Source organism: Ihuprevotella massiliensis (assembly GCA_900095835.1).
In the GTDB taxonomy this organism is placed as follows: Bacteria; Bacteroidota; Bacteroidia; order Bacteroidales; family Bacteroidaceae; genus Alloprevotella; species Alloprevotella massiliensis.
In genome coordinates this window covers 2094758-2210100 of sequence record LT608321.1, presented here as the reverse complement: position 1 = coordinate 2210100, position 115343 = coordinate 2094758, and the positions used below count along the sequence as shown (strand labels likewise).

Annotated in this window: 81 protein-coding genes, 3 tRNA genes and 2 pseudogenes (1 of these 86 cut by a window edge); 47 read left to right on the top strand and 39 right to left on the bottom strand. The window is 50.8% G+C overall.

Annotation, left to right across the window (positions count from 1 at the left end; all coding sequences use genetic code 11):
* Window positions 1–410: 410 nt before the first annotated feature.
* The 6 genes from BQ2633_RS08900 to BQ2633_RS08875 form a co-directional block, all read right to left on the bottom strand.
* Entirely contained in the window at window positions 411–1544 is a 1134-nt protein-coding gene (locus BQ2633_RS08900) for a cupin domain-containing carboxymuconolactone decarboxylase family protein (protein ID WP_075566561.1), read from the bottom strand.
* A gap of 14 nt (window positions 1545–1558) precedes the next feature.
* Window positions 1559–2596 carry an alpha/beta hydrolase gene (locus BQ2633_RS08895; protein ID WP_428829845.1) on the bottom strand — a complete coding sequence of 346 codons (1038 nt, stop codon included), beginning with the start codon at window positions 2594–2596 and terminating at the stop codon, window positions 1559–1561.
* Window positions 2597–2657: 61 nt separating this feature from the next.
* Window positions 2658–3638, bottom strand: a complete 981-nt coding sequence (locus BQ2633_RS08890; RefSeq protein WP_075566557.1) for an aldo/keto reductase — start codon at window positions 3636–3638, stop codon at window positions 2658–2660.
* A gap of 103 nt (window positions 3639–3741) precedes the next feature.
* Window positions 3742–4641: an alpha/beta hydrolase gene (locus BQ2633_RS08885; protein ID WP_346048506.1), complete on the bottom strand. Its 900-nt coding sequence runs from the start codon at window positions 4639–4641 to the stop codon at window positions 3742–3744.
* A gap of 363 nt (window positions 4642–5004) precedes the next feature.
* Window positions 5005–5505, bottom strand: coding sequence for a flavodoxin (locus tag BQ2633_RS08880; RefSeq protein WP_075567346.1), 501 nt, complete (start codon window positions 5503–5505; stop codon window positions 5005–5007).
* Between the two features lie 229 nt (window positions 5506–5734).
* A complete protein-coding gene (locus BQ2633_RS08875) occupies window positions 5735–6085 on the bottom strand; it encodes a flavodoxin family protein (protein ID WP_075566553.1) in 351 nt (116 codons plus the stop codon).
* A gap of 165 nt (window positions 6086–6250) precedes the next feature.
* Between BQ2633_RS08875 and BQ2633_RS08870 the strand changes: the two genes are divergently transcribed.
* From BQ2633_RS08870 to BQ2633_RS08850, 5 genes are all read left to right on the top strand, one after another.
* Window positions 6251–7099: an aldo/keto reductase gene (locus tag BQ2633_RS08870; protein ID WP_075567345.1), complete on the top strand. Its 849-nt coding sequence runs from the start codon at window positions 6251–6253 to the stop codon at window positions 7097–7099.
* A gap of 194 nt (window positions 7100–7293) precedes the next feature.
* Window positions 7294–8130: an alpha/beta hydrolase-fold protein gene (locus BQ2633_RS08865; protein WP_075566552.1), complete on the top strand. Its 837-nt coding sequence runs from the start codon at window positions 7294–7296 to the stop codon at window positions 8128–8130.
* Window positions 8131–8267: 137 nt separating this feature from the next.
* The gene (locus BQ2633_RS08860; RefSeq protein ID WP_075566550.1) at window positions 8268–8981 is read left to right on the top strand and encodes a dihydrofolate reductase family protein; all 714 of its coding nucleotides are present in this window, start codon (window positions 8268–8270) and stop codon (window positions 8979–8981) included.
* 186 nt (window positions 8982–9167) lie between these two features.
* Window positions 9168–10055 (top strand): alpha/beta hydrolase, encoded by an 888-nt coding sequence (locus tag BQ2633_RS08855; protein WP_075566549.1) that lies wholly within the window; start codon window positions 9168–9170, stop codon window positions 10053–10055.
* Between the two features lie 130 nt (window positions 10056–10185).
* Complete coding sequence (locus tag BQ2633_RS08850) at window positions 10186–10995, top strand: AraC family transcriptional regulator (RefSeq protein WP_075566547.1); 810 nt, start codon at window positions 10186–10188, stop codon at window positions 10993–10995.
* 683 nt (window positions 10996–11678) lie between these two features.
* Here the strand turns inward: BQ2633_RS08850 and BQ2633_RS08845 are convergent.
* From BQ2633_RS08845 to BQ2633_RS08825, 5 genes are all read right to left on the bottom strand, one after another.
* A tRNA-Ser gene (locus BQ2633_RS08845) sits at window positions 11679–11766 on the bottom strand.
* Between the two features lie 534 nt (window positions 11767–12300).
* The gene (locus BQ2633_RS08840; protein ID WP_075566545.1) at window positions 12301–13974 is read right to left on the bottom strand and encodes a RagB/SusD family nutrient uptake outer membrane protein; all 1674 of its coding nucleotides are present in this window, start codon (window positions 13972–13974) and stop codon (window positions 12301–12303) included.
* Window positions 13975–14297: 323 nt separating this feature from the next.
* A complete protein-coding gene (locus BQ2633_RS08835; protein ID WP_075566544.1) occupies window positions 14298–17690 on the bottom strand; it encodes a SusC/RagA family TonB-linked outer membrane protein in 3393 nt (1130 codons plus the stop codon).
* A gap of 864 nt (window positions 17691–18554) precedes the next feature.
* A complete protein-coding gene (locus tag BQ2633_RS08830) occupies window positions 18555–20609 on the bottom strand; it encodes a glycoside hydrolase family 20 protein (RefSeq protein WP_075566543.1) in 2055 nt (684 codons plus the stop codon).
* A 248-nt stretch (window positions 20610–20857) separates the two neighbouring features.
* Window positions 20858–21076, bottom strand: a complete 219-nt coding sequence (locus tag BQ2633_RS08825) for a hypothetical protein (RefSeq protein ID WP_141700178.1) — start codon at window positions 21074–21076, stop codon at window positions 20858–20860.
* A 167-nt stretch (window positions 21077–21243) separates the two neighbouring features.
* On the opposite strand from BQ2633_RS08825, the gene BQ2633_RS08820 reads away from it, so the two are divergent.
* Window positions 21244–25452 carry an RNA-binding domain-containing protein gene (locus BQ2633_RS08820; RefSeq protein ID WP_075566541.1) on the top strand — a complete coding sequence of 1403 codons (4209 nt, stop codon included), beginning with the start codon at window positions 21244–21246 and terminating at the stop codon, window positions 25450–25452.
* A 307-nt stretch (window positions 25453–25759) separates the two neighbouring features.
* A complete protein-coding gene (locus BQ2633_RS08815; RefSeq protein WP_075566539.1) occupies window positions 25760–26350 on the top strand; it encodes a CvpA family protein in 591 nt (196 codons plus the stop codon).
* A 242-nt stretch (window positions 26351–26592) separates the two neighbouring features.
* On the opposite strand, the gene BQ2633_RS08810 is transcribed toward BQ2633_RS08815, so the two are convergent.
* From BQ2633_RS08810 to BQ2633_RS08795, 4 genes are all read right to left on the bottom strand, one after another.
* Complete coding sequence (locus tag BQ2633_RS08810; RefSeq protein WP_075566538.1) at window positions 26593–27783, bottom strand: DUF4876 domain-containing protein; 1191 nt, start codon at window positions 27781–27783, stop codon at window positions 26593–26595.
* Window positions 27784–27996: 213 nt separating this feature from the next.
* On the bottom strand, window positions 27997–29400 hold the full coding sequence (locus BQ2633_RS08805; protein WP_075566537.1) for a hypothetical protein: 1404 nt from the start codon (window positions 29398–29400) through the stop codon (window positions 27997–27999).
* Window positions 29400–30869 carry a hypothetical protein gene (locus BQ2633_RS08800; RefSeq protein WP_075566535.1) on the bottom strand — a complete coding sequence of 490 codons (1470 nt, stop codon included), beginning with the start codon at window positions 30867–30869 and terminating at the stop codon, window positions 29400–29402. The genes BQ2633_RS08805 and BQ2633_RS08800 overlap by 1 nt, the downstream gene beginning before the upstream one ends.
* A 129-nt stretch (window positions 30870–30998) precedes the next feature.
* The gene (locus BQ2633_RS08795) at window positions 30999–33395 is read right to left on the bottom strand and encodes a TonB-dependent receptor (protein ID WP_428829844.1); all 2397 of its coding nucleotides are present in this window, start codon (window positions 33393–33395) and stop codon (window positions 30999–31001) included.
* A gap of 572 nt (window positions 33396–33967) precedes the next feature.
* Between BQ2633_RS08795 and BQ2633_RS08790 the strand changes: the two genes are divergently transcribed.
* The gene (locus tag BQ2633_RS08790) at window positions 33968–34243 is read left to right on the top strand and encodes a hypothetical protein (protein WP_075566533.1); all 276 of its coding nucleotides are present in this window, start codon (window positions 33968–33970) and stop codon (window positions 34241–34243) included.
* Between the two features lie 503 nt (window positions 34244–34746).
* Here the strand turns inward: BQ2633_RS08790 and BQ2633_RS08785 are convergent.
* A complete protein-coding gene (locus BQ2633_RS08785; RefSeq protein WP_075566531.1) occupies window positions 34747–35367 on the bottom strand; it encodes a TetR/AcrR family transcriptional regulator in 621 nt (206 codons plus the stop codon).
* 372 nt (window positions 35368–35739) lie between these two features.
* Here BQ2633_RS08785 and BQ2633_RS08780 point away from each other — a divergent pair, with 372 nt between their 5' ends.
* Entirely contained in the window at window positions 35740–36306 is a 567-nt protein-coding gene (locus BQ2633_RS08780; protein WP_075566529.1) for a sigma-70 RNA polymerase sigma factor region 4 domain-containing protein, read from the top strand.
* 279 nt (window positions 36307–36585) lie between these two features.
* Window positions 36586–37227: a DUF5675 family protein gene (locus BQ2633_RS08775; protein ID WP_141700177.1), complete on the top strand. Its 642-nt coding sequence runs from the start codon at window positions 36586–36588 to the stop codon at window positions 37225–37227.
* 22 nt (window positions 37228–37249) lie between these two features.
* On the opposite strand, the gene BQ2633_RS11335 is transcribed toward BQ2633_RS08775, so the two are convergent.
* Window positions 37250–37525, bottom strand: a complete 276-nt coding sequence (locus BQ2633_RS11335; RefSeq protein ID WP_141700176.1) for a hypothetical protein — start codon at window positions 37523–37525, stop codon at window positions 37250–37252.
* Window positions 37526–37884: 359 nt separating this feature from the next.
* Here BQ2633_RS11335 and BQ2633_RS08765 point away from each other — a divergent pair, with 359 nt between their 5' ends.
* The 5 genes from BQ2633_RS08765 to BQ2633_RS08745 all read left to right on the top strand — a co-directional run bounded on the left by BQ2633_RS08765 (window position 37885) and on the right by BQ2633_RS08745 (window position 45077).
* Complete coding sequence (locus BQ2633_RS08765; protein WP_075566525.1) at window positions 37885–40677, top strand: discoidin domain-containing protein; 2793 nt, start codon at window positions 37885–37887, stop codon at window positions 40675–40677.
* A 207-nt stretch (window positions 40678–40884) separates the two neighbouring features.
* On the top strand, window positions 40885–41760 hold the full coding sequence (gene rfbA / locus BQ2633_RS08760; RefSeq protein ID WP_075566523.1) for a glucose-1-phosphate thymidylyltransferase RfbA: 876 nt from the start codon (window positions 40885–40887) through the stop codon (window positions 41758–41760).
* 254 nt (window positions 41761–42014) lie between these two features.
* Window positions 42015–42584, top strand: coding sequence for a dTDP-4-dehydrorhamnose 3,5-epimerase (rfbC, locus tag BQ2633_RS08755; protein ID WP_075566522.1), 570 nt, complete (start codon window positions 42015–42017; stop codon window positions 42582–42584).
* A 1046-nt stretch (window positions 42585–43630) separates the two neighbouring features.
* On the top strand, window positions 43631–44443 hold the full coding sequence (locus BQ2633_RS08750) for a hypothetical protein (RefSeq protein ID WP_141700175.1): 813 nt from the start codon (window positions 43631–43633) through the stop codon (window positions 44441–44443).
* A gap of 76 nt (window positions 44444–44519) precedes the next feature.
* Window positions 44520–45077: a hypothetical protein gene (locus BQ2633_RS08745; RefSeq protein ID WP_075566520.1), complete on the top strand. Its 558-nt coding sequence runs from the start codon at window positions 44520–44522 to the stop codon at window positions 45075–45077.
* A gap of 189 nt (window positions 45078–45266) precedes the next feature.
* On the opposite strand, the gene nifJ is transcribed toward BQ2633_RS08745, so the two are convergent.
* Window positions 45267–48845, bottom strand: coding sequence for a pyruvate:ferredoxin (flavodoxin) oxidoreductase (nifJ, locus tag BQ2633_RS08740; RefSeq protein ID WP_075566519.1), 3579 nt, complete (start codon window positions 48843–48845; stop codon window positions 45267–45269).
* Window positions 48846–49928: 1083 nt separating this feature from the next.
* On the opposite strand from nifJ, the gene BQ2633_RS08725 reads away from it, so the two are divergent.
* The gene (locus BQ2633_RS08725) at window positions 49929–50747 is read left to right on the top strand and encodes an ion transporter (protein WP_075566516.1); all 819 of its coding nucleotides are present in this window, start codon (window positions 49929–49931) and stop codon (window positions 50745–50747) included.
* Window positions 50748–51051: 304 nt separating this feature from the next.
* On the opposite strand, the gene hemG is transcribed toward BQ2633_RS08725, so the two are convergent.
* The 7 genes from hemG to BQ2633_RS08690 form a co-directional block, all read right to left on the bottom strand.
* On the bottom strand, window positions 51052–52563 hold the full coding sequence (hemG, locus tag BQ2633_RS08720) for a protoporphyrinogen oxidase (RefSeq protein ID WP_346048488.1): 1512 nt from the start codon (window positions 52561–52563) through the stop codon (window positions 51052–51054).
* 17 nt (window positions 52564–52580) lie between these two features.
* Window positions 52581–54737: a TonB-dependent receptor plug domain-containing protein gene (locus BQ2633_RS08715; protein WP_176720110.1), complete on the bottom strand. Its 2157-nt coding sequence runs from the start codon at window positions 54735–54737 to the stop codon at window positions 52581–52583.
* A gap of 188 nt (window positions 54738–54925) precedes the next feature.
* The gene (locus tag BQ2633_RS08710) at window positions 54926–56260 is read right to left on the bottom strand and encodes an ABC transporter permease (RefSeq protein ID WP_075566515.1); all 1335 of its coding nucleotides are present in this window, start codon (window positions 56258–56260) and stop codon (window positions 54926–54928) included.
* 171 nt (window positions 56261–56431) lie between these two features.
* Window positions 56432–57583: an ABC transporter permease gene (locus BQ2633_RS08705; RefSeq protein ID WP_075566514.1), complete on the bottom strand. Its 1152-nt coding sequence runs from the start codon at window positions 57581–57583 to the stop codon at window positions 56432–56434.
* A gap of 80 nt (window positions 57584–57663) precedes the next feature.
* A complete protein-coding gene (locus BQ2633_RS08700; protein WP_075566513.1) occupies window positions 57664–58038 on the bottom strand; it encodes a four helix bundle protein in 375 nt (124 codons plus the stop codon).
* 79 nt (window positions 58039–58117) lie between these two features.
* Entirely contained in the window at window positions 58118–59107 is a 990-nt protein-coding gene (locus BQ2633_RS08695; protein ID WP_075566512.1) for an HlyD family secretion protein, read from the bottom strand.
* A gap of 141 nt (window positions 59108–59248) precedes the next feature.
* Window positions 59249–60787, bottom strand: coding sequence for a TolC family protein (locus BQ2633_RS08690; protein ID WP_346048483.1), 1539 nt, complete (start codon window positions 60785–60787; stop codon window positions 59249–59251).
* A gap of 1148 nt (window positions 60788–61935) precedes the next feature.
* Between BQ2633_RS08690 and BQ2633_RS08675 the strand changes: the two genes are divergently transcribed.
* The 9 genes from BQ2633_RS08675 to BQ2633_RS08630 all read left to right on the top strand — a co-directional run bounded on the left by BQ2633_RS08675 (window position 61936) and on the right by BQ2633_RS08630 (window position 76462).
* Entirely contained in the window at window positions 61936–65052 is a 3117-nt protein-coding gene (locus tag BQ2633_RS08675) for a glycosyl hydrolase family 95 catalytic domain-containing protein (RefSeq protein WP_075566508.1), read from the top strand.
* A 337-nt stretch (window positions 65053–65389) separates the two neighbouring features.
* A complete protein-coding gene (locus BQ2633_RS08670; protein ID WP_075566507.1) occupies window positions 65390–68527 on the top strand; it encodes a glycoside hydrolase family 95 protein in 3138 nt (1045 codons plus the stop codon).
* 85 nt (window positions 68528–68612) lie between these two features.
* Window positions 68613–70508, top strand: a complete 1896-nt coding sequence (locus tag BQ2633_RS08665) for a family 16 glycosylhydrolase (RefSeq protein WP_176720109.1) — start codon at window positions 68613–68615, stop codon at window positions 70506–70508.
* Between the two features lie 266 nt (window positions 70509–70774).
* Window positions 70775–70849: transfer RNA gene (locus BQ2633_RS08660), tRNA-Gln, on the top strand.
* A 187-nt stretch (window positions 70850–71036) separates the two neighbouring features.
* A complete protein-coding gene (locus BQ2633_RS08655) occupies window positions 71037–71855 on the top strand; it encodes a DnaJ domain-containing protein (protein ID WP_075566503.1) in 819 nt (272 codons plus the stop codon).
* Window positions 71856–72098: 243 nt separating this feature from the next.
* Window positions 72099–72659 carry a calycin-like domain-containing protein gene (locus BQ2633_RS08650; protein ID WP_075566501.1) on the top strand — a complete coding sequence of 187 codons (561 nt, stop codon included), beginning with the start codon at window positions 72099–72101 and terminating at the stop codon, window positions 72657–72659.
* A gap of 4 nt (window positions 72660–72663) precedes the next feature.
* On the top strand, window positions 72664–73485 hold the full coding sequence (locus tag BQ2633_RS08645; protein ID WP_075566499.1) for an HmuY family protein: 822 nt from the start codon (window positions 72664–72666) through the stop codon (window positions 73483–73485).
* 15 nt (window positions 73486–73500) lie between these two features.
* Window positions 73501–75453 (top strand): TonB-dependent receptor plug domain-containing protein, encoded by a 1953-nt coding sequence (locus tag BQ2633_RS08640; protein WP_083234014.1) that lies wholly within the window; start codon window positions 73501–73503, stop codon window positions 75451–75453.
* Window positions 75454–76063: 610 nt separating this feature from the next.
* A complete protein-coding gene (locus BQ2633_RS08630; protein WP_075566495.1) occupies window positions 76064–76462 on the top strand; it encodes a hypothetical protein in 399 nt (132 codons plus the stop codon).
* Between the two features lie 344 nt (window positions 76463–76806).
* Here the strand turns inward: BQ2633_RS08630 and rfbB are convergent, their stop codons facing one another.
* The 10 genes from rfbB to BQ2633_RS08575 form a co-directional block, all read right to left on the bottom strand.
* On the bottom strand, window positions 76807–77898 hold the full coding sequence (rfbB, locus tag BQ2633_RS08620; protein WP_075567335.1) for a dTDP-glucose 4,6-dehydratase: 1092 nt from the start codon (window positions 77896–77898) through the stop codon (window positions 76807–76809).
* Window positions 77899–77939: 41 nt separating this feature from the next.
* Window positions 77940–78830, bottom strand: a complete 891-nt coding sequence (gene rfbD / locus BQ2633_RS08615; protein ID WP_075566494.1) for a dTDP-4-dehydrorhamnose reductase — start codon at window positions 78828–78830, stop codon at window positions 77940–77942.
* A 477-nt stretch (window positions 78831–79307) separates the two neighbouring features.
* Entirely contained in the window at window positions 79308–79847 is a 540-nt protein-coding gene (locus BQ2633_RS08610; protein ID WP_075566492.1) for a threonine/serine exporter family protein, read from the bottom strand.
* A gap of 135 nt (window positions 79848–79982) precedes the next feature.
* On the bottom strand, window positions 79983–80825 hold the full coding sequence (locus BQ2633_RS08605; protein WP_083234013.1) for a threonine/serine exporter family protein: 843 nt from the start codon (window positions 80823–80825) through the stop codon (window positions 79983–79985).
* 133 nt (window positions 80826–80958) lie between these two features.
* Window positions 80959–81243: a hypothetical protein gene (locus BQ2633_RS08600; RefSeq protein WP_075566490.1), complete on the bottom strand. Its 285-nt coding sequence runs from the start codon at window positions 81241–81243 to the stop codon at window positions 80959–80961.
* A 250-nt stretch (window positions 81244–81493) separates the two neighbouring features.
* Window positions 81494–81569 (bottom strand) — tRNA-Lys (locus BQ2633_RS08595).
* A 186-nt stretch (window positions 81570–81755) separates the two neighbouring features.
* Window positions 81756–82841: a S1 family peptidase gene (locus BQ2633_RS08590; RefSeq protein WP_075566488.1), complete on the bottom strand. Its 1086-nt coding sequence runs from the start codon at window positions 82839–82841 to the stop codon at window positions 81756–81758.
* 162 nt (window positions 82842–83003) lie between these two features.
* Window positions 83004–84182 (bottom strand): bifunctional diaminohydroxyphosphoribosylaminopyrimidine deaminase/5-amino-6-(5-phosphoribosylamino)uracil reductase RibD, encoded by a 1179-nt coding sequence (ribD, locus tag BQ2633_RS08585; RefSeq protein WP_346048473.1) that lies wholly within the window; start codon window positions 84180–84182, stop codon window positions 83004–83006.
* Window positions 84183–84269: 87 nt separating this feature from the next.
* Window positions 84270–85766 carry a cysteine--tRNA ligase gene (gene cysS / locus BQ2633_RS08580; protein ID WP_075566486.1) on the bottom strand — a complete coding sequence of 499 codons (1497 nt, stop codon included), beginning with the start codon at window positions 85764–85766 and terminating at the stop codon, window positions 84270–84272.
* A gap of 159 nt (window positions 85767–85925) precedes the next feature.
* Window positions 85926–87302: an exo-alpha-sialidase gene (locus tag BQ2633_RS08575; RefSeq protein ID WP_083234066.1), complete on the bottom strand. Its 1377-nt coding sequence runs from the start codon at window positions 87300–87302 to the stop codon at window positions 85926–85928.
* A 793-nt stretch (window positions 87303–88095) separates the two neighbouring features.
* Between BQ2633_RS08575 and BQ2633_RS08565 the strand changes: the two genes are divergently transcribed.
* From BQ2633_RS08565 to BQ2633_RS08550, 4 genes are all read left to right on the top strand, one after another.
* Entirely contained in the window at window positions 88096–89043 is a 948-nt protein-coding gene (locus BQ2633_RS08565; RefSeq protein ID WP_075566483.1) for a hypothetical protein, read from the top strand.
* Window positions 89044–89467: 424 nt separating this feature from the next.
* Window positions 89468–90724 (top strand): uracil-xanthine permease family protein, encoded by a 1257-nt coding sequence (locus BQ2633_RS08560; RefSeq protein ID WP_075566481.1) that lies wholly within the window; start codon window positions 89468–89470, stop codon window positions 90722–90724.
* Window positions 90725–90795: 71 nt separating this feature from the next.
* Window positions 90796–91515 carry a nucleoside-specific channel-forming Tsx family protein gene (locus BQ2633_RS08555; RefSeq protein WP_075566479.1) on the top strand — a complete coding sequence of 240 codons (720 nt, stop codon included), beginning with the start codon at window positions 90796–90798 and terminating at the stop codon, window positions 91513–91515.
* Between the two features lie 306 nt (window positions 91516–91821).
* Window positions 91822–93147 (top strand): NCS2 family permease, encoded by a 1326-nt coding sequence (locus tag BQ2633_RS08550; protein ID WP_075566478.1) that lies wholly within the window; start codon window positions 91822–91824, stop codon window positions 93145–93147.
* Window positions 93148–93396: 249 nt separating this feature from the next.
* On the opposite strand, the gene BQ2633_RS08545 is transcribed toward BQ2633_RS08550, so the two are convergent.
* Both BQ2633_RS08545 and BQ2633_RS08540 read right to left on the bottom strand, forming a co-directional pair.
* The gene (locus tag BQ2633_RS08545) at window positions 93397–94236 is read right to left on the bottom strand and encodes a CvfB family protein (protein WP_075566476.1); all 840 of its coding nucleotides are present in this window, start codon (window positions 94234–94236) and stop codon (window positions 93397–93399) included.
* 12 nt (window positions 94237–94248) lie between these two features.
* Window positions 94249–95043 carry an ABC transporter ATP-binding protein gene (locus tag BQ2633_RS08540; protein ID WP_075567326.1) on the bottom strand — a complete coding sequence of 265 codons (795 nt, stop codon included), beginning with the start codon at window positions 95041–95043 and terminating at the stop codon, window positions 94249–94251.
* A gap of 233 nt (window positions 95044–95276) precedes the next feature.
* Between BQ2633_RS08540 and BQ2633_RS08535 the strand changes: the two genes are divergently transcribed.
* Window positions 95277–95768 carry a 3'-5' exonuclease gene (locus BQ2633_RS08535; RefSeq protein ID WP_075566474.1) on the top strand — a complete coding sequence of 164 codons (492 nt, stop codon included), beginning with the start codon at window positions 95277–95279 and terminating at the stop codon, window positions 95766–95768.
* Window positions 95769–95916: 148 nt separating this feature from the next.
* Here the strand turns inward: BQ2633_RS08535 and BQ2633_RS08530 are convergent, their stop codons facing one another.
* The gene (locus BQ2633_RS08530) at window positions 95917–96342 is read right to left on the bottom strand and encodes a Fur family transcriptional regulator (RefSeq protein WP_075566472.1); all 426 of its coding nucleotides are present in this window, start codon (window positions 96340–96342) and stop codon (window positions 95917–95919) included.
* A 528-nt stretch (window positions 96343–96870) separates the two neighbouring features.
* On the bottom strand, window positions 96871–98892 hold the full coding sequence (locus BQ2633_RS08525; RefSeq protein WP_075566470.1) for a cation:proton antiporter: 2022 nt from the start codon (window positions 98890–98892) through the stop codon (window positions 96871–96873).
* Window positions 98893–99143: 251 nt separating this feature from the next.
* Here BQ2633_RS08525 and BQ2633_RS08520 point away from each other — a divergent pair, with 251 nt between their 5' ends.
* The 17 genes and pseudogenes from BQ2633_RS08520 to BQ2633_RS08435 form a co-directional block, all read left to right on the top strand.
* Window positions 99144–100166 carry an aspartate-semialdehyde dehydrogenase gene (locus tag BQ2633_RS08520; RefSeq protein WP_075566468.1) on the top strand — a complete coding sequence of 341 codons (1023 nt, stop codon included), beginning with the start codon at window positions 99144–99146 and terminating at the stop codon, window positions 100164–100166.
* Window positions 100167–100636: 470 nt separating this feature from the next.
* Complete coding sequence (locus BQ2633_RS08515) at window positions 100637–101743, top strand: OmpA family protein (protein WP_075566466.1); 1107 nt, start codon at window positions 100637–100639, stop codon at window positions 101741–101743.
* Window positions 101744–102188: 445 nt separating this feature from the next.
* Entirely contained in the window at window positions 102189–102917 is a 729-nt protein-coding gene (gene flxB / locus BQ2633_RS08505) for a flexirubin biosynthesis SDR family reductase FlxB (protein WP_075566462.1), read from the top strand.
* Window positions 102918–103197: 280 nt separating this feature from the next.
* Window positions 103198–103974 (top strand): annotated as a pseudogene (locus tag BQ2633_RS08500) (beta-ketoacyl-[acyl-carrier-protein] synthase family protein); the annotation flags it as partial.
* Window positions 103975–103976: 2 nt separating this feature from the next.
* Window positions 103977–104519 (top strand): annotated as a pseudogene (locus BQ2633_RS08495) (SDR family oxidoreductase); the annotation flags it as partial.
* 280 nt (window positions 104520–104799) lie between these two features.
* A complete protein-coding gene (locus BQ2633_RS08490) occupies window positions 104800–106029 on the top strand; it encodes a beta-ketoacyl-[acyl-carrier-protein] synthase family protein (RefSeq protein ID WP_075566461.1) in 1230 nt (409 codons plus the stop codon).
* Between the two features lie 23 nt (window positions 106030–106052).
* Complete coding sequence (locus BQ2633_RS08485) at window positions 106053–107153, top strand: methyltransferase (protein ID WP_075566459.1); 1101 nt, start codon at window positions 106053–106055, stop codon at window positions 107151–107153.
* 75 nt (window positions 107154–107228) lie between these two features.
* Window positions 107229–107474: an acyl carrier protein gene (locus BQ2633_RS08480; protein WP_075566457.1), complete on the top strand. Its 246-nt coding sequence runs from the start codon at window positions 107229–107231 to the stop codon at window positions 107472–107474.
* 78 nt (window positions 107475–107552) lie between these two features.
* Window positions 107553–108503 (top strand): LpxL/LpxP family acyltransferase, encoded by a 951-nt coding sequence (locus BQ2633_RS08475; protein WP_083234010.1) that lies wholly within the window; start codon window positions 107553–107555, stop codon window positions 108501–108503.
* Window positions 108504–108560: 57 nt separating this feature from the next.
* Entirely contained in the window at window positions 108561–109028 is a 468-nt protein-coding gene (locus tag BQ2633_RS08470) for a hotdog family protein (RefSeq protein WP_075566455.1), read from the top strand.
* A 171-nt stretch (window positions 109029–109199) separates the two neighbouring features.
* Window positions 109200–109643 carry an acyl-CoA thioesterase gene (locus tag BQ2633_RS08465; protein WP_075566453.1) on the top strand — a complete coding sequence of 148 codons (444 nt, stop codon included), beginning with the start codon at window positions 109200–109202 and terminating at the stop codon, window positions 109641–109643.
* Entirely contained in the window at window positions 109636–111696 is a 2061-nt protein-coding gene (locus BQ2633_RS08460; RefSeq protein WP_075566451.1) for a beta-ketoacyl synthase N-terminal-like domain-containing protein, read from the top strand. The genes BQ2633_RS08465 and BQ2633_RS08460 overlap by 8 nt, the downstream gene beginning before the upstream one ends.
* Before the next feature lie 191 nt (window positions 111697–111887).
* Entirely contained in the window at window positions 111888–112145 is a 258-nt protein-coding gene (locus tag BQ2633_RS08455; protein WP_075566449.1) for a phosphopantetheine-binding protein, read from the top strand.
* A complete protein-coding gene (locus BQ2633_RS08450; RefSeq protein ID WP_075566448.1) occupies window positions 112142–113944 on the top strand; it encodes a beta-ketoacyl synthase N-terminal-like domain-containing protein in 1803 nt (600 codons plus the stop codon). The genes BQ2633_RS08455 and BQ2633_RS08450 overlap by 4 nt, the downstream gene beginning before the upstream one ends.
* The gene (locus tag BQ2633_RS08445) at window positions 113932–114285 is read left to right on the top strand and encodes a DMT family transporter (RefSeq protein ID WP_075566446.1); all 354 of its coding nucleotides are present in this window, start codon (window positions 113932–113934) and stop codon (window positions 114283–114285) included. Before BQ2633_RS08450 ends, BQ2633_RS08445 begins: the two co-directional genes overlap by 13 nt.
* Window positions 114286–114309: 24 nt before the next feature.
* A complete protein-coding gene (gene lolA2, locus BQ2633_RS08440; RefSeq protein ID WP_075566445.1) occupies window positions 114310–114939 on the top strand; it encodes a flexirubin biosynthesis/transport protein LolA2 in 630 nt (209 codons plus the stop codon).
* On the top strand, window positions 114908–115343 hold the 5' portion of the coding sequence (locus BQ2633_RS08435; protein ID WP_141700171.1) for a hypothetical protein. 71 nt of this gene lie beyond the right edge of the window; 436 of the gene's 507 nt are visible here — the first part of the coding sequence; the start codon lies at window positions 114908–114910; its stop codon lies off the right edge, out of view. Before lolA2 ends, BQ2633_RS08435 begins: the two co-directional genes overlap by 32 nt.

The window sequence follows — 115343 nt, the reverse complement described above, 5'->3', positions numbered from 1 at the left end:
TGGGCAGTAGAGGTCAGTTCTACCACCATCGGTACACCTACTTGACACCTCATAATGGTGTGTACCTTCATGCCACCTTTCTTCTTTCCGCTTTTAGGATGTCTACCTACTCCCTTAAGAATGTTGTCAAAGAGCATGATTGTGGTAGCATCCATCATATACAGCTGCTTCTCCCAGGCTTTTTGACAACTCACAGAGCGGCTGTCCGGCAAAATATGTACTTTTGCTCATGTTACTAGTGTTTTTTTCCAACAAGCAAAGTAACAAAAGAGGCTGAAATCCTGCAAGAGGGTTTCAGCCTTATTTTTATCATCAGAAAAACTTTTACCGGACAGCAATAATTCAGTATAGACAAAAAGAGCAGAAATCCTTTTCAAGAATCCCTGCCCATTTATATCTACAGTATATATCTATCCCTTATCTGTCAAAAGATTATGTACTTTAATAGCTGGGGCTGCATATTGTTTCCCAAGATTGAATTCGATTATATCTATCAATTCGCTCAGCTGATTGTGAGTGACCCCAAGATTCTGACAGATAGTCATGTGCGCCCTCAGCATCGGTTCTACACCACCCACGCCAGCAAGGATAGAAACCGTGCCAAGTTCCCTTTCCCGATAGCTGAGCAAATCACGCTCGAAAATGTCAGCAAAGAGATGTTCTTTCAAGAAAGTGTCTATCGCTGGGGCAAAAGCCGCATAACCGACTTTAGATGCGCTGAATGGTACGCCTGTCAACTCTGCCAATATATCGGCTCCACGTCGATATTTGTCCCCCTTTGCCTTCACTGGACTTGCTACACGCCCTACAGGATCGTTGATGCCTTCAGCCTTGCGAGCCTCGACCACTTCCATCATTGTTTGTATGGCACGTAATGAGCGTGGGAAGCCACAATAAGCATAGGCATGAATAAGAACTTCCTTTATTTCGTTTTGTGTCATTCCAGCCTCGAAGCCATGCGCAATGGCAAAGCGAAGCCCGTTCAAGTCGCCTTTACCCGTATATGAGCCGAGTGCGATAATTGCTCGCTCACGAGCTGTGAGACTTTTGGCGGCAGATACGCTGTCGCTCTCCTTGACAGCTGCATGATAAGCAGTTTTTCCCACAGGATTCTGCCATACAGTCCTGTTTGTCTTACTGTTGGGAATGACTGCCACGTGGGCAAACCAGTTGTCGGGTGTCGCGCCATGCCAGTGAACCACCCCCGGGGCAATCTCCACAATGTCACCGGCATGCAGACGGCGGGCAGGCTTTCCTTGCTCTTGATAGTAGCCAGTACCTGCCGTCGCAACGAGTATCTGACCGCCTGTGTGGTAATGCCATGAGTTGATACAACCAGGAGCGAAGGTCACATTGATAGCTGGGAGTTGCAGACTGTCGTTCTTTATTAGTGGAGACAGCCACACATCCCCCGTAAAATTAGCCGTTGGGGGATTTTTCTGCCCTGCCGGATAAGGTTGTTGGAACTCTTCGACACGAGTCTGTGACATCGCTGAAGCAGTTGTTACAACAGTCATCAGTGCTATGATTATTTTCTTTTTCACACGCTTTCCAATGATTACTTAATATCTAAATGATTCAGACTTAGCCACCTCGCAAAAACATCAGCGAGGACATCATTGTTCAAGTCCTGCATCAAGAAGTGGGTGTTACCATGAATTCCCTCCTTTGGAAGCTCAACTAACTTGGCATTGCCACCATGACGATTGATACATTCAACAAACTTACGTCCCATCTGCAAGCGCACGCGCCAGTTCTCATCACCAAGATTCTTGCTGGGTTTCTCCGGAATGTAATCGCCGAAATACATCACTATGGGAATCTCCGTCAAGCGCCTGAAAAGGCTCATTGGCACAGGGACTCCGGTACTGCCGCCAGTCAACCCGTCAATCTTGGCAGGCACTTCACCCTCTGGAAAAACATATACTCCAGGCTCATAAGCAGCCACTGCCTTTACCTTAGGATTCTGCATCGCAGCCATCCAACCAGGGAAGCCACCTGCCGAATGGGTGACGAGTATGGCAGAGTCGAGTTTCTTCACCAAAGCGTCAATGGCGGGGATGTCCTGCGTATGGTCGCTAAGATCAGGTGTCATCTCGCGGAAGAACTGGCTCAGATAGGTTGAGTCGGTCTTGAACTGTACCTCTTTATTATATTCGGGCCATACCCCAATGCGCCAAATATCAAACCAGAACATTTCGTCTGCCAAGGGTTTTACTGTTGTTGTGGACGATGTTCTTCCTGCCCGACCGCGCCCAGGAAGATCCATTACATAGGTTGGATAGCCATGACGCAGCATAAGCGTAGAGAAGCCCTCACGACCATCAGGCGTCATTTCCCAGCAAACACCTGAGCCGCCATAGCCATGCACGAATACGAGTGGGAGCTTACGGGCATCAGCTGGCACCTGATAATTAACAAAAGCATGGTCCACCCGACTGCTCTGTCCCGTTTCATCTTGTTCAGCCCAGCCGATAAACTTCGAATTATCATACTTCCCTTCATGAAGAATCGTCTTCCCACCCACCGAGAAGCTACCCTGCCTGGCTATTGACAAGGGCTGTTGTGCCATTGCGCCAGCCGACATCACCAGCATGGCAGCGATAATAATTTGTCTTGTTCTCATTTCTCTGAGTGTTTTCTATGTTTGCGCCACTTTATCTGTCTATATTCTTCTGACTTTCCGCCGAATACCGGTCACCTTTCAAGACAATGTTGTCCAAAGCTTTGTTGATTTCCGCCATTTCAGCCTCGGTGTAAGTGACTTCGGCAGCGGCAATGTTATCCTCCATGTGTCTCAAGCTCCTGCTACCGGGGATTGGAACAATGAATGGTCGCTGCGCTTTAAGCCATGAGAGAGCCACCTGTGCTGGAGTGATATTCTTTCGTTGGGCTATAGTCTTAACCAAATCTACGATAACCATATTTGCTTCAATATTCTCTTGTGAGAAGCGAGGCACCGTAGAACGGAAGTCGTTATTTCCAAATTTGGCATCTTTTGTTATTGTACCGGTGAGGAATCCTTTGCCTAACGGGCTGAAAGGTACGAGTCCTATACCCAATTCCTCCAATGTTCCTAAGAGCTTTTCTTCCGATTCACGCCAAAACATAGAGTATTCACTCTGTATAGCGGTAAGTGGAAGAACGGCATTGGCACGACGGATATTGTCTATACCTGCTTCCGACATTCCCCAGTGGAGCACTTTCCCTTCTCTCATGAGTTGAGCTACTGCATCGGCTACCTCCTCAATCGGTGTGTTCTTGTCCACACGGTGTTGATAATAAAGGTCGATATGATCTGTGCGAAGTCGACGCAGCGAACCCTCCACGCTCTCACGGATTGTTGCTGGAGAAGAGTCGTGTATCTGCTTGAAGCCCCTCAGCTGGATACCAAACTTCGTTGCTATCTTCACTTCATTACGAATAGGCTCTAAGGCTTCGCCAACGAGTTCTTCGTTGATATACGGGCCATAACACTCTGCGGTATCGAAGAAGTCGACACCCAAATCATGTGCCTTGCGGATAAGGGCGATCATCTCTTTCTTGTCCTTTGGCTCACCATATCCGTGGCTCATGCCCATACAGCCCAATCCTATTGCTGACACTTCAAGGTCTTTGCCTAATATTCTCTTTTCCATTATTCTTTTCTTATTTGATTGTTCTTGTAAATATAAATGATGTTTGCAATATTTGTCTGTAAGAGCATTGATGCCAGTGTGGCGGTTCGCTGCAAATTCTTTATTACAGATGGTTGATGAAGAACTGGTCTATCTTGCTAACAATCTGCTCAACATACTCCTTGACAAAATATGTCTGGATATGTGTAGCGCCTGGAACGATAAAGAGAGCCTTGTCTGCCGTACCCGTTGCCTTGGCAAAAGCCTCTTCCGACATATACCTGCTGTCTGCCTTTTCGCCTGCAATCACAAGCAGAGGCTGGCTGATGAGGTCAGCATGGTCGGTAGCGTCCCATGCCATCATATCCATCAACGAACTTTTCAGGTAACTGCCTGGCGCGTTAGGTGTACGGTGTGTAACGGCATAATAGAAAAAGCCCTCGCGATAAAGGTCTACCTTTATTTTGCGTGCCTCCTCTGGCGACATATCTGCAAAGCCCAGTACTTCGGGCTTTTCGCCTGCAGCTTCTTTCTGTCTTGCCAGTGATGCCTCTTTCTGTCGTTCCTGGATGGTGTTCATCTGAGTGCGCATAAAGCCGTTGCGGCGTACTTCGCCCGTATTGAACAGGCTCAATGTAGCCACAGCTTTGATGCGCTTATCCGCCTGAGCCGTAGCAAACGTATAACCGCCACCGCCACAGATGCCGAAAGCTCCGATTCGTTCCGGGGCGACACCGGGATAGTTCTGTATGAAGTCCACGGCACCGCTGATATCACCGATTCGGAAAGCCGGCTTGTCGGTGCGACGTGGTTCGCCACCGCTTTCTCCTTGATAGCGTGCGTCGAAAGCCAGGGTTACAAAGCCCGCTTCCGCCAATCGTTGGGCATAGAGCCCGGCAGTCTGATCCTTACTTCCTCCGTTAGGATGCGCCACCACAATGGCTGCGTAGTTTCCTTGCGGCGTGTAGCCTGCTGGTGTATAGACATTGCCCACGACCTCAATCCCGTCTACGGTATATTTCACTTTATGAATGTTTACCTTGCCGTCCTCGTTCTTCTCAATAGCGTTCTCATAGACCAGTCCGAGATTGTTCGGCGTCAGGGTCGGTCCCTCTTCGCCGTAATGCTGTGCATAAATATTGGTTATTGTCATCATTATTACGATTATTACTGATATTAATTTATTCATTCTATATATTTGATTGAAAATGTCTTACGTATCTGACATTCGGGTTCAACATCAATTGTATCTGCATTCTACTGATTTGCGTCTGGTCCTGCTCTGGTACATTCTCATTATCTCCCGAACAGGCAGCCATAACCCGTAAGCAGCAAAATGCCCGTCTTTGCTAATCTATTCATCATCATATTTGCGTTTTGTCATTCATCATAAATGGGACACAAACTTACCGCAGTGACTGACCCAGTCTTCCAACTCTTTGTCGTTCCACCGGTTCACACGCACGGCTGGTTTCCATGTAACGTCATAATTGATTGACTTGTGTAGATTCTTGTCGGTTTCACCCGGACCGCTGCTGTGGGAGGTGAAGCAGGGAATGATTGTCTTCCCCTTGAAGTCGTGTGCTTCGAGGAAGGTGTTGATGATGTTCGGAGCTATGTACCACCAGATGGGAAAGCCCACGAATACCACGTCATAATCTTTCATGTTGTCCACCTTTCGGGCAATGGCTGGCCGGCTGTCGGGTTCGGTCTTCATTTCGCGGTTCACACGCGAATGGTCGTCCTGCCAATCCACGTCGGCAGCCGTATAGGGTTGTGCCGCCTCGATTTCGAAAAGGTCGGCATTGGTCATTTTGGCTATTTTCTCGGCATACCCCTTGGTGGTGCCCATATAAGAAAAATAAGCTACGAGGACTTTTTGTCCCATATTGTTGTTTTGCATATTGCTTTCCTTTACTTTGCCCTTGCAGCCTGCTACAACGAGCAGCAATGCAAGGATGATTAAAAATTTGTTCGTCTGTTCTTTCTTTTTGGGTTCATAATGCAAAGGTATAATATTTATAGCAAGGAATCCTTACACAAAATTCGGTCGCTCTTATCATTTTATCAGAAAGGTACACTGGATTAACACAACCCTCCTTTTCCTGTATCCTTTTTTATCTATTCTCACTGAATCCAAGTTGGGCGAGCCATGTCTCCACCTGCTGTCGAGAGTCGGCAGTACCGATGGTGCGCCCTATGAGCCCGAGTTCTTGCAGATAGGTGATACCAGAGATACCCAAGTCGGTTTGCATGGCTCTCACCAGTCCACCTATTCTGCTCATCTCGTGAGTGCCGAAGGGAATGAGCGTCCTACCTTGCAGCTGCTTACGGTATGTGTCGTAGAACGTGTGCATAATCATCGGGACATCGAACCACCAGACCGGACAGGCAACGAATATATAGTTGTACTGGTGAAGTCTCTGTCTGTTTCTTTCAGTGCCGGACGTGCATTGGCATCTTTTCATTCTGATTTACCACAGCTTTGTAATTTTATAAAGACAAGCAAGCCTATGGCATTTACTTTCTGTAAAAAATGCATGGTAAATAGACTTTTGTGTAAAGCTGATTACACATAAACGGCGTATCTTTGCACTCGGAAATAAAAAACAATAACAATTAAAATGATGAATATGGATACAATCAAACTGAACAATGGAGTGGAAATGCCGCAGCTGGGCTACGGCGTGTTTCAAATATCGCCTGTAGAGGCTGAGCGTTGTGTGGCCGATGCGTTGAGCGTGGGGTACAGAATGATCGACACGGCTCAGGCCTATCAAAACGAGGAAGGCGTGGGCACTGCCATCAGGAAGAGCGGCATCAAGCGCGAGGACGTTTTCTTGGTAGATAAAATTTGGATGGGCAACTACGAGAACGACGCAGCGGCACGCAGCATCGACGAGAGTCTGCGTAAGCTCGGCACCGACTACATCGACCTGATGCTGCTCCACCAGCCTTTCGGCGACCGCTACAACGCCTATCGCGCGCTGGAAGACGCCTTGAAAGCGGGCAAGGTGAGAGCTATCGGTGTGAGCAATTTCTATCCCGATCATCTCATTGACCTCAGCCACTTTGTGGATGTCGTTCCAGCAGTAAACCAGGTGGAAACACATGTATTCTTCCAGCAGACAGAGGCTCGCAAGTATATGGACGAGCTGGGCGTAGCACACATGTCGTGGGGACCATTGGCTGAAGGTAAGAATGGATTCTTCACCAATGAGACCTTGGCTGCTATCGGAGCTGCTCACGGCAAGACCGGACCACAGGTGGCCCTGCGCTATCTGTTGCAGCGTGGCATAATCATCATACCGAAATCCACACACAAGGAGCGCATGGCGCAAAACCTACAACTCTTCGACTTCACTCTAACCGACAAGGAAATGAATGAAATCTTAAAGTTGGACACCGGCCAGCCTATCATCATGCCGAGCCATCACGACCCTGAAATCACCAAGTTGTTCATGGGGTTCGCTCCACGGTAAACATGGATTATATCTGAAAAGGGAACGAGAAGCCGACTTTTGTATAAAGCTGGCTTCTTGCTTTCTATCTAGCTTTGCAGTAGGAAACCAACAAGCAATGAAAAATGAAAAAATCAATGTCAACATGTCTACTGTTTGCTACATCGGTACTTTGCTGTGCAGCTTGTTCAGAAAATTTCCATGCACCTGAAAATATGATCAGTGATAATCCGACAAAGACCGTTGTACAGACAACCACACCCGTGCCCGCGGATTGTTTTCAACCTGCCGCCGACCAGGGAACGGTAGAACTGCTACAATATGAGTCGAAGGACTATACCCAAGCTGACCGACCTGCGACGCATAAGCCCGCCTACATCTATCTGCCATACGGCTATGACGCCTCAAAGAAGTACGACATCATCTATCTGCTACACGGCTGGACGGGAACTGCCGAACAATACTTCGGCCAGGAGAACTTGCCTCAGATGAAGAACCTCTTCGACAACATGATAGCCCGAGGACTCACAAAGCCATTCATTGCCGTATCGCCCACTTGGGACAAGGACAACCGTGCCAAAGACTGGGGAGAGAGCACGCGTGAGGCTGCCGTATTCTCCAGCGAATATATAAACGACCTCATACCTGCTGTGGAAAGCCGCTATAGCACTTACGCGGAGAGTACTGACAAGGCGGGCATTATCGCGTCACGTGCCCATCGCGCCATAGGCGGCTTCTCGCTCGGTGCCATTACCACGTGGTATATCTTCGAACAAGCCTTTCCCTACAGCCGCTGGTACCTGCCTATGAGCGGAGACAACTGGCACATAGAAATGTTTGGCGGGGCAAGCATGCCAGAAGAGACAGTGGCTTTCTTGGCCGACATGGTGAAGGCATCGCACTATAAGAACGATTTCTACGTGTGGTATGCCTCACGGTTTCGGACTAGGACAGAGAACAGCAGCAGAGGGATGGCTGAACGATGCTGTAAGATTTTGGCAAAAGCAAGCTGGTATAACAGACATACGGTAAAATATAGAGTACCAAACTAAGGGAGACACCATATACGGCATTGATGATATGCGTCGCGATAACCTGCAAAAGGGTATCAATGTAATGAAAGGCAAAAAGATGACCAAGAGATAACGAACAGAAATAAAACTGTAAAATAAAAACTGTAAGATAGAAAATGAAACCACAGATAATTTGCCATATCATGACACCCATATACGGCAAAGTCGACAACAGCCGCTGGATCGCGCCAGATAAAGAATGCGACGCCAGTGAGAGGATGGCGCAATATCATGCTATCGGGCAGCGGTTAGGAACAGATGCGTGGATTTTAGGAACCAATACCGTGAAACAGTTCTTCCCAGAAAGATTCGACGCATGTGCCTGCCACAAGGTTTTTCCAGACCAACTGCACACGTTTGTAGGTGACTGTAGCAGCCGGCGGCAGATGATAGCCCTCGTGCCCGACGGCGATATACGTTTTACAGCAAATCAGCTTCGTGGCGACAATATCATCGCCGTTGTTGGAGAGAATGTCAGCGCTGATTACCTAGAGTTCCTGGAGGATATGCAGATAAGTTATGTCTTCGCGGGATTAGACGGAATGGATTTTGGAAAAGCCATGGAAAGCCTCTGCAATGAGTTTGGCCTATGGCACATATCACTGCAAGGCGATGGCTTCATCAACGGAAGTTTTTTCCAAGCCGGACTTGTTAGTGAGCTGAGCGTTGTGGTCAGTCCGCAGCTCGACGGCTGTCAGGGAGCACCGTCCATCATAGAATATCGGGGTGAAGAAACCGATTGGCCGCAAGGACTGACGCTCCGCCTGCTCGATGTGGAACGGCTCGGCGCAGACTGCGTGTGGCTGCACTATCAGGTGCGGCAATCGTAACCTCCGATATTTTGTGCTTCACAACCGACTTTTTTGTAAGGTTTTTCTCTCAAACTATCTGTATCTTTGCAAGCACAATTTTAAAAGCGAATGAAAACAAGAAGAATTTTATTGACCGGATTGCTATCGATGACCACAGCAACAATGATAGCACAAGCAATAAATACTAACAAAACAAACAATAATATGACAGAAGAAGTACAAGTAATCAAAGCACCCGTAGAGAATGTAGACCGTACTCCCGTTGTGTTCAAACAGCAGGAAAATGGTTTTATATTGGCAGGTATTCTCTATCATCCTCGTACATGGAAGCAAGGCGAGAAACTCAAGGCCATCATCGTGGACGGTCCGATGTACAGTGTGAAGGAACAGACGCAGAGCATCTATGCACAGCTTTTGGCCGAGGCAGGATATGCCACGCTGGTGTTCGACCATAGCTATATCGGTGCCAGTGAGGGACATCCGCGTGGCTACGAAGATCCCGAGATAAAAGGAGCTGATTTACGGTCAGCTGTCAGTTTTTTGCAAACACTCGACAACATAGATAAAGACCACATCGGTGCTGTGGGTATCTGCGGATCGGGCGTATATGTTCCCAACGGACTACGCAACGACAATCGCGTGAAAGCCATCGCCAGCATTGCGCCATTCATCATGATGACTGACATTAAAACCAATACTGATGAGAATCTGATGAAAATGAAAGCTGATTATGAAAAGGGAGGTGAAGTGCAGCGACTCGATCTGATAAAGGGCAGCGAGGGAGAGGCCTACTATCGCAACCCCGACCGAGGAGCAGCCGTTCAGGCATGTCCTACACCAGTTTGGAGTCAGCTGGCATGGCACAAGTTCCATCCCACTGAGACGGTGCGCGAACTGAAAGTGCCCTATCTCGTCATAGCGGGGGAAAAAGCCTTTACCACTGAGGGAGCAAAGGAAATGTTTGATAATGCCCCCAATCCCAAATATTTCCACCTTACCTTAGGTGCCACGCACTTTGAAATGTACGACATGGAGAAATATGTGAAAGAGAATGTAAACGAACTTTTGACTTTCTTCGGGAAGCATCTTTGATAGATCTTCCTAACCGACATCAGCAAAACGAAATATCAAACTGAAGCATTATGGCAACATTTTTAGCCATAATGCTTTTTGATACAAGAAAAAAGGTTATCTTTGCGGTGATTGATTAAAAAAACATCTTATGCCGTTCAACAAAGCTAACCTCATTGTCGAACACGGACTCAAAGGTTTCGGTACGACCGCACATGCAGATTATGTGGCGCACATTATCTGCATGCGCGGTCGGTTTGATTTTACTTTTGACGGACATCCGTTTCAGTTGAAAGTGGGCGAAGCTATGATAGTAGGGCTTCAACATTTGCTGGAGAATATGCAACCTTCGGCCGACCTGGAGGTCATGTGTATCTACACGACACCTGAGTTTTTGGAGTTGTGTACCCCACGCAACAACTATGGCATCAAAGGCTCCTTGGCTCTCTTTTCCTGCCCAGTGATAGAAATGGACAAAGAGCAGTTTGAACGGATCCGGCAAGACTTCATACAGATAGAACAGAGGCTGGCAAACGACCAAAGTCTGTTCCACGAAGATATACTGATATGTGCCACACAGATGATGTTTCTTGATTTTTTTGATGCCCATGCCTTCCACAACGGCTTATCAAATGTCTCGTTTCAAGACACCAACATCATCACGCGCTTCATGCAGATGCTTGAACATGGAGATTATGTGAAGCATCGCGAGGTGGGTTATTATGCTGATAAGCTCTGCATCACCCCCAAGTATCTCTCCGAGCTCTGCAAGAGCGTGAGTGGAAAAACCGCCAACTATTGGATATCCCGCTTTACAACCATTCATATCCGTCGTCTGCTGCAAGAGAGAAAAATGACATTTACTCAGATTTCCGATTTTTTTGATTTCTCCTCACCTGCCTATTTCAGCCGATTTGTGCAGAAGCATTTGGGAACATCTCCAACCAATTTCCGAGAGTAGTCCTTTGTTTTCCGAACTTTGTGATAAATGCTTATTGACACACTTTCTGTTAGGATATTTGTGTTTTATCATCTCTTATCAAACAACTGATAGGGGCGATTTTCAGCAAAAAGTGCAAACTTACAATCTCCTTACATGAATACAGAATGAAATGCTATCTCAAAATGATTATCTTTCGCAAAAAACTTGAGAACATAGGCTAGTAAATTATCTACTTTTTGATTAAGTGAGCAAGAGCCGGATCCGCTTTGATGCGTTCCGTTTCCAATTCCACGAGCGAGAGAATTTCTTGTTTGATTGATTTATAGTTGGCTTCGATAGTCTCTTTGAGATTATTGCTGTCCGGTAAACTTTCTTGTGCCGTTTGCAAGTTTACCGGACAGCAATAATTACTAATACATTGAAAGAAATTGCGTTACTTCCTTTATTTCATATTTCTTTCTCTTTTCATTTTGCCCTTCTTTTTGCCTTCACTGCTACACTTTTTCTGTAGCATTATTTTGTGTAGCAGTTTATGTAGCAGAATTTGACCGAATGATGCCTATCAAAACCTAGGGTTTAGCCGTCACTGTGTAGGCTTATATACAAAGAAAAATCGTTGTAAGACTTATGCTTACAACGATTTACGCTAATTTTGAAGGCTATTCTGACTACCTTTTTGAAGTCATCTTGAAGCCACTTTGCGGAGAGAGGGGGATTCGAACCCCCGAAACGCTTTTGACGTTTACACGCTTTCCAGGCGTGCCTCTTCAACCACTCGAGCACCTCTCCAATCCTGGTTGATCAATGGGACATAGCAAAGGGCTAAACCCAAGGGCTAACGGACGATTTCCGAAATGCGATGCAAAGATACACCTTTTTATCCATATACACAAGACACGAAGCGGCTTTTTTAATCCTAGCACCCAGACTATAATCTACATGGTGAAACTGACAACTAGACAATATTACATGGTGAATCTGACACCTAGACTATAATACATGGTGAAACTGACAACTAGACAATATTACATGGTGAATCTGACACCTAGACTATAATCTACATGGTGAATCTGACAACTAGACTATATTACATGCTGAATCTGACAGCAAAAGTATTATCCATATACACAACCCTTGTTTTCCCTGGTCTCTACTCTACCCTTCCTCTCCTCGAGTAGCAGAAGAATTGAAGATCCTAGTACCGAAAATCTACACGCCATGTCGCAGCTGAAATCCTCAAAGGAGGAACAAAAACAAAAATCTCCCCAAGTGAGGACTTGGGGAGATAGATGCTCCATCCAGGATGGATGATCCGAGAAGAGATTATTTTACGGGGCGATAACGACCTGATGGGTCGGGGTTGTTGTAGTTGTAGACAGGAGTGTTGTACACACCTTCAAACTTTGGCAACACGAAGTTCATCCAAGCAGGGCGACCATTGGTGTTGTAACGTACGGGTTGGGGGACATTAGTACCGTCATAAGCACGCGTCACCGACATGTTCAAACGCTTGATGTCGAAGAAAGAGCGACCTTCACCCCAAAGTTCGATGCGCTTTTGGAGCACCACTTCTTGCACCACCTCGTCGCTGTTGCTGAGTGTGCAGTTGTAGTTGGCGTCGCGATAAGTCTTCATGAAGGTGTTGAGCAAAGCAGCTCCCTTGGCACCATCAGTGTGTGCTGCAGCTTCCGCTTCGATGAGATACATTTCTTCCACACGCATCAAGGGATAGCTACAAACAGAGCCGATGGTGTGAGTAGAGATGTTGCCTTGTCCAGGACGGAACTTGACCGTAGTGTAAGGATCCAGTTCTGCCCCGATGGCAGCATCAATGAAAGTAGTTTTGCCTTCGAGCGCATGTCCCTTAGGAGCTTTGAAGGAGAGCTTACGGAAGTCGGTGTCGGCAATCTTGTCGTAGAGTGAGCGGTCTATGCGTACAAAGACTCCAGCGCCACCAGCATATCCGTATTGAGTTTCAGACGACATCCAGCCCGTCCAGTTGGAGAGATTGTAACGATCGCCAAGAGTTTCCTTATTGGCAGTAGCCGAGAGCATCCAACTACCGTTATTGGGAGAGTTGAAACCAGTGATAGGATCATTCCATTGTGCAGCAGTGAGGGGTGAACCGTTATGGGCTTCGATAGCCTTGCGTGCATATTCAGCAGCCTTTTCATACTGACCATCCCAGAGGTAGAGGCGAGCCTTGATACCATAGACCACATCGAGGTGAGGCACATCTTTGGTGTTGGCATCGAGGTGGCTGATGTTGGCTTCTGCCTTGTCGAGGTCAGAAAGGATGAAGTCAAACATTTGCTTGTGGGTAGCACGGGGGTTTTTGTATGCCTCTTGTTGGCTCACAGCATCAGTGACAATGGGCACGGTGAGGTTGGTCACCACATTGCCTTGTGCATTGCGTCCATCGGGGAAAAACTCGTTGGGGAGGAATTCAAACATCGAAGCGAGTTCGAGATAAGAGAGTCCGCGGAAAGCATAAGCAGCACTCAAGAGTCCCTTTTCGCCATCGCTGAGGTTGGCTTCGTTTGCCACATAACCTTTGATGCTGGTGTTGGCAGCGAGGATCACATCATAGTAAGCCATATAGACAAAGTCACCACGAGTGTAGTCTTGTCCCAGGGCCAGGTTTTGTGAGTAGGCGCGGAAGTGGTCGTACCTCAAAAAAGGTTTGGTCATGTCGCCCGTCATCACGTCGCGAATGTGCATCAAGCTGCCCCATCCAAACTCCCAGTGGTCGCCGGTGGGCTGAACGATGCTAGAAGGAATTGCCCAGAACGCACCTTCTTTCGCCTTGGAGCTTTCGTTGAGTTGTTCTTGGGTGTACATGCCAGAAGGGAAGGTGTCTTCCATGCAGGCAGTGAAGAGGGAGAGTGAAGCCACACCAGCGAGCGCGAGAGCTGGCACTTGGTGGCGCACATTGCGAAGCGTTGCACGCACGGCAGCCGTGCTTTGCTTCAAAAGGTGGAGATATGGAGATTTCATTGTGGAAATGCTTTATTATAAGTTAGACGTTAGACGCTAGACGTTAGACGTTAGAGCCATGCGGCAAGGGTCTATTATCTAGAATTTAGACGTTAGATGCTAGACGTTAGACGTTAGACGTTAGAATTTAGACGTTAGAGCCTTGCGGCAAGGGTCTAGTATCTGGTGTTTTTAATCTATGACTTTAAACATCAAACGCTGTGTCTCAGACATCTTATATTAAACATCAAACTAGAATTGTAGAACATATAACGTCTAATATCTAATGTCTAATGTCTAACGTCTAATGTCTAACATCTAACGTCTAATATGTCTAATTGATACTAGAACGTAAGTGTAAGACCACCAGAGATGGTGCGTACGGGAGAGTATTGCACTTGCTTAGAGCTAGACACCGACTGACGTGGGTCGAGACCCTTACGTGCTGACCAGTAGTAAACATTGTCTGCAGAAACGTAGAGACGGAGATTTTTCACTTGTCCCTTGGTATAACGATACAAGAACTCCTTAGGCACAGTGTAACCGAAGTTCACGTTGTTCAAGTTCAAGAACGAAGCACTCACATAGTAAGTATCAACATCAGCTGAGCTATTGGTGCTCAAAGCCGTTCCAGCCTGCAAGCGAGGATATTTCGCATGGCGATTGGTAGGTGTCCAAGACTGGGTCAGCGCGTCTTTGTGCACTGCCGATCCACCGAATTCTCCAGAGAGACCATCCATCAAGTTAGCATAGTCCTTGTCGAGGATATAGCCACCGAGTTGGAAGCTGAAGTCGAGACCGAGGTCAAAACCAGCATAAGCAAGGCGAGTGTTGAAACCACCATAGAGATCGGGGTGAGGATTCTTGCCGAGGAAGTAGCTAGCTTCAGAAGCTACCGTAGTCTTGGTGAGACGGTCCATAGCCACGGGCACTTCTTCTGTCTTGCCGTTGGCATCGGTTACCTTCTTTTTGAGGATTTCATACACAGGTTCTCCCCAGCGGTCTACCTGTTGCACCTCATTGCCGTTGGCATCGGTTACCTTCTTAGGCTTAGAGAGGTCGTAGCGAGGTGCCCAAGCGTAGTAAGTCATCTCACCGGTCTTTTCGTCTACACCGGCAGAGCGATACAAGAAGCGTGTCCACATGGGCAATCCTTCGCCGTAGAAGTAGTCGCCGCTCTCATATCCTTTGTGACCTTCATATTCTTTGAGCTTCTTTTGGTCGGGGATAGAGGTGATTTGGTTCTTATAGTGGGTGAAGTTGACACCAACGCTCCAAGTGAACTTGCTGTTGCGCACGAGGTCAGCATTGAGTTCCACTTCCACACCGCGGTTGCTCATGTTGCCGATGTTGGTATAATAGCTGGTGAAGCCATAAGAGCGTGGCAAGCTGTAGCTAGAGAGCATGTCGTGAGTGCTGCGGTTGAACACTTCCACCTGACCGCTCAAGCGACCCTTGAAGAAAGAGAATTCAACACCCACGTTGAAGTTACCGTTTTTCTCCCAAGAAATGTTCTCATTACCCAACAGGCGTGGCACAAGTGCCAAGCTACCGTTGCTGTTCTTGAAGGTATAAGTCGTGGTGTAGAGGTAATCGCTGATACCATCATTACCTTGTTCACCATAAGACGCCTTGAGCTTGAGTTCGTCCACCCACTTCGCCTTGAAGAAGGCTTCCTTAGAGAGGATCCACGCACCAGAGAGGCTCCAGAAGTTGCCCCAGCGGTGATTGGGATGGAAGCGAGAAGAAGCATCGCGACGGAACGAAGCTGAAGCAAAGTAGCGTTCGAAGAGGCTATAGTTGGCACGTGCAAACCATCCTTCGGTGTTGTAGAGACCAGCTTTTGAAGAGGGCGTACCATTTTCAAGACCACCACCGAGTTCGTGGTTCTTGTTGTCCACAAGGTTATTACGCGAGCCCGACAAAGCGTAACTATTAAAACGATAGTATTCGTGACCCACGAGGGCTTCCACGTTGTGCACGCCACCAAAGGTGCGAGAGTAGTTGAGGAGCTGTTGGAAGTTGTGACGTACATTGAGGTCGCTACCTACAGCCACTTGACCCTTGCTAGACTCTGCGCTCTGACCGTAGTAGGGATTGGCTAGGCTTTCGCCACGAGCAGCGATGACATAGAGGGTGTTGTTGGTGACAAATTTGAAGCCCTTGCCGAGTTCTACATCAGCACCTACATTGGCGTGGAGGGTGTGCACTTGCTCACCGCTATAGTTGAGTGCGTTGTCCGAGAGGGGATTTGAGTAGCTCAAGAAAGGACGGTTCATGGGGAGATAGCCCTTCTTACCATAGTCGTAGCGGGTGAAGCCCATGTTGTCCACCATGATGTTGCCCTTGCCATCGCGGAGATAAGCAGGATAGATGGGAGCAATGCCATTGACCAAAGCGAAGACAGAACCAGAGCTATGAGAGTCGCCTTCACCACCCACATCGTGCGTTCTAGAATTGGTATAACTGATGTTGGTGTTGAAGTTGAGCCAATCCTTGGCAGCCCAGTCGGCTTTCAAGCGAGCAGTTAAGCGCTTGAAGTCGGTGTTTTGGAGGATACCCTTGTTGTCCAGGTAACCCATTGAGAAATAGATGTTGCTATTGTCGTTGCCCTTTGCCACATTGAGGCTATACTCTTGGCGCAAAGAGGGACTGTAAGCCAAGTCATACCAGTCGTCGGGCAGGAGGGTGTAGTCAGTGGCATTGCCAGAAGCATCCTTACCTTTCACCACGCTACCGAGTTTGGCAGCAGGGTTGAGCTTGCCATTCTCGAGGATGAGATTTTGACCCTCGGGCAAGGTGTAGACCATGTAGCCCAAACGTTCATTTAGGTTTTCATTGGCAAACTTGTAAGCATCCGCTTCGTTGCCGAGCTTGTAGCCGCCAGCCGGGTTGAGGTTTTCATATAGGCTCTCGTTGCGGAGGGCTTGGTGATAAGCCTCGTAGTAGCCAGCCACGTCGCGCACGGTTTCGTAGCGTTGTTGTGCCACTTGGTTCACGCCCCACTTGCTATCGAAGGTCACACGTGCACCGTGATTACTGCGTGTGCGCTTGGTGGTGATGATGATCACACCGTTGGCACCACGAGCACCATAGAGGGCAGCCGAAGCCGCATCCTTGAGCACAGAGAAGCTCTCGATGTCTTGTTGGTTGATCGATGCCAAATCGCCACCATAGGGCGCACCGTCCACGATGATGAGCGGAGCGTTGCCCGCGTTGATGGAGGAGATACCACGGATGCGGATGGTGGGAGTGCCACCATCAGGACGACCAGAGTTGCTATAGATTTGCACACCAGCCACACGACCCTTCAAGCCTTCCACGGGGTTAGCCACTTGGAGCTTGTTGATGTCTTCTGCCTTGATGGTTGCAGCCGAACCGGTGAAGCTGGACTTCTTGGCAGTACCATAAGCCACCACCATCACCTCATCGAGGTTAGCATTGTCCCACTCCATGGTCACGTTCATCGTGCTGGACACAGTGGTTTTAATACTCTTCATGCCGATGAAGCTGATGGTGACAGATCGAGTACCAGCAGGCAACTTGGTAAGGGTGAAATTACCGTTCTTGTCGGTCACGGCAACTACACGTTCGCCCACTTTCACAGCGGCGCGTGCCACAGGCTGCCCATCGGGGTCAGACACGTGACCGATCATTTGTCCTGTCGCAGTGTTTTGAGCGACAGCACCGCCGGCCATGAGCAGACTGAGACTGAGGAGTGCTAACTTCTTGTTCATGTTTGTTCGGTTTATCTATTATACTTATCTTATTGTCGAGAATTGTTGCGCCTGCGCTGTCTTTGCAGCTGATGGCGGCGCTTACGATGTCGGGGAAAGAGCGATGCGGTTGGTTCTGCATAGCGGCTCGAGGTGCGAAGGGGGACATTGCGCTATGCCAGCCCTGTCTTGGCACCACCCTGCCTTTTTGTTCTATCGTAGATGCGCAGTTAATCTATGGAGGACGCTCACTCACTGCCCTTTTTCGCTTCAGGAGAGGGAGGAGTCATCGTGTTCTGCCGAAACTGTCACAATATAATATGAGTGGTCTATCGCATCGAGGGAAATCATTCACCCATCGTAGGAAATCGTTTCCGAATGGTGGGAGTGTGGAAAATGGAGCTTCTATCTTCCGAAAGTCGTTTTGCGACGTATAAAATAGAAATTCGTAACATATTCCGACACCGTTCCCTATCAAATTGACAACTTCAGGAGGGTCATATTTGCAAATGTAGAAAATGTAATGGAGAATTCCAACACTTCAGCTAAAAAAAATAGCATCTTGACCACAACTATCGTCTTTTTAACTTAAAAAACGGCATTTTGTTGCTCTAGACATTACAAAATGGGGGGTATTCCCGCAACACTCCGTGACACTTAGTTCACCTTTTGCACCATTTCTCCCATCTCTAGCTTACCTTTTCAAGGTTTCCGTGCCATTTTTCCAACTTTTATCCACTCCTTTACAGTTTATTCAAACAAAAAATGAGTGTTTTAGGACACTATATGATGAAAAAAAAGGACAAACCTCCCGTGCCCTTTGCAAAATCGCTCTGCAACACGTGGGTTTGTCCATAAATTCGTCACACAACGGCAGTCGTTGCGTCACTCCACACAAATCTCATCGGTGAAGATCCAGCCACCTTGCGCGCCAGCCTTCGCCTGATAACGGATGAAACGCGTCTTGCGCTCTCCGCGCCACTCCAGCGTCTGCACCTTAAAATCCGTAGCAAGGTCCACCACATTGTGCTGCTGGTCGAGCTGTTCGAAGTGCACCCCATCGTCCGACACCTGAATCACCACCTCGGCAGGCGCGTAAATCTCGGCACTGACCGACTGGAAGAACGCCGCTTTGATGAGTCTCAACGGAGTCACTGCTCCCAAATCAATGGTCACGTCCAGGCGGTCTGCCCCGATGAAGCCTTGCCATGCCCCATCTTGGAAATCCCATCCGCCACTCTTGCCATCTACCAAAGCGCCATCGCCCGAAGCAGGATAGTTGGCTGCGTAGGGCGCATGATACACTACCCTCTTGCCCACTGCCAAATGCGCCATCGGGGCTTTCTTCTCGGCACGCTCGCCCACCTCCTTGCGCAGGTCGAAGGGATGATAACCCCGACTCACGAGCACATCTTGCAGGTGCAAAGCTCTGCGGTGGAAGTCGGCATAGTCGGTCTTGGCGCGGCTCCAGCCATTTTCGGCTATTGCCAGCAGACGCGGATAGAGCATGTATTCGCACTGCGCCATGGTGGGCACTTGTTCTGTCCACAGATTGCCCTGCAAACCTAAGATATGACGGGCGATGCTGTCGGGCAACTGCCCTGCTGGAGCGTAGTCATAGCACTGCTCCAGCGACATATAACTGCCGAAAGCCTTGGGCTGCGAAGGGGGATAGTCTTGATAGCGATCCAAATAACAATAGCGACCAGGGGTCATGATGACATCGTGCCCCGCTTTCGCAGCAGCGATGCCCCCTTCTTCGCCGCGCCACGACATCACCACGGCATTGGGCGGCAACTGCCCCTCCAAGATTTCATCCCATCCTAGCAAGGTTCTGCCCTGGCTGTGGAGAAAACGCGCCATGCGCTGCGTGAGATAAGCCTGCAGTTCTGCCACTGAGTTCAAGCCCTCCGCCTGCATGCGCTGCTGACAGCGCGGACAGGTGCTCCACGCTTGGCGCGAGGCTTCGTCGCCTCCGATGTGAATGTAGCGCGAGGGAAACACCTGCATCACCTCGCGCAACACGTTTTCGAGAAAAACAAAGGTCTGCTCATTGCCCACACACAAGTCGCTGTTCCGCTCCTGCGCCTGCGCACACTGCAGTTCGGGATAGGCATACAGCACCTCGGCACTGTGTCCGGGCATCTCGATTTCGGGCACCACCGTGATATGACGTGCCGCCGCATAAGCCACGATTTCTCGCAAATCCTGCTGCGTGTAGTAGCCCCCCGAAGCCCCCTTGTCGTCTTTGTGCGCATAGCGTTGTCCTTGTTCGCGCCATTCAGCCCAGTTTGCCCCCACACGCCAAGCCGTCTTTTCGGTCAGTGCAGGATATTGCTTGATTTCCATGCGCCATCCAGCATCATCGGTGAGATGCAAATGCAGACGATTCATCTTGAGATAAGCCATCGCGTCCAACTGCTTTAAGATAAACTCCTTGGTCCAAAAATGGCGCGAGCAGTCGAGCATGAGTCCTCGGTAGGGATATTGGGGAGCGTCCTTTATTTCACAGCACGCCACACTGCCCTGCGCTTCGAGTTGGCGCAAGGTTTGGAGGGCATAAAACACGCCCGTCATCGTGGTGGCTTCGATGTGGATGGCGCGAGGCGTGATGCGCAACTGATAGCCCTCCTCGCTCTTAGTCTGATTGGGCTTCGTCAGCTGGATGCGCAACACGCGCTTTGCCCCTTTGTCGAAGGTCAAGGCAGAAAATGCCGCTGTCCACTGCTGGCACAACCACTGGCGGTCTTTCCCCTTCACGTTGATCACCAGTCGCAAGGGTCCACTCATCTTCATTGCTCCACGGGTCTTCACATAGGAAATGGGGGCTGGTATCAATTCTAGCGTATCGGCAGTGGCACATTCACGCTCAGCGGCAAACGCAGTGCAAAGAGAGCAACAAAAGGCTAAAAACAGGAAGAAAATGTGTTTCATGGACATAAAAGAATGGATGCTTAGGGGGGATAAATCGGTGGAAATCCTCTTCGTTGGCTTCGTTGCGCGCGTCTTCGTTCGGTGGTTGTCGTCCCACAACTTTAGCACAGAGAAGCCTGATGCAAAGATACATCTTTTTGTTTCAAGACCAAGGAGAGAGAGAGGATTTTGAAGCCACTGTTTTATTTCATGCCCCAGAGTTTTGTCTTTCTCTTTCTTTAGATTTCGCCCCAGCTCTACCAACCTCGCAGGCGTCACTGCACGAAAAAGATAAGTCCATCGTTTTTCGGAAAATCTCCAACGTTTGCCGAAAAATCTCCAACGAAATTTTGAAAAAGTCCATCGTTTTCCGCAAAAACTCCGACGAAATTTTGAAAAAGTCCATCGTTTTCCGAAAAAACTCCGACGAAATTTTGAAAATCTCCAACGTTTTTGCCCCACTTGCGCAGCGATTTTTCTCCTTTCGCTGCCACAGCTCAAAATAAATCATTAAATTCGCCATGGGTACACGCACATGCGCTCACGCGAAAGCCCAATATCGGGCTGTCCTCCGCCAACGTGGCACCCTCCGTGCGCTGTTTGTAAGCAGACAGACACATTTTACACTTCTTTTTTATTCACCCTCCATGCTTTAATCCCCATGATAAAACCCAACGAATTTTACGATTTACCCGTTTGTGGCATTAGTGACGAAACCGACGGCAGTTATTTCATCGTGCAAGACGAAGGAAGAGAATACAAAGTTAAGATGTTTTTCTTCCAACGCAACGACCTCGAACAGCGACAACGCAAGGTGCTGCCCTGTCTGGTGCGAGAAGGGAAAGATGGAGCTTTGTATTTGGTGCAAAACCTTGCGAAGATTTTAAGTGATTTCTACGAACCGAATCAGACTTATCCCTTCGTGGTGATCGGGACTGCGCAGTGCGATGGCAACTCTGGACTGAGATATAAAGCGCAAGACCACCTGAAAGTGCCCATCACCGTCATCTGCCCGCCCAACTCCGAACCGCTGCGCCCACGACAACAAATCGATGTGCGCGTGAAGAAAGTCAACGAAAACAGACTGCTCTTTCTCCACGACGACCTGCCCACCACGCAGAGCAATGCCACCCTCTCCACACTGCTCCAACTGGGGGATGCCACTCCGGCACAACAGCAATATCTCGAACGCGTGATGCTCACGCATCCAGCATGGGGAGCTACGCGCAAACTGCTCCGCAAGAAGTCGCCACTCTGGCCCGTGAAAGCGCTGCTGGCAGTGCCCTATGCCAACCAATGGATCATCTCGCCCTTGGCACGCGAACGACGCCTGAAGGCGAAACACGGGGTGGAACTCCTCAAACTCTATCGCCGCATCGCCCTCCACGTGCTCGAAGAGGCGGAATGGCTCAAGGCTTTCAGCCCCACAGAAAGCGAACGCATACGCGATGAGATTGCCACCAAAGTGGAAGTGGCAGAACTCCAAATTGAGGCGCTCCAACTCCTCGACGACCACCAAGCAGAAGACACCATCAAGGGGGTGATGTATAAGCTCGACAAGACGGGATATGTCTACGACTTGCAGCACAAACTCGGCTTGATGATGACGATTTTCTCCCTGCGCAAAGATTTGCTTGAAGGACACATCGACTCGCTCCTCGACTTCATCGCGCGCAAGGGACACTCTTGGAAAAATCGCAACCTCCCCACTGCCTTTGCTCACTTCCTCGAAGGATATATGCGCGCCAACGCTGGACGCGCCAACAGATTCTTGGACTGCAGTTCTAAGGAGTCGCGACTCGTGCTCGAACGCATGGTGCAAGCCATCTGCTACTTCCTTGCCTTCGATGGCGGACAGACGGAACAGAAAGGCGAATTTCAAGCCATGCTCTACTATTATCTCTCGCTCGTGGCGCCTCAACGCACCATCACCGACGAGGACTCTTCGCGACACATGGCACGCCTGCTCATGGACCGCGCCTTCTGGAACCTCATCAAACCAGAACCCTTCCAGAGTGCACTGGTGTGGAGCCAAGATTTCCGACAGTTTGACATTCTAGCGCACCGCATGCTCGAGGCACAACCTGCCGTGGCTACCCTGATTCCCCACTCCTATGAGTCGGAATTGGTGCGCCTGTCGCTCTCACGCGAAGGACTGCAACTGGTGCCCACGCTCACTGCCGAACCGGTGCGCAACGTGCTGCCCGAAGGCCTGATGGACTGGCACGGACTTCAACTCATGCTCGAAGAACCTTCACGCTACCGCATTGCCGCTGGGGCTTCGCTCTCTGAATGGACGACGTGGTGGAGCGATGTGGAACGCGCCCTCTTCTCGCCTCATCAAGAGGTGGTGGTGGCACCTACTCCCGTGGTGCGCAAGACCATTCCCGATGTGGGCACGACGGTGAAAGTGCGCGTGCAACGCCGTCACCCCTACGAACAGACGCGATTTTACTGCATCATCGAAGACGAAAGCTACCGCGGCGAAGGATGGATCGACACTTATGTCAAAGGACAAGACACGGGAATGTTTTTCTACAATCCTTTCTTCACCCTCGACTCGTTCAACTTTGAGGGACGTCCGCTCCTCTTCGAGGTGAAGGTGATGGGGTGGGCGAACCCCGAAGCGGAAGACGACCGCTTGCTCTTCAACGCGCAACCGCTCATCTTGGAAAAAATGCACGAATGGGTGCAGGACTTCATGGAGGAAGATCGCCTCACCAACTGCCATCTCTATGGCTACGCTGGACAACTCTACCGTGGAGTCACCGAGGAGGGATATGTGGTGCTGGTCAATGTGCCCGACGACTTGGAATGCGTGCCGGGCGATGATGTGCAAGTGCGCCTGACCCATGTGGACAACGTGCGCTCTCTCCGTGCCGAAGCGGTGGACTTCTCCGCAGTGCCGGTGAACATGAAGGAGGTGGCTGAAAACTTCCTCGTGGACTATGCCAATGGCGAGGTGTATGAGGAGGATGCAACTGAAGTTGCTAACTCTGCTGAAGCCAGTGACTGCGACAATGCGGCACTGGACGAGGAAGAAGTGGTGATGTGGAACAACAACGATATACACCTCTTGCTCCAAATCCTCGACCATCAAGCGATGCTGGAGGAGGATCACGCCAAAGCCTATGCCTTCCTCTCGGTGGCACACATCATGGCGCGAATGCTCGAGCACAAAGAGTCGATGCAATATTTCGACACGCGCCGTCAGTTTCTCCGACAAATTGAACACTATGGCGTGAACCGCCAAATCAATCTCGAGGAGGTGGAACGCATCGTGCGCAATGCCGACACCATCATCGACCGCTATCCGCTCTTGCGCGAACAACTCACCGAGATGCGACTGCTCAGTGCCACAGGCGACGAAAAACAAAACGACTTCTTGTGGCAGACGATGAAGGATTATCCTGCTTCACACAGACTCGTGCAACTGGCGCGTCTCATTCTCTCTTTCAACCTCACTTCGGGATTCCCCCTCGAAGGACAACAGGAGGAGATTCGCCAACAAATCAAACAGTTGCTCCACATCGAAGTGGATTTGCCACAAAGCTACACCTTCGGATGCGAAGGACAGCGACTGGAATTTAAGACGAGCACGGTCTACCCGCCCGACAACGATATGCGCCCCAACCTGGAGGAACAGACGCACAACCTCATGAAGGTGGTGTGCGGTATGCTCAATGCGCAAGGCGGTACGCTGCTCTTGGGCGTGAACGATGCGGGGGTGGCTTGCGGTCTGTCGGAAGATTTGCTCTATTTCAAGGGCGACCTCGACCGCTTGAAACGCCACGTGCGCGACAGCATCTTCCGCAAATTTGGCGTGGCCATCAACGACCGCGTGCGCGACGAACAACTGCCGGCTGGCAAACACGTGGTGCTGGCATTTCACATCCCTGCAAGTGACGAACCGGTGGCGCTCGACAATTCGTATTTCGTGCGACAAGGCTCTAGTTCGCGCTACATTGCTTCGGCAGAAATGGTGCGCAAACTCATGGCGGCTCGCGATGAGAAGGGCACAGCGGCGGACTGGAATGCCTCGGCTTCTGGTCTCGAGGAGGGAACTAAGGCTGCGACGCTCTCTGCCAATGCGAATGCGGTGGGCTCTGCTGCGACAGCGGTTCACAAGGATGCGGATGCGCCTGCAAATGGCACGGACCTTGCAACTGCGACTACCCACCCCGATGCTCAAAGTGACCTCTCGCCGGCTTCTTCCTCCGACACTGCGGCACAAAATGCGGACGACTCGGCACAACAGCTCGATGCACTCACCCTGCTGAAACAGACGCACACTTCGCTCATCCGCTCTAATGTGGTGAACAGCTGGGATGAGAACTATGGCATCGACACGGTGGCTTATCTCCGATTCTACGACCAGGGCGAATGGTGCGTGATGGACCAAGAGAACTGGGACGAAGGTTGGCTCACACTTGCTGTGCACGACCGCGAAGAGAAGGGTTCGCTCCTCATGGTCTACGAAGACGGGGTGGTGAACCGCGTGCCGATGGAACTCTGTCTGGACAAGATTCGCAACAAGCACTTCAAACGCTACAACGAACGTACGCCGCTCTTCTTCTGCCCTGTGGCGCCTGGCGATGCACTGCTCATGGCTTATCGCGATGACCACGGCAACCGCTTCTTCCGCCTCGACGACATCGACCGCATACCCGAAGGAAAGATGCTCTCGGCAGGCAACAAATTGGTGCGCCCTGACTTCGAACAGGTGGTGCTTTGCGAGGTGATCCCTGCTGGTCAATTCGGTGGTCTGGAGAAATTCTACAACCTCAAAGATACGACTCTCGGACATTCCCTCGATGTGCACTACGAAAAGGAACGCAACATCCTCTCTAAGCTGGGAATTAGATATTAGACGTTAGAGATTAGACGTTAGATATTAGATATTAGACGCTAGACGTTAGACGCTAGAGCCATGCGGCAATAGGTGACTAACGACTTCTGAACTCTAAATTCTAAATTCTAAAAAGGATTTGCCACCCTCTAACGTCTAACGTCTAAAATCTAACGTCTAAACATCTAAACTCTAAAAAAAGTCTGCGACCCTCTAACGTCTAACGTCTAAAATCTAACGTCTAACGTCTAAACTCTAACGTCTAATATGCTCGAGCCACGCTTGTCGTGGCGAGCGAAAAAGGGTCTGCGACCCTCTAACGTCTAATATGCTTGATTTATTTATCCTCGTTATCATAGGCTGGAGCCTATATAATGGTTGGCGTGCAGGACTTCTCCGCGAAGTCCTCTCCACCGCTGGTATTTTGGTAGGTCTTTTTGGCGCCTCCCTAGCCTACTCTGTCTTTGGCGAAACCCTCGCTGTCGCCACGGGAAGACAAGTAAACATGGTGACCAACATCGTCGCCTTCTTCCTCTTGTGGATCATCATCCCCCTCGCACTGGGCTTCGCTGCCACACTCCTCACCAAGGTGTTGCGCACACTCCAACTGGGCAGCATCAACGCTGCCGCAGGAGCAGGACTTTCGCTCATCAAATATGTGATTCTCCTCTCGTGTCTCCTCACTGCCATGCACAGTCTGGGCATTCTCAACGAAGAGCGTGTGGAGAAATCCGTGCTCTATCGCCCTGTGAGCGGTGTCCTCTCGTGGGCGGTCGATGCCGTCTTCAACAAGGACGAAGATGCCCACAAGGTGACGCACCGCAATGGCAGTAGTGCTCACGACGATGCCGCAAATAGTGACGACTCCGACCAGTCCGACACGGTGTGGGTGCAGCGCGATGGCAGCATCAAACGATGAGCGCAATTCCCAACAAAACTGCCCTTATCTACAGAAGGGAATTTCCATCTCTCTGACGGAATAACCCTCACACAAGGAAGGAACAACTATATCTCTGCGGTTTCCCTCAGTTGCAATGAGGAGAACCGAGAATACCAACACAAGAAAGCCCCTGAGTCTCGAGAAGAAACTCAGGGGCTTATTGGATATCATAAGCAAGAGGTTTGTATTACCTCAAATCGGTCATTAGACCGTTGTAGTGATTACTTTGCGGGCTTATCAGTTGCCACAGGCTTGCGAGAAAGTGTGGCAGGCTTCACTTCAAAGTCGAGGGTCGTGTTGTCAGTGTCGACAAATCCCTTACCGTCAAACTTACGTTGGAGAGAGAGACCCATCACCTTGAGGATATTTTCATTGTTGTAAGTAGAGAAGTTTTCTTCAGCTACACCGAGGAAGCCTTTGTCCAACTTAGAAGGACGCATTTGGAAACGCTTACGAGGACAAATGGTCATGCAGTCGATGACTTTACCGAAAGGAATTTCAACTGCCACGAAGTCAGCAAAGTCGGTGTTGGTGACGTTGATGTAGTGAATGGGGTTTTCCACCTTGGCTTTTTTGTCAGCTTCGGGATTGCGCTTTGCAAATTGGGCAAAGGTGGCAGGCGACCAAGGCAAACGCACGAGTGCTAGACCCACAGCTTCAGAAACAGTTGCCATGGCGCGACTGGGCGTGATGGGCGTCAAATCGGGCACATTGGGGTTGTTGTTCTTGTCGGTGCTGGGACTCCACTCAAAGTCAGCCTTAGAGAGGTCGAGGAATTGGTCGATGCCTTCATATTCCTTGAGGTTTTCGCCATTCTCTTCAAGATACTTCTCATAGTCCTTAGCATGGTCTACGGCATGATTGACAATCACAATGGTTTGACCGGGCTTCACAGGGAAGTCCTTGCCTTTGCCAGGGAAACACATAATGCTGTTTACACCATAATAGGAGTTGACAAAGTTGTCGCCAGGAGCAAATTCAAAGATGATGCGAGGGTCGATTTGGTTGGTCACAATCGCCAAGCTATCGAGGTAAAGCGTTTGCTTAGAAGGATTGTAGATGGTGATGTATTGGTCGTTATCCACACGAGAGTAGTAACGCTTTGCCGAAGATGCAGCACGAGTAGACGTTGTTTCTGCAGCGCTTGTAGAATCTTCAGAAGTAGAATCTGCGTCAGTGTCAGAATCTGTGTCATCGCCATAACCGCCGCCACCGGGGAAAGGCGTATAGCCTCCACCGTAGTCAGTGGACGGAGTGCGAACCATAGCGTGACCCGCGTAGAACACCTCTTTGATGATGAGGTGATCGGTGGTGGTTTCAGACGTTTGGACGTTGGTGAGTCCAGTTTCGCGTTGGCAACTGCCCAATCCGAAGGCGAGAAGCGCGAGGAGAGAATAGAAAATCTTTTTCATTGTGGTAATGATATGACTATAATATGTGTGGAGGAGAGCATCTCTTCGTCAAGATAAAAACACTTTCCAGAGATGCGATACTAGCGAATGACAGGGCGACATGCGCCTTGCCACATCGCGTTTGAGTCCTAAAGTGCGCCCTCAAAAGGCGAGGGCTTCACTTCGGCTCAGTGTTTTGTGGTGTGGTGGTGGGCTGTGTTTAGCCTTTACTGGTTAGAGGAACCAGTTGCCAAAGCCGGAACCACCACCGATGCCGTGCGTTTGCACGTTTTGTGCAGCTTCAAGGGCTTCTTCGGGTGTAAGACCAATCTCGCGTCCCATGAAATAGTAGAGCGGGTCGTTGGCATCTACGCCTGTGGGGTCGGTATCGAAGCTGCTGCAATAGATTTTGATGGGGATGTTGAAGCGCAACACTTCTTTCCATTCAGAGTCTTGTCCGTATTCTTTGGCTTCGTCGGGATTAGTGGCATCCGCGCAGATGCGTTGGCTGACAAATTGATAGGTGGAGTGGCGTTTCAGATATTCATCGCGAGGAATGAGTGCCTTTTTGCCCTTAGGACATTTCATGACACGGACAGAAAGATAGAACTTCGGCAAGAGATAGGTGGGACGCGTGTATAGCGCTGGTTGTCCCGTGACGAAATCTGGACGATTGGCAATGAGATAGGGCCATTGCACGTGGTGTTTGTCGGTTTCTCCGAGGTCGATGTCGAAATTGAAGTGTCCTTTCAAGCCCACGCGGTCTTGGTCGTAGGGAGCCACGGCATAGTCCATTGCCGACTTGTCGAGCGGTGGGAGCAAACGCTGGTTGAACAATTCGCGTGCACCATCGCCCATCACCCCGTGTGTCCAAGTGTCGCGATAGGTGTATTCAAAGAGTTTTGAAGACAATTCGGCGCGCTGCTTCCACGTGGTGGCATTGGCAAAGGCAGTAGCCTTGATGGGCGTGGGGTCCACGGTGCCTTTCTTCAAGGGGTCTTTGCTCTTAGGGTCGTAAGTCCATTTGCCACGGCAGTCCATCACGTCATAAGGATTGCCCTTGTCGTCTACATCGCTGACGGTGAAGAAAATCTGGTATTCGTCGGAATGATTGAGGATGTCATCATTCATGAGCTTGCCTTCTTTGTTGAAGAAGTAGAGGCAAAGTCCCCAGCGTTTGAGTTTTCCGCCAATGATGCGGATGTAGTCGGGTCCTTGTTTGCCGTCCACCGACTCCAGATAAGTGACCGTGGAGGAGCGTTGCACCTCAACGGTGGGCCATTGTGTGGTGTTGTTGCGAATGATGGCAAACTCTTCTTGTTTCCAAGGTGCGTTGCGATAGACAAAGTTGCCGTGCATCTTACCGTCACCGTGGGAGTGTCCTTCCTTGAACATCGCCAAACAAGTGGACCAGTTGTTGAAGGCTCCATTGGGATCGGGGTTCGCCATCGCATCGTTCGTCTTGATTTTGGTGAGACTATCGACATAATGGTCGGCACCAGAGCGAGCAATGGGCTTAGCTTCTAGAGGATTGTCATCATAGTTGACGTGGACGTTGCCAAAGACAAAGTCGTCGCACGAAGTGGTGAGACATCCGACTGCCAACAAACAGGCGGAAATGGTGGATAACTTAGTCATTAGAATAATACGGTGCTTTGTCTGAATCGATAGGAAGAGAAATAACTTTGTGGCTCTGAGAGCATGCGCCAGAGATTAGCCGCATTGGCATTGGGATAGAAGCGTTGGATGTCTTTGACACACTGTTCTTCTCCGTCGTCGGTGTCGGCAATGACGCGAATGGGCAACGGATAGTCGATGTCGAAGTTGTCCCAACCGGGTTGTATTTGGTTGAAATCCCACACGTACCCGATAGCAGAGTTGCTCACGTTGGTATATTTGGCAGGCTTGTCTTGAGAAGTCGCTCCAGCACCGGCTTGCTGTTGTCCACGGTTGAGGATGTTGCAGATGCGCGCTTGCAGAGAGAACTGCACGTCTTTGCGTTTGAAGCGCAAGATGCCTTTGAATCCGAGTCGGTCGAAGGGCTTACCGGCATCAAGGCTACGCTCTTGGCGCAACAAGCTCACGGTGTGGCTATAACGCTGACGGGGCAAGTTGGTGTCGGGGTCGATGAAGTCGTCATTGTAAGACTCCACAAAGAGTTTACCGATTTCTTCTTCCACAGGGTCGGTGTCGCGATATTCGTAACTGAAGAGTTCGGGGGTCAGCTCATTGAGTTTTGTGCCTTCCACAGTTTGGAAAAGGCGCATATTGCCTTCGGGTGTGCTGATGGTTTGCAAAGCCTCGGGGCGACCACTGTTTTCGATGGCGCGCCATGCCATGTCGGGATTGTAAGCCACGGAGTTATCGCCCATAACAAAACTAGTGGGCGCATAGATGTTGCTCGTGCTGTATTTGGTGGCAGGCAAGGGTTGTCCTCCCTTCTCGCGGAAGGTGTAGCGATCGATGAAATGCGGGGTTGCATCGAGGGTGCGAGGATAAGCCATTTGCAAACCTTTGGACACGATGGGGGCTTTACCAGCAGCGACAACGGCATTTTGGTCGAGGGTGCTGTGGCCAATGCCAAAGAAATGTTGGTGCATTTGGAGCGCACTACTGATTTCGTCGGGCACTTGATTGCCTTGTTTGTCGGTTTTATAGAAATAGCTGGAGAACTGGTGGTTGATGAGCAGTCCGTTTTGGTCGTAGTAGCGCAATTCCAAGCCATAGAGCACTTTGTCGGAAGCCACCACATCGAAGTGGTCGCGCGCAGTGGTGATGGTCATTTCGCCATTATCGTCTTTGGCGATGTCGATTTCCTGCATCACTGGGAGCGAAAGACTGTCGCCTGCCTCGTGGATGGTGCGATAAACATTGATTTCGTCTTCGCCATTAGGACCAACATTGAGGGTGCCACCAGGATAACCCATGCGCAAGATGGCGTGAACGGCATAGATTTGGTCGTGGCCCTTGACATCGCGTTCGATGGATGAGGCAGGAGCTTTGACGATTTTCTTGAAAAAGTCGTCAACTTGGTTGTCTGAACAACTAGCCAGAGCAGCGAGTGCCAGACATCCAGTGCCGATGTAAGATAATATTCTAGATTTCATTGTAAAGAATCATTGAAGAGAACGGGACATCGCGTGCCGAAGTCGGTAGACTCGTTGGGGCAGATGCCTTAAATCAGAGAGGATAACAGAGCTTTTGCAGCAAAGTCGAGTGTCTAGGGTGCAAAAAATCTAGAATCTGATGAGTGTTCTCAGAGAGAAGTTGGCGCCACGCTCGTGGGCATAGTAGCGGAAACGGTCGGTGTATTCCTTATATAAGGCATTGAGCACATTGTCTCCTACGAGCATGAACTTGATTTCGCGTTTGTGGGGAAGTTTGATGGCGAAATCAGCCGTTCCGTTGAGCAAGAAATAAGCGTCGGGCGAATCGGGCACGAGGTCTTTGTCGGGATCGAAGCGCGTTTGCTTGGTCACATAGATGCCAGAGAGGGAGAGCGAAGCCACATATTGCTTGCGACTGCCCAAGGTCTTGCTGTAGCTGGCAGAAAGCCCATAGCGATCGGAGGGCATGAAAGGCAACCAGTCTTGGCGACTCAAGTTGCGACCATAGATCCATTCACCTTTTGCCACGAGGGTCAAGGACTCGATGGGCTGATAAGTGGCTTCGATGTCTCCACCCACCAAACGCACATCGTCTTGGTCGTAGATGAACTTGGGATACTTACCGCTGGGGTGATTGTGATAGCGGTCTTTACCATCGCCGATGTGGTCGTAGATGTAACTGTCGATGCGCTGATAGAACATGCTGGGTTCTACGGAGAATTTGCTGTTTCTCCACTTTGTGCCCAACACGGCTTTGTAGCCACGCTCACTCTCTAAGTGGCGATTGCCCACCACCCAATAAGAACCTTCTTGCAAACCGATGGCATAAAGTTCGTTGATGTCTGGTGGTCTCCACGACCAACCCACGTTGGCACGCGCATCCCACTGGTCGCTGATTTGATAGTGCGCAGCGAGCGAAGAGGTGAAGTTGCTGTAGAGTTTGAAGTCGTCGTAGTAGGTGTAGTTGCTCAAACTGGTGTAGCCATTGACCGACATCACGCGGAAGTCGTAGCGCAAACCGAGAGCCGCTTGGAGTTTGCCCCATTGTGCTTTGTGCAAGAGGAAACCTCCCATGGAGAGGGCGGCAAAGTTGGGCACAAAGGCAGGCTGTTTGGTGCCGGGATAGTTGAAGTTTTCCTGATAACTATTCGCCAATCCGCTCTCTGTGGTCATGTTCCACAAGTGCCATTTGGCATTCCACGTCACATCCAACTTGTAGGTCTTGAGAATCAAGTCTTGCATGGGGATCCAACTCCACTGCTGCTTCTTACGATTTTCAAATTCCTGACGCAAATTCTCTTGGAACGACCCCATGATGTCGAGTTGGTGGTCGTCGTTGATGCGCCATTTCACTTCGCCCTTCACGGTGAAGTGTTGCGACTGTTGGAAAGGGGGTTGGATGTCGTAGGAGAAATTGCGCAAAGTAGACACATCGGGACGTCCTGCCTCGAAGCGTTTGATGAGCTGATCGAGGTCGGAAATCTTAGAACCGTAATAAATGCCACTGCGCTGATAGTAGATGCTAGAGAGCAGTGTGGCAGTGACGTGCTTGTCTTGATAGCCCAACATGGCAGAGAGCGCGATGTTGTTGTAGCCAGTGTTGTTGAGGATGTAGTCGGCAGTGTGGTAATCACCTCCCTTGGTGTAGTTGCCGTGCACGCGCATACCCCAACGCTTGTAGCCTGCTTCGAGGGTTCCACTGCCCGAAACACCACGAGCATTGGTGTCGTAGCCAGTGTTCACCGAACCTTTGACGTGAAAACGGGTGCTGTCGTAGGGCAAGGGTGCGTCGTTGAGCAACACCACTCCACCCATGGCGCCAAATCCGTAGCGGATGCACTCTGCACCCTTCACCACTTCCACCATGCTCGAACCCGTGTAGTCCACTTCGGGAGCGTGGTCGGCTCCCCAACTTTGGCTTTCGAGGCGCACCCCATTGTTCATCAAGAGAATTCTGCTGGAGTGCATGCCCTGAATCACGGGCTTGGCTATCGTTCCTCCCGTGCTGATGGAGCTTACTCCGGGGATAGTTTCTAAAAGTTTTGCGAGGGAAGTGGCACCACCCTTCTCAATGTCGGTGCTTTTCACCGCAGCCGACTGCTGGAGCACAGAGGTGTGCTTGCGACGCGCATTGACCGTGACACCTTGAATCGTCTGGCTGGCGTCTTGCAGTGAAAGAGCGATGTGCCCATTGGCAGGCACGGTGAGTGTGCGCACGAGTTTGTGGCAGCCGATGTAGCTCACCTCTACATGCACTTTGCTGGGGGCGTTTTTCAGACGAATGGAGCACTTACCATCGCTGTCGGTGATGCCGATGATGCCATCACAGCGCACGGTTGCCCCGATGAGGGCTTCGTGACTGCTTTGGCGCGTGATGGTGAACTGCACCGTGAGGCGTGCCTTTGAGGGGGGATCGCTGGGAGCAGGCTCTGCTGTGCTCTGCGTGGGAGCAAGAGGGAAAGAAAGTGTGGGAAGAGACGATGGGAAAAGAGCTTCCGCATCTGTGGACTGTGTGCCGCTCGCCATCGCAGCGAGGGTGAACCCTTGTGCCACCAAGGCTGCGCAGAGGGCAAGAGGTGCCGTGCCGAAGCGTTGTGGTGGGAACAAAGTTGTTTTTTTCATATTTGATTCTTGCATATCATAGTTGAGGGGTAGTCCCATCTCGGGACACCGGCTCATTGAAGTATTGGCTACTAGGGACGATCTTTGGGGAATGATGCACGTTCTCCAGTTTTTTTGTATAAAGCCATTGGAACAAACGGGGGATTGTGTTTTACGGGGCTTCTATTTCCTGCCTTTATTTCAGCACTGAAAACGAGCGAACGGGGGAATATGCTTTACGGGGCATCACGCACCAAAGGGTGATACCGCAGTGGAAGACGAGAGTGACCTGTGTTTTGCGGGTGCAAAGTTACGACCTTCGTGAAAGGCGTTCAATACTCACATGTGGGTATTTTGCCTTTTTACAATTAGATTTATTCACACTTTCAAGGATTGATTCTTTTTCTCTGCGAATTTTCGTCCCTAATCGTAGCTACTATTTTAAGAATTCTTATTTTCAAAATCGACATTCACGGGGTATCTCCCCAAAAGTAGACGTGTTCCCCATAAATCTACTAAGGAATACAAACGGTATTCCCCACAAATTATATAACAACAAGGCTTTTGAAGCACTTCATCAAACTAAAGGCACCAGATGGGCAGCCACCAACCTGCGCAACATTCTATCGCAATCTCCCAACTCTCACCAACGCCGTGGCTATCGCACTGCAATCCTTCTTCCTAGCTTGAATAACCGTCGCACCGTACCCAAAGATTTTGGAGCTATGAAGGAAGCACGAAAACCAACTACTCAAAAATTTGAGAAGTTGTGAAGGAAGTGCCGAGGGATAGTCGGCATGTTTACACAGAAGCTGCAGGCGTGAGAGAAAACGTCTAAGAGAAGGGCACAAAAAAACGTTAGACTTTAGGTCCTATGCAGTCCGTGCCGCATGGTCTAAAGTCTAACGTAAAATTTGAAACGTCTTAAATCGAATGGCTTAACGCTGATGTCTAGCACCTAAGATGCCCGAGCTACGCTTGTCATAGCGAGCAGAAAAATTCGCGATCCTCTAACGTCTAAACATCAAGGCCTAACATCTAAACACTAATGTCTAAAGTCTAATGTCTAAACATCAAGACCTAACATCTAAACACTAACGTCTAACGTCTAATGTCTAAAGTCTAATGTCTAAACATCAAGACCTAACATCTAAACACTAACGTCTAACGTCTAATGTCTAATGTCTAAACATCAAGACCTAACATCTAAACACTAACGTCTAACGTCTAATGTCTAATATCTAACGTCTGACGTCTAACGTCTAACGTCTAATACCTAACGTCTATTCCGATTAAGGAGCGCCTTGATTCCTTCGATTTCAAAGGTGAGGTATTCCTCGATGAATCGTTCCGCATCCTCTTCGCTCAAGTTGCGGTCAATGATTTCTTCAATCATACTAAACATGCCCGCAGAAAGCCATCGAATGAACGCATCGGAAAGTTGCGTGCGCAATTCGCTCTGATCCTCACTAAGATGCGAAAACCACTTAGAAACGATGCTTGCACATTTGTCGATAAACTCATGGCGATAGGTTTCGAGCGAAGACCCTTGCGCGCGGTAGAAGAGCAAGTACATCAAGTCGCGATGCTCTCTCACAAGAGACAGATACATCTCAGTGGTCTTCTGGATATTCTCCGGAGCGTTCCACTCAAGCATATCGTAGCCCGTGAGCGAATGATACGACTCCAGCAACCGCTCCATTTCAGCCGTAAAGGGCTCTACCACGGCAACAAAGAGAGCATCCTTGCTAGGGAAGTAGTTGTAGAGGTTGCCTAGGCTCGTTCCGGTCGCAGTCGCTACGCCACGCATTGAAGCCTTCAAGAAACCTTCTTGGAGAAATGCACTGCGCGCCACATCCATAATGGTGCGCCGAGTGTGATCTTTTAGAGTCTGCATACTGGGAGGGTTATTGAATTATCTGCCACAAAGATACATATAAATGCAGACCACACCCAAAAATTTCGACTTAAAAATACATTAAAATGGAGGTTTTTTGCGTTTACATCGTTCATTTTTACTCACATATCGCAAAGATTACTGAAAATTATTTCACTTCTTTCTACATCCCCCATACATTATCGCAAGTTTCATGCTTTGCAAGCACATTTCTTTCGAATATTCTTGTTGAACACTTATTTTATTCGTAACTTTGCAACATCGTTTTGTTAGCCACATCAAGAGTTGTTCCGAAAAACACACCACCCCAGTTCACAGCTCTCCGTCGTGGCTACGAAAAACACACAACTAACCTTTCACTTGTATTGAACCATGAAAATCCTTGACCATGATTCCTGCCCACAACTCGCAGGAAACACTACGCGCTTCGAACAAGCGGTAAAACCTATATTACAAGCACTTAGAAACTTTGCGCAGGCACTTCCGTTTCCTCCCACTCACTTTGAAGAAGACTGGCAAGATGCCCTCATCGAACTCTGGCAGCGACTCCACGAATGCCCCGTGGGACAAGAGCGCGAGTGGGCACAACAGCGCATCTTCCGCCGCTTTCTAACCCACAACACAGAGCGTTACCGCAAGAAGACTAGAACGATTTCTTGCGAGACACAGGAACTAGAACAAAGTTCATCGGAAGAATATCCAATGAAAATATACTATTCTTCCGAAATGGAACAATTAATAAACGATGTTTCCTGCGTGAGAACCGCAAAAATAGTGGACTGCCTGCGCCGTCAGTCCGACTTAGACCGCAAAATCGTGTTCATGCGCCTCGACAGTTTCAGTTTTCGAGAAATCGCTGCTGCACTAAAACTTACGAAAACCGCCGCAATCTATCGTTTTCGACAAACTATTCTCGCTCTAAAAGCCGCTGCGCAATGAAAGTTCGCAGGTTTCCACACACCAGAATGCCGTGTGCAATGCCCAAAACACCCATGGCGCTCCCTCATTTGTCCATAACAACGGCACGGATCAAACACCAGATACGCCACATTCGTCCACCCTAAAGCACCTCTTCTACGATTGTGAAAACACATGCTCCACCATCACAGAGCGCAATTCTCCAATAATGAAAGCCACATTCGCCCACCATGACGACACGACCTTCCTTATTTCATACCAAAAACTCCCTTATTATTAAAAGCTAATACACACAACACCATGACAACACACTCTGTATCTCCTAAAACTCCCCTAGCAGCAGACAGCACTCTCCAAGCTGTAGACAACAATCGCCCAGCGCAGCCCAACAACTCCCCCACCGCTGTGCAGAAAGACAGCACAGCGCAAGCGCAAGTCGACAATGCCGAACCCGACACTGCCACCCTCACCGTATGGCGCACCCACTTCTCCACCAACGCCACCCTAGGCGCCCTCTACATCAACGACAAATTCTTCTGCCACACTCTAGAACCGCGCACACGCCCCAAAGGAGCCCCCAAAATCCCGGGCAAGACCGCCATCCCCGAAGGCAGATACCGTCTGAGTCTTAACGTTGCTTCGCCCCGATTCTCCGACTACAAGCACCATCCTTGGGCACGCCCTTGGAGCGGTAAGATGCCTTCCCTTTGCAACGTCCCCGGATTCAACGGCGTTCTTATCCACGTGGGCAACACCCCCAACGACACCTCCGGTTGCCTGCTCGTGGGACAAGCCACAGCGCCCGACTTCATCGTCAATTCCATCGCCACCTTCCGCCGTCTCATGCTGCGACTTCAGCGTCATCCGCGCCATATTCCTTTATATATAAGCGTGCGCAACCATCCCCAATCGCGCCTTTGCCCCATCGGCTACGGAGAATAGCACCTACATTTGTCCATCTACCTCACCACCGCTCCCACTGGATGCCATGTCCAGTGGGAGCTTTGATTTTGTCGTCACCACCACTATCAGCCGCAACCTCCCATACCACTTCCCGTCCCTTTCCGCACTTCCCCACCCACACTCCCTCCTCACGGCAGAAGCCTCTCTGATGCTCCACAGATTCAACCCTTTGCCATAGGCAAGCCCCAGACTTGCAGCAAATAAAACTCGAGATATGTCCAGCAGGATACCAAGTAAAATCCACACGCACGGAATGAAACAACCATAAAATGGACATTTGAACAAAAAAGATGGCAAAAAAATTCGCATAATGTGGGATAATCCAAAAATAATCCCTAAATTTGCCACCGACAAGAGGGTGTATTTGCCGAGTGAAGTTTGCAGAATAGACAGAAAACCCAATTTCTGCAGGAACTTTTCACACCATAGCCCACGACAATGCCCCCAAAAGGTCAGGACCCAACAGAGGACAAAGCGGATGGGAGCTGCCCACATACGTAGCATTCCACCGCAATCCACCGCAGAAAACCAAGTGAGGTTGCTGTGCGTCATCGCGCGTCCTTCGACCTCATCGCAGAGCTAGCGCAACCGCCTCGCCTGCGACCGCCTAGAAATCAAAAAAAACAAATCACAAATATGAATAAACTTTACGCTCTCTTCCCTGCGTTGGTGCTTGCTGCTGGCATGGCAACTTCCGCTAAGGCGCAGTCTGTTCCCCAACAAGGTTATTTCTACAACGTAGCGTCTAACCGCATCATGGCGGTAGAAGGCAATGTGGTGAAAGCCTACGAATTTAACGCCAACAAGCTCCCCGCTTCTTTGTTCGAGTTTGACGTGAACGAACACGGTGCTGCTGCTTTCAAAAATGTGCAGTCACAACGCTACATCGGAAAAGTAGGTGGTTTCAACACTCCTATCGGCACTCAAACTGAAGAGTTCCGCTACAAGGTGAGCACTGCTTTCGACGAGAACAACAATATTTACTATTCATTTGCCGACACTACTAGCGCGGGCAGCCAAGTTTCTCTCCACAACAACAACGGCAACGACGTTGTACGTTGGAATGCTGGTATTGCGAACGAGAACGAAAGTGCTCCCTCTCGCTGGTATTTTATCAGCGCAGATAAGATGCAAGCCTATGCATCTTTCCAAGCCAATAAGCGCTCTCTCAAGGATATCGGTGAAAATGTTTTGGCAGCCACTCAGCCTGCTTACAAGAAGGTGGGCAATGCTTTGATCACGGATGCTGCGCAATTGAGCACCAACTCTCAAGACCCCACTGAGGGACCTATCGCAGGTTTGATTGACAACAACGAGGACACCTACTTCCACTCTAGCTATCAAGGAAATCGTCCCAAGAATCCATACATCCAAGTCACCTTCGACAACCCTCTTGGTCAAAAGACTTTCCAAGTTGACTACAAGAAGCGTAAGCAAAACAACAACAATATCCCCACCAAGATTGCTATCTATGGGGGTAAGAAGCAAGCCAATGGCACCATAGTTTGGGAAGAACAACCCTTCACCACCGTTGCTAACGACATGCCTAGCACAGCAACCAACTACGAAGGCGTAGGTGCTTATGGCGGTTACTTCCAATTCACTGCCGACAAGAACTATGATGCCTTCCGTTTCAACGTGCTCCGCACCAACACTGGCACCGACTTCTTCACCTACTCTGAGTTCCAACTCTTCCAAACACAGGTGAATGGTCCTAAGCCTCGCGTGGTCAAGCACCAATTCGTTGAAAAAGGCTCACAAATCTGGAGCGACAACAAGGAACCATCAGAAGGTAGCTATGCAGCTTTGTTAGACGGCAAAAACGATACCTTCTTCCACTCTACTTGGTCGCAAAACAACAACAAGGAGCACAACTTGATGTTCAAGTTTGACAACCCCGAAGAGGTGAAAGACTTCAAGTTTGCTTATCAAGCTCGCCTCGCAGGTGGTCAGTATAACGACCGTCCCACAGAAATCGACATCTACGGTGGCACGCCTCAAGGCAATGGCTTCAAGTGGGAAATGATCAAGACAGAAAAAGCTACTGGCAACTTCAACGCACACGGTGTGAATGGCATTGGTGGCTACTCTGGTATCCTCGACATCCACGCTCCCAAGGCTTACAGCGCGTTTAAGCTTGTGGTGAAGAAGACCAACATGAATGGCAGAAAGTTCTTCTCTTATGGTGAGATTTCTCTCTATTCAGAAAAGACTTATCCTGCTGGCACCACCGCTGCTACCGCTGACCAAGTGGTTGCTCTCAACAAGGCGCTCGCTGGTCTCGACCAAAACTTCCGTCCTTACGAAGGTAACCCCGAAGCACTCGAAACTGCTGCACGCAACGCTATCAACGACATCGTGCCTGGCATCGTGAACGCTGCGACTCAAAAGCAAGAACTCGACGCTTTGCTCGCCGATGCCTTCGCTAAGGCTGACGCCGCTATCGCTAAGGCTGAAGAAGCCATCAAGAAGAGCGATTTCACCACAGAAGCCATGAAGGCGAAAAAGGAGGAAAACGAACGTCTTCTCGACGAAGTTTACAACCTCCGCGAAGGTATGGAAGAGCTCTACAACAAGATGGTGGGTGGCTACACTGAAAGCCAAGTGAACACCTTCAAAGAGATGCTCGAAACCCTCCTCACCGGTGTTAGCTACATCAATGTAGGCACTGAAGACCTCGGTGGATTGGTAGAAGAGTTCATTGATCCCGCTAGCCGCTTCAAGCTCGTTCCCATCGAACCATGGCTCAAGGCGGACTACGCAGTGCACTGGGACAAGTACTCTAACCTCCAAGTGACTCGCAACGACCGCGTTTCTAAGGGTTTCCGCGCCACTGTTAACGGTGAAACCACGGAATATCTCCTTGACCAACGTCCTGAAAACATCTACAACGAAGTACTCGACTTCGTGGTTGAAGCACCCATGGGCGCAGAAGTGACCATCGAACCTCAGTACAACAACGTTTGGATGCACGGTTATGTCTACCTTGATGCTAACCAAGACAAGAAGTTCAACTGGAACGTAGAGCCCGGTAAGACGAACAGCGAAGTGGTGGCTTATAACCACTACAAGGGCTTCAACTCTCTCGGTGAGAGCGCAAGAAACCAAGCTACTCTCGACAACGGCTTCTTCCTCATGCCTTCGTTCAACGCTCCTGAAAAGCCCGGTGTTTACCGCATGCGCGTGAAGATCGACTGGAACAACATCGACGCGGCTGGTCAATACAATGGTGAATACACCAGCAACTTGATCAACAACAACGGTGGTTACATCTTCGACTTCACCCTCAAGGTGGTAGATCCCACAGCTATTTCTTCTAGCACTACGACCACTACCCAAGCTCCTGCCTTCGACCTCTCTGGTCGCCGCGTCAACAAGGCTGCAGCTGGCCAAGTGATCATCGTAAACGGCAAGAAGGTAATCAAATAATCAGTAGCACTTTGGTGCACATCACACTGATTCTCCTCATCTCCCGCACCCTCTATCTAGGGTGCGGGATTTTTTTGCATAAATCCTTGGCAGCATAAGCCAAAAATCGTAACTTTGAACCTTCTAGAATCGCTAGAAGAACTAGAAAAGCTAGACCTTCTAGAATCGCTAGAAAAACTAGAAAACAGAAAAAGGCTAACCTCAAATATGAAAGGTATCGTACTCGCTGGAGGTAGCGGCACACGTCTCTACCCCATTACCAAAGGAGTGAGCAAACAACTCCTCCCCATCTTCGACAAACCGATGGTGTATTATCCCATCTCGGTACTCATGCTCGCTGGCATCCGCGAGATTCTCATCATCTCCACACCACACGACCTCCCCGGATTTCAACGTCTCTTGGGAGATGGTAGCGACTTTGGCGTAGAGTTTTCCTATGCCGAGCAACCTTCGCCCGATGGTCTGGCACAAGCCTTCATCATCGGCAGAGAGTTTATTGGCAACGACAGCGTTTGTTTGGTCTTAGGCGACAACATCTTCCACGGAGCTGGCTTCACCGAACTCCTCCAAAAAGCCGTGACCACAGCCGAAAAGGAACAACGCGCCACCATCTTTGGCTATCGTGTCAATGACCCCGAGCGTTATGGCGTCGCCACCTTTGACGAAACTGGACAATGCACCTCGATCGAAGAGAAACCCGAGCACCCCAAGTCCAACTATGCCGTGGTGGGCTTGTATTTCTATCCCAATTCGGTGGTGGATGTGGCAGCGAACATCAAACCTTCGGCTCGTGGGGAACTGGAAATCACTACGGTCAATCAGCATTATCTCGAAGCCAACGAACTCCAAGTCCTCACCCTTGGACGCGGTTTTGCGTGGCTCGACACTGGCACCCATGATTCGCTCTCAGAAGCCTCCACTTATATTGAGGTGCTGGAGAAACGTCAAGGTCTCAAAGTGGCTTGTCTCGAAGGCATCGCCTACAGCCAAGGATGGCTCACCGCTGCCGACGTGGAGCGCATTGCGCAGCCCATGATTAAAAATCAATATGGGCAATATCTCCTCAAGCTCATTGCCCCCTAGCCCTTCCGACACCCTGCTGCACACACATTCTGTGCGCCACAAGCCGCACCCTACGCAGATGGACTTCACTAGTTTAGAGGCGAGTCCTTGCGCACTACAATAAAAACGTCGGAGTTTTGCCCCAAAAAGCTCCGACATTTTTCCGAAAATCTCCAACGTTTTTCCGAAAATCTCCCACGTTTTTCCAAAAAACTCCGACGTTTTTGTTTCATCCTCCCACACTCCTCCGACCTACCACAGATTTATCTCCTACAATGATTGTTCATTCCACCGCCATCCCCGACGTTGTCATCCTCGAACCTCGATTGTTTCGCGACGATCGTGGATATTTCTTTGAATCCTTTTCCCAACAAGAGTTCAACCGCTTAGTGCGCCCCATCGATTTTGTGCAAGACAACGAATCTTGTTCCACGCGCGGTGTGATGCGCGGTCTTCACTATCAGCGCATGCCCCACACGCAGAGCAAACTCGTGCGCTGCACACGCGGTTGCGTCCTCGATGTGGCAGTAGACATTCGCCAAGGCAGTCCCACCTTTGGTCAGCACGTGGCGGTGGAGTTGAGCGAAGACAATCATCTCCAGCTCTTCATCCCCCGCGGTTTTGCGCATGGTTTTGCCGTTCTCTCCGAAGAAGCGGTGTTCCAATACAAGTGCGACAACTATTATGCTCCCGAGTCGGACGCAGGCATCTCTCTTTTGGATGAGCGTCTCGACATCGACTGGCGCATGCCCATTGCCGACGCCATCTTGAGTGCCAAAGACCAGCGCCATCCTCTCCTTGCCGATGCTCCCCACGACTTCATTTGGGGCGAGGAGTTGTATTAAACACGCTCTCCCCCCTCACCGATAGGCAGCGACAAAAGACGCCTACCCTGTCTGTCCACTCACCAGTCTTCACGGCTGAGTGTTCCCCCACTTCTACTAAGACTTCTGCTTAACGCTATAAGTAAAACGCGACATTCCACCTCGGGATGTCGCGTTTTTTTGTCCCTTTCACGTAGGGCAAAAAAGAAAATGGGTGCAAAAAGGCATCGGATTCCCCTATTTGTCTTTTCGATAATGGGTGCATCGTTTCTGTACCATGCACCTAGTTCGCAAATAATCCATCGAAAGTAAATAAGAAATATTACACCCCGCCAGAAGCCCTTGTATCTTTGCATTGTCATCAAGACAAAAGCCCCCTAAAAAAAACACCGGATGAAACGACGGCAAACCCTAATAGGTGAATAACGACGAAGGATGCACCCAGTTCATACGAGAAACAGCCCCTAAAAAACACCGGATGAAACGACGGTAAATCCTAATAGGTGAATAACGACGAAGGATGCACCCAGTTCATACGAGGAACAGCCCCCTAAAAAAACACCGGATGAAACGACGGCAAATCCTAATAAATAGAATGCTCTAAACACAACTCTTAAATAATAACCATCATGAATCACAAAATCTTAGAACAAATGGTGCGCAACCAGCGCAAGGACGCTGAGCACACCCAACAGCTGTGGCGCAGCCTCCAACAAATGGCAATGACGTCCTACACCTCATGCTAGCGCACAAGGCTGCTCAGATGGCGAAGTTGCAACAGCTACACCAGTATTCACTAATTATTACCCCCTAAAAGTCACACAACTATGTATCCTGACGGACCCATAAAACGACCTGACCCCAGTTTCTGGGAGCTACTCTTCGGTAAGAAAAGATGGCCCCCGTATCTCAATTTAGACATTGACGTAGAGAATTTGAAGGCTACTATGTCGAACAAGACCAAGGCTCAGACTTCCACTGGAGACAGTGAGCAAACGGAGGCTTCCAACGCGGACGCTCTCCCAAACGAAACCAACGAAACCAACAAACCCGAAAAACATTCAGATATGAAAACAAATCAAACTAACAACAACATTCAAATCTGGGACGAGGTGCTCGACCTTGCGTTGAAAATGCCATTCGTCAAGGTGGATCGCGACAAATTCCTCCGCACCGAACTCCAAGGCATGTGCAAACCCGAACAACTTGAGGCGGCTATTGCCTGCCCTCCTGCGGTGATTTCACTGCCAATGCTCAAACTCATTGCGCAAAATTGCATCAGCTATCACACCAAATGCGTCACGGGACTCTCCTTCGCCGCAGGTATTCCCGGTGGATTAACCCTATTCGCCACAATCCCTGCTGATTTAGCACAATTCTATGGACAACTGATGTGCTTGGTGCAGAAGTTGAGCTACCTCTACGGTCACGAGGATTTCACCGAAAACGGAAAAATCTCGGACTATACGCGCAATCAGCTCACGGTGATGCTGGGTGTTGCCTTCGGTGTGCAGGCTGCACAGCAGGCATTGACGAAACTGGTGCAACAACTCTCCCTCGAAACGGCAAAGCGCTTGCCACGCGTGGCGCTAACCAAGACGTTCTACTACCCCATCATCAAACAGGTGGCGAAATGGTTGGGCACTAACCTTACCAAAAACACCTTTGGCCGCGGTGTAGCAAAGGCTATTCCCATTTTGGGTGGCGTAATCAATGGTGGTATCGCCTACGCAAGTTTTATGAAAGTGGCGACGCGCTTCCACAAAGCTATGGTGGAACACCCGGTGATGCAGGCGAGTGATGCAGATTATGCCCACGACAGCCACGCGCACCACGAGGACCACAGCGATGAATATGTGGAAGTGGTGGAAGAAGTATAAACCACGCGAAAATCCGCATTTCCCTCAAAAACTATTGAATTCTCTCTTTTTTATAACCCAATAAATTTCTATCCAAATGGACAGTAGCAAAAAACTCCTGGAAGCGGCAACGAAGGTGTACGGCGCAATGCAAGGTATGGACAAGTTTGTCGGTGCAAATTTCCCACAAGAAATCGTGGGCATCGTGAAGCGTCACAGCAAAATCGCGGTTGCCTCAGCCTGGATTCCCATCCCCGGTGCTGATGTGGCGGCTGGCGCTGCCAACATCTGGACGATGTATGTGCTCATCAACAAGAAAGTGGGCGTGTCTGTGGGCGACAACATTTTGAAAACCATTGGTGCTGGCGTGGCTACAAACTTGGCTTCGGCTGCTGCTATGAGCACCGTGGCAAGCGCTCTGAAGTTTATCCCAGGTATCGGCAGTTTGGCAGGTGCAGCTTTGATGAGCGGCACGCTCTATGCCATCACTCTGGCTTCGGGATGGGTGTATCTGATGGCACTCTCCTACATGCTGCAAAACAAAGGCAAGAATTTCTCTGCCAATGACTTGCAACAAGCGGTGAACAAGGTGTTGAAGGAATCAACCTTCTTGAAAGACTTCATCAGTTCTGCGAAGAAGGGCTACAAATCTTAGCCTTTTCTCTAAAGCTACTGCTTGCATAAGCCCTCTGTTGCGCAATTCAGCGCAAACACCGCGAGCCTTCAAAGACTTCTTCCAACGAAAACGCGACATTCCGATGTAGAATGTCGCGTTGTTTTTATTGGTAAACGAAAAGCGCGACACCCTGCACTAGGATGTCACGCTTATAGTCAGTGTTAAGGCTTATGCTTCAGCTGTTTCAGCCTCGGGGAGACTCCAATCTTGCTGAGTCATGCGCACGTAGCTTTGGTAGCGACGACGAGCATTTTCTTCGCAAGCCTGGAAGAGTTCTTTAGCTTGTTCGGGGAATTGCTTCTTGAGCGCTTGGAAACGCACCTCACCAGTGAGGAAGTCTTGGAAGTCTGCCCAGTTGGGAGCCTTAGAGTCGAGTGAGAATGGGTTCTTTCCTTGGTCTTCAAGCGCAGGATTGTAGCGCCAGAGATGCCAGTAACCGCACTTCACAGCGAGTTCTTCTTCGTGTTGGCTCTTACCCATACCAGCCTTCAAGCCGTGTGCAATACAAGGTGAGTAAGCGATGATGAGAGATGGACCAGGATAAGCCTCAGCCTCACGGATAGCCTTGAGGGTTTGGTTGTGGTCGGCGCCCATCGCTACCTGTGCCACGTAAACGTAGCCATAAGTAGTGGCAATCAAACCGAGGTCTTTCTTGCGAATGCGCTTACCAGAAGCAGCAAACTTAGCCACAGCACCCGTAGGAGTGGACTTAGAAGACTGTCCACCGGTGTTAGAGTACACCTCAGTGTCGAGGACGAGGATGTTAACGTCTTCACCCGATGCGATGACGTGGTCGAGACCACCGTAACCGATGTCGTAAGCAGCACCGTCACCACCGATGATCCATTGTGAACGCTTGGTGAGATAGTGAGAAAGTTCGTCGAGTTGCTTGCTAACGGGACAACCTGCAGCCTTGCCAGCGGCAATCATGGGCTTGAGCTTCGCAGCAGCAGCCTTAGAACCAGCAGCATCATCCTTCACTTCGAGCCATTCTGCAGCAGCAGCCTTGAACTCTTCGCTCACGTGCTCACCACCATTGGCGATAGCATCCTTGAAGATGAGTTCGATGCGTGAGCGCATCTTCTTGTTGGCAAGCGTCATACCGAGACCAAATTCGCAGAAGTCTTCGAAGAGTGAGTTAGCCCATGCAGGACCATGACCTTCTGCGTTGGTGGTGTAAGGCGTGGAGGGGATAGAAGCTGAGTAGATGGATGAGCAACCTGTAGCGTTCGCCACCATTTCGCGGTCACCGAAGAGTTGCGAAACGAGCTTCACGTAAGGAGTTTCACCACAACCAGCGCAAGCACCGGAGAACTCGAAGAGAGGTTGTACAAACTGTGAGTTCTTGGGGTTGGAAGCAGCATCCACGAGATGGCCCTTGTTGGTCACCTTCTCTGTGAGATACTTCCAGTTGTCGGCTTCGCCAAGTTGGTCTTGGAGAGGAGACATAGAGAGTGCCTTACCAGTCTTAGGACGACCAGGGCAAACGTCTACGCAGTTTGAGCAACCTGTGCAGTCGAGCACAGAGATTTGGATGCGGAAGTTCATACCCTTCATTTGGGCAGGAGCCTTCATTTCGATAGCACTCAAGTTGGGAGACGCAGCCAATTCGGCTTCATCCATCACGAAGGGACGGATACAAGCGTGAGGACAAACATAAGCACACTTGTTACATTGGATACAGTTTTCCAAATCCCAAGCGGGCACATAGGCAGCCACACCGCGCTTTTCGTAAGCGGCAGTACCTTGGTGCCAAGTACCATCTTCCAAGCCCTTGAAGGCACTCACGGGGAGGTCATTACCCATTTGTGCATTGATGACGCGAGCAATGTCGGTGATGAATGCAGGAGCGCCATCGTCCACCTTAGCGTCGTCAGCGAGAGAAGCCCAAGCGGGATCTACGGGGAATTCTTGGTATTCTCCACCGCGATCTACGGCTGCGTAGTTCTTGTCTACGATGTCTTGACCCTTCTTGCCGTAAGTCTTCTCGATGAAGTACTTCATCTCCTTGACAGCCTTGTCCACAGGAATCACGTTGGTGATGCGGAAGAAGGCACTTTGGAGGATGGTGTTAGTGCGATTGCCAAGACCAATTTCGCGAGCAATCTTGGTAGCGTTGATGGTGTAGACCGTGATGTTGCGTTGAGCAAGGATGCGCTTGATTTTGTTAGGCATATTACGCACGAGGTCTTCACCTTCCCAAAGGGTGTTGAGGAGGAAAGTACCATTGGGTTGAATACCGCGCAACACGTCATACATGTGCATGTAGCTCTGCACGTGGCAAGCCACAAAGTTAGGGGTGTTCACCAAATAGGTAGAACGGATGGGGTGATCACCGAAGCGGAGGTGAGAGCAAGTGAAACCACCAGACTTCTTAGAGTCGTAAGAGAAGTAAGCTTGGCAGTATTTATCGGTTGTTTCACCGATGATTTTCACAGAGTTCTTGTTAGCACCAACAGTACCGTCAGCACCGAGACCATAGAACTTAGCTTGGAACATGCCTTCACCGCCGAGGCTGATTTCTTCCTTCTGGGGAAGTGACGTGAAGGTCACGTCGTCCACGATGCCCACGGTGAAGTGGTTCTTAGGTTCGGGCAATTGGAGGTTTTCATACACCGACATGATTTGTGCAGGCGTGGTGTCGTTTGAACCCAAACCGTAGCGACCGCCCACGATGAGAGGAGCATTTTCCAAACCATAATAGGCTTCCTTCACATCGAGGTAGAGAGGTTCGCCGTTAGCGCCAGGTTCTTTCGTGCGGTCAAGCACAGCGATGCGCTTTGCCGTCTTGGGCACAGCAGCGAGAAGGTGCTTCACAGAGAAAGGACGATAGAGGTGTACGCTCACGAGACCCACCTTTTCACCCTTCTCTTCACGGAGATAGTCGATGGCTTCGCGTGCAGCTTCAGTGGCAGAACCCATGAGAATAATCACGCGATCAGCTTCGGGGTCACCATAATAGTTGAAGAGACCATACTTGCGACCTGTGATGCGAGAGATTTCGTTCATGTATTCTTCCACCACTTCAGGCACAGCCTCGTAGAAGGGGTTGCAACTTTCGCGGTGAGCAAAGAAGGTTTCGGGGTTTTCAGCCATACCGCGAGCCACAGGACGCTCAGGCGTGAGGGCGCGATTGCGGAAATCAGAGAGAGCTTGTTGGTCAACGAGGGGCTTCAAATCCTCAGTTTCGAGCATTTCAATCTTCTGGATTTCGTGCGAAGTGCGGAAACCATCGAAGAAGTTCATGAAAGGCACGCGAGTTTTGATAGAAGCCAAGTGAGCCACACCAGCCAAGTCCATCACTTCTTGCACAGAACCTTCTGCCAACATGGCGAAACCTGTCTGACGAGCAGACATTACGTCTTGGTGGTCACCGAAGATGGAGAGTGCGTGAGAGGCAATGGTACGAGCGGAAACGTGGAACACGCAAGGGAGGAATTCACCCGCAATCTTATACATATTGGGGATCATCAAGAGAAGACCTTGAGATGCGGTGAAAGTAGAGGTCAATGCACCTGCCTGAAGTGAGCCGTGCACAGCACCTGCAGCGCCACCTTCACTCTGCATTTCCTGCACGAGTACGGTTTCGCCAAACATGTTTTTGCGACCTTGTGCCGACCAGTCATCGACATATTCCGCCATTGTAGACGAGGGGGTGATGGGATAGATAGCTGCCACTTCGCTAAACATATAAGCGATGTGTGCAGCGGCTTGGTTACCATCACAAGTAATGAATTTCTTTGCCATAGAGCCTATGGTTTTTATTGTTATGTTGTTGTTTATGTCCTTAAGGAGTAGGCGTGATATATAAGTCCTTCGACACGAATTGCTAGTCTATATCTCTAAAGAATGTCCCTTTGTGCAGGGCGGAGTTATAGGCTAGTCAGGGCATTAGATGGTGGAGCGAGAGCAAAAAACGAAAGAGGCTGATGCACGGTCTCCAACGCTTAACGCTTCGTGTTCAACGTCTAAGCATGTCTACGGCAATCTTGTCTACTCAGAGCTGGCTAGTCAGGCCAGAATGCTTGTCGATGAGGGCAAGCAGGGCTGTAATGATTACAATGTATGCTGCAAAGGTAATGATTTCCTAGTGATTAAAGAAATATCGAATGAGATTTTTCTGTTCTTTTTTTTCGACTCCATTTTCTCTTCTCGCGTCACTTCTGCGTGTGTCTTCCTTTTTCTTTGTTTTTTTCACAAAATGCAAGTCCATCCTCTCGATTCTGAACAAGATAATCACATCCTCCCCTTCCCCACTGCTTCCCTTCGGCACTCCATTTTATCTTTCGTCTCCACCGAGATAGCGGAGTATCTACATAAAAATGGTCCCTTCTCATCAAGATTATCCCCGCGTGTTTCGCAACATCTCAGAGGGTGCAATTTTCATTCTCCGGAAAATCTCGAAAAAACTCCCACTTTTTTCAGAAAATCTCCGAGAAAGGTTTTCCTTTGTCCAAGATTTCTTGGACTTCTTCCCACAATGTCCTCCTTTTCTCCCCCTTCTCTCTCCTGTGCTTAGCACATTCTAGGGAAATAATCCGCCTTATCTACGCACGAATTTGTAACTTTGCGCAGAACTATGGTGAAAAAGCAAGGACTACAGCTTGAGTGCAACTGCCGCTCGCGGCAAACTCTCTATGAGAACCGACGATGACACCAGCACCCGACCACTTAGTCAGTAGAAGTAGACCTCATGGTTAGTACTATAAGTCCACATAGTTAGTACAATATGACTACATAGTTCACACAAGTAGCCCTCATGGTTCGCACAAAAAGTAAACATTCCGATGGTACCAAAGGCTTGATACCCATAAAAACGTCCCTGATTGTATGAAATGTCCCACTTGGTTAGATAAAGAAAGACTATATCGCATCATATTTTTGGCAGACACTCCGGCAGGAAAAACTTATGACGTCTTGCTCATCATTGGCATCTTGGCAAGCATCATCACGGCTTTTGTGGAGAGTATGCCCTCACTCTCGCATCCCTTTCAATTAACGCTCGAGATTTTGGAGTACGTCTTTGCCGTGATCTTCACCTTCGACTATGCGGCACGTCTCTATTGCACGCGACGTCCCATGCAATATGCATTGAGTTTCTTTGGCATCATCGACCTCATCTCCACCCTTCCGCCCTATCTGGCGTTCATCTTCCCCGGAGCACGCTATATGCTTTTGCTTCGCTCCATACGGTTCATTCGCGTGTTTCGCGTGTTTCGCCTCTTCAGCTTCCTCAATGAGGGCTACCTCCTCTTGGAATCGCTGCGCAGGAGTTTCAACAAGATTCTGGTCTTTTTTCTCTTTGTCCTCATCTTGGTCACCTGCATCGGCACACTGATGTACATTGTAGAGGGCAACGCACCCCACACGCAGTTCACCGATTTGGGCACTTCGGTTTATTATGCCATCGTGACGATGACCACTGTGGGATTTGGCGACGTCACTCCTGTGACCCCTACGGGGAAATTCCTCTCGTCGATGGTGATGCTGTTGGGTTATACCATCATTGCTGTCCCCACGGGTATCGTGACGGCTACATTTGTCGATGAAACCTCCAAGCCAGTGCAACATGGATGTTGCCCTCGCTGCGGACACCGGGTGCGAAAGAACGACCGTTTCTGTTCACAGTGTGGGGAGAAATTAGTGTAACTGGAATTAACGCAACTACTATTGGCGTAACTGCAATTGGCGTAACCACTCTGCAAAATCTCTTTTGCTGGTGATTACGCCAATGAAATCTGTTCAGGATCTAATGACCGATTTGGGCTAAAAACACAAACACTTGGATGCAAGTCACAAGTGGGGAGATGAACAACACGTTGTGCCGTGAGACACCGTATTTCTCAAGATTGGTCTTCCTCAAGACTGTTTTTTCTCAAGGGGGATATTCCTCAAGGGTGATATTTCTCAAGATTGGTTTTTCTCAAGACGAGTATTCCCCAAGAGTGGCACCCTAAAGTCCGCAAGCCTGTTTGATGCGGTCGCTCATGCCGATGCCGTCTCGCAGATTGCCTGCGAGGGTGAGCGTTGGATATTGCGATTGAAGGGCAGCAATGGCTGCAAATCGCTGTGCCGATGAGGCTTCATATTGAGGAATGGCACGTGGATGGCGGAAGATGCGCACCAAGTCGGGCTGTAAATCGCGGGGCAATCCCAGCATCGTTTGGAGTTCTTCCAAAACAGTTTCGGTGATGACCTCATCGCTGGCTGCCACCCATTCGGGATGGCGCACACCTCCCATAAAGACGGAGAACAATGCCCCACCCTCGGGAGCGCGATGCGAAAAGCACGAAGAGGGAAAGAGAATGCCCAACACCTTTCGCCCTGCTGCGGAGGGCACTAACCCACCGAAGGCTTGAAACGAACGACCTTGCACATCCTTAAATCCGACAGCCACTTGCACCACTGGTGCATAAGTGAGTGTAGACACTTCTTTTAGCAACGATGATTCCACAAAAGGAAGGAGTTGTGGCAGCGCATAGGCTGGACAAGTGGTGATGACACGTTGCGCACGACAAACGAAATTGTTTTTTGCCGTTTGCATTTCTTTTTTTTCAGACAAATGTTCACCACAAGCCGAAGAAAGTTCAGAAACATCCAACATCGCGTCTTCTGTTGTGGTCACAGTGCCGTGGAGTTCCCAACCGTCTTTGCCTTCTGGGCGCAACACGGCAAAGGTGACGCCAAGATAGATGCGCTCGCGTCCGATGCCGTCAGCCAACTGCTCGATGAGACGTTCCATTCCGCCCTCGCACGACCACACTTCTTTGGTGGCAAGACGCTCTCGTTCGGTTTTGGGCGTGCGCATCTTCTGTATTGCTCCACGAATGAAACTGCCGTAGGTTTGTTCTAAGGCATACAATTTGGGCAATGCAAAACGAGTGACCAATTTGTCGGGATCGCCGGCATAGACTCCCGAAACAAAAGGATCAACAAAATTGCGGAAATAGGAATTTCCCAATCTGCGACGACTGATTTCGCCCACCGTTTCGTCGGGATTCACCCCGCGCTGGCGAAAGGGTTCTGCCAAAAGTCGAAACTTGTCGTAGAGGGTCACCAAAGGTGTGGTGAGTCCGCTCCACAATCCGTGGGGCATCTCCACAAACTTCCGTTTGTGCCAAATCCATCGTGCGTGCGCCTCTTTGCACGCTTTGAGCAAAGTGGATTTATCGAGAAGTTCAAACAGTTCTGCCACCTCAGGATGACTCAACGCACTCGTAGAAGGACCACTCTCAAAGGTGAAATCTCCCTCGTGGTAGGTGTGAATCTGTCCACCAATGCGATTTTCTCTTTCCACCACTGCCACATCCACTCCCTTTTGTCGGAGCATAAAGGCAGTGACAAGCCCCGTGAGCCCTCCACCCACCACCACAACTTCGTGGCAGTGAGAAGAGAGGGCAAGGCCTTGCGAGTTCTCGACACGAAGTTGCGTGTCGGGAGCCATGTTTTGCGAAGATGGTGCCATAGCGCACAGACTATCCATTAAAACTGATAATTAAGTGTGCAACCGAAAGTGAGCGGACGTCCAGCCTGTGCATAATTGTCACCAAATTTGAAGCCATAGACCACATATTTTGTAGAAGTCAAGTTCTTTCCCCAAAGTTCAACTCCCAAGTTTTTCCATTCCATACGCACTTTAGCATCGAGCAGCGCATAGAAATGTTGCTGAGTTTCATTGTCTTCGTGCCAATAGATGCGACCGAGGGCAGTAGTTCCGACAGAGAAAGTGAGTCGGTCCATCAAATTCAACGGTTTTTCCACGGTGTAATCTCCCATGGCAGAAAGCGTATGTCGAGGAGTGAGAGGGACAATGTGATGGGCATAATCCACCACCTTGACAGGTTTACCCGCTGCACCGACAGTTTCTTGTTTATATTCAATGAAGCGCGCATAGTTATAGCCATAAGCAGCACGCAACACTAAGCCTTTGATCGGAGAGGTGCGCACAGAAGCTTCCCAACCTTTGCTGTCTGAATGTCCAGCATTGTGCAAGATATTGCCCACTCCAGGCACCGTGAGTGCAACTTGCTGATCGCGCCAATCGGTGTAGTAGAGGGAGATTTGTCCTTCCGTAGCCCAAAATGGCAGATGGAAATGTGTTCCCACTTCATAGCTCCAGTTGGTTTCGGGCAAGAAGGTGCGCTCTGTCTCATAGCGGAAGGTTTGGTTGAATCCGCCAGCCTTGTATCCGCGTGCTACTTGCGCATAGAGATCGGCAGCCGCCCAACGATATTGCACTGCAAATTTAGGCGTGAGCTGAGAGAAATGCAATTTACTTACCCAATTTTGGTTGCCATTGGGCAAAGGCTTGCGAGTGGAAAGAGACGATTTCTCATTCTTACAGTCATCGGTGGCTTGTTCAAAATCGTAGCGCAAAGCAGCTGTCAATGAAAGTCCGCGCCACACATTGTAACTAGACTGATGATAGAAGGCAAAGGTCTGTGTGGACAAGAGATAATCTGTCACAAATCTTAAATCTGCGCCTTGCTTTGTTTTGGGCGAAGGCATATTATTCGCCACATCGATATTGTTTTTCACCCATTGTGACATACCAAAGAGACCAAACATCCACTGATAGCGCGAGTTTGTATTAGATTTCAGCGAAAACTCCTGACTCACCAAATTTTGACGAGTGCGATAATCCACCTCCGCATAGGGTTTTGGTGTGAAATCTTGGTCAATGGTTTGATGGTCTTTCAGATATTGATAAGACGTTTGGCTATTGAAGTCGAAACCTTTGCCCACATATTGCCAGCGCAGACCGTTGGTGTTGAGCAAACGCTCGTAGCCTGAGGGGTGATTGTAGTTTACCTCATTCACATGTTGGGTGTTTTTGTCCCACACACCGTAAGGGTAACCTCCTTGGTCCGTGTAGTCGACCATAGAGTTGAGGCGCATCGTCCAACGATCATTGGCACGCCACTCCACACCCACACGCGCATAGCGTTCTTTGAGCGCATCGGCATCTTGGTTGGTGTATTTGTTTTTGAAATATCCATCGCGATTGTGCGCACCAGCAGACAGAGAAACACCCCAACGGTTGTTGAAAGTGGTTTGGGTGGACAAGTTGGCTGAAAAATCTTTGAAATTGCCGTAGCCCAGGCGCAGGCGCGTGCCAGTGCGGTCGAAAGGCGAGAAAGTTTGCACATTCACAATGCCTCCAATGGCATTGCGACCATAGAGTGCGCCTTGTGCACCACGCAACACTTCTACGCTACGCACATCATCGAGGAGAAAGTCGAAGGCTGCTCCCTCAAAGTGGGGCACACCATCTACATAAAAACCTGCTGTGGGTGCTTTGGCTTTTGCTCCTATGCCACGAATGTAGAGCGGAGAGTTCTGTTTGCTCCCGTAATCGGGCATATAGAAGTTGGGCACTACGGCAGTGAGATCTTTGAGCGTGCGGAGTTGATGGTTATTCATCAGTGAAGATTCCACTTTCACACCAAGTTGAGGCGCAAGGTCTTTTTGATTGCGCTTCATTTCTTGAATTTGTGCTGTGGGAAGCACCACTTCGTGGCGTGACTCTGGGGCAACAGTAGCGTTTGCCATTGAGTCTGTGGGAAGTGTGGTTTTGTCGGTCCCTTGAGTTGTGGGAAGGCTGAGCAATGCGCTGCAGCAAAGGAGAGAAGTGAGCACTGTTATTATCTTTTTTATGTTCGACTGCAAAGGTACGTCATTCTCGCCAACCATAAAACCCTAAATTATGAGGATATTTCACCCCAAAAAGAGAAAGGAGATGTTGCAAAATTCGTTTTTGCAGCATCTCCATTGGGTCGATTGCTATCGTACAGTTCGTTATTGAGAAGACAACTTCCAGTCGTCTTTCATTTTCTTGTTCGGAAATTTTTCAAACTCATTTTCCGCCTTTCGTTGCGCCATGTCACCCACCATGCTATGAGGGTATAGACACCAGTTATGCACCAAAGGTGGCACCATTCGCGCGCCACATCCGAAAGACTGGCTCCCATCGAAGAAAGACGCACAAATCCGTTGATAGCTGGTGTGGAGGGAATCACTACACCTAGGGTTTTCCAATACCAAGGCATGGCACTTGCGGGCCAACTCACGCCACTCAAAAACAGCATCGGCACAGAGGTGAAGACAATGATCAAGATGATACTCTCGCGCTGATGAGCAAGGGCACTGAGGGAAATGGAAAACATGACCATAGCCAACAGGTAGGGCAGGATGAACAATGCCAAATCTCCAAACTCTGCCAACTGAGGGAAATGAAACAATCGGGGCACCACACCGAGCACAAAGGCGGCTACGGGGATGCTGATGGAGAGATAAGCCGAACTTCTGCCCAGCAGACTTCTCAAAGCGCGCATGGGGGCATGACGACGACGGGGATGCTGTGGGTGGAACCATCGGGGCTTTACCTCTGCGGCTTCCCCACGAGCCACAGCGGCTTCGGCAGCTTCGCGCTGATGCTTCACCTCTTCTCGGTGCGCCTCATCGGAGGCTTTGAGGATGGCAGCTGCGTCGAGTGTTAAATCGTCCGTGACTGGGAATCCATGTGTGCGGTCCATGCGCTCACGGCGCGTACCGGCTTCCATGCCCACGCCGAGTATCATGGTTTGCTGCAAGATGAGCACCAGCACTGCTGGGAGCAAAAAGGTGGCAAATCCGCTTTGAGGATTGTACAGCGCCACGTGTTCGTAGGTCAGGGGCGCAGTAGTGATTTCTTCTTGTCGCTGTGTGGCTCCGGGGGTGCGCGACACTTTAATGCGCGCATTGGTTTGCAGTGCCACATCGGTGGTGGTGGCGAGCACAGCTTTGTAGTAGAGCATGCCACTCATGTCGCAGTACACCTGCACACGCACGGGCGTTCCGCGTTGGAGGTCGCGATCCATCTGGCTCGGCAAGGAGACCACGCCATAGGCTTTGCGATGGCGCACGAGAGATTGCGCTTCGGCGAGAGAATTTGCATGAGCCACCACCTCCACATCGGGAGAGGCATCAAGGCGTCTCACAAAGTCGCGCGACAGACTGCTATGGTCGCCATCGACAACGACCACAGGCACATCACGCACCACTTCTTCATTATAGATAAATGCGTAGACGATGGGATAAATCAAGGGGACTACCAAAAGGAAGATGATGAGTCCTCCGTCGGTAAAGATGTCGCGCAGGGTGTTGCGAAAGGATTTATGCATATTATAATAGTTAGAAAGCCGTAACTCTCTGGTTCGGTTCTGTTCGTTGGTTTCGCTCGGCAGAGGCAAACAGTGGAGTTAAAGGACGGAATGTTGCGCCGTGCACCACAGCCCCTGGGATGCCTCCAACTGCACAAGCCTCACCAGCAAAAAATGCTGCGACGCATGCGCCTAAGGCATGTATTGGATCTTCGTGATAATCGTCTTGAATCTCGTGGAGAAAAGCAAGGGCAAGAGGGCAAATCCGATGAGTGCTCCCCAGAAAGGCCATGCCGACGACAAGGGCCAGCCGTCGAGGGCGCAGTTGACATAGAGGAGATAATAGTGTCTCAGAGGAAAGAGGTAGCTCACACCGTGGAGCATGGGATGCATCGCCATGGCTGGAAACGACATTCCGCAGATGCTAAACGAGAGGACGCCCCAGAGTGAGGCAAAACTTAGTCCGAAGCGCGGATTGGGCAGTGCACAAATCATCAACACGCCCATGCCTTGCGAGGCAAAGACGAAGAGACTGAGCAAACCGACCATAGTGAACCAGCTACAATGACATGGGAAGTGGAGATAGCCATAGAGATAAGCGCCCAAAGCCCATGCCACGGGAAGGAACAAGGCGGCTTGCGCGATGAGTTTGCCGTAGAGCGCTTGCCACGCCACGCCACGAGTGTGCACCAACATGGCACGTCCGTGAGACTCTTTGATTTCTTGTCCGATGGAAAACACCGTGACGAAGAAAATCATCAGGGAGAGCATGCCGGGAATGAGGATGTTCGACAGATATACGTTGTAGTTGAGCGAAGGATTCCCGATGGGATGCGCGTCCACTGCCACAGGTTGGAGGAAAGCCATTGCCTGGTCGTTGGTGGCTCCTTTGGCAATGAGCACCGAGCGAGTGGCAGCTCCCGAAGCCAGTTCGCTCATGGTGCGCATATCTTTATAGAGCAACGACCCTGCCATGAGGAAGGTGTTGTTGGTGTAGAACGACACCTTGGGTTGTTCTTGTCGGAGAAGCTTTTCGGTGGTTCCCTTGGGGAAATAGTAAAAAGCATAGATTTCTCCTCGCTGCATGGCATGTCGCGCCTCGGACACGTCAGCAAACTTATAGGCTATGCGTGTATTTTGAAAAGCATCTAGGTTGCGTGCAATGTTGCGCGTGGTAGTGGTATTGTCCATATCCACGAGTCCCACGGGCATTTCTGTGGGCAGTCCTTCTCCCATGAGCGATGTGAGCATCACCGCACTCACCAAGGGCACGATGAAGATGCAAAAGAGATAAATGGGACGCGAGAGCAGTCGTCGCCATTCTCGGAGTATTACTTTGAACATAGTAGACGTTAGACGTTAGACATTAGACGTTAGACATTAGACGTTAGACATTAGACGTTAGACGGTAGACGTTAGAGAGATTACCGAGATGAAATTTGCTGCAACGTAGACTTTATTAAACCGCTCAACATTCGTCCAATTTCTTGCGTTTGCATCAGTACGGGCTCTAACCTGTCCTTTGAAATATAACCTATAAGCTCACATAGCTCAAGTTGCGTTTCAAGTTCTGCTCGGGAGCCTTGGGCAATATAGAGGAAATGTACCATATCCTTTTGAGAAGACCGCGCATTTCCTTCTGCGATATTAGATGGAATAGAGATTGCAGCACGACGCATCTGATCAGAAAGACCATAAGTTTCTTCTTTGGGTAGTAAACGAATTAAGTTATAAATATCTACTACTAACTGCATAGCCTTTTGCCATACAAGTAATTCTTTATGATTCTTTCCTTGCATAGTTCTTTTATTTGATTCTCAATAATTTCTTACCGAGCGTTTTAGATGCTTCTAAATTCTAACGTCTAATATCTAACGTCTAATTTCTAACGTCTAAAACAACCGTCATTCCAGGGCGGAGGTCATTGATTTGGCTCACGGGAACTGCTTTCACAGCAAAGGTTTTGAGGTCATAACCGCCCATGGCCTTCGTGGCGCGCCACACAGCATACGAACCGACATCCTTGAGGTTGGTGACACGCAAACTCACCTCTTGGTTGTTCAAGGCAGGCACAAAGACAGTGATCACCGCACCTTTCTTAAAGCCCAGAAGTTGGTCTTCGCGAACATTGAAGTTCACCCACATCTTGTCCATCAAAGCCACCGACATGATGGGAGCACCCGAGCCCACAAGTTCGCCAACACTGGGATAGATATTGGTCACTTCGCCATCGAGTTGCGCCACGAGCACCATTTCTTTTTGGTAGCTCTTCACCTCACTGATGGCACCACTTGCACGATGCACCAAGGCAGCTGCCGCTTGTTTATCTTCGATTTGTGCGCCATTCTTCGCCATGTCATACTGCGATTTTGCTGCGCGCTCCGTAGCGATAGCCGCATCACGCTGAGCGGTTATCTCATCAAGCTTTTGAGCCGTGGCGACTCCTTCGTCGAAAAGGCGCTTCACACGTGCATAACTCTTTTCCATCACCTCACGACCGGCAATGGCTTTCTGCCACATCTCGTAGGCACCACGGATTTGTTCTTCACGCGCTCCCTTGTCGGCTTTGCGACTTTGGGCAGCGGCAGCAGCTTCTGCCGACTTGGCTTGCACCAACTTGGCATCTACTTCGGGAGCCTCGAGCAGAGCTAGGGTGTCGCCAGCGTGAACGAACTGACCTTCTTCAACGAGAATGTGTGCCACACGGGCAGGTACTTTGCTCGACACACGATATTCGGTGACATCGGCTTGACCTTGAATGACGTCCTTCTCGGGACGGAAGGCGAAATATCCGCATACGGCGGTGAGAGCTACGACAGCCACGATGAGAATGATGGCTGGAATATAATTGGGAGCTTGCTTTTTCATTTTAGAAAATAGAGATTAGACATTAGAGATTAGACGTTAGACGTTAGAGGCTAGAGCTTCTAGTTCTTCCAGAGCATCTAGTTCTTCTAGAGCTTCTAGCCTTTCTAGAGCATCTAGTTCTTCTAGGGCTTCTAGTCCTTTTTAGTTGGAAATTGCTTTTTGAAGGGCAGCATTGGCGAGTTGCAAGTCGATTTGTGCATCCACCACGTCAGTTTTGGCAGCCATCCACGCTGTTTGCGCAGCCAGGAGGTCGGAGGTGGTAATCACTCCTTCGTCAAACCCCACACGCGCCATGCGCAGATTTTCTTCCGCCTTGGAGAGGTTGCGGCGAGAGAGCGAGAGTTTCTTTTGCGCCTCGTTAAGCACCAGATGACTTTGCGTCACTTGCAGGGTGATTTTCTCTTGAGCTTCCTGCGCCTTCAGAGCCGTCATCGCCACATCCGCCTTAGCCGCGCGCACTTTGTGTTTGCCTTCGCCCCATTCCCACAAGGGAACTTTGAGCAATAGCCCGACACTCCATGTGCCCTTGAACTTCTTTTCAAAACCATTGAACGCACTGGGATAGGTCATGCCATATCCTCCCGTCAATGCAAGTGTAGGCAAGAAGGCTGCACGGTCGATTTTCACCTTCTCTTCATAGATTTTCTGTCCAAGTGCCAACTGTTTCAGTTCGGGGCGCTGCGTTAATGCCATAGCCACCGCCTCGTCGGCACTGTGATGGTCCTTCGTTGCGTAATTTATCTCAGGCACCGACTCCAGATCCTTCAACTGCAACGTGCTGTTGAGCGGCAAACCGCAAATCTGCGCTAGGAGCATGCGCGAGAGGGTCTCGCCATCTTCCACGCGGAGCAAGGTGATGTCGGCTTTGTTCAACTCCACTGCCACAGCTAGGGCATTGGCTTTTGTCGCCACACCTTCCTGCACCATCTTCTCCACATCGGCATTGAGACGACGCAAGAGGTCGCGATATTCCACTGCCAGTTGGCGCTTGTGGTGCAAACTCACCACTTGCCAGTAGGCTTTGTCGACATCATAAATCAGTTCTTGTTCGGCTTGTCGCACCTTCTCTCCTGCAAGTTGGGTGGAATAGCTCGTCAAGCGGTCATAGGCACGGATTTTTCCACCCATATACAAAGGTTGGGTGAACATCACTGCCCCCACTGCCACATTGCGCGTGTCGGGAGTGAGTTTGTCGACAAGGTTACTGCCCATCGCATTCAAGCCTGCTTCAGCCTGTTTACCTGCCGCCATTCCCTTTTGCAACAAGGGGAAGAGGTCGGGATGCTTGGCAAGAAATCCTTGCGCTGCCTGCATAAACTCTGGCGTCACACCCTGCATCAGTTGCGTGCCTAAGGTGGAAAGGCTCGCTTGCTGGTCGGTGGAGAGGAGCGAAAGGTTATCACCCGTGTGGAAATAGGCACCCACAGCCGACACCTTGGGCAAATAGTTGGTGCGCGCCACGCGATGCTCTTCCTCGGCTTTGGTCACCGCCATCTTCGCCACTTGGAGCGACTTGTTGTGCTTCAAGGCTAGACTACGATAATCATCGAGCGTGCGAGGTGCCACAGACACCGTCTGCGAAAGCGCTTGCCTTTCGAGCGTCTGTTCCTGCGCCCAAGCGCTCACTGGCAAAGCGAAAACTGCCAGCAAGGTTGCGAGATATAAGGGTTGTTTCTTCATGCTTCAATATTATATAATAGTAAGAGAATTCTCTTCCGTCCGAAACTCCCGCGAACTGCAAGGCGAAAAACCAAGGAAAATCCGACAAATTGCACAATCCGACAATGCGGAAGAAGTCAATCGAGGGCGACACAGTGTGGGGACGTGTACGAAAAAGAAGAATTCAGCTGAATATCAGCGTCAAAAACTTATTCACAAGAGTTTATCCGTCCATTTTTTCAGCGAGATTCTCTCCATCGTGGAGGAAAGAGGTCCTCATTTTTCATGTCGCAAAGGTACAGATTCTTGTCCTTCTCTCCAAACAAAACCGAAATATCGCACAACAATAAAGTACTTTTGCCGTGATTTTGTACAACCCACTTGACTTTTATCCCAAATCGGTCATTAGATTCTTAACATATTTCATTGGATGGTTGAGCAGAGGGTTGGTGGTGAGTTCGAAGGCGTAGCGGGCTACGACGAGAACAAACAAGAAACAAGATGCCAACAAGAAAATGAAAGAGATCAGGAAGTAATCTTTTCCATTACAAGTACACTTTACGGTCCAATGACCGATTTGGGTTTATCCTTGCTCCCACCTTTTTCCTAGGCAACAAAGCCGCAAGAGAACGGTCAAGACAGCCCAGTAGTAGGCTTGTTTTGCCACACTTATTTCGTCGTCCAGGTAGGGCGAAAAAGAACCTTCGCAAAGGAGCAGAAAAAAGTCCAACGTTTTTCGGAAAAAGTCCAACGTTTTTCCAAAAACGTCGGAGATTTTTTTGAAAACGATGGACATTTTCTCACAACTCTCGGAGATTTATGCCACACCTGTCTATTTTTTGAGGAAATAACGCCCAAAAATTTGGTCAATCACCGAAAACATTATAAATTTGCTACGCAAAGATGGCAGAATCCGCCTACACGACACATTCAGAAAGTCGGACCTCCCATGCGACACCTACTTTAACGTCACGCTAACACTTCGGCACCTCCCTTGGAAAAGGACGACAACTGCGCCCTCAATTTCCAACCAACTCTCCTCGCACACCTATTATATATATAAGGCGTAAGCCTCAATATATAAGAAGCCCCCCTGCGGAGAGAGAGGAAAAGCCTGAGTTTAGCACTTTTTACCTTAGAAACTTCTATCAATATCCCTTTAACCTATAATGAAAAGATTTTACGCGCTGTTCTTCCTGTGCTGTGTTTGGGCGGTTAATGCCTTAGCACAACTTGCACCTGAGTTTTCGACACTCGACAATCCCGTCTTTTTCCGCCTGCAATTCACCAGAGGTAATGTCTATCTCACGGACGAAGGCAATGGAAAACTCCTAAAATCTCAAGCGGCTTTGCCCGTAGATGGTCAAAAATTCCAGTTCATCGGCACAAAGGACAAGTGCGTGTTGCGCTCCGCCTCCGGACATTATGTGGCCATGCAACAAGGCACTGCCCCCGATGGTCGCGGCGGACAATTCTTTGCAGCCACCACCGATGCGAAAAAGGCAGTCAGCTTCGCCTTCAAAGCGCAAGGAAAGGGCTATGAACTCGCCAATCTGGGCGTGAGCAACAATAATTACATGAACCTCTTCGGAGGTGGCGGCGCTGGTCGTGTGCTTGGCATGTGGCAATATGGCGACGTGGGCAATGCTTTTGTCCTTAAATCTGGTGACGAAAAGGTGGCTATGCCCAATCGCTACACAGCATATCACAACGTGATGCGAGGACTGGGAGAATATCCCCTTGCAGGAGTGAGCACTTTTGTTCCTAAAAATCCCCTCACCCTCTGGTATCCCTCACCAGCCAACGCGGGTCCCAATCCTTGGATGGAATACAGTTTGCCCATCGGCAATGGACAGTTGGGCGCGTGCATCTTTGGTGGGGTGAAAACTGACGAAATCCAATTCAACGAAAAGACGCTTTGGTGGGGCACACCTAAGGACATGCAGCGCCAAAGTGGTGATGGTCCTGTGTCGGGCTTCGGAAGCTACCTCAATTTTGGTGGGCTTTTCGTGCAAAATCTCAATGCGAACCTTTCGCAAGTCAAAGACTATGTGCGCTATCTCGACATCCAGACGGCTGTGGCTGGCGTGAAATTCACCGACGAAGCCGGCACGCAATATACTCGCCGCTATCTTTCGTCACAACCCGACGGAGTGATTGCAGCACTCTACGAAGCTGTGGGCGCCAACAAGCTCGACCTTCAGTTCTCTCTCATTGCAGGCGACACCCTGATGACGCCCAAAACGGAATACACTGCCGATGGTTCGGGCTGGTTTGCTGGCAAATTGCCCACCGTCTTCCACAACGCACGCTTCAAAGTGGTGCCTGTGGGCGGTACAATGACGGCTACTGCCGAAGGTATCGTGGTGAAGGGCGCTGAAAAAGTGATGGTAATCCTGGCTGGTGGCACGTCGTTCGACCCCACCCTCCCCGAGCGCACCAAAGGCACTGCTGAAGATCTCAACACACGCATCGCCTCCCTCGTGGACAACGCTGCAAAGAAGGATTTTGAAGCTATCGAAGCGGCTAATATCGCCGACCACCAATCTTATATGGGTCGCGTGGCTTTCCATCTCGAAGGGGCGGCTTCTCAGCGCAACACCAAGGATTTGGTGGACTTCTACAGCGCAGCGCCCAACAATCGTAACACACCCGATGGCTTGTTCCTCGAACAACTCTACTTCAACTTTGGTCGATACCTCAGCATCTCTTCCAGCCGCGGTGCTCTCCCTGTGCCCAACAACTTGCAGGGCATTTGGAACAACCGCCACGATGCGCCCTGGAACTCTGACGTGCACAACAACATCAATGTGCAAATGAACTATTGGCCAGCGGAACCTACGAACCTTTCGGACTGCCACCTCCCCTTCCTCAACTATATCATCAACAATGCGCAGAGCGAAGGATGGCAACGTGCAGCACGCGAGTTCAACAAAATCAACGGAAAGCCCAACAAGGGATGGACGGTCTTCACAGAGTCTAACATCTTTGGCGGTATGTCCACTTGGAGCAGCAACTACTGCGTGGCAAATGCTTGGTTGATTTATCACCTCTGGCAGCACTATCGCTACACGCTCGACCAAGATTTCCTCCGCCGTGCTTGGCCCGCTATCTGGGGCAGTGCAGAGTTTTGGATCCACCGTCTGAAGAAAGCCACCGATGGCACGTATGAAGCGCCCAACGAATGGTCACCCGAATACGGTCCTAAGCAAGATGGTGTGGCTCATGCGCAACAGTTGATTACCGAAAACTTGCAAATCGCTCACGATGTGGTGGAGATTTTGGGTGCGAAAACCGTAGGTATCTCAGATGCCGACCTCAAGCTCCTCAACGATCGTTTGACACATCTCGACAAGGGTCTGCGCATCGAGAAATATCGCAACGACTGGGCACAAAGAGAAGCCAAAGAACGTGGCATTTCTAAGGACACTCCTCTCTTGAAAGAATGGAAGTATAGCGACTATCGCGCTGGTGGTGACGTGAACCACCGCCACCTCTCTCACCTCATGTGCCTCTATCCCTTCAGCCAAGTGCAAGAAGGCGACAAGGGTTTCTACGAAGCTGCAAAAAACTCTCTCGCGCTCCGCGGTGATGATGCCACTGGATGGTCCATGGGTTGGAAAACCAACCTCTGGGCACGCGCAAAAGATGGCAACCACGCTCGCAGAATTTTGAGCAATGCGCTGAAGCACGCGCAAGCTACTCACGTGGTGATGTCGGGCGGTGGCGTATATTACAACCTTTGGGACGCGCATCCTAGCTTCCAAATCGATGGTAACTTCGGAGTTACTGCCGGTGTTGCGGAGATGTTGCTCCAAAGTCAAAACGATGTATTGGAGATTCTTCCAGCCCTCCCCACTGACTGGACTGCGGGTTCTATCACGGGCTTGAAGGCAGTGGGCAATTTCACCGTAGACATCGCTTGGAAAGGCGGTAAAGCTGCGATGGTTAATATCACTTCTCACAAAGGTGCTACACTTCGTGTGAAGGGTGCAGACCTCGCTAAGGTGAGCGTGATGGTCAATGGCAAAGAGGTGCAACCTCAACTTGCTGCTGGCATCGATGCCAAACAGCAGGTTTATGAAATCCCTGGTGTGAAAGCTGGCGACAAAGTGGTGATTGACTATACCAAACCCACGGCTATTGGTGGGGTTCACGCAGGCAAGAAGGTGAACGCTGCGACAGCTGCTTCTGCCACTGCTCAAGTCTATGACCTCTCTGGCAGACTCGCCCACGCTTCTACTCAAGGTGTCCTCATCGCTCAAGGCAAGAAGGTTATAAAATAGACGTTAGATATTAGACGTTAGACGTTAGAGGGTCACAGACCCTTTTATGCTCGCCACAACAAGCGTGGCTCGGGCATTAGACATTAGACGTTAGGGGTCGCAGACCCTTTTATGCTCGCCACGACAAGCGTGGCTCGGGCATTAGACATTAGACGTTAGAGGGTCGCAGACCCTTTTATGCTCGCCACAACAAACGTGGCTCGGGCATTAGACGCTAGAGTTTGGACATTAGTCTCTAGACATCGCAAGGTTTAATGTTAGAAATCAGAAGTAAGTTCTTAGACATCGGAATATCATTGCGTATTCCGATGCCTATTTTACAAGATATATCACGACAATGAACAAAATACTACCCCTCCTCGCACTAGCTGCCACCGGTACTACCGCCATGGCACAAAGTCCAGTGCCCAACTTCACGGCACAAGATAAGCTCGATGCTGCTTCCTACTACCACATTCGCTTCAAGAATGGCGGAGTGGAACTCGTGGACAAAGGTGTTAATGCTAAAATTTCTACCAACTACGGCAACGATGCTTCGGCACAACTCTTTGCCCTCATCGGCACACGTCAGAGCTTTGTGCTCCGTAGCAAGGATGGCAACTACGTAGGTTTCATCGGCGATCGTTTGACCAGCGTGAAAGAAGCTACACAAGCCCTGAACCTCACCTTGCTCAATAGCCCTGCATTTGGCGAAGGATACTACGTGATTGCACGCGTGGACAACCAAAACAATTCGTTCAATCCTTTCGGCGGAACGGGAGTGGGCAAACAAATTGGCTTCTGGGACAATACAGATGCCAACAATTCTCTCTACTTCCCCCTTCCCGACGACGTGCCCTCTCCCACTTATTCGGCATATCGCGACAAGTTTACCAAGAGCGAATACGGATTCTCCCGTAACAACTCCTTCCGTCCCGAACGTCCCCTCACACTTTGGTACTCTAAACCTGCCATGGGTGTGGACAATCCTTGGATGGAATACTCCCTCCCCTTGGGCAATGGACACCTCGGTGCTAGCCTTTTCGGCGGAATACAAGTGGACCAAATCCAACTCAACGAGAAGACCATCTGGACGGGTACGCCCACTGACATGGGAGGCTACGGAGGATACCGCAACCTCGGTGGTATCTTCGTGCACGACATCAGCGACAACTTCGACAAGAGCAACAACAAAGCGAGCGGATACTCTCGCTATCTCGACATCGAACGCGGTATTGGCGGTGTGAACTACTCCGACAAAACAGGCACGAAATACGAACGTCGCTACTGCGCTTCTGCGCCAGACGACGTGGTAGCTGCCCACTATAAAGCCACGGGTGCCAACAAACTTCACCTCCGCTTTGCCTTGGTGGCAGGAGAAGATATCAATGCTTCTGACCCCAAATATGACGAAAACGGAGAAGTGTCCTTTGCCGGTAAGCTCCCCACCGTGTTCTACAATGCACGCATGAAGGTGGTGCCCACCGGAGGTACGATGACCGTGACCAAACAAGGCATTGAAGTAAATGGCGCTTCGGAGGTGAAAGTGATTTTCTCCGCTGCTTCTACCTTCGACAGCAACGTGGCGTCTCGCTCCACTGGCGATGCTACCACCGTTGCCCAAAAGGTGCAAGACCTCGTGACCAAGGCTGCTGCCAAATCTTGGGCTGAACTTGAGAATGCTCACGTGGCTGACTTTGAAAGCTACATGGGACGCGTGAAACTCAACCTCGACGACGCTGCAACCACCAAGCATACGGAGTCGCTCATCAGCTACTACAACAGCAGTTCTCGCAACAAAGACTCTAAAGAAGGCCTCTTCCTCGAGCAACTCTACTTCAACTATGGTCGCTACCTCATGATTTCTTCTAGCCGTGGTGCGATCAATGTCCCCTCCAACCTGCAAGGCATCTGGAATGATAAGGCAAATGCGCCTTGGAACTCCGACATCCACACGAACATCAACGTGCAGATGAACTATTGGCCCGCAGAAACCACCAACCTCTCCGACTGCCACCTCCCCTTCCTCAATTATATCCTCGACAACTACAAAGATAAGGGCTGGCAAGACGCCGCTCGCTGGGGCAAGGACGGTCAGAAAGTGGGCTGGACGGTCTTCACCGAGAGCAATATCTTCGGAGGTATGAGCACCTGGGGTAATAACTACAAGGAAGTAAATGCGTGGTATTGCACCCACCTCTGGGACCACTACCGCTTTACCCGCGACGAAGCCTTCCTCCGAAAGGCATTCCCAGCCATTTGGCAGAGCGCGCAGTTCTGGATGGAGCGTATGATCCAAGACCGCGTCCAAAAGGACGGCACTTTTGTCGCACCCAACGAGTACTCACCTGAGCAAAACGACCACCCCAAAGAGGACGGTACGGCACACGCTCAGCAGTTGATTACCGCCAACCTCCAAATCGCGCTCGAAGCCATCAACATTTTGGGTGCAGAAAGCCTTGGTCTCTCCGCAGCCGACGTAGCGCAGCTCAAGAACTACGTAGAAAAGACCGATAAGGGCCTTCATATCGAAGAGTATAAGGGAGATTGGGGCGACTGGGCCAAGAATCTCGGCATCAACAAAGGCACTCCCCTCCTCAAAGAATGGAAGTACGCTTCATATAGTGTGTCGGGCGACAAGGGACACCGCCACATGAGCCACCTCATGTGCCTCTATCCCCTCAACCAAGTGGAACGTGGTGATGATTACTTCCAACCTGCCGTCAATGCCCTCACCCTTCGCGGTGACGCTGCTACGGGATGGTCCATGGGATGGAAGGTGAATCTCTGGGCACGTGCCAAAGATGGTGACCACGCACGTCGCATCCTCAACAATGCCCTCAAGCACTCCACTGCCTACAACACCGACCAATATCGCGGAGGTATCTATTATAATCTCTACGACTCCCACGCACCTTTCCAAATCGACGGAAACTTCGGCGTATGTGCGGGAATTGCGGAGATGCTCCTCCAAAGTCAGAACGACGTCATCGAACTTCTCCCTGCGCTTCCTCGCGCTTGGAAGAACGGAAGTGTCTCTGGTTTGAAAGCCGTGGGCGACTTCACCGTCGATGTAGCGTGGAAAAATCTCCTTCCCTCCGAAGTCAACATCGTGAGTCACAAAGGACAGCCCATGCGCATCAAGATTTCGGGCAACACGCAAAAGCCAGGTGAGGAAATTGATCCCTATAAGTTCGACCTCACCTTGGTGAAAGTCCTCGTCAACGGCCGTGGTGCGAAGGTGGTTTCCGTAGAAACCAAGGATAAAAAGCACCCCACCTTCGAGATCAAAGCCTTGGTAGGCGACCAAATCATGGACGTTCCTGCTGGTGCCACCGTGACCATCGACTTCTCTGCCCCAGCCGTGCCCACCGGCATCGGAGTGGTGGCGAAGAAAGACGCTAAAAAAAAACAAGTATTCGGCTTAGACGGACGTCACGCCGCGTCAAATAGCCACGGTGTGGTCGTGGTGAATGGTCAAAAAGTGATGCAATAATCGCAGCACTTCACCATTGCCCTGCCATTTCTCCCTCATCATGCTCCGAGTGTTCCTAGATGTTCCCATCTCCGAGCCTCGGAGCATGAACTTTTATCAGTCCCCTTTCAATATCGCTCAGCCTATGCACCTCCACCACTACCCTCTTCTCCTGGCGCTCACAGCAGTTGCTACCCCTGCTCTGGGGCAAACCACTGAGAAATATCCGGTGAACTTTGAGAAAAATCAAGCCATCACCTACAATGGTCGTCAACTTCGCAACGTAAGTTTGCAATCTGCCGACGGCAATCAGACACACGCTGTGGGCACTCGCCTTGTCTACAACGATTTGACAGAAAACGCCTTCACCGCCCTCCCTGGTGATGCCGTAAAAGTCAATGTGGACTTCCAAACTGGTGCAACACCTTGGATGCACTCCTACGTGTATGTCGACCTCAACAACGACGGACAGTTTGCCGCAGACGAACTGCTCAGCTATTCCTACAGCAAGGGCAAGAATTCCCTTGGGCAAAGCATTGCCAATGGTGCCGCAGGTGCAGGCAATTCGCTCCAACCTCCCACCTTCCAGTTGGCGAAAGACCTTGCCGAAGGTAAGTACCGCATGCGTGTGAAAGTGGACTGGGACAACACAGACCCCGCAGGTGCGAAAGGCGAAAACGGCACTGCCACCGGCAAAAATGGCATCGTCACCAACGGAGGTGCGATAGCCGACTTCACCCTCAACGTGCATGCCACTGCATATCCTCAGATGGCGCTCTATCTCGACACCCGACACGCCAATATCTATGCCGAACGTGGTGCCCTCCCCATCCAACCTCAGCGCGGAAAAGCCCTCACGCTTCGCATCGTTCCTGTGGAGAATACCTACGAGGCTACGCAGTTGGCAGTGCGCTTTGGCAAAGATCCCTATGCCGAACAAACCGTCAAGGGCGAGCAACAATGGGAAGAGCAAACTCTCACCCCCAACGCTCGTGGCATCGTCACCCTTCCTGCAGAGGTGATGAACGGAAAAGTGCGCGTCATTGCTCACTATAAAGCCACCAAGGAGTCCAAGTACCTCCCCGTCTTCTCCGACGAATTTGAAGGAAAAGACCACAGCGAGCCCAACACGAAGGTATGGTCACGCACTCCACGCCGTGGTTCTACGTGGAGCCGCTTTTGTTCTAACGACACTGCCGTAGTTTATCTCCGCGATGGTGAGTTAGTTTGCCGCGCCATGGCGACACCTCAGCGCCTCAAAGGCACAGAACCCAAGGACTTCATCTCAGGCGGCATCAAGAGCGAAGGGAAATTCTCCTTCCAATATGGTAGAGCCGAAGCGCGACTCTTCACAAAACCTCACAGTGGCAACTTCCCAGCCTTCTGGATGATGCCACAAGATGGTAGCGCAGGTTGGCCAAAAGCTGGTGAAATCGACATTTGGGAGCAGATCAACACGGAGAGTGTGTCGTACCACACCCTACACTCTCACTGGACCTTCACGCTCAAGCACAAGCAGAATCCCACGTCTGCCGTGCAAGGTCGCAACATCGACTACAGCCGCTACCACACTTTCGCCGTGGAGTGGACGCCCACGCTCATTTCTTGGTTTGTGGATGGCGAACTCGTGGGAAGCGCGCCCAAGAGCACCGACAGCGATGCCCTCGCCAACGGACAATGGCCCTACACCAAGCCTTTCTATCTCATCCTCAATCAGAGTGTAGGCGATGGAAGTTGGGCTTCCTCTCCCGATCCTAACTTCGTCTACGAGACGCGCTTCGACTGGGTGCGTGTATATCAGACTGTGGAACAAAATCCTACCCTCACCGGCATCGAGCGCAATGTGCTTTCTCCCCTCTCTCCCTCGCAAGATAGCGAAGAATATGCCGACAACGCTGCCACTCGCTGGTATGACCTCAGCGGTCGTCGCGTCACTTCCTCCTCCGCTCACGGAGTTGTCGTGAATGCGCAAGGCAAGAAAGCGATTCTCTCCACACGATAACCTCTTCCTTTTCTGCCCTCTACCTGTTTATGATGGCAGAGCCTCCGACGAAGTTCCCCTTTGATTTTGGCATCGCTTCGTAAGGACCAAATAGGAATCTCCCAACGGAAAAAGAAAATCGCGGAGCGTTGCAAACAGATCTCCGAGACATGCCCAAAAATGTAGGAGTTTTTTTGAAAAAACTCTGAGAAATCTTTGTCAGTATTGGAGAAGTCAGTAAATTTGCAGGCGTAATCGAGAGGGCATCTCGGTTGCGCCTACAAGTTTGGGGTATGGTGTAATTGGCAACACTGCAGATTCTGGTCCTGCCTTTCCTGGTTCGAGTCCGGGTACCCCAACCATTTTCCATATTTTTCAGTTGAAATGCGGCAATGAGACTCGTCTTATTGTCGCATTTTGTGGAATATCCAGCCGCTTCTTTCCCATCAGGACAACGCCCCCTCCCACGATTTGCAGCCACCGTCCCACGAGTGGGCTTGTTCAACAGTTCAACACGCATACAAACATCGCATTAACTTACCCCACAATATGAATTACGGTCTAATCATAGGCGGCCTTTTGGGCTTTATCATCTCAGGAGGCAACCTCTACTTCGCAGTTTTCGGAGCTGCCGTAGGCTATTTCTTCAATCGCTCCTTGCGCATGTTTTCCGGTAGCAAGCCACGTCCGTTCATCATCGACCCAGGCAATGCCTACTCCGAAGTGTTTCGCGAGCGCGACTATCTCGCCCCTCACGACTTTTTCTCCTCGCTCATGGTGCTTACCGCCTATGTGGTGGATGCTGACGGCAAGATTATGCACAGCGAAATGGAACACGTGCGCGCCTTCCTTCGCACCAACTTTGGCGAACGTGGGTTGCGCGAGGGAGAGGCTCTGCTTCAACAGCTCTTCCAACACCAACGTCAGCTCCGCGATCAACAAGGACCGGAAGCATACGACCGACTCGTGCAGCAGAGTTGTGTGTTCATCCGCAACCAAATGACGCTCGAAGGTTGCCTGCAACTCGTGGATTTCCTCATCGACATCGCTCGTGCTGATGGCAAAGTCATCGACATCGAGGTGGAAGCCGTGCGCTACGTGGCACGACTTTTGGGACTCACCGCCAATCAGTTTGAGAGTCTGCTCCACCTGGGCGAAGAATCTCTCGAAGCAGCCTATGCGGTGTTGGAAATTTCTCCCAATGCCACGGACGAAGAAGTGAAGCGCGCCTACAAACGTCTGGCACTTCAGCACCACCCTGACCGTGTGGCGTCGCTCGGCGACGACGTTCGCAAAGCGGCAGAGCGCAAATTCCAAGAAATTGGCGAAGCAAAAGACAGGATCTACAAAGCTAGAGGGATAAAGTGATAGACGGTAGAAGGTAGACATTAGACGTTAGGCATAAATCCTCTAACATCTAACGTCTAATCTCTAACGTCTAAACACAATCCTCATATATAAGTATTGCATTGCCCAGAATAAGTTTGTAACTTTGCCCCAAATTCGGACAATTCTGCAAAAGAACGGCAAACCACAAGGATTCTCCTTGAAAAGCCTCCCTTAGTGGAGCCGCTCCACAACTAGATTACTCATTTTATATCTATAAACAATATGAATTTCAAGTCGATTTTTGCCATGGCATTCATGGCAACTGCCCTGGTAGGTACGACGTTCTCCTTCGTAGCTTGCGAGGACGACGAAAAAGAAGAAGTAGTTCTCGGTAGCCAAGAGGACGGCACTTACATCGCTACAGCTGATATCACTGTAGGCGCAGGCAAGCAAGTCATGAAACTCGCTACGGTGAAGAGTCAAAACGTGATTGTGGCTACCCCCAAGTCCTACAGTCCCCTGATCAGCATCAGCGGTTACGAAGCTGATCTTCCTGCAGGCGCTCCCTACAGCCACATTTCTCAAGAACGCTATCAGCTCACCAACGTGAAGTCTACCAAGCTCGAAGATGGTACTATCCAACTTTCTGGCGAGGAAGAAGTAACCATGAAGCTCCGCATGGTGATGCCCGGCAAGACGCTTGCGACTACTCCTTACACTGAATACAAGACAAAGGTGAAGACTCAAGGTACTTTGAAGAACGGTAAGCTCAATCTCACCAACACCTTCCGTCCTGGCAACATGCCCATGGACATCGTCTACACCTACACTGGTCAACGCTAAGCCCATGTCTCACACACTTGCATTCGCTGCGCCCCATGGTGGACGCTGCACTGCTCGTGAGTATGGACGATTTCTCCTCAGTGCGCTTCTCCTTGTGGGAAGTGCACTGAGTTTTTCGTCCTGCAATGGGCTTTTTGATGGCATCTACGATCATCCCTCTGCCGAAGGTCCAAGCAAGTCTCTGGGATTTCTCTCCTACGATGCCAACACGCAACGCGGACACATCATGGTCGATGTGACAAGCTATCACCACTGGGTCTACCTCGACTTTCCCACACGCACCACTACCACCCACGAGATTCCCCACGCACTCTCTGGCACATGGGACGGGAAATCTGCCATCAGCTATCAGCACGTCACGTGGCCCTCTACCTATCGCACCGATAGCATCATCCACACCGACCCAATGCCCACGCCCCACCAGTGGACGATTGCCCTGCACCACTACGATGTCGCCACCAACAACGGCGCAGCAGTGGCGACAAACTATCGCTCGCTCGATGCCCTCCCTCGCGAAGGTGCAGCACGCGAAGCCCTTTTAGCGAAAACTTTCTCCCCCGATGAGTGGACCACCCATCAGAGTTACTACGACCTCACGGGGATATATCAATATTACATCGGCTATCAACACGCGGCATTCAACCCCGTCCTCTCCTCGTGGATGGACATGGATGTGAAAAATCCTCCACCACGCTACACCCTCTCTGGCGCAGTCTATCTGCTCCGCTTGCAAGATGGGTCTGTAGCTGCCCTTCACTTTCCCTCGCACATCAACCCTGCGGGACAAAAAGGCTTTGTAACCATCGATTACATTTGGCCGTTTTAGATTAAATTCTTCTACATGTCTGTTGCCTCTCTCCTAGCTCTCACCCTCTTCTCTGCCACGCTCCCACAAGCGTCGTCCACCGACTCCACCCTCTCTACGGCTGTGGTCACAGGCACTCGCAGTGCCAAGCTCTGGGCAGAGACTCCTGTGCCCACACTTGTCATAGGCCGCAACGACATTCGCAGAAGTGATGCCAGCAATCTCCGCGAACTCCTCACGCATGAACTGCCGAATGTGGAGTTTTCCTACACGCCTTCGGGACACATCAACCTGAATTTTGGAGGATTTAGCGGACAGGGGCTCCTCTTCTTGGTCAATGGCGAGCGCATGGCTGGGGAGACGATGGACAATGTGGACTATTCGCGCATCAATCTCTCCGACGTGGAGCGCATCGAAATCGTACGCGGCGCCTCCTCTGCGCTGTATGGCAGTGCTGCCACTGGGGGAGTGGTGAACATCATCACGCGACAAAATCTCAAATCCTCGTACAACAATGACGTGAGTGCTCGATGGGCGCGCCACAACAGCCGACGTTTCGATTTGAATCTGGGGCACAATCTGGGGCAATTCACCCACCTCTTCAACATGCAGCACCAAGCGCAGGCGGGATATTCCCTAAAAAATCCCGAGAATGTGGCACTATTCACCACCTACGCGCTCAACTGCGTGCCAGGACATCGCGTGTGGCAGTGGAAAGATCGCTGGGTATGGGCTCCCTCTGCCGACTTCCGCATCACCGCTCGCGCAGGTTATTTCTTCCGTCAACAAGATTTCGACGCCACGCAAGCCAATCGCTACCGCGACTTTGTGGGAAGTGCCAAAGCGGAATGGAACATTAGTCCTGAAACGCGCGTGGAACTGGCATACAACTTCGACCAATACGACAAATCCGACTTCCTACACGACTTTTCCACCGACATTCGCGACTACAGCAACGTACAGCACACCACGCGATTCCTCGTGTCGCACGATTTTGATCATCTCTTGCCCTCCGATCTCGGATTCTCCCTCACCGCAGGCGGAGATTATCAGCGCGACTATCTGATGAGCTATCAATTTCAAGGGGGCTCACACGTGCAACATTCGGCAGATGCCTTCGTGCAAGCCGACTGGACGCTCTCGCCACGCTGGGAAATCCTCGGAGCTGTGCGCTACGACTACTTCTCACAAGGGCAGCACGAGCACCTCACCTCCAAGGTGTCGGCACGCTACCGCCAAGGTGCTTTCACTTATCGCGCAGGTTACGGCCAAGGATTTCGCGCTCCTTCGCTCAAAGAACGCTTCATGCGCTACCCCATCAGTGGACTTTTCGTGCTGCGTGGCAATGAAAACCTCCGTCCCGAACGCAGTGACAACTTCCACATCTCGGCAGATTGGCAGCAGCAACGCTATCTTTGTTCCGTCGCACTGAGCTATAACCTCGTGCGCCAACGCATCACCACGGTTCCCCCTGGCGTGGAACGTGAAATGGGCTCGGGATTGCCCTTCATCGACTACGTCAATTTGCCGCAACTGCACGTTTTTTCTGCCCAATGCTCCGCACAAGGCAGTTGGAACTTGGGCAATGGCACCCTCGGAGCACGTCTGAACTATGCCTACACGCGCGAAGAAGCGCAACAGGGCAACGCGCTTACGCCCTATCTTCCGGCTCGTCCACATGCCACCACCGCACGTCTCTCCTACGACTATCCACGGAGCACCATCCACTCGTGGGGCATCCAGCTCAGCGGTCGATGGTTGTCGGGCATCACCTCCGAAGAATACACCGCCAGCACGGCAGCACTCCACGATGTGCACTACCCTGCTTATGTGCTTCTCCGACTAGCGGCCACGCTTTCTCTCCATGGCAATTTTCACATCTCCCTGGCGGCAGACAATCTCTTGAACTATCGTCCGCGCATCTACTATTATAATGCGCCTACCACCGATGGCATAGATATTCAAATTGGAGCAACCTACCGGTTTTAGCCTTATCCCTCTTTCTGTCTGCCACATTTCCAGCAAAACTCGTCTTTCTTCCTTTGCATCCCAGACGCTTCCCCTCGAAGCACAAACACTTCTCATAAGCTCGCGACCTTTACTGAAATGAGAGAAGCCATACTGATATTGTCCATACAAACCCAGCAACACAACCATGGCTTTTATGTTTATCGTATATCATTCGACAGACAAATGCGGAATATCTCAAAAAGACACTACATCAAAAAGAATAAAACAAAGGATTCTCTTGCATATTTGAAATAAAAAATATAGTTTTGCATCATCCTTCAACATAAACCTTTTAAACCCAATCGGTCATTAGATCCTGAACAGATTGCATTAGATTGTTGAGCAGATGGTTGTTCATGAGTTCGAAGGCGTAGCGGGCTACGGCGAGAACGAACGTTTTCGTTAAGCCAAATGAGCAGAACCGAGCTTGCTCGAGTTATGCCATGGCGAGAAAACGAAGGATGAAATCCAACAAGAAACAAGATGCCAACAAGAAAATGAAAGATGGCAGGAAGTTATATTCTCTGTAACAAATTGCACCATAACGGTCTAATGACCAATTTGGGTTAAAACCCCTCAAACAAAGATCATGAAAATTCTAATAAAAGCAATCTTTTTTTTGTTGATTCTTTCAGGTTGTTCAAAAAACAAGAAAGTAGAGCTCTCATTATCGCATGTGCAACCAGAATCATCATTCTCCTTGCCTCCAATAGAACAATGTGACAGCTTTAGCGTTGTTCCTCCCTATCTAAATATGGATAGCCTGCATAATGTGGAGATACCTGATGATATCCGTTATGTATGTAAAGAAATGCAGGTAAACGATAGGATAACGACGCTTCTCTTTTATCGTAAAGGCAGTGTCGCAGCATATGCAATTATGCAACGCTCTATCGCTGACTTCGCGTCATTTGATGCTTCTAAGAAGTATTCAATAAGGCAACAACTCTTCTTAAACAAAGAGCGCAAAGTAATAGTTAATCACTAAAGCTTACATATACAACGAGACCGTGGCAAAACATCCATTTTGCCACGGTCTCTTCACTTTTCTAGAAGTATGTATTTTTATCCCCAATCGGTCATTAGACCGTTATGGTACGACGCGTAATTGAAAAGATAACTTCCAGTCATCTTTCATTTTCTTATTGGCATCTTGTTGCTCGTTCGCTCTCGCCGTAGCCCGCTACGCCTTCGAACTCACGGTTAAACAATCTGCTCAACAATCTAATGCAATCTGTTCAGGATCTAATGACCGATTTGGGTTTATAAAATCATAGCCAACTCTAAAACAAAAGGAGTAGCTACTTCCGAAAGTAACAATATCAGCCTTCCCTATCGCTGAGCATACATCTGTTCGTAGTACTTTTCGTATTCGCCCGAGGTGATGTTGTCCATCCATTCCTCGTTGTCGAGATACCAACGCACGGTCTTTTCGATGCCTTCTTCAAACTGGAGCGAAGGTTCCCAACCAAGTTCTTCTTTCAACTTCGTCGAGTCGATGGCATAGCGCAAATCGTGACCCGCGCGGTCGGTGACATAGGTGATGAGATCAAGGTCTTCTCCTTCAGCACGTCCGAGCAGACGGTCCACCGTGCGCACCACAAGGCGAACGATGTCGATGTTTTTCCACTCATTGAAACCACCGATGTTGTACGTTTCATTGATTTCTCCTTTGTGGAAAATCAAATCTATGGCACGTGCGTGGTCGATGACATAGAGCCAATCGCGCACATTTTCGCCTTTTCCATAGACGGGCAGGGGACGACGATGGCGAATGTTGTTGATCATCAAGGGAATCAACTTCTCGGGAAACTGATTGGGGCCGTAGTTGTTGGAACAATTCGTCACCAAAGTTGGCATACCATAGGTGTCGTGGAAGGCGCGGACGAAGTGATCGCTCGATGCCTTCGATGCTGAATAAGGGGAGTGTGGGTTGTAGGGAGTTGTTTCCACAAAGAAATCTTCGCCATAAGGTGCAGCGCCATCAGGCTTTGTGATGTCGAGCGCGCCATACACTTCATCGGTGGAGATGTGGTAGAAACGCTTCCCTTCGTAGCCTTCGGGCAAACTTTCCCAATAGTCGCGCGCAGCTTGGAGCAAAGAGAGCGTGCCCATCACGTTAGTGCGTGCAAAACCGAGGGGATCTTTGATGGAACGATCCACGTGACTCTCTGCTGCCAAGTGGATGATGCCAGTGATGTGGTGACGCTCCAAGAGCGCGCGCACGGTGGGGAAATCGCAAATGTCGGTTTTCTCAAAAACATAATTCGGAGCTTCCTCCACATCTTTGAGGTTTGCCAAATTACCGGCATAGGTGAGGAGATCGAGACATACGATTTTTGCCTCGGGATATTTGTTGACAAAAAGACGAACTACGTGGTTTCCGATGAAACCAGCGCCGCCAGTAATCAAGATATTAGGCATAGTGGGAAGATACTTTAAGAGATTGGGGTAAAGAGGAGGCACTACGCTCCAAAAACTTCGTGAAGACTGTCGAGCCAATGAGGAATTTCGAGCCCGAAAGTCGCTTTGATTTTCGATTTATCCAGCACGCTGTAGGCAGGACGTTTCACCGGTGAGGGGAATTCGTCGGAGTGACATGGTAATACCTTGCAGGTGCTCTCGGGACGCAGGCGACGGAGCGCCATGGCGAAGTCGTACCACGAACAAGCGCCTTCGTTGGAATAGTGATAAACTCCTGCATTTTCAGGTTGAAGTCCGCCTTTGTCGATGATGTGCATCAGCGCAGCCGCCAAATCTTTTGCTGCCGTGGGAGTGCCTACTTGGTCGAACACCACCTTAATCTCTGGACGCGTGTCGAGCAAACTAAAGATGGTTTTGGGGAAATTCTTGCCGTGGATGCTATACAACCAAGCGGTGCGCACAATGATGTGCTGACAGCCCGACGCCACAATGGCTTGTTCGCCCTGAAGTTTTGTGCGGCCATAGATGCCAGTTGGCGTGCCCGTTTGGTCTTCTCGGCACGGAGTGTTGTAGGGCTCAGCACCAAACACATAGTCCGTGGAAATGTGAAGCAACCACGCCCCAGTTTGTTGAGCGATTTGTGCCATATTGTCCACAGCCTTGTGGTTGAGCAGGTCTGCCAGTTCCTCTTGAGTTTCGGCGGCATCAACGTTGGTGAAGGCAGCACAGTTGATGATTACTTCGATGTTGTGCTGCGCCACCATCTGCGCCAAGGCCGCTTTGTCGGTGATGTCAAGTGCATAGATGTTGGTGCCTTCGACATTCCCGGCTTGTATATCAGTAAAAACGAAATGATGCTGCGGATATTGTGGAGCCAGGACTTGAAGTTCATACCCCAATTGTCCCATTGCTCCCGTGATGAGTAGATTCATTGCAAATATAAATAGTCTTGAGAAGTTGACCTTCACGAGCAAAGTTAGCGATTTCCAAGGAAACAGACAAGCAAGCCCCCGTGTTTCACACTGGATGATGCTGAGAACTTTCGAGAAACAAGGGAGCGCAACGAGTTTTCTGCGGAGCGCTCAAAAAAAACGTCGGAGTTTTTCCAAAAAACGTGGGAGTTTTTTCCAAAAACGTGGGAGATTTTCTGAAAAATGTCGGAGAAAATTTCTGAAACGTCGGAGCTTTTTGAAATCATCTCGGACTTTGGCGGAAAAACATCCCCCAATTTCCCCGCTTCTTCTGGTCAAGGACTACAAAAACAGCGCATCGCTATCTGGGGAAGAACACGATGCGCTGAAGGCACGAAGCAAGGAGGCTGAAGGATATGGCGTGCACCATAGGGGCATTGTCCCCCGAAGAGAGGGAAGCGCCAGCGATGGGCAGGGGGCGTCCTTGCGAGAAAGGAATTATTTTGCCGAAGAACGACGGAGGAGCAACTGATTGCGCATCTGACGCAAAAGGACTCTACCGTGATTTCTAAAGGCAAAGAGAGGAATGGTCACACCGATAACCATAGCCATAATGGTGAGGGTGCAGGTGATCCAGTTGTAGTTGAAAAGCGCAAAATACTTGTCGAACAAAGGATCATCGTGCTTGTGGGCAAGCAATTCTACGAGCGACTGGATGCTACCATAGGCAAATTTACCGGGTACCATGGGGAGCAACGCAGGAAACGACAAGGTTTCGGCGGGCGACTTGATTTTAGTGGAGAGGGGAATCGACACACAACCGATGACGAGTCCTGCCACTCCGGCTGCCATGGCGATGTGCCAGTCGGCAAAGTCCATGAGGAGAAAGCGAGTGATGTGACCCAGTGCAGCCAAAAGCGCACAGCCCCAAAAGGTGGAACGCGTGGGATTGCTGATGCTTGCGAAACCGATGCAAGCGATTGCGGCAAAAACACCGTCGTTGACGATATCGTAGGTGAGTTCTAAGAAATTGACCATAAGAGGATAGGATATTTTCGTGAATGAATGTGCTAAGCGGAGGGGATAACTCCTTGATGAGAGGGCACAGCGGAAGGAGTCAATAGCAGATGAGTCGATGCTCTCCAACCGCTTGCCACGCTCCACGAGCAAAGGTTAAATCATTCTGATGTCGAAAAGGAGCAACGCGATGACCAATCCCAAAGAAAGGCTCACGGTGATCATCATGGCGTGCACAAAACGGCTCCATGCTGAGAGATAGTGACCATAGATGAGGTCATTGACAAAGTTGCAGAAGGGCACACCTGGCACGAGGAAGAGCACACTTGTGCCGAGGGCAATGACAGGTGTGGTGGTGAGGGTGAAGTTTTCAAGCCCATAGTGGGAGAAATCTACGAGTCCCACGCAGGAAACAACGGCTGCCACGACACCCGCTACGACAGTGACGGCGCGATAGTCGATTTTCCAGCTCTGCAGACGCTGTTTGACAAAGAAACCACAGAGGGTTGCGAAAAACACAATGCCAATAGCGGGCCAATCGCCCTTAAATAAGCGGCAGAAAGCGGCATTGGCAGCAGCAGCAAGGAGGAGTACGATCCAATTGTTGAGACGGGGTATCTTTTTAATCTCTTGTAATTGCTCATTTGCCTCAGCGAGGGTGACATCTTCTGTGAAGACTTGGTCGGAAAGACGGCTCAATCGGGTGATGGTGTCGAAGTTGATGCCGGCGTGTGCGAGGGGGGAGATGCAGGTGTAGGAGTGTTCTCCATCTTTGTCCCAAAGGGTGAAGAGCACGTTGGCAGGCATAATGGTGAAGATGGCTTCTACGTCCCATGCTTCTGCCATTTGCTTGACTTTGCGCTGGATGCGCATGGTGGTGGCTCCGCTAGAAAGGAGCGTGCTTGCGTAGTCGCAGAAGAATTTGGCGATGTTTTTGAGCTGATTGTGCACTTCGTGGTCTGTGATCACGGCTGTGTCTACAGTAACATTCGGATTCATTGAGGATGAAGTTGAATTAGCATAAGAACACCTCGCCTCGGCATCTCTCGATGTCGGGAACTTCCCACTGCAAAAGGGCGTGCAGGGTGTGACGAGGTGGAAGAAAGCGGGGAGGGGGTTGTGAGAGCTCGGCTTAGGCTTCGGGCTTGTTTTCGCCTAAGAAAGCGCAATCGTGGTCTTTCATGTTGGACTCTGGAGACTTTCCAGGCTTGGCATCGGCCACAAAAGCGCGATCGTGGTCCACCATGTTGGACTCTGCGGGTGTTCCGGGCTTCATAGAGGTGTGGTTCTTCTGGCTTAGGAAGAAGCGATAGACCATGGGGAGGCAATAAAGTAGGAGGGTGAAGAGGATAACCCCCAAAATCACATAGGGTGCTGCCTCATGGTTGTGGATTTTTAAACCTTCAAGTAGGGTCATAAAATGAGGAATTTTATAAGTTTGTCTGGGAGAAAACTATATTTTGCTTGGTTGTCTCTAAATAAATAAAGCCCTATTTTTTAAGGAATTGGCTGAATTCCGGTGCAAAGGTACGGATTTTTCACGAAATATAGGGGAGGTAGTTGTGATTTTGTGAGGCTTCGCAGAAGGGCTTTGGGAGGTGTGGGCACAAAAAAATGGAGAAGTTCTTCTGAACTTCTCCATCGCTTTCTTAATCATTCGGATTAAGTGGTGATCCGCTTGGGACTCGAACCCAAGACCCATACATTAAAAGTGTATTGCTCTACCAGCTGAGCTAGCGGATCCCGGCAAACTTTGCTCGGAAATCTTTAGGTTGTTTCCATCTCTTGTGAGACTTCTCAACACTTCCTTGCTGTTTGCGAGTGCAAAGTTAATGACTTTTTCTGACTTGACCAAATCTTTTGGCAGGAAAGTGGGGACTATGCTAAAAACTTGTGCAAAAGTCAAGTAAAAAGGTCCTTATTTCCCCTTTACCACATCAGTTTGCGGAGGTAGCGCACTGGGACACCGTAGTTGAAACTCTGCGTGCCGCTGATGCCGGCGAAGTTGATTGCCACCAGTTCTCCCTTAGCGTTGAAGACGGGCGAGCCACTTGAGCCAGGCAACGTGGGAATGCTGTAGAGAATCTTTTCGGAAGACGTCTGGCTCACATAGCCTTTATTGAACTGCGCTTGGATGCCTTCTTTCGTCACTGCGAGTTGTGGACCGAGATTGTAGCTGAGCATGAAGAGTTGCTCGTTTTTGTCGTTGCCCAACTTCTGAGAGATGCGTTCTGCGAAGGTATATTCGATGAGTGGATCTTTGGTTGGAATGGTGAAGATGTAGCAGTTGGCAGGTGTCATCTGGCTTTTGAGCTGAATCACTGCGAGGTCGTGCTCAGCATCCGTGCGGAGGATGGTGCAAGGCTGGAAGGAGTTCTTGCCCGGAGACATGGTATGATTTTGCACGATACCCACTTCGTTGTGGTAGACCAGTCGGAGACTCTTGAGATTGATATTGACGAGTCGTCGCACATTCTTCTCTAGTATTTCTTTTTGTAGGCGCAAGTCGTCCAAGCGCTCTTGGAGTTCCATGAGTTCCGTGTCGTCGCCATCGAAATATTCTAGTTCATTTTCAGCAGACTCTTCCGACTCACACACCTCTTGATAGCTTTGAATATAGCTCGACAATATGTAAGAGATGCGCTGATTCAAGGCTTCGCTCACGGCTTCTTTCTTGTTTTCTCCACTCACCACGTGATTGTTGGTCACGATTTTACCATCTTTGCTCACAAAGAAACCTGTGCCATAGCCTTCTGATGGTTTGATATCGTCCAAATCTTCGGTGAGATCTTCTATATCATCGTTGGAATCGAAGGAAGTGAAGTAGAGCGACTCCATACCTGGGATACGGATTTCGTAGTACGAGCGATTTTGCACCATCACCACGCCCGAAGCGCAGGTGGTTTGTAGCTCTTTCTCGCTCATGTTGCCGCAAGAAGCAAGGGCAAATAGACCTAAGACACACGCAAACAACGGAGCAGCGATGCGTGAAATACGGAAAGTAAGATGTGACATATTGGATGTGTAAGAAAAAAGGCTTGAGAGGTAGAGGAGTAAATGCTGATGGTGGCTATCAAATAGAGGAGTTGCCAACAGGATGGCTAGGAAATGTACTGGCAACGTACGGAGATTGACGAGCAATCGTCAGAGAGAAAGGCTAGAATCAATGGGGAGGGGCTAGAAATCCACATAGTTTTTCGCCAAAACAGGGCTGAGCCAGTGACGATAGGTACGACCGAAGTGCTCCTCCACTTGGGGAGTGAAAGCGCGTGGCATCGTGGGAGCAGGCACACCTTCGCCTATGCGCTGCGGAGAAATCTCTTCCCACGCCTCATCCCACAGGTCGCGCTCTATGAAACTTTGGAGGGTGGCTTGTCCCCCTTCGACAAAGAGCGACTGCACTCCATCGCGACGCAAGCCTTCTAACAAGGAGTCAATATCGGCATAGGCTTGAAATCCGGCAGAAAGCGCACGTTCGTCCACACCACCTAGGACACAGCGGAGCGGCGATGCGCCTGGCCAGCAGCGAACATTGAGTTTTGGGGCATCAAGTTGGAAAGTCTTGCGCCCCACTAAGATGGCTTGGTGCGTGGCTCTGAAGTGATGCACGCGCAATAGGGACGAGGGGGAAGAAAGTCGGAGCGGTGCTGCGGACACTTCGCCATTTTCGTCCAGACTCCGCGAGCGGTCGATAAATCCATCGGAGGTGGCAGCCCATTTGAGGGTGATAAAGGGACGGCGCAGCACGTTTTGGCAGAAGAATTTGCGATTAAGATAGATGCACTCCTCGCGCAGCACGCCCACCGTTACGTCAACTCCCGCTTCTTGTAGCATGATGATGCCACGACCACGGACTTTGCGGAAGGGATCTTCCGAACCGATGACGCAACGCTTCACACGATTTTGGATAATCAGGGCGGAGCACGGTGGAGTGCGTCCATAGTGTGCGCAGGGCTCTAGGCTGACATAGATGGTGCTCTCGGAGAGGAGGGGACGATCTTCGGGACGCACGGAGCGAAACGCATGGACTTCGGCATGACCTTCGCCAGGACGCACGTGGTAACCTTCGCCAAGTATGCGGGCATCTGCGCCCGATCCATGCACAATCACAGCACCCACCATGGGATTTGGCGCAGCAGTGAGTTCGCCTTGCCGGGCAAGTTGGAGACAACGTCGCATCCAACGCTCGTCTTCTGCCTGCGTGGCGCTGGAAAGTCCATTTGCATCGCTGGAAAGTCCGCTTACAACACGAGTCTCTCCATTACCCGCGCGAGCATCTCCGTGTGCAGGGGAGGGACCTCCGTGTGAATGGGAAGAAATTCCGTTTGAGGGCGAAGTATGTGGGAAATCTGACATGATGTTCTGGGGGTTATGCCACCTCAAGGGGTTGGGAAAACTCAGAGCACCCCAAGAAGTCGGAGTGCTCCAGAGTAAGAATGTGGATTATCGTTCGAGTTTCCAGGTGGCACCGTCCTTGGTGTCCTTCACAGCAAAGCCGAGAGCAGCGAGTTGGTCGCGAATTTGGTCGCTCGTTGCCCAGTCTTTGTTGGCTTTTGCCTTAGCGCGCACCTCAAGAAGTAGGTCGATGGCAGAAGAGAAAGCGGCCTCACGCGCAGCATTTCCGCCTTCTTCAGCGGTGAGACCGAGGATGTCGAAGCAGAACGTGTGGAACACCTCGCGGAGTGCCGCAAGGGTTTCGGCAGCAATCGCCATTTTTCCGTCAGCCAATGAGTTGATGGTGCGGCAAGCCTCGAAGAGATAGGAGATAACGATGGGACTGTTCAAATCATCGTCCATCGCATCATAGCAACGCTGGCGCAAATCTGCCACCCACTCCGCAGTCACCACTTCGCCCTTAGGCGTTTCGCCTTCTGCCACGGGAGTGATGCGATCGAGCGCACGGAGGGCATCCATCAAACGCTCGAGTCCCTTTTGCGAAGCTATGAGAGCATCGTTGCTAAAGTCGAGTGTGGAGCGATAGTGTGCCTGAAGGATGAAGAAACGGATGGTCATCGGTGAGAAAGGCTGGGAGAGCAATTCATGATTGCCCGAGAAGAACTCATCGAGGGTGATAAAATTGTTGTAGCTCTTGCCCATTTTCTTACCGGCAATAGTAATCATGTTGTTGTGCATCCAGTAGTGCACCATGGCATGTCCTTGTGAGGCTTGCGATTGTGCGATTTCGCACTCATGGTGTGGGAACATCAAGTCCATACCACCGCCATGAATGTCGAATTCCTCGCCAAGATATTTGCGGCCCATGGCTGTGCACTCACAGTGCCAACCAGGGAATCCATCGCCCCACGGAGAGGGCCAGCGCATGATATGAGCTGGGCTGGCTTTCTTCCAAAGGGCAAAGTCCACTTGATGGCGTTTTTCGCCCACACCATCGAGTTCGCGGCTAGCATCACGCACTTCCTCGAGGTTACGTCCCGAAAGAATACCATATTTATAGTCTTCGTTGTACTTCACCACGTCGAAATACACCGAACCATTGCTTTCGTAGGCATAACCTGCTGCGAGAATTTGCTTCACCAGTTCGATTTGTTCGATGATGTGTCCCGTGGCATGAGGTTCGATGGAGGGAGGAAGCACATTGAGTTGTACCATTGCCGCATTAAAACGATTGGTATAATACTGCGCTACCTCCATGGGTTCGAGTTGATCCAATCGAGCTTTCTTCGCAATCTTGTCCTCACCCTCGTCAGCATCGTGCTCTAAATGGCCCACATCGGTGATGTTGCGGACATAGCGCACGGCATATCCCAGGTGTTTGAAGTAACGGAAGAGGAGGTCGAAGGTGATGGCAGGGCGCGCGTGTCCGAGGTGGGCATCGCCATAGACGGTGGGACCACACACATACATGCCTACGCGGCCTTCGTGAATGGGTTTGAAGACTTCTTTGGTGCGAGAAAGAGTGTTGTAAATTTGGAGAGCCATGAGCTGAATGCTTGTCTTATGTGTCAAAGCAAAGGCACAATGAGATTGCACCTTTGCTCAGTGTTCAGAGTGTTGTGGCACGCCGCAGGCAATCACTTACGAGAGCCAACGCGCTGTGCCGAGTATGAAAGGAGAGAAGTGGGAAAATCGCGTCAGAGATTAGCGATTGGGCACTCTCTTCTTATTCGCTTTTTTGGTGGAAACGGGAGAAAACTTGCCGCCCGTGATTTGTTCTAAGGTGAGAGGTCGGTACATATTAGTGTAGCTCAAGCCTTTGCCATAAGTTTCTTCCTCATAGAAGAAGGCAATGCGGCCATCTTGCTGCTGCACCATGGTGCTGTAGGCACTGAGATTGGTGGACACTTGGAAAGGTCCGCTCCAGTTTTGGGCAAACCCCTTAGCAGTGTTGTAGTCACTCTCCGATGAGAGCGCCTTGTAATAGACACCTACGTTGGCGCGTCCAGGACCGAGGGGCACAGACTGCAGAGCGAGGGGCACCTTCTTGCCCGTGGCGCGCTCCACCGCTGGGACGATGAGGATTTCACCGTTGGTGCTATTTTGCAGCGCCTTCACGCCGCCTGTCACTTCTGCCGAGTGCACCGCGTCATTTTCCCAAGTGCCAGTGGCATTCTTGTGCGACATGTAGTGGAACACATTGAAATATCTGCCACCATAAGCGCGACTAGAGAGCACTACGTCGCCATTGGGGAGTTCTTCCACCTTAGGTTCGTCACCTTTTGGCGCAGGCGAGGTGTGGATGCTGCCGAGCGCGTGCCAGGTGCGTCCGAAGTCGTCGGAATAAACCACGCGGTTGCCACCAGGACGTGCGCAGAGGGCAGCATAGAGACGGTAGTATCTGCCCACCTTGATGCGACTGCTCTGACAGATGCGACCACTTCCGAAGAAGAGAGAAGCCACAGGACCGAGCTGACTTTGGTCGAACAAGCCATAAATTGCCTCTGTGATTTCGGCAGGATGCGACCAAGTGCGGCCGCCATCCGTGCTGTGGAGCACTGCCACGCGGTTGGGATTCTGGCGTGTCGTAGTGCCATGGCCATACACGGTGTTGCCGGTGACACAAACTACCACCACTTCGTTGCTCTTACGGTCGGCTACGATGGCAGCATCGCCATAGCCGCACTTGCGACTGCCGGTAACGCCATCGCCTTGTGCCAAGACATACTGTGGCGACCACGTATGTCCGTTGTCGTTCGACAAACGATAGCGCAGGTCTACCCGACCAAAACCGATGTCACCTCCGCAGGGACGATAGTCACTCACGGCGATGAGCGTGCCTTTTGGCGTAACTGCGATGGCAGGAATGCGATAAGGCACCATGTCTGCCAAAGTGGCGAAGAGCGGTTGTTCGAATGCCGTGTAGGCGTTTGCCACTTCTGGCGCATAACGTAGGGAGGTGTCGGCTGGACTGTTCAAACCGAAGGCGGCAACGTGGCTTTTGTCGAAGGGAGCCAAGGTTTGCGCACCAGCGGACAACGTAGCCAGCAGACAGAGTGTGGTCAGAGACAGTGACTTCATATAGTTAGTTTGTGAATAATGTTTGAGAATGGCACCAGCGCAAATGGAGAGCGCAGCGCGGCAAGCCATTGTTTCGCAACTTGTCCACGGCTTTTTTCGCCTTTGCGTCTGAGTGTGAAGCGCGCAGTCTGGGTGATTTTACCCTTAAAAATCGGAGCTTTGAGAAAGAATGTCGGACGTTTCAGAAAAAACGTGGGAGATTTCTCAAAAAACGTTGGACTTTTTCCAAAAAATGTCGGAGATTTTTCAGAAAACGTGGGAGTTTTTTTTCAAACGTAGGAGATTTTCTTCTCTCCCTCGCAGAACGCAGGTTTTCCGCTCCGTTGTTGCGCACTCAATGCTTGGGAAGTGATGCCTCAAAACTGAGGGAAAAGCAACGTGCACCTCGCAGGTGCTCTGCCCCTTCATGCCATAGCCCGACAGGGTGTTTCGACATTCTATCTTTTCACTTCCACAGCAAAAATACTATTTTTTGACGAAGCAGGCAAATATCCCCCTATCATTTCACATTTCGGAGGAGAAAACGAGGATAGAAATCGAATCCAAATCATTCCCAATCGGTCATCAGACCGTTAATGACCGATTGGGGGGGCAACAATTCTAAACGTTATAGCTCCACAATCTAAAGATTTTGTTGTATTTTTGTGGCAGCAGTTGATTTTGCCTAAGGCAGATGCAGGCATAAAATGTTGTACCGCCTCCTCTCTTCCCTTGCAAATCCCTATGACGGGAAGAGAGAAAATCGGAACACCAACGGAACTCCCTATTTCTTTAACGTATAAATCTACCTCTGATGAAAGGTATTCTTTCCTTCCTTCTCGTGCTTTTTCTCATGCCCCTCGGTCATGGCATGATGATCATGATGGAGCATTTCTTGCCCCCTACTCCACTTCACTTCGCCGCCTTTGGCATGGGCTTTGTGGGTCTCCTGTTGGCAGTGCGCGGTGTCTTTGCAGAAGGCGACACTCGCCAAACGATTTTCGGTCTCATCGGAGCTTTGCTCTTCTGGACTGGGTGGGTGGAGTTTCTCCTCTTGTATTATGCCCAACGATTTGGCACACATCCCGAACTGGCGCACGGAGTGGTGAGCACGACCACCACGTATGTGGATGGTGTTTCTTCGACGATGATGCACATCAATGGACGAATCGTCAACGACCTCCGCGAACCGTGGGTGAAAGACTTGGTGCTCACTCGCCCAGAATACTTGATTATGCCCAGTAGCTTCGGTTTTTGGGCGATGTTCATGTTGATTTATGTCTTTAGCATCCGAAGTGGCTGCGATTTTCTCAATTGGGTGCAAAAACATCTCTTTAGTCGCAATAAAAACAAGATGGTATTCCGCCCGATGACTCGTCACGTCTCCATCGTGACGTTCATGGAATTCAACCTCATCATGTGGAGTTGCTACCTTTTGCTCATGTTTTGCTACGATCCTGTCTTTTTGGGCGACCATCATCCCGTGAGTTTGGCGATAGGTCTCGGATGCGCGGTGGGCGGCGTCTATATGTTGCGCCGTTTGGTGCGTATTCGCGAGTGGGGACGTGCCCTTCGTTTCGCCATCGCCACGGTGATTGTGATTTGGACTCCCGTAGAAATTCTAGGACGCATGAATGTTTTCAACGAAATCTGGGTGGATCCGCTTCACCACCTCGTAGAGATGTCGCTCATCTTACTAGCCTTTGTGGGACTATCTGCGGCTTTGGTCCTCAACTGGTGGCGAAAGAAGCAGAAGGCGTAGGAGGCTTCTCCCACACCTATTATATATTATGCGTAAAGTGCAATGCCCCTTTTTTCGGAGGGCATTGCACTTTTTATTGTCCACCCACCCGACTTATCGCCCACCATCGGGGACAGGGCAGCGCGACATCACGGAGGGGCTTGTGGCTACTTTGCCAAGAACTGGTTCGCGGCTCCATGAAATCAAAGTGCCCCTTGCGTTTGTTTTTGGTCTTCGTTGGCAAAAATCGAAGAAAATCGCCATGTATAGTTATCAAATCGCAGATTATAAATTTCCAGAGTGTGAATAAATGCAGTAAAACAACGAAAAGCCGAGAGAAATTTGTGGGAAGTGGGGTTAGGCATCTTTTACAGATAAACAAAAAAGTGTACTTTTGCAGCCGAAAACCATTAACGATTCAATCGTCAATATCAAAGACACTTACATGTCCAACACAACTCCCCTTCTCACCCCTACGCGCAAAGTGATTGCAGGTATGCAATTTCTCTTTGTCGCCTTCGGTGCCACCGTGCTCGTTCCTCTGCTCGTGGGTCTCGATCCTTCGACCGCATTGTTCTCGGCAGGCGTTGGTACGCTCATTTTCCACCTTGTTACAAAAGGCAAAGTTCCTATTTTTCTCGGTAGTAGCTTTGCCTTTATTGCACCCATCGTAAGTGCGACGAAAATCTACGGATTGCAAGGCGCACTCTTCGGACTTCTGGGCGTGGGCTTCGTTTATTTTGCCATGTCGGCGCTCATTCGCGCTTTCGGCACTAAGTTCATTTCCCGTCTATTTCCTCCAGTGGTCATCGGACCTATCATCATGCTCATCGGACTTTCTCTCGCTCCTGCAGCGGTGAACATGGCGAAGACCAACTGGCTTTTGGCACTTATCGCCCTCGCCACTGCGATTGCGGTGACGCTCTATGCGAAAGGTATGCTGAAGCTCATCCCCATTTTCCTCGGCATCCTCGTGGGTTACGTGGCAGACCTCCTGCTTGTTGGCGTAGGCCTCAGCGATGGCGTGGACTTTAAGCTCATCAGCGATGCCGCTTGGTTCGCTCTTCCTCAAATCCACTGGCCCAGTTCTTTCTCATGGGAGCCTATTATCTACATGATTCCCGTAGCGATTGCGCCCGTTATCGAACATATCGGCGACGTTTATGTGGTGAACAATGTGGTGGGTAAGAACTTCGTGAAAGACCCTGGTCTTCATCGCACCATGCTCGGCGACGGTTTGGCTTGCGTCTTCGCAGCCCTCGTGGGTGGACCTCCCGTGACCACGTATTCCGAAGTGACAGGCGCGATGTCTCTTACCAAGATTACTGCTCCTGTGGTGTTCCGCATTGCAGCAGTAACGGGTATTGTGTTCTCTCTCATCGGCAAGGTGAGCGCCCTTCTTCGCAGCATCGACCAAGCCATCCTCGGCGGTATCATGTTGTTGCTCTTTGGCACAATCGCAGGCGCAGGCATTTCTAGTTTGCTCCACAGCAAGGTGAATCTGGCTTCTTCGCGCAACGTGGTGATTATCTCTGTCACCCTCACCACAGGTATCGGCGGTGCAGCCCTGTCTTGGGGTAGTTTCTCCCTCGCGGGCATCGGTCTCTCCGCTGTCATTGCCGTGATTCTCAACCTCGTTCTCCCAGAACGTGAGGAAGACCGTATGGAGACTCCCGAACCCGAACACAACAAGACCAAATAATAGAGCGACGGACGACAGACCTCCTTCCGCAAAGCTCTATAAAAAGACAAATTTCTAATTACAACTTTAATATGTTCCGTAAACTTTTCCTCCTTGCGGCTTTCGTCCTCACTGCAGGCATCGCTGCACAAGCTCAGAATGTGCAAGTGCACTACGACTTTGGTCGTGCCATGTACTCTGAACAAAATGTAGGTGATGAGCCTCGTCCTTTGATCACTACTACCGTAGAAATGTTCCGCGCAGACAAGTGGGGTAACACTTTCTTCTTTGTCGACATGAACTATCGTCGCATTGGTATCCAATCTGCTTACTGGGAAATCTCTCGCGAGTTCAAGCTTGGCAAATCTCCCTTCCTTGCTCACATCGAGTATGACGGAGGTTTGAACTATAGCACTACCTATGGTCACTCTTACCTCGCAGGTCTTACCTACGCTTGGAACCGCAAGGACTATCAAGGTGGCTTCACGGTTACTCCTATGTTCAAGTACTTGGACAAGAAGACCAACCCTGCTTCTTGGCAGCTCACCGGAACTTGGTACTACAACTTCGCAGGTGGCTTGCTCACTACTAGCGGTTTTGCTGACCTTTGGAGCGACCGTAGCTTCGTAGACGGCAAGAGCAACCTCGTGTTCATCACCGAACCTCAGCTTTGGCTCAACCTTAACAAGGTGAAAGGTGTGGACCCCAACTTCAACCTCAGCGTAGGTACTGAGTGGGAAATCAGCCATAACTTCGCAGTGACCGACAAGCTCATCGTGAATCCTACGCTTGCTGTGAAGTGGACCTTCTAATCTCGCCAACACGAGCTTAGGTCCCTTTCTCACTTCTCCTATTTTCTATACTTTTTCATCAGCATTCCTGCTCTGCTCTTCGTGAGTCATTCAGGAATGCTGCTGATTTTCTCTCCTAAATGTCTGCCACCGGCTGAGCACTGTCCTACTTTATTGGGAAGAAAACCTACCCCTTGGGAAAACCTCCCTTCATTCGGTAGCACTCTCCCATTTTCATGGGGCAACACTCTCCCTCCATCTGGAGCATCTATGCTCAGCAGCCGCAAACTCAGGATTATTCATCTACCAATCAACCATACTTCTCGTATGCAATTCCTTTATCGTCTCGTGGGCTTCGATCCCACCAAGTACAATCTCCGCACGGAGTTGATGGCAGGTCTCACCACCTTCCTCACCATGGGCTACATTCTTGCCGTAAACCCCGACATTCTCTCTGCCACTGGCATGGATAAGGGCGCAGTCTTCACCGCAACCGCGTTGGCTTCTGCCATTGGTACACTGCTCATCGCCTTTATGGCTAAGTTGCCCTTCGCACAAGCTCCTGGCATGGGTATCAATGCTTTCTTCGCATTCACCCTTTGTCTCACCATGGGCTACACATGGCAACAGTCACTTGCCGCAGTTTTCATCGAGGGTATCATATTTATTGTCCTCACCGCCCTTAATGTGCGCGAGCACATCGTGAATTGCATCCCCAAAAGTCTGCGTTTCGCCATCTCCGCTGGTATCGGCTTCTTCATTGCTTTTGTAGGTTTGAAGAACTCTGGCATTATCGTGGCGAATGAAGCCACTTTCGTGTCACTCGGTCACTTCAATGCCACTTCTTCTGTGGCTTGCTTGGGCATCATCCTCAGCGGTGTACTCATGAAGCTCCGTGTGCGTGGTGCACTCTTCTATAGCATCATCATCTGCACGCTGATTGGTATCCCCTTGGGTGTAACAAACATTGGCGAAAGTTTTTCTCCCGTGTCTATGCCTCAGTCCATCGCTCCCACCTTCTTGCAAATGGACTTCTCTAAAGTGCTCAGTGGCGACATGATTCTTACCATCCTCGTGCTCGTATTCATCGACATCTTCAACACCATCGGTACTCTTATCGGCGCTGCAGCCAACACAGAAATGATGGACGAAGCTGGCAATGTGAAGAACATCAAGGGCGCAATGATGGCAGACGCCGTGGCAACTAGCGTTGGTGCTATGTGCGGAACTTCCACCGTTACGACTTTCGTAGAAAGTTCTGCGGGTATCGCTGAAGGTGGTCGCACAGGTATGACTGCTCTCTCCACAGCTTTCTTCTTCCTCCTCGCACTTTTCCTCTCTCCTCTCTTCTTGCTCATCCCCTCTGCTGCCACAACCGGTGCACTTGTATTGGTAGGTGTGTTGATGTTGAGCTCAATTAAAGACGTGGATCTCCTCGACATCTCTGAGGCTCTTCCTAGCTTCATCACCGTGCTCACCATGGTCTTGACCTATAACATCGCAGAAGGTATGGCACTCGGTCTCATCAGCTACACCCTCGTCAAGGTGCTTACTGGCCGTTTCAGCCAAGTGTCTATCACCCTCTACATTGTTTCTGGTCTGCTCATCGCACGCTACGTGCTTCAAGCACTCAACGTGTCTGCTGGTATCTAATATCCGCAACCGCAAACCTCGGAGCATCCCCATATTCATCTTGCAGAGAGCTCAATTACATCTCTCGTAGAACACAATTTCCTCTCTCGTAGAACAAAGTTGTATCTCCCGAAGCAACGATGAATTACTCCCAGAAGCAAAGCCATAAAATCAAAGCTGGGACTACCCTTCACGGATAGTCCCAGCTTTTTTGTTGGACTCGACAGAGGTGATGTCTGAAATTCAGCCGTCACCCTCATAAATGATAAATTATGCCTTGCGAATACCGCCCTCTTCGAGTATGATTTTCTTTTCGCGATAGAGCGTACCGACTGCGCGCTTGAAGGTCTTTTTGGACACGCCAAAACGAGCGGAGATGTCGTCGGACGAAGATTTGTCGGTGAAAGGTAGGAAGCCTTCGGGAGCCGCTTGGAGTTCTTCGTAGAGCACCTCGGCAAAATCGCGGAAGCGACTCTTGCCCAATCGCTGTAACGACACATCGATGCGCCCATCGGGACGAACATTCACCACCGTACCGCGCAGGCGATCACCCGTCTTAGGTTCGGGTGCAAAGAGTTGGTCGTTATATACCAATCCGGCATGGCGATTGTCTACAATCACCTTCAGCCCTAATTCCGTGCGCTGCCAAACAAGAAGATCCACCTCTTCGCCGCGATGGTAAAAATGTTCGCGAGCGGGATAGAGATGTTTGTCAATCTTCGCAGTAGCCATGAGGCGACCGGTCTCTTCGTCGATATCCACGAAGACAATGTAGCTTTCTCCCACCTCCATAGTGCGCTTTTGCTGACGAAACGGCACAAAGAGATCTTTCATCACTCCCCAATTCAGGAAAGCACCATGCTCATTCACCCACGCCACTTCGAGATAAGCAAAGTCGCCCACCGTGGCAAGCGGCTGCTCCGTGGTAGCAACGAGGCGTTCCGATTGGTCGAGATAGACAAAAAGTTCGAGCGTATCGCCCGGACGCATGGACTTTGTCACATAGGCCTTGGGCACAAGGATTTCTCCCACTTCACCCCCATCCACATAAGCCCCATGATCGGTGAAGCGCGTGATGGTGAGGGTGTTGAATTGTCCGATGTTAATCATGATAAGTTGAGATTATTCAGCAAGGTTAAGGGGATAGTCTGACATAGGGGCAGTAAGGTGCAGCGCGGCGGTTGCTTCGGTATCTGTAGAAGTATGGTTATCTTCGTCCGCCTCTAAGGATGCTTCACTGGTCTGCTGCACTTCAGTGGTGGCTTCATCCGAGATTCTGCCATCGACCATGTGGATGCAGCGGTCGCATTGCTGTGCAAAAGTCTCATCGTGTGTGACAATGACAAAGGTTTGTCCGAGGTCACGACGCAGTTGGAAAAAGAGTTCCTGCAGTTCCGCACGATTTTTTGAGTCAAGCGATCCCGTGGGCTCGTCGGCAAAGATGATGTCTGGCTCATTCATCAAGGCACGTGCAGCCGCCACACGCTGTTTTTCGCCACCAGAAAGCGCAGCGGGCTTGTGCTCCGCCCGATCTTCCAGTCCCATATAAGCCAAGAGCTGAGTGGCACGTTCGCGAGCGGCACGCTTGGAAGTCCCAGCGATGAGAGCAGGCATCATGACATTTTCGAGCGCAGTGAACTCAGGAAGGAGCTGATGAAACTGAAAAATGAAGCCGATGTGGGTATTTCTGAAGTGTGAAAGCGCAGAAGACGATAGGCGGGTCACATCGGTGTTGGCTATCGTCAGCGTGCCTTCGTTGGGACGATCGAGCGTGCCCATGATTTGCAGGAGCGTGGTCTTACCCGCTCCCGAAGGACCTACGATACTCACCATCTCGCCTTTCTGGATGTCGAGATCTATGCCTTTGAGCACTTCGAGGTTGCCAAAGGATTTATGGATATTTCTAAGAGATATCATGTGGAGGTTATCTGCTTTCAAGCCAGTTAATCTATAGTTGTTTCTGCGAATTTACTCATTTCTCGGGAGGTGGTGGCATATTGTAGGCTTTTTTCTTGCAAAGCCAGGGAGATTTCGTCCTCACCAACAGAGATTTCCCAACGGAGCAAGGCTATTTTTGAAAATTACTTCCTACCTTTGTCGTGATGGGTGCTTGACACTCGCGAAAATCACTCTATTTCCTCCTCACAACTATGCAAGATTTTGTAGCCATCGACTTTGAAACTGCCAATAATGTCCGCAGTAGCGTTTGTTCTGTGGGCATCGTGGTGGTGCGCCATGGAGAAATTGTACAAAAGCACTATGCTCTCATCCAGCCTGAGCCTAATTATTATTGCTACCACAACACGCGCGTCCATGGATTGTCTGCCAAGGACACGGACAACGCGGAAGTTTTCAGTAAAGTGTGGGAAGAAATTGCTCCCCTCATTGGCGATTTGCCTTTGGTGGCGCACAATAGCCGCTTTGACGAAGGCTGTTTGAAAGCCGCCTTCCGTGTTTATCAGATGGACTATCCAGATTATCTCTTTTTCGACACCTTGCAGATGGCGCGCAAGGCCTTTCCACTACTGGAAAATCACCAACTCCACACAGTGGCTGCGGAGTGCGGCTATGATTTGACGCATCACCACCACGCGCTCGCCGATGCCGAGGCGTGTGCCTGCATCGCTTTGCAACTGGGATAATCCCCTATCGGTCATTAGACCGTGAGGTGTTACTGGGTTTGGGATAAGCCACGGTTGGCAACGCTTTGCCCACGATGGGCGATGTCGCTCCGAAGGTGGGGCTATCAACAACAAAAGATGGGGCGCAAGGCTCCATCTTTTTTATTGGTCATGTGTCTTGTTGTGCCAAACAGTCGGAACATACGCCCCGATAATACAAATCGGCAGTCTCGATCGTAAAGCCTTTCGGTGCAGAAGGTGGCGCAGCCAGCAAGTCGGACGGCGACTCTATGTTGAAGATTCTCCCACATTTATGGCAAAGAAAGTGGGCATGCGGCTCCGTCACCCCATCGAAATTGGCATTTTTGCCGTCGATGGTGAGCATACGCACCACGCCATGCTCCATGAGTAGGCGGAGGGTGTTGTAAACGGTAGTCTTGGATAGCGTAGGAATGTGGTCCACCAAGGCTTGATAAATCTCGTCTACGGTGGGATGTCCCATCTGTTGCAGTAGATATTGCATCACCGCCACGCGCTGCACGGAGGCTTTCACGCCGTGTGCGGTGAGATATTCGTAGACCTCTTTTTCTTGCATGAAGGGGAGTGTTATGTCTAGGGCAAAATTACAAATTCCTTTTTGGGAAACCAAGCATCGCAAACGATTTTTACCTGCAAAATAATGTTAGACGCTAGAGAGTAGACGTTAGAAATGGGACGTTAGTCGTTAGAGATGGGAAGTTAACCATTGAGCCTTGGAGAATTGATACTGAAAATCAAGCCTTTCCACATCATTTCTACGTCTTTCGACAAGGTGCAAGGCGAGGGCGAAAAAAAATCTCCCACGTTTTTAAAAAAAACTCCGACGTTTTTCAGAAAATCTCCCACGTTTTTTGGAAAAAGTCCAACGTTTTTTGAGAAACGTCGGACTTTTTGCCGTGAACTCTCCAACTATAGTCTTACAAGGGGCGGATTTGTCAGTTGGCACAGTCGGATTTTCTCGTCCTTTCCTTGCATTTTGGGGCAACTTCTTTTGGAGTGCAAATTCCTCGAGTACTAAGTTATAACAGCTTATCACCAAAGTGCCACAGCATATCTCTAACGTCTAATTTCTAACGTCTAAAGTCTAATGCCTAGCATCTATTTTGGGAAGGACAATCATCCAACTACGCATGGAGAAATAGCGTTCGATTTGCATGGGAAGTTGGTCGAGATAGCGGTGGTGCGACGGCATACCACGACGGGCAGAGATGAAGACCGCCAGGTGGTCGGAACGCAGGCGAGAAGCCAAAGGGAGAAGGTCATCCCACGAAGTGAAGTCGTGATATTCCACCTCAGGCTTTTGTTTCGACGATTCCCAAATCTTGCGCAGCGCCTCCATCGTCTCCGGTGCACCATAGACCGAGATGCGGCACGACAACTGCACCGAGAGGGTGGCAAGACGCGTAGCCCAATGGCGGAAACCGGGATCGTATTCGCCACTTCGAGGCACGACGATGTGCATACGGCGCAAAGAGTGGATGGGCACCAAGGGACGATAGACCATAATTTGCTGCGAAGCCGCTTCGAAAAGGTCGGTGGCAAACTTGCCAAAGAAGGTGGCAGAGATGGATTTCTTCTGATGAAGCCCAATCAATATGTCGGAAGCCTCGTGCTCTCCTGCCGTGTGCACGATGCCCGTCACGGCATTCACCGAGCGGCGGCAATGAGTTTGCATGCGCACTCCCACCGTAGCCGCCATTTTCGCTGCGTAGTCCAGACCTTGCTGTGCGACAGCACGCTCTTCGGCATCGTCAGAGAGCACCACGCTCACGGCAGTGAGTTGCGAAGTTGCCGACGCACTGCGCAGCATCAACGCCATATTGGTCATGGGAATCACCATGCGCGGATTTGCCAAAGCCACCACGAGCGAGTCTTTCTCTTCGTTTTCGGCAGAAGTGGCGAGCGTGGCACCCGAAAGCATGAGTTGGCGAGCAGCACGCTCCGTGAGCGCGGAGGCAATGATGCACGATCCCAAGATGAGCATCATGGCAGCACCTACCACATCTTCGTTGAGCAGATGCTTTCCGTCGGGCAAAATGATTTCATATCCCACCATGGCAATCGCCAGTGCCGAAGCCGCGCGCGCGGTGCTCAGTCCGCCCACCATGTTCCTCTCAGTGGCGGAAAATTGCAAAGCCCGTCCCACCAACTGCGCTGCGAGAAGTTTGCCCGCCGTTCCGACAATGATCATTGCCAAAGCCATGGCGGCGATGTGCCAACCCGAGAGGATGGCGTGCAGATTGATAATCATGCCTACCCCAATGAGGAAATAGGGAATGAAGAGGGCATTTCCCACAAACTCGATGCGCTGCATCAGCGGTCCCACAGCAGGGATTTCGCGATTGAGCACGATGCCCACGAGGAAGGCACCGAGAAGCCCTTCCATTCCAGCCCATTCCATGAGCCCAGCTCCCAAGAAGACCAGGACGAGCACGAAGACATATTGCACCACTCCCTCATCGAAACGACGGAAAAACCAACGCGCCAGCGAGGGCATCAACAAAAACAGTCCGGCAGTGACGAGAGCCACGCGCCCCAATAGGTGCCACACGTTGAAATCTCCACCATCGGGCTTGAACATTCCACCCACCACGGCGAGCACTACGAGGGTCAGGACATTGGTAAGGATAGTTCCGCCCACCGCCATGCCGACCGAGCGATGACGTGCCAAGCCCCACCGCATCACTAGGGGATAGGTGAGCAGAGTGTGTCCAGAATACATGGCAGCCACGAGCACCGCAGCAGGTAAACTCAAACCCAATCCCCAGCGATTGGCAAGAAAGCCGAGCGCCATGGGAAGTGCAAAGGAGATAGAGCCAAAAGCCAGCGCGCCCCACCGATAACGTTGCACGTCGGTAAGGTTCATGCCGAGCGATGCCAAGAACATGATGTAGTAAAGTCCCACCTTGCCGAAGATTTCAAAGGAGGCATCGCGCGAAAGCAGGTAGACCCCATGCGGCCCTACGAGCATCCCCGCCACAATGAGGCCCACGATGGAGGGAATTTTGAGCCGTTCGAGCACCATCGGTGTGAAAAGAATCAAGCCCAACACGACGAGCACAATCCATGTGGGGTTAGTGATGAGGGGTTCGGTGGGAAGCAGCATAAAGGACAATGGAGGGTTTTGGCATATTCACTGATAAGATTGCAAGATTATACACTGCAAACTATACGTTTTGCAGCAAAGGAACAAAAAAAATGGCAGACTAAGCACGATTTCTGAAGATAAATTGATACTTTTGCAGCATAAAACAATAAATTCTCACGGAAGAAGTACACAAAAATGTGAAGCGTATGCCTATATATATTGTATAAGCCACTTCATCCTTCCCTTCTTCCTCATCTTTATTCGCAACAATGAAAGTAGCCATCGTGGGCGCCAGTGGTGCCGTAGGTCAAGAATTTTTGCGCACATTGGCCGAGCGCAATTTCCCTATCGAAGAACTTCGTCTCTTCGGTTCGAAACGAAGTGCTGGAACTTCCTACTCTTTCCGCGGCGAAGAAATCAAAGTGCGCGAATTGTGCCATGGTACAGATGATTTCAAAGACATCGACATCGCATTTACTAGTGCTGGTGCCGGCACTTCAAAGGAGTTTGCCGAAGACATCACCAAGTATGGCGCTGTGATGATCGACAACTCTAGCGCTTTCCGCATGGATGAAGATGTGCCCCTCGTAGTGCCCGAATGCAACGCTACTGATGCCCTCGTACGCCCTCGCGGCATCATCGCCAATCCCAACTGCACCACCATCATGATGGTCGTAGCTTTACAAGCCATCGAACGCTTGAGCCATATCCGCCGTGTGCACGTTTCGAGCTACCAATCGGCTTCTGGCGCTGGACAAGCAGCTATGGATGAACTCGTGGCTCAACAAAAAGCGCTGGCTAATGGCGAAGAACCTCACGTGGAGAAGTTCGCTTACCAACTTGCCTACAACGTAATTCCTCAAATCGATGTATTCTGCGACAACGGATATACGAAGGAGGAGATGAAGATGTACAACGAGACGCGCAAAATTATGCACAGTGACATCGAGGTGAGCGCTACTTGCGTGCGCGTGCCAACAATGCGCAACCACGCAGAGTCCATTTGGTTGGAAACAGAAAGCCCCATCACTGTGGAGGCAGCGCGTGAAGCTATCGCAAACGGCGAAGGTCTCACCTTGCTCGACAATCCTGCAGAGCGCCAATATCCCATGCCTTTGCTGCTCGAAAGCTGCGACGACGTCTTCGTTGGGCGTATCCGCAAAGACCTCGCCCACCCCAATGGCTTAACCCTCTGGTTGGTGAGCGACCAAATCAAGAAAGGCGCAGCACTCAATGCCGTGCAAATCGCTGAATGGTTGGTGAAAAACGACCCCTCTCTCGCAGGAAAATAAACAGATATCGCGTAGTGCGAAAAAAATAAGTTGAAAAAACCGCGGAAAAAACCGCGATTTTTTCGGCTATAACGTGCAATTTTGCTATATTATTGCCACGAAATACGTTTTTTTCTGTAAAAACATTGGGGCATATAGCAAAAACAACTACCTTTGCACGCAAAAGACAGTACAGCGATAGGTGAAATCCTCTGATATTCTCCGATTTGAACGCACCTCCATAGAAATAGGCACACCAGCACAGACCAGCTGAGTTCGCCCCATTGCCCGAAGGTCAAGCGTTTTGTCGTAAGTATCCTCAGGAAACTCCTTTCCCGCTCCAAGTCCGTCCTTTTGTCTAGACACTGAAGCACCACTCACGACACTCACCCTCCGAGGTGTGGCCCTGTCACCAGTGAGTGTTTTCATTGTATTTGCTCAGGACGTCTTTCCACTATCGCATCAGAACAACAAACTCAAAAAAAGATATTATGCAATTCAAATCTATCCTCGTTGCTGCCCTTGCTGCATTTTCGCTCAGCGCAGCCGCTCAAGATGCTCCCAAAGAGAAGTTCCATCCCCACTGGACGCTTGGTCTTCAAGGTGGTATCGGCTATTCTCATGGTGAACACAAGACTTTGGGTGACGTAATCACTCCTGCTGCAGGTCTTCACCTCGGTTATCAATTTACTCCTGTCTTCAACCTCCGCGGTCACGTTAGCGGCTGGCAAGGTAAGAACGGCTGGGACTACGACCACACTCCCCAACACTACAAGTGGAACTATGGTACTGCTGGTCTTGATGGTATGTTCAACCTCTCTAACCTCTTCGCAGGTTACAACCCCAACCGTTGCGTTTCTGTAAACGCTTTCGTTGGTGCTGGTTACATCCATGGCTTCGACAACAAGGAAGCTCTCGATGCTAAGGCAGCTTCTCCACACGAACTCCTCCTCATCTGGAACAGCAACACGCTTAACCTCGTGTCTGGTCGTTTCGGTGCAAACGTAGACTTCCGTCTCAGCAAGCGCGTTAGCTTCAACATCGAAGCCCTCGCTTCTGTTACTAGCGACCGTTTCAACTCTAAGGATGGCGACAACCTCGACTGGCAAACTAACCTCTTCGGTGGTTTCACCTTCCGTCTTGGCAAGCTCTCTACTCCAGTGCCCGTGGCTATAGCAGTTCCTGAACCTGTGCAACCTGCTCCCGAGCCCGTAGAAGAAGTTGCTCCTGCTCCTACTATTGTTGCAGAAGAATATAAACCCGAGCCTGTGAAGGTAGAACCTCTCACTCGCAACGTATTCTTCCTCATCAACTCTGCAAAGGTTCGTCCTTCTGAATTGGTGAAGGTACAAGAAGTGGTAGACTTCCTCAACGCTAATCCTAACGCTAAGGTGGCTATCACCGGTTACGCTGACAAGGGTACTGGTAACAAGACCATCAACGCTCGTCTTTCTAAGCAACGTGCTAACGCTGTGTTCAACGAACTCGTGAAGAAGAACATCCCTGCAAACCGCATCATCAAGGATGCTAAGGGTGATACTGTTCAACCTTTCAGCGTGAACAACGACAACCGTGTAGTTATCTGCATCGCTGAATAATCACTACGAACATTTGTTTTCATAGTTATTCATAGTAGTCGCTCTCAGTCGCAAGACTGGGAGCGACTTTTTTTGCACCCTTCACAATGTCTTTCCAAATGCATCAGTCATTTGGGAACTGCCCTGCACACTAAGCAAGACCATAGCTGCGAAAGACACGCTCATACATCATACTTCCCTTAAAGAACATCATACTTTCTTTCCCAAATATCTGAAATTCCTTCTTAAGCATCTGAAATTCTCTCCCAAGCACCAGACTTTCACGTAAGGACCATGGAGATTTTTCGAAAAACAAAAGTGATTCGCCACCTTTACTCCCCACTTTTTTGTATCTTTGCTTTTATAATGCTTGTCCCCAAAGGAGAGCCTCTCCGTTATGTCGGAATGTAGCAATACTCCTCTGCGACAACGCAGGCCCCATTATTCACGAACTCAACTATTCTCCATGCAATACGCCCTCGTCACTGGCGGTTCTCGCGGCATCGGTCGCGCCATCTGCTTGCGATTGTCGCAAGCCGGCTGGTCCATACTCATCAATTATGTCAGCAACGAAGCTGCCGCACGCGAAACACTCGCACTTATCGAGGCACAAGGTGGTTCTGGCGAACTCTTCCCTTGCGATATGGCAAACCCACAAGCCATTGAATCCGCTGTGGAAAACTGGGAAACTGCTCACCCCTCCGACAGCATTGAAGTTTTGGTCAACAATGCCGGCATCCGCCACGACAATCTCCTCATCTTCATGCCCGACACCGACTGGCACTCCGTGCTAGACACCACGCTCAATGGCTTCTTCTACCTCACCCGCCGCGTGCTCAAAGGCATGATGACCCAACGCAAGGGACGCATCATCAACATTTCTTCCCTTTCGGGTGTGAAAGGTTTGGCAGGACAAGTGAATTATTCCGCAGCCAAAGCCGCTCTCATCGGCGCCACCAAGGCACTAGCTCAAGAAGTTGGTCCGCGCGGCATCACAGTCAATGCCATTGCCCCTGGCTTCATCACCAGCGACATGACCGCTGAACTCGATGAAAAAGAACTCCGCAAACTTGTTCCGCTTCGCCGCTTCGGCACAGCCGACGAAGTTGCAGCCCTCACCGCCTTCCTCGCCTCCGACGATGCCGCCTACATCACGGGCGAAGTCATCAACATCAACGGAGGACTCCACACCTAATCTCCCTCGTTGGGCAACTTTCTTTTGAAGGCTAAAGGGGAAAATCCCATTGAACATCCTTTCTCTCACCTCATTTTAGTTGCCCCCTCGTAGTGGCTGACGTGATTTTTCCGGTCTTCCTGCAGTTCCATCCAGTCTTTTGCGTATTTTCTCGAAGATTCCTGCGTATACTTTCGTAGATTTCAGATATTCACTACCGAGATTTCTAAATTCCGCACGGAAGTACAGACTGCAACCTACCTTCTCTTGATTCTTCAATTCCTATAATATCTTCTTCCCTATGTCACAACCTCGCGTCGTCATCACCGGCATCGGCATCTGGTCTTGCCTAGGCACCGACTGCCCCTCCGTCACTCAAGCCCTGCGCGAAGGACGAAGCGGCATTGGCATCGACCCTTTGCGCACAGAATATGGCTACCAATCGTCCCTCACCGGCTTAGTGGAGCGTCCCAAACTTAAAGGCGTGCTCGATCGTCGCCTACGCACTGGACTAGCCGAGGAAGGAGAGTTTGCCTATATGGCGTCGCGCGAGGCATTGTCTATGGCAGGCATCGACGAGGCTATGCTCGACAGTCGCGAAATCGGCTGTATCTTTGGCAATGATTCCTCAGCGAAACCCGTGATTGAGGCTGCCAACATCATGAACGACAAGCATGATAGCGCACTTCTTGGCAGTGGATTCATCTTCCAGTCCATGAACTCCACCGTGACGATGAACCTCAGCACCATCTTCCGCCTGCGCGGCATCAACTTCACCGTGAGTGCAGCTTGCGCCAGCGGCAGTCACTCCATCGGTTTGGCGTATATGCTCATCCGCCAAGGCTTGCAAGACCTCGTCCTTTGCGGCGGCGCGCAAGAAGTCAACCACTATTCCATGGCAACCTTCGACGCACTGGGAGCTTTCTCCAAACGTATGGACGAACCCCAACGAGCTTCTCGCCCCTTCGATGCCGAGCGCGATGGTCTCATCCCCAGTGGTGGTGCTGCTGCCTTGGTGGTAGAGAGCTACGAAAGTGCCGTGCAACGTGGTGCCAACATCCTTTGCGAAGTCGTGGGCNCCCACAAGCCATTGAATCCGCTGTGGAAAACTGGGAAACTGCTCACCCCTCCGACAGCATTGAAGTTTTGGTCAACAATGCCGGCATCCGCCACGACAATCTCCTCATCTTCATGCCCGACACCGACTGGCACTCCGTGCTAGACACCACGCTCAATGGCTTCTTCTACCTCACCCGCCGCGTGCTCAAAGGCATGATGACCCAACGCAAGGGACGCATCATCAACATTTCTTCCCTTTCGGGTGTGAAAGGTTTGGCAGGACAAGTGAATTATTCCGCAGCCAAAGCCGCTCTCATCGGCGCCACCAAGGCACTAGCTCAAGAAGTTGGTCCGCGCGGCATCACAGTCAATGCCATTGCCCCTGGCTTCATCACCAGCGACATGACCGCTGAACTCGATGAAAAAGAACTCCGCAAACTTGTTCCGCTTCGCCGCTTCGGCACAGCCGACGAAGTTGCAGCCCTCACCGCCTTCCTCGCCTCCGACGATGCCGCCTACATCACGGGCGAAGTCATCAACATCAACGGAGGACTCCACACCTAATCTCCCTCGTTGGGCAACTTTCTTTTGAAGGCTAAAGGGGAAAATCCCATTGAACATCCTTTCTCTCACCTCATTTTAGTTGCCCCCTCGTAGTGGCTGACGTGATTTTTCCGGTCTTCCTGCAGTTCCATCCAGTCTTTTGCGTATTTTCTCGAAGATTCCTGCGTATACTTTCGTAGATTTCAGATATTCACTACCGAGATTTCTAAATTCCGCACGGAAGTACAGACTGCAACCTACCTTCTCTTGATTCTTCAATTCCTATAATATCTTCTTCCCTATGTCACAACCTCGCGTCGTCATCACCGGCATCGGCATCTGGTCTTGCCTAGGCACCGACTGCCCCTCCGTCACTCAAGCCCTGCGCGAAGGACGAAGCGGCATTGGCATCGACCCTTTGCGCACAGAATATGGCTACCAATCGTCCCTCACCGGCTTAGTGGAGCGTCCCAAACTTAAAGGCGTGCTCGATCGTCGCCTACGCACTGGACTAGCCGAGGAAGGAGAGTTTGCCTATATGGCGTCGCGCGAGGCATTGTCTATGGCAGGCATCGACGAGGCTATGCTCGACAGTCGCGAAATCGGCTGTATCTTTGGCAATGATTCCTCAGCGAAACCCGTGATTGAGGCTGCCAACATCATGAACGACAAGCATGATAGCGCACTTCTTGGCAGTGGATTCATCTTCCAGTCCATGAACTCCACCGTGACGATGAACCTCAGCACCATCTTCCGCCTGCGCGGCATCAACTTCACCGTGAGTGCAGCTTGCGCCAGCGGCAGTCACTCCATCGGTTTGGCGTATATGCTCATCCGCCAAGGCTTGCAAGACCTCGTCCTTTGCGGCGGCGCGCAAGAAGTCAACCACTATTCCATGGCAACCTTCGACGCACTGGGAGCTTTCTCCAAACGTATGGACGAACCCCAACGAGCTTCTCGCCCCTTCGATGCCGAGCGCGATGGTCTCATCCCCAGTGGTGGTGCTGCTGCCTTGGTGGTAGAGAGCTACGAAAGTGCCGTGCAACGTGGTGCCAACATCCTTTGCGAAGTCGTGGGCTACGGATTTTCTGGCAACGGCGGTGGTATTTCTCAGCCCTCCGACGAAGGTTCTTTCATTGCTATGTCGCGTGCGCTCACCGATGCTGGGCTCAGTGCCGCCGACATCGACTACATCAATGCCCACGCCACCTCCACACCGCAGGGCGACTACTACGAAGCCCTTGCTCTCGCACGCCTATTTGGTGGAGAAAACTGCCCCTACATCAGCAGCACCAAAGGCATGACCGGACACGAATGTTGGATGGCAGGAGCCAGCGAAGTGGTCTATTCCATCTTGATGATGCAGAATAGCTTCGTGGCGCCCAATCTTAATTTGGAAAATCCCGATGAAGCAGCCGCGAACCTCAATCTCGTGCGCCAAACCATCGACACCTCCGTGCGCACTGTGCTGAGCAACTCTTTCGGATTTGGTGGCACCAACTCCGCTCTCATCCTTCGCGCCATCGACTAACCTCCTTTCCCCCTTCTTCTACCATGCACCTCTCTCCAGCACTCTCACAAAGCTACACGCGCGACACCCTCACCGCACGAGAAGCACAACGACAAGCCGAGTGCATCGCTTGGGCACCCGTGGCTTTCCAAGTGGCGCGATTGCTCAAAAAGTGGCAAATCCTCGCACTCCTTAACGACTCTTCCCACGGACTCACGCTCGAAGATCTGCAACAGTCCACAGACCGTTCGCACTATGCCCTCACCATCCTCACCGATGCTGGACTTTCGCTCGGACTTCTCTTAGTAGACCCCACCACCGACCGCTTTTCCTTGAGCAAAACAGGTTGGTTTTTACTCACCGACCCAGCCACCGCGGTCAATCTCGACTTCAACCACGATGTCAACTACCAAGGGATGTTTCATCTCGAGGAAGCACTCACCACGGGCAAGCCTGCGGGGCTCAAAACCCTCGGAGATTGGTCCACCATCTACGAAGGTTTGTCCCAACTTCCCCCAGACGCGCTCAAGAGTTGGCTAGCCTTCGACCATTTCTACTCAGATGGCTCGTTTGATGCCGCACTTCCCATCGTCTTCTCCCAACCGGTGCGCCACCTGCTCGACATTGGCGGCAACACAGGTCGCTTCGCCTTGCGCTGCGTAGGTCAAGATGCCAACGTGCGTGTGACGATTGCCGACCTCCCTGGGCAAATCTCCATGATGCGCTCCAACATCGCCGGAGCATCGGGCGAAGAACGCATTGACGCCTTCCCCATCGACTGGCTGCGCTTGGACAACACCCTCCCCACCGATTGGACAGATCTCGATGTCGTTTGGATGAGTCAGTTTTTAGACTGCTTTTCCGAACCCGAAATCTTGAGCATTCTCCAGCGCACCGCGCAAGCCATACAACCCCACACGCGACTGTTCATCCTCGAAACCCTTTGGGACAGACAGCGCTTCGAACCTGCGGCGTTCTGCCTCACCATGACGAGTGTCTATTTCACAGCGATGGCGAATGGCAACAGCAAGATGTACCACTCTGATCGTCTTTTCGCCCTCATCGAGCAAGCAGGACTCAGCATCGCCTCCGTGCACGACCATCTCGGACAAGGACACTCCCTCATCGAGGTCCGCAAGGCTTAGGCACTAATGTCTAACGTCTAATCTCTAAAGTCTAACGTCTACCCTCTAACGTCTAACGTCTAAATTCTAAATAAAATGAACCGTACAGAAATCGAAGAAAAAGTAAGAGAATTCCTCATTGAAGACCTCGAAGTAGAAGAAGAAAACATCCATCCCGATGCCTTGTTGAAAGACGACCTCGGCATCGATAGCCTCGACTTCGTGGACATTGTGGTCATCATCGAGCGCAAGTTTGGTTTCAAAATCAAGCCCGAAGAGATGGCAGGTGTCGACACCCTCCAAAAGTTCTGCGACTACATCGAGAGCAAAGTCGGCAACTAACTCACCCCTTCCCCTCTCGCGCTGAGAAACTAGGGAGCAGCGAAGCACATCTCTCGTTTTCTCTCGCTTCGTCTTCCCATGGACGATGCCGAATTGTGGAGATTTTCGAGGAAAATCCCCATCTCGAGCCAAGAAACTCTCACTGGTAAACAAACTATCATGGATTGGCAAGGCCACACCGACGGAACGCCCTGGATGCAACGCCAACTTATTGTGCTGCTCCGTGCCCTACCTCTGCAGTTCATCTATGCAGTGGTAGCCCTCGTTGTGCCTGGTTATCTCGTGTTTCGCTCTGGCACGCGCCATCAATACCGCTTTTTTCGCGACCAACTTGGGTTTTCTCCTCTGAAGGCTGCGAGGATGACGGTGGTCAACCACTATCGCTTCGGGCAAATCATGATCGATCGCTTTGCCGCCTTCGCAGGGCGCAAGTTTCGATTCACCATCGAGGGAGAAGCTCATTTCGACCATCTCGTGCAGCAACCCGAAAGTTTCGCCTTGCTCTCCGCACACGTCGGGTGCTATGAGCTTTCGGGCTACACCCTCCGTCCCGAGGGAAAACAGATTTTCGCCCTCGTCTTTGCCCACGAAACGGCAGTGGTGGCAGAAGGTCGTCAAAGTCAGTTTGCCCAAACCGGCGTGCGCATGGTGCCCATTGCCGACGACATGAGCCATCTCTTCCTTCTCTCCGAAGCCCTCGCGCAAGGACACATCGTGAGTTTCCCAGCCGATCGCCATCTCCCTGCAGAGCGCACCCTCGAAGTTCCCTTCTTCCGTGGCAAAGCCTCGTTGCCCCACGGACCCTTTGCCCTCATTGCGCGCCGCAAGTTGCCCACACTCGTGCTGAGTGCGATGAAGACTTCCACTCATCACTACCGGCTGTTTGTCGATCCGCTCCCCATGCCCGAGCCTTCGCTCCCCATGGCGCAGCGCGCGGAAGCCCTAGCCACCGCCTACGCAGCCGTGCTCCAACAGCGCGTCACGCAATATCCTGCGCAGTGGTTCAACTTCTTCCCCTTCGTGCATTGAGTTTTCCTTCCCCCTCTTGGGAAATCTTCCCTCATCCTCACCGCGATTTTCACGCCCATGTCCCACACTTCGCCCTTTCCGCCCCTAGATTCCATCGACATTCTCACCCTCCTGCCCCAACAACCTCCCTTTGTGTTGGTCGATCGTTTGGTCCACTACGATGAGCAGTCCACGATTTGTCAGTTCACCCTCCCAACCGATCATCTCATGGTCGAAGAGGGCGTGCTTTCCGAAGCCGGAATCTTGGAGAATATGGCACAAACTTGTGCTGCGCGTTTGGGCTTTTACAACAAATATGTGCTGCGCGAACGAGTGCGCATCGGCTACATCGGTGCGGTGCGTGGCTTTGTGGTGCATCGTCTGCCGAAAGTGGGCGAAACTCTCTCCACAACGATTCACATCGAACAGGAGATTATGGGCATCACCCTTGCAGCGGCACGCGTCAGGGTGGGAGAAACGCTCATCGCGGAAGCCACATTGAAAATCGCCCTCGGCGAGGAACTTCCCGAAACGCTTCAACAATAGCCCGCATCCTTAGGACGTTTCACGAGATGCTAACGACTTACGTCTACTCTCTAACGTCTAAAGTCTAACGTCTATTCCGGTCTACCCCTCCAACCTCGAGCTACTTGTGGCGAGCAAAACGAGTCCGCGACCCCTAACGTCTAATTTCTAAAGTCTAACGTCTATATTCCTATGTCCCACAAACAACTACGTGCTTCCAAAGAATTTGCCGTACGCTTCAGCGAAGTCGATGCGATGAACATCGTGTGGCACGGATCCTATCCCCTCTATTTTGAGGATGCCCGCGAAGCCTTTGGCGCACAATACGGACTGGAATATATGACCATGGCGCGCGCAGGCTATTATGCTCCCTTGGTAGAACTCACCTTCCGCTATCTTCGTCCCATTCGCTACGAACAGCAGTGCCGCATCGACATCATCTACACTGCCACCGCTGCGGCAAAAATCATCTTCGACTACGAGATTCACGATGCCCTCACCGACGAACTCCTCGCCACAGGACACAGTGTACAAGCCTTTATGGACAAAGACTACCAACTGCAATGGTACAAACCCACCTTCTATGCCGAGTGGCAAGAACGATGGAACTTAAATTCCGAAGAAAATCATGATTGAAGTCACTGCTACCCACCTAGCTTCTCCCTTGGCTTGGGGCACTGCTGCACACCTAGCAGCCTTGCGCGATGGACAAACTGCCCTTCGTCACGACCACTACTTCGGACTTCCCGAACCCACCACCGCAGCTGTTTTCCCACACCAAGCCATCACCGAGCGATTCATCGCCACCTTTGGGGAAGAAGCCGCCCACACGCTCACCCGATTTGAGCAATTAGTCGCCCTTTCTGTCCACGAAGCAGCGGCAGAAGGGGGCATAACGCTCGACGATTCTGCGGTACTTTTCATCCTTGCCACCACCAAAGGCAATGTGCATCTCCTAGATGCTACCGACGAACCCCACATCCCTCGCCATCGAGTGGCGCTGAGTGAAGCCGCAACTGCCGTGGCGCAGCACTTGCACCTCCAGCGTACCCCCATCGTGGTGAGCAATGCTTGTATCTCAGGCAGCCATGCCCTCCTCCTCGCCTCCCAACGACTGACAGAAGACTCCACGTTGCACCACGTCATCGTTTGTGGTGCCGACCTCCTTTCGCGCTTCATCGTTTCGGGTTTTGGCGCTTTCAAAGCCCTCAGTCCCGAAGTGTGCCGCCCCTTCGACGCTGCGCGCTGCGGACTCAACCTAGGCGAAGCCGCTGCCACCCTTATTCTCTCGCGCACCGATGGCGAAGTCCACGACAGCCCCTCCTCTTCTTCCGCAGCCCTCTCCCACCGATGGACGCTGCGCTCGGGCTGTGTGCGCAATGATGCCAACCACATCTCGGGTCCCTCTCGCACAGGCGAAGGCGTATATCGCGCACTCTGTGCCACACTAGGATTATCCGAAGAGAGCAATATCGAGAACCTTGAAGATTTGCAGGAAAATCCACCCCATTGGTCTGACGATCCCGACTGGAAAAGCACCACTTCCCACCTCGCCTGTGTGAGTTGTCACGGCACTGCCACTGCCTACAACGACGAGATGGAGTCCATCGCTCTCTATCGGGCTGGTTTGACCCACCTCCCTGCCTATTCGCTGAAGAGCACCTTCGGTCACACCCTCGGAGCTGCTGGCGTGTTAGAGACCATTCTCACCATGGCAGCCGTGGAACAAGGCGCCCTCTGGGGCACACGTGAGTATAGCGCATCGGGCGTGTCGCACGAACTCTCGCTCAGCAGCGAAGCCCAACCGCTTTCGGGGGATTCTTTCCTCAAACTCCTCTCTGGATTTGGTGGATGCAACGCGGTGTTGTGGTGGCAAATGTGCAATGTTCCGCCTCAAAATTCCGCGCTTTTGGCTCATGATTCGGAGACTTCTCCAGAAATCTCCGAGCAATCAAAAAAAACGTCGGAGTTTTTCCAAAAAACGTTGGAGATTTTTCCAAAAACGTCGGAGTTTTTTTCAAAAAAGTCCCACGTTTTTTCTGAAACGTCCGACAATTCCATTTTGCCCTCCGATTGTTCCGCCTCATCCCTCCCATCATTGAAGGTTGCCAACCCCATGGCACGCACCTTTGCGCCCATTGCTGCGGTGGACATCACGCCCGAAGGCATCAGCATAGACGGCATTGCCCTACCTTTCGAGGAACGAGGAGCGGCACTTCTCCCAGCTGCCTACAAAAAACTCATTTGGGGCTACCCGAAATTCCACAAGATGGACGTCCTCTCTCAGTTGGCTTTTGTGGCTACTGAGTTGTTGGTACAATCCATTCCCCATCTCGATGCCCACACAGCGGTCGTCTTTCTCACGCATCATGGATCTTTGGCAGCCGATGTGCATTATCAAAGCACCATTGTGCCCACTGCCGAGGAATTCTTTCCCAGTCCAGCTGCGTTTGTCTACACCTTGCCCAACATTGCCACGGGCGAAGTTGCCATCCGTCACCATTGGCACGGCCACACCGCTTGTTATGCCCTGCCCACCACCGCAGAGGAAGCGATCCAACAGTCGCTCATCCTTTCGCCTGCCTCCGATGCGCGCACCACTGCCATCGTAGGTGGATGGCTGGATGCCGAAGATGCTGAGCATTTCTCCGCACATCTGCAACTCTATCTTCCCACGACTAACATCTAAGTAGAAGTTAGACATTAGACGTTAGATGCTAGAGCCCTGCGGCAATGAGCCTCTGGAAATGTCCAACTGCACTTGCCTTCTTAAAGACTTATGGTCTAATGTCTACCCGCTATTGCCAAATCTCTAACGTCTAACGTCTATCGTCTAATCTCTAACGTCTATCATCTAATCTCTAACGTCTAACGTCTACTATGTCCGACCTCAAACTCCAACTCAAACAACAGATTATCGAAGTACTCTCCTTGGAAGAAATCACCCCAGAGTCCATCGTCGACAGCGAACCTCTCTTTGGTGATGGCTTAGGACTCGACTCCATCGATGCCCTCGAACTCATTGTGCTCCTCGATCGCACCTATGGCATCCGACTTTCTTCCCCTGCCGAGGGCAAACAAGTCTTTGCTTCCATCGACACCATGGCAGACTACATCCAACAACACCGCACTAAATGATTGTAATCACTGGCGCAGGCATCCTCTCCTCCCTAGGCATCGGAGTAGCCACCACACTGCAAGCCCTCCAATCGGGGACTTGTGGCATCGCCCCTCCGCGTCATCTCACCACACAGCACCCACTTCCCGTGGGAGAAGTGCCCATGAGCAATGCCGAACTGTCCGAAGCTGTGCAAGCCGCCTCGGACGTCACCTCGCGCACTGCCCTCATGGGCATCATGGCTTTGGGCGAAGCACTGCAGTCTGCTCAGCTTTCTTCTGCCGACCTTCCGCACCTGGCACTCGTGGGTGGCACGACAGTGGGCAACATGGACGTGACGGAAGTGGAGTTTGCGCGCACGCTCCATGCCGACACCTTGGGACTCTGTGGCATGTGCACTGACCAAATCGCCGCGCACTTCGGAGAGTGGGGCTACGTCACCACCTTGAGCACCGCTTGTTCGTCGGCTGCCAATGCCTTCATCCACGGAGCCATGCTCATCGAAAGTGGGGCGTATGACTGTGTCGTTGTGGGCGGAAGCGAAGCCCTCTCGCGTTTCCACTACAATGGTTTCCGCTCGCTCCTCATTCTCGACCCAGATTCCTGCCGTCCCTTCGACAGTTCTCGAGCAGGTCTCAACCTGGGTGAGGGAGCCGCCTTTGTGGTGTTGGAGCGCGAAAGCCATGCTTTGGCACGCGGTGTCCAACCTCTTGCCACACTCTCCGGCTGGGGTAATGCCTGTGATGCCTTTCACCAAACGGCTTCTTCGGAAGAGGGCATCGGTGCTGTGCTAGCCATGCAAGCCGCTCTCCGCAGGGCTGGTCTGCAACCTGACGACATCGGCTATATCAACGCCCACGGCACAGGCACACCCAACAATGATGCGAGTGAACTTGCCGCAGTGCGCAGCGTGTTTCCCACGATTCCCCCACTCTCCTCCACCAAGTCTGCCACTGGACACACCACGAGTGCTTCGGGAAGTGTGGAAGCTGTGATTTGCCTTCTGGCTTTGCAGCATCACTTCCTTCCTGCCAATCTGCATTGGAGCTCGGCAATGGACGAAGATTTCACGCCTGTGCTTGTCCCCACTCCTGCACCCCAGCTCCGCCATGTGCTGTGCAATGCCTTTGCCTTCGGAGGTAACGACACCGCGCTCGTATTTTCGCAATACGACACTGCGCAATCGGAGGAACAGCCCTCCGCCATTCCTGCACCGCGCGCGGTCTATCTGCACCAACTGCTCCGACACGAAGATCTTGCATCCGAAGATTTGCCCAAGATTCCTCCCATGGTGGCACGTCGTCTCACGCCTTTATTGAAGCGCGGATTGCAAGTGTCGCTCGCAGTTTTGGCAAAGGTGGCACAAAGTGAGCGTTCAAATTCGGCTGCTTCATCGGAACAGGCTTCAACGGTTCTCCCCAGTCCTTATGTCCAACCGCAAGCCATCGTGGTGGGAACTGCGATGGGTTGCGTCACCGACACGGAGCGTTTCTTACGCCAATTAGTCGAACAAGGGGAGGAATTCCTTTCGCCCACGCATTTCATCCATTCCACGCACAACACCCTTGCTGGTTTGGTGGCGATTCACACGAAAAGTCACGGCTACAACACGACTTTCTCGCAGGGCGATGCGTCCTACGACCACGCGCTCCGCGATGCCTACTTGCTCCTCTCGCAGGGGCATGCCGACAATGCGCTAGTGGGTGCGCACGACGAAAGGGATAATTTGGCAGTAGCGTACTATCTTTCCACCTCGCCCGAAGGAGCCATTTGTCCCATCCTTCCCACCACCACATTCCACGCTCTATGCCCGCACTGATATTTCTCGCACTGTTGCAGTCCGCCCTACTCACCCTTGGGCAGGTGACTTTGAAAATTTCGCTCGCACAGTTCCCTGCCTTTTCATGGTCGCTCCGCTATTTTGGGGCGGTCTTTGGCAATCTGTGGTTTGCGGCTTGCGGACTTTGTTTCGGTGCTGCCTCATTGTTGTGGATGTACATCGTGAAGCACTTCGCCTTTCATCAAGCCTTTCCCATGGTGAGTCTGAGTTATGTGATGGGAATGTTGGCAGCAGTGTTTATCTTTCACGAAGAAGTGCCCTTCACCCGATGGATAGGACTAGCCTTTATCTTGGTGGGTGTGGCACTGATTTCCAAATAACAGCAACTTTATCCTCGTTTCCTCATGCGAAAATTTTGTTCTTTTCTCATAGGCTGTCTCACGTTTTTGTCGCTCTCAGCCCAAACTCCGCTCTCGCAGCAGGAGGCGCAACAGGTGCTCTCCCAAATTTCGGCAGCGGCGCAGCAAACAAAGACCCTGCAAGCCCAATTTGTCCAAACCAAAACACTGAAGATGCTCAACCATCGTTTGGTGTCGCGCGGCAGAATGTCGTATGCCCAACCCACACAACTCCGTTGGGAATACAGCACCCCCACGCACTACGTGTTTGTACTTTCGGGAAATAAGGTGCTCCTTGGCGGAGATCGCGGAAAGAATGTGGTCGATGTGCGCCAAAACAAGGTGTTTCAACAGATCGCTCGCCTGATGGTGAGCAACGTCACGGGGCAATGTCTGACAGATCGCTCCTTTCGCACCCAACTCTTTTCGCACAATGGCACGTGGATAGCCCAACTGACGCCTCAACGCGGTGAGATGAAAGCCTTGTTTTCGCAAATCACCCTCACCATCGACCCCAAGTTAGCGGTCGTTTCGCGCGTGGTGCTCACCGAACGCAGCGGAGATGTCACCACCATCGAACTTTCGGGTTTCAAAAAGAACCAACATGTCGCAGCTTCTGACTTTAAGGTGGATTAGCGCCAAACTACTTTTGGGGGCTATCTTCGCCTTGTGCTTGCTCACCGCTTGCAGTACGGCACAAAAGGCTCCCAGTGCACCGCCCCTCCCGTGGGTGGTCACGGACAGTGCCACGACGTGGTCGGCACAAATCACGATGCCGCGCGGTAATCTCTCCGGACTTTGCGTGGTGCGTGTGCGTCATGACAGCATCGTGGGTGCGTGGGTCAATGAGTTTGGTGTCCAAGCCTTCGACTTCACCTACGAGCGACGACGACAGCGCATCCGATTGGCGCACCTCATTCCTCCCTTGCGCCGCTTCTTCCTGCGCAGAATGTTGAAAAAGGATTTCCAAACTTTTGTTCCACACTTTGCCACAGGACAAGCCTTCTCTCACAACAATCGCCACGGCATTCGCTACGATT

What these genes read in the sequence shown, in the direction of transcription:
- BQ2633_RS08795 (WP_428829844.1), bottom strand. Translation starts at nt 33,395, where the DNA reads ATGGCGAGCGGCACACAGTCCACAGATGCGGAAGCTCTTTTCCCATCG.
- BQ2633_RS08810 (WP_075566538.1), bottom strand. Translation starts at nt 27,783, where the DNA reads ATGAAAAAGATTTTCTATTCTCTCCTCGCGCTTCTCGCCTTCGGATTG.
- BQ2633_RS08750 (WP_141700175.1), top strand. Translation starts at nt 43,631, where the DNA reads ATGAAAACAAATCAAACTAACAACAACATTCAAATCTGGGACGAGGTG.
- rfbD (WP_075566494.1), bottom strand. Translation starts at nt 78,830, where the DNA reads ATGAATCTACTCATCACGGGAGCAATGGGACAATTGGGGTATGAACTT.
- hemG (WP_346048488.1), bottom strand. Translation starts at nt 52,563, where the DNA reads ATGGCACCATCTTCGCAAAACATGGCTCCCGACACGCAACTTCGTGTC.
- BQ2633_RS08560 (WP_075566481.1), top strand. Translation starts at nt 89,468, where the DNA reads ATGTCCAACACAACTCCCCTTCTCACCCCTACGCGCAAAGTGATTGCA.
- BQ2633_RS08455 (WP_075566449.1), top strand. Translation starts at nt 111,888, where the DNA reads ATGTCCGACCTCAAACTCCAACTCAAACAACAGATTATCGAAGTACTC.
- BQ2633_RS08465 (WP_075566453.1), top strand. Translation starts at nt 109,200, where the DNA reads ATGTCCCACAAACAACTACGTGCTTCCAAAGAATTTGCCGTACGCTTC.
- BQ2633_RS08725 (WP_075566516.1), top strand. Translation starts at nt 49,929, where the DNA reads ATGAAATGTCCCACTTGGTTAGATAAAGAAAGACTATATCGCATCATA.
- nifJ (WP_075566519.1), bottom strand. Translation starts at nt 48,845, where the DNA reads ATGGCAAAGAAATTCATTACTTGTGATGGTAACCAAGCCGCTGCACAC.
- BQ2633_RS08665 (WP_176720109.1), top strand. Translation starts at nt 68,613, where the DNA reads ATGAACTTTTATCAGTCCCCTTTCAATATCGCTCAGCCTATGCACCTC.
- BQ2633_RS08475 (WP_083234010.1), top strand. Translation starts at nt 107,553, where the DNA reads ATGGACGATGCCGAATTGTGGAGATTTTCGAGGAAAATCCCCATCTCG.
- BQ2633_RS08870 (WP_075567345.1), top strand. Translation starts at nt 6,251, where the DNA reads ATGGATACAATCAAACTGAACAATGGAGTGGAAATGCCGCAGCTGGGC.
- lolA2 (WP_075566445.1), top strand. Translation starts at nt 114,310, where the DNA reads ATGCGAAAATTTTGTTCTTTTCTCATAGGCTGTCTCACGTTTTTGTCG.
- BQ2633_RS08805 (WP_075566537.1), bottom strand. Translation starts at nt 29,400, where the DNA reads ATGACTAAGTTATCCACCATTTCCGCCTGTTTGTTGGCAGTCGGATGT.
- BQ2633_RS08600 (WP_075566490.1), bottom strand. Translation starts at nt 81,243, where the DNA reads ATGACCCTACTTGAAGGTTTAAAAATCCACAACCATGAGGCAGCACCC.
- rfbB (WP_075567335.1), bottom strand. Translation starts at nt 77,898, where the DNA reads ATGCCTAATATCTTGATTACTGGCGGCGCTGGTTTCATCGGAAACCAC.
- BQ2633_RS08880 (WP_075567346.1), bottom strand. Translation starts at nt 5,505, where the DNA reads ATGGGACAAAAAGTCCTCGTAGCTTATTTTTCTTATATGGGCACCACC.
- BQ2633_RS08700 (WP_075566513.1), bottom strand. Translation starts at nt 58,038, where the DNA reads ATGCAAGGAAAGAATCATAAAGAATTACTTGTATGGCAAAAGGCTATG.
- rfbA (WP_075566523.1), top strand. Translation starts at nt 40,885, where the DNA reads ATGAAAGGTATCGTACTCGCTGGAGGTAGCGGCACACGTCTCTACCCC.
- BQ2633_RS08850 (WP_075566547.1), top strand. Translation starts at nt 10,186, where the DNA reads ATGCCGTTCAACAAAGCTAACCTCATTGTCGAACACGGACTCAAAGGT.
- BQ2633_RS08690 (WP_346048483.1), bottom strand. Translation starts at nt 60,787, where the DNA reads ATGAAGAAACAACCCTTATATCTCGCAACCTTGCTGGCAGTTTTCGCT.
- BQ2633_RS08670 (WP_075566507.1), top strand. Translation starts at nt 65,390, where the DNA reads ATGAACAAAATACTACCCCTCCTCGCACTAGCTGCCACCGGTACTACC.
- BQ2633_RS08545 (WP_075566476.1), bottom strand. Translation starts at nt 94,236, where the DNA reads ATGATTAACATCGGACAATTCAACACCCTCACCATCACGCGCTTCACC.
- BQ2633_RS08460 (WP_075566451.1), top strand. Translation starts at nt 109,636, where the DNA reads ATGATTGAAGTCACTGCTACCCACCTAGCTTCTCCCTTGGCTTGGGGC.
- BQ2633_RS08645 (WP_075566499.1), top strand. Translation starts at nt 72,664, where the DNA reads ATGTCTCACACACTTGCATTCGCTGCGCCCCATGGTGGACGCTGCACT.
- BQ2633_RS08895 (WP_428829845.1), bottom strand. Translation starts at nt 2,596, where the DNA reads ATGCTGGTGATGTCGGCTGGCGCAATGGCACAACAGCCCTTGTCAATA.
- BQ2633_RS08610 (WP_075566492.1), bottom strand. Translation starts at nt 79,847, where the DNA reads ATGGTCAATTTCTTAGAACTCACCTACGATATCGTCAACGACGGTGTT.
- BQ2633_RS11335 (WP_141700176.1), bottom strand. Translation starts at nt 37,525, where the DNA reads ATGTCCATTTTATGGTTGTTTCATTCCGTGCGTGTGGATTTTACTTGG.
- BQ2633_RS08695 (WP_075566512.1), bottom strand. Translation starts at nt 59,107, where the DNA reads ATGAAAAAGCAAGCTCCCAATTATATTCCAGCCATCATTCTCATCGTG.
- BQ2633_RS08865 (WP_075566552.1), top strand. Translation starts at nt 7,294, where the DNA reads ATGATCAGTGATAATCCGACAAAGACCGTTGTACAGACAACCACACCC.
- BQ2633_RS08820 (WP_075566541.1), top strand. Translation starts at nt 21,244, where the DNA reads ATGATAAAACCCAACGAATTTTACGATTTACCCGTTTGTGGCATTAGT.
- BQ2633_RS08515 (WP_075566466.1), top strand. Translation starts at nt 100,637, where the DNA reads ATGCAATTCAAATCTATCCTCGTTGCTGCCCTTGCTGCATTTTCGCTC.
- BQ2633_RS08550 (WP_075566478.1), top strand. Translation starts at nt 91,822, where the DNA reads ATGCAATTCCTTTATCGTCTCGTGGGCTTCGATCCCACCAAGTACAAT.
- BQ2633_RS08525 (WP_075566470.1), bottom strand. Translation starts at nt 98,892, where the DNA reads ATGCTGCTTCCCACCGAACCCCTCATCACTAACCCCACATGGATTGTG.
- BQ2633_RS08485 (WP_075566459.1), top strand. Translation starts at nt 106,053, where the DNA reads ATGCACCTCTCTCCAGCACTCTCACAAAGCTACACGCGCGACACCCTC.
- BQ2633_RS08855 (WP_075566549.1), top strand. Translation starts at nt 9,168, where the DNA reads ATGACAGAAGAAGTACAAGTAATCAAAGCACCCGTAGAGAATGTAGAC.
- BQ2633_RS08450 (WP_075566448.1), top strand. Translation starts at nt 112,142, where the DNA reads ATGATTGTAATCACTGGCGCAGGCATCCTCTCCTCCCTAGGCATCGGA.
- BQ2633_RS08535 (WP_075566474.1), top strand. Translation starts at nt 95,277, where the DNA reads ATGCAAGATTTTGTAGCCATCGACTTTGAAACTGCCAATAATGTCCGC.
- BQ2633_RS08830 (WP_075566543.1), bottom strand. Translation starts at nt 20,609, where the DNA reads ATGTCCATGAAACACATTTTCTTCCTGTTTTTAGCCTTTTGTTGCTCT.
- BQ2633_RS08650 (WP_075566501.1), top strand. Translation starts at nt 72,099, where the DNA reads ATGAATTTCAAGTCGATTTTTGCCATGGCATTCATGGCAACTGCCCTG.
- BQ2633_RS08815 (WP_075566539.1), top strand. Translation starts at nt 25,760, where the DNA reads ATGCTTGATTTATTTATCCTCGTTATCATAGGCTGGAGCCTATATAAT.
- BQ2633_RS08840 (WP_075566545.1), bottom strand. Translation starts at nt 13,974, where the DNA reads ATGAAATCTCCATATCTCCACCTTTTGAAGCAAAGCACGGCTGCCGTG.
- BQ2633_RS08630 (WP_075566495.1), top strand. Translation starts at nt 76,064, where the DNA reads ATGAAAATTCTAATAAAAGCAATCTTTTTTTTGTTGATTCTTTCAGGT.
- rfbC (WP_075566522.1), top strand. Translation starts at nt 42,015, where the DNA reads ATGATTGTTCATTCCACCGCCATCCCCGACGTTGTCATCCTCGAACCT.
- ribD (WP_346048473.1), bottom strand. Translation starts at nt 84,182, where the DNA reads ATGTCAGATTTCCCACATACTTCGCCCTCAAACGGAATTTCTTCCCAT.
- BQ2633_RS08710 (WP_075566515.1), bottom strand. Translation starts at nt 56,260, where the DNA reads ATGCATAAATCCTTTCGCAACACCCTGCGCGACATCTTTACCGACGGA.
- BQ2633_RS08655 (WP_075566503.1), top strand. Translation starts at nt 71,037, where the DNA reads ATGAATTACGGTCTAATCATAGGCGGCCTTTTGGGCTTTATCATCTCA.
- BQ2633_RS08675 (WP_075566508.1), top strand. Translation starts at nt 61,936, where the DNA reads ATGAAAAGATTTTACGCGCTGTTCTTCCTGTGCTGTGTTTGGGCGGTT.
- cysS (WP_075566486.1), bottom strand. Translation starts at nt 85,766, where the DNA reads ATGGCTCTCCAAATTTACAACACTCTTTCTCGCACCAAAGAAGTCTTC.
- BQ2633_RS08590 (WP_075566488.1), bottom strand. Translation starts at nt 82,841, where the DNA reads ATGTCACATCTTACTTTCCGTATTTCACGCATCGCTGCTCCGTTGTTT.
- BQ2633_RS08530 (WP_075566472.1), bottom strand. Translation starts at nt 96,342, where the DNA reads ATGCAAGAAAAAGAGGTCTACGAATATCTCACCGCACACGGCGTGAAA.
- BQ2633_RS08540 (WP_075567326.1), bottom strand. Translation starts at nt 95,043, where the DNA reads ATGATATCTCTTAGAAATATCCATAAATCCTTTGGCAACCTCGAAGTG.
- BQ2633_RS08705 (WP_075566514.1), bottom strand. Translation starts at nt 57,583, where the DNA reads ATGTTCAAAGTAATACTCCGAGAATGGCGACGACTGCTCTCGCGTCCC.
- BQ2633_RS08520 (WP_075566468.1), top strand. Translation starts at nt 99,144, where the DNA reads ATGAAAGTAGCCATCGTGGGCGCCAGTGGTGCCGTAGGTCAAGAATTT.
- flxB (WP_075566462.1), top strand. Translation starts at nt 102,189, where the DNA reads ATGCAATACGCCCTCGTCACTGGCGGTTCTCGCGGCATCGGTCGCGCC.
- BQ2633_RS08490 (WP_075566461.1), top strand. Translation starts at nt 104,800, where the DNA reads ATGTCACAACCTCGCGTCGTCATCACCGGCATCGGCATCTGGTCTTGC.
- BQ2633_RS08860 (WP_075566550.1), top strand. Translation starts at nt 8,268, where the DNA reads ATGAAACCACAGATAATTTGCCATATCATGACACCCATATACGGCAAA.
- BQ2633_RS08835 (WP_075566544.1), bottom strand. Translation starts at nt 17,690, where the DNA reads ATGAACAAGAAGTTAGCACTCCTCAGTCTCAGTCTGCTCATGGCCGGC.
- BQ2633_RS08480 (WP_075566457.1), top strand. Translation starts at nt 107,229, where the DNA reads ATGAACCGTACAGAAATCGAAGAAAAAGTAAGAGAATTCCTCATTGAA.
- BQ2633_RS08565 (WP_075566483.1), top strand. Translation starts at nt 88,096, where the DNA reads ATGAAAGGTATTCTTTCCTTCCTTCTCGTGCTTTTTCTCATGCCCCTC.
- BQ2633_RS08875 (WP_075566553.1), bottom strand. Translation starts at nt 6,085, where the DNA reads ATGAAAAGATGCCAATGCACGTCCGGCACTGAAAGAAACAGACAGAGA.
- BQ2633_RS08605 (WP_083234013.1), bottom strand. Translation starts at nt 80,825, where the DNA reads ATGAATCCGAATGTTACTGTAGACACAGCCGTGATCACAGACCACGAA.
- BQ2633_RS08775 (WP_141700177.1), top strand. Translation starts at nt 36,586, where the DNA reads ATGACAACACACTCTGTATCTCCTAAAACTCCCCTAGCAGCAGACAGC.
- BQ2633_RS08555 (WP_075566479.1), top strand. Translation starts at nt 90,796, where the DNA reads ATGTTCCGTAAACTTTTCCTCCTTGCGGCTTTCGTCCTCACTGCAGGC.
- BQ2633_RS08800 (WP_075566535.1), bottom strand. Translation starts at nt 30,869, where the DNA reads ATGAAATCTAGAATATTATCTTACATCGGCACTGGATGTCTGGCACTC.
- BQ2633_RS08745 (WP_075566520.1), top strand. Translation starts at nt 44,520, where the DNA reads ATGGACAGTAGCAAAAAACTCCTGGAAGCGGCAACGAAGGTGTACGGC.
- BQ2633_RS08765 (WP_075566525.1), top strand. Translation starts at nt 37,885, where the DNA reads ATGAATAAACTTTACGCTCTCTTCCCTGCGTTGGTGCTTGCTGCTGGC.
- BQ2633_RS08575 (WP_083234066.1), bottom strand. Translation starts at nt 87,302, where the DNA reads ATGAAGTCACTGTCTCTGACCACACTCTGTCTGCTGGCTACGTTGTCC.
- BQ2633_RS08785 (WP_075566531.1), bottom strand. Translation starts at nt 35,367, where the DNA reads ATGCAGACTCTAAAAGATCACACTCGGCGCACCATTATGGATGTGGCG.
- BQ2633_RS08780 (WP_075566529.1), top strand. Translation starts at nt 35,740, where the DNA reads ATGAAAATCCTTGACCATGATTCCTGCCCACAACTCGCAGGAAACACT.
- BQ2633_RS08470 (WP_075566455.1), top strand. Translation starts at nt 108,561, where the DNA reads ATGTCCCACACTTCGCCCTTTCCGCCCCTAGATTCCATCGACATTCTC.
- BQ2633_RS08890 (WP_075566557.1), bottom strand. Translation starts at nt 3,638, where the DNA reads ATGGAAAAGAGAATATTAGGCAAAGACCTTGAAGTGTCAGCAATAGGA.
- BQ2633_RS08640 (WP_083234014.1), top strand. Translation starts at nt 73,501, where the DNA reads ATGTCTGTTGCCTCTCTCCTAGCTCTCACCCTCTTCTCTGCCACGCTC.
- BQ2633_RS08445 (WP_075566446.1), top strand. Translation starts at nt 113,932, where the DNA reads ATGCCCGCACTGATATTTCTCGCACTGTTGCAGTCCGCCCTACTCACC.